This is a genomic window from Paenibacillus sp. E222 (assembly GCF_013401555.1).
Taxonomy (GTDB): domain Bacteria; phylum Bacillota; class Bacilli; order Paenibacillales; family Paenibacillaceae; genus Paenibacillus.
Map to the genome: position 1 here is coordinate 1,095,756 of NZ_CP058552.1, position 115,343 is coordinate 1,211,098.

95 protein-coding genes, 6 rRNA genes, 4 pseudogenes and 1 riboswitch (2 of these 106 cut by a window edge) are annotated in these 115,343 nt (G+C 47.5%); of the genes and pseudogenes, 17 read left to right on the plus strand and 88 right to left on the minus strand.

Annotated features, from left to right (window positions below; all coding sequences use genetic code 11):
- The 9 genes and pseudogenes from serS to HW560_RS04980 form a co-directional block, all read right to left on the minus strand.
- Nucleotides 1-1,000 carry the 5' portion of a serine--tRNA ligase gene (serS, locus tag HW560_RS04940; protein WP_063567620.1) on the minus strand. Its footprint begins 284 nt before the window's first position, so the window shows 1,000 of its 1,284 coding nt (coding positions 1-1,000); its start codon is at nucleotides 998-1,000; the stop codon falls past the left edge of the window.
- A 266-nt stretch (nucleotides 1,001-1,266) separates the two neighbouring features.
- Nucleotides 1,267-1,857: a pyridoxal 5'-phosphate synthase glutaminase subunit PdxT gene (gene pdxT, locus HW560_RS04945; protein ID WP_179262225.1), complete on the minus strand. Its 591-nt coding sequence runs from the start codon at nucleotides 1,855-1,857 to the stop codon at nucleotides 1,267-1,269.
- A gap of 65 nt (nucleotides 1,858-1,922) precedes the next feature.
- Nucleotides 1,923-2,129, minus strand: a pseudogene (locus HW560_RS04950) (pyridoxal 5'-phosphate synthase lyase subunit PdxS); the annotation flags it as partial.
- Between the two features lie 273 nt (nucleotides 2,130-2,402).
- Nucleotides 2,403-3,791 (minus strand): D-alanyl-D-alanine carboxypeptidase family protein, encoded by a 1,389-nt coding sequence (locus HW560_RS04955; protein ID WP_090905371.1) that lies wholly within the window; start codon nucleotides 3,789-3,791, stop codon nucleotides 2,403-2,405.
- Nucleotides 3,792-4,222: 431 nt separating this feature from the next.
- On the minus strand, nucleotides 4,223-5,680 hold the full coding sequence (guaB, locus tag HW560_RS04960; RefSeq protein WP_090905373.1) for an IMP dehydrogenase: 1,458 nt from the start codon (nucleotides 5,678-5,680) through the stop codon (nucleotides 4,223-4,225).
- Nucleotides 5,681-6,037: 357 nt separating this feature from the next.
- A 5S ribosomal RNA gene (gene rrf, locus HW560_RS04965) occupies nucleotides 6,038-6,154 on the minus strand.
- Between the two features lie 146 nt (nucleotides 6,155-6,300).
- Nucleotides 6,301-9,226 (minus strand): 23S ribosomal RNA (locus HW560_RS04970).
- A gap of 311 nt (nucleotides 9,227-9,537) precedes the next feature.
- Nucleotides 9,538-11,089 (minus strand): 16S ribosomal RNA (locus HW560_RS04975).
- Together the 16S, 23S and 5S rRNA genes form the textbook arrangement of a ribosomal RNA operon.
- A gap of 504 nt (nucleotides 11,090-11,593) precedes the next feature.
- Nucleotides 11,594-12,151, minus strand: a complete 558-nt coding sequence (locus HW560_RS04980; RefSeq protein WP_306459228.1) for a hypothetical protein — start codon at nucleotides 12,149-12,151, stop codon at nucleotides 11,594-11,596.
- Between the two features lie 77 nt (nucleotides 12,152-12,228).
- Between HW560_RS04980 and HW560_RS04985 the strand changes: the two genes are divergently transcribed.
- Nucleotides 12,229-12,828 carry a TetR/AcrR family transcriptional regulator gene (locus HW560_RS04985; protein WP_179262229.1) on the plus strand — a complete coding sequence of 200 codons (600 nt, stop codon included), beginning with the start codon at nucleotides 12,229-12,231 and terminating at the stop codon, nucleotides 12,826-12,828.
- Nucleotides 12,829-12,974: 146 nt separating this feature from the next.
- On the opposite strand, the gene HW560_RS04990 is transcribed toward HW560_RS04985, so the two are convergent.
- From HW560_RS04990 to HW560_RS05175, 38 genes and pseudogenes are all read right to left on the minus strand, one after another.
- Nucleotides 12,975-14,312 (minus strand): TrkH family potassium uptake protein, encoded by a 1,338-nt coding sequence (locus HW560_RS04990; protein ID WP_179262231.1) that lies wholly within the window; start codon nucleotides 14,310-14,312, stop codon nucleotides 12,975-12,977.
- Nucleotides 14,313-14,501: 189 nt separating this feature from the next.
- Nucleotides 14,502-16,019 carry a lysine--tRNA ligase gene (lysS, locus tag HW560_RS04995; protein WP_062329341.1) on the minus strand — a complete coding sequence of 506 codons (1,518 nt, stop codon included), beginning with the start codon at nucleotides 16,017-16,019 and terminating at the stop codon, nucleotides 14,502-14,504.
- Between the two features lie 121 nt (nucleotides 16,020-16,140).
- Nucleotides 16,141-16,617 carry a transcription elongation factor GreA gene (greA, locus tag HW560_RS05000; RefSeq protein WP_076292137.1) on the minus strand — a complete coding sequence of 159 codons (477 nt, stop codon included), beginning with the start codon at nucleotides 16,615-16,617 and terminating at the stop codon, nucleotides 16,141-16,143.
- Nucleotides 16,618-16,861: 244 nt separating this feature from the next.
- Nucleotides 16,862-17,881: a tRNA dihydrouridine synthase DusB gene (gene dusB / locus HW560_RS05005; RefSeq protein ID WP_090905171.1), complete on the minus strand. Its 1,020-nt coding sequence runs from the start codon at nucleotides 17,879-17,881 to the stop codon at nucleotides 16,862-16,864.
- Nucleotides 17,882-18,017: 136 nt separating this feature from the next.
- The gene (locus HW560_RS05010) at nucleotides 18,018-18,221 is read right to left on the minus strand and encodes a helix-turn-helix domain-containing protein (protein WP_090905175.1); all 204 of its coding nucleotides are present in this window, start codon (nucleotides 18,219-18,221) and stop codon (nucleotides 18,018-18,020) included.
- Nucleotides 18,173-18,721 (minus strand): 2-amino-4-hydroxy-6-hydroxymethyldihydropteridine diphosphokinase, encoded by a 549-nt coding sequence (folK, locus tag HW560_RS05015; RefSeq protein ID WP_090905177.1) that lies wholly within the window; start codon nucleotides 18,719-18,721, stop codon nucleotides 18,173-18,175. Before folK ends, HW560_RS05010 begins: the two co-directional genes overlap by 49 nt.
- 9 nt (nucleotides 18,722-18,730) lie before the next feature.
- Entirely contained in the window at nucleotides 18,731-19,093 is a 363-nt protein-coding gene (gene folB, locus HW560_RS05020; protein ID WP_090905179.1) for a dihydroneopterin aldolase, read from the minus strand.
- Between the two features lie 102 nt (nucleotides 19,094-19,195).
- Nucleotides 19,196-20,059: a dihydropteroate synthase gene (gene folP, locus HW560_RS05025; protein WP_090905181.1), complete on the minus strand. Its 864-nt coding sequence runs from the start codon at nucleotides 20,057-20,059 to the stop codon at nucleotides 19,196-19,198.
- Nucleotides 20,056-20,940 (minus strand): aminotransferase class IV, encoded by an 885-nt coding sequence (locus HW560_RS05030; protein WP_090905183.1) that lies wholly within the window; start codon nucleotides 20,938-20,940, stop codon nucleotides 20,056-20,058. The genes folP and HW560_RS05030 overlap by 4 nt, the downstream gene beginning before the upstream one ends.
- 2 nt (nucleotides 20,941-20,942) lie before the next feature.
- Nucleotides 20,943-21,518 carry an aminodeoxychorismate/anthranilate synthase component II gene (gene pabA, locus HW560_RS05035; protein WP_079347471.1) on the minus strand — a complete coding sequence of 192 codons (576 nt, stop codon included), beginning with the start codon at nucleotides 21,516-21,518 and terminating at the stop codon, nucleotides 20,943-20,945.
- A gap of 46 nt (nucleotides 21,519-21,564) precedes the next feature.
- Nucleotides 21,565-23,136: an anthranilate synthase component I family protein gene (locus HW560_RS05040; RefSeq protein ID WP_090905249.1), complete on the minus strand. Its 1,572-nt coding sequence runs from the start codon at nucleotides 23,134-23,136 to the stop codon at nucleotides 21,565-21,567.
- Nucleotides 23,137-23,277: 141 nt separating this feature from the next.
- Complete coding sequence (gene cysK / locus HW560_RS05045) at nucleotides 23,278-24,216, minus strand: cysteine synthase A (RefSeq protein WP_179262233.1); 939 nt, start codon at nucleotides 24,214-24,216, stop codon at nucleotides 23,278-23,280.
- Nucleotides 24,217-24,555: 339 nt separating this feature from the next.
- Nucleotides 24,556-25,506 (minus strand): peptidyl-prolyl cis-trans isomerase, encoded by a 951-nt coding sequence (locus tag HW560_RS05050; protein ID WP_179262235.1) that lies wholly within the window; start codon nucleotides 25,504-25,506, stop codon nucleotides 24,556-24,558.
- 24 nt (nucleotides 25,507-25,530) lie between these two features.
- Nucleotides 25,531-26,421 carry an Hsp33 family molecular chaperone HslO gene (hslO, locus tag HW560_RS05055; RefSeq protein WP_076292131.1) on the minus strand — a complete coding sequence of 297 codons (891 nt, stop codon included), beginning with the start codon at nucleotides 26,419-26,421 and terminating at the stop codon, nucleotides 25,531-25,533.
- Nucleotides 26,422-26,516: 95 nt separating this feature from the next.
- The gene (locus tag HW560_RS05060; RefSeq protein WP_090905191.1) at nucleotides 26,517-27,287 is read right to left on the minus strand and encodes a type III pantothenate kinase; all 771 of its coding nucleotides are present in this window, start codon (nucleotides 27,285-27,287) and stop codon (nucleotides 26,517-26,519) included.
- 6 nt (nucleotides 27,288-27,293) lie between these two features.
- Nucleotides 27,294-28,160, minus strand: a complete 867-nt coding sequence (gene nadC, locus HW560_RS05065; protein WP_179262237.1) for a carboxylating nicotinate-nucleotide diphosphorylase — start codon at nucleotides 28,158-28,160, stop codon at nucleotides 27,294-27,296.
- On the minus strand, nucleotides 28,157-29,776 hold the full coding sequence (nadB, locus tag HW560_RS05070; RefSeq protein ID WP_179262239.1) for an L-aspartate oxidase: 1,620 nt from the start codon (nucleotides 29,774-29,776) through the stop codon (nucleotides 28,157-28,159). Before nadB ends, nadC begins: the two co-directional genes overlap by 4 nt.
- 36 nt (nucleotides 29,777-29,812) lie before the next feature.
- Nucleotides 29,813-30,751 carry a quinolinate synthase NadA gene (nadA, locus tag HW560_RS05075; protein ID WP_024633731.1) on the minus strand — a complete coding sequence of 313 codons (939 nt, stop codon included), beginning with the start codon at nucleotides 30,749-30,751 and terminating at the stop codon, nucleotides 29,813-29,815.
- Nucleotides 30,752-31,047: 296 nt separating this feature from the next.
- Nucleotides 31,048-33,094, minus strand: a pseudogene (gene ftsH / locus HW560_RS05080) (ATP-dependent zinc metalloprotease FtsH).
- A gap of 101 nt (nucleotides 33,095-33,195) precedes the next feature.
- Complete coding sequence (hpt, locus tag HW560_RS05085) at nucleotides 33,196-33,735, minus strand: hypoxanthine phosphoribosyltransferase (protein WP_024633729.1); 540 nt, start codon at nucleotides 33,733-33,735, stop codon at nucleotides 33,196-33,198.
- A 53-nt stretch (nucleotides 33,736-33,788) separates the two neighbouring features.
- Nucleotides 33,789-35,228 (minus strand): tRNA lysidine(34) synthetase TilS, encoded by a 1,440-nt coding sequence (gene tilS / locus HW560_RS05090; RefSeq protein ID WP_090905199.1) that lies wholly within the window; start codon nucleotides 35,226-35,228, stop codon nucleotides 33,789-33,791.
- A 44-nt stretch (nucleotides 35,229-35,272) separates the two neighbouring features.
- Complete coding sequence (locus HW560_RS05095) at nucleotides 35,273-36,220, minus strand: serine/threonine protein kinase (protein WP_179262241.1); 948 nt, start codon at nucleotides 36,218-36,220, stop codon at nucleotides 35,273-35,275.
- Nucleotides 36,204-36,949 (minus strand): annotated as a pseudogene (locus HW560_RS05100) (hypothetical protein). Before HW560_RS05100 ends, HW560_RS05095 begins: the two are co-directional and overlap by 17 nt.
- An 85-nt stretch (nucleotides 36,950-37,034) precedes the next feature.
- A pseudogene (gene spoIIE / locus HW560_RS05105) lies at nucleotides 37,035-39,541 on the minus strand (stage II sporulation protein E).
- Nucleotides 39,542-40,044: 503 nt separating this feature from the next.
- Nucleotides 40,045-40,572, minus strand: a complete 528-nt coding sequence (locus HW560_RS05110; protein ID WP_024633724.1) for a S1 domain-containing RNA-binding protein — start codon at nucleotides 40,570-40,572, stop codon at nucleotides 40,045-40,047.
- Nucleotides 40,573-40,769: 197 nt separating this feature from the next.
- Complete coding sequence (locus HW560_RS05115; protein WP_179262243.1) at nucleotides 40,770-41,105, minus strand: FtsB family cell division protein; 336 nt, start codon at nucleotides 41,103-41,105, stop codon at nucleotides 40,770-40,772.
- Between the two features lie 12 nt (nucleotides 41,106-41,117).
- On the minus strand, nucleotides 41,118-41,687 hold the full coding sequence (yabQ, locus tag HW560_RS05120) for a spore cortex biosynthesis protein YabQ (protein ID WP_090905205.1): 570 nt from the start codon (nucleotides 41,685-41,687) through the stop codon (nucleotides 41,118-41,120).
- The gene (yabP, locus tag HW560_RS05125; protein ID WP_053778920.1) at nucleotides 41,684-41,968 is read right to left on the minus strand and encodes a sporulation protein YabP; all 285 of its coding nucleotides are present in this window, start codon (nucleotides 41,966-41,968) and stop codon (nucleotides 41,684-41,686) included. The genes yabQ and yabP overlap by 4 nt, the downstream gene beginning before the upstream one ends.
- A 178-nt stretch (nucleotides 41,969-42,146) precedes the next feature.
- On the minus strand, nucleotides 42,147-42,425 hold the full coding sequence (locus HW560_RS05130; protein WP_024633720.1) for an RNA-binding S4 domain-containing protein: 279 nt from the start codon (nucleotides 42,423-42,425) through the stop codon (nucleotides 42,147-42,149).
- Nucleotides 42,425-42,697, minus strand: coding sequence for an HU family DNA-binding protein (locus HW560_RS05135; RefSeq protein ID WP_017691362.1), 273 nt, complete (start codon nucleotides 42,695-42,697; stop codon nucleotides 42,425-42,427). The genes HW560_RS05130 and HW560_RS05135 overlap by 1 nt, the downstream gene beginning before the upstream one ends.
- Nucleotides 42,698-43,000: 303 nt before the next feature.
- Nucleotides 43,001-44,494: a bifunctional methyltransferase/pyrophosphohydrolase YabN gene (gene mazG / locus HW560_RS05140; protein ID WP_179262245.1), complete on the minus strand. Its 1,494-nt coding sequence runs from the start codon at nucleotides 44,492-44,494 to the stop codon at nucleotides 43,001-43,003.
- 254 nt (nucleotides 44,495-44,748) lie between these two features.
- The gene (locus tag HW560_RS05145) at nucleotides 44,749-46,542 is read right to left on the minus strand and encodes a putative polysaccharide biosynthesis protein (RefSeq protein ID WP_179265740.1); all 1,794 of its coding nucleotides are present in this window, start codon (nucleotides 46,540-46,542) and stop codon (nucleotides 44,749-44,751) included.
- A 192-nt stretch (nucleotides 46,543-46,734) separates the two neighbouring features.
- Nucleotides 46,735-47,277 (minus strand): stage V sporulation protein T, encoded by a 543-nt coding sequence (gene spoVT, locus HW560_RS05150; RefSeq protein ID WP_090905211.1) that lies wholly within the window; start codon nucleotides 47,275-47,277, stop codon nucleotides 46,735-46,737.
- Nucleotides 47,278-47,596: 319 nt separating this feature from the next.
- Nucleotides 47,597-48,745 (minus strand): peptidylprolyl isomerase, encoded by a 1,149-nt coding sequence (locus HW560_RS05155; RefSeq protein ID WP_179262247.1) that lies wholly within the window; start codon nucleotides 48,743-48,745, stop codon nucleotides 47,597-47,599.
- A complete protein-coding gene (gene mfd, locus HW560_RS05160; RefSeq protein WP_090905215.1) occupies nucleotides 48,729-52,256 on the minus strand; it encodes a transcription-repair coupling factor in 3,528 nt (1,175 codons plus the stop codon). Before mfd ends, HW560_RS05155 begins: the two co-directional genes overlap by 17 nt.
- A 278-nt stretch (nucleotides 52,257-52,534) precedes the next feature.
- Nucleotides 52,535-52,765: an anti-sigma-F factor Fin gene (locus HW560_RS05165; RefSeq protein ID WP_024633714.1), complete on the minus strand. Its 231-nt coding sequence runs from the start codon at nucleotides 52,763-52,765 to the stop codon at nucleotides 52,535-52,537.
- Nucleotides 52,766-52,862: 97 nt separating this feature from the next.
- Nucleotides 52,863-53,423, minus strand: a complete 561-nt coding sequence (pth, locus tag HW560_RS05170; protein WP_179262249.1) for an aminoacyl-tRNA hydrolase — start codon at nucleotides 53,421-53,423, stop codon at nucleotides 52,863-52,865.
- A 120-nt stretch (nucleotides 53,424-53,543) separates the two neighbouring features.
- Nucleotides 53,544-53,705 (minus strand): hypothetical protein, encoded by a 162-nt coding sequence (locus HW560_RS05175; protein WP_179262251.1) that lies wholly within the window; start codon nucleotides 53,703-53,705, stop codon nucleotides 53,544-53,546.
- 82 nt (nucleotides 53,706-53,787) lie between these two features.
- On the opposite strand from HW560_RS05175, the gene HW560_RS05180 reads away from it, so the two are divergent.
- Nucleotides 53,788-53,988 carry a hypothetical protein gene (locus HW560_RS05180; protein ID WP_024633712.1) on the plus strand — a complete coding sequence of 67 codons (201 nt, stop codon included), beginning with the start codon at nucleotides 53,788-53,790 and terminating at the stop codon, nucleotides 53,986-53,988.
- Nucleotides 53,989-54,097: 109 nt separating this feature from the next.
- On the opposite strand, the gene HW560_RS05185 is transcribed toward HW560_RS05180, so the two are convergent.
- The 13 genes from HW560_RS05185 to HW560_RS05245 all read right to left on the minus strand — a co-directional run bounded on the left by HW560_RS05185 (nucleotide 54,098) and on the right by HW560_RS05245 (nucleotide 67,098).
- Nucleotides 54,098-55,051: a ribose-phosphate diphosphokinase gene (locus HW560_RS05185; RefSeq protein WP_017691370.1), complete on the minus strand. Its 954-nt coding sequence runs from the start codon at nucleotides 55,049-55,051 to the stop codon at nucleotides 54,098-54,100.
- 101 nt (nucleotides 55,052-55,152) lie between these two features.
- Complete coding sequence (gene glmU / locus HW560_RS05190) at nucleotides 55,153-56,544, minus strand: bifunctional UDP-N-acetylglucosamine diphosphorylase/glucosamine-1-phosphate N-acetyltransferase GlmU (RefSeq protein ID WP_371129210.1); 1,392 nt, start codon at nucleotides 56,542-56,544, stop codon at nucleotides 55,153-55,155.
- A 393-nt stretch (nucleotides 56,545-56,937) separates the two neighbouring features.
- Nucleotides 56,938-57,222 (minus strand): septation regulator SpoVG, encoded by a 285-nt coding sequence (gene spoVG / locus HW560_RS05195; protein WP_017691372.1) that lies wholly within the window; start codon nucleotides 57,220-57,222, stop codon nucleotides 56,938-56,940.
- A 188-nt stretch (nucleotides 57,223-57,410) separates the two neighbouring features.
- Nucleotides 57,411-58,238, minus strand: a complete 828-nt coding sequence (gene purR, locus HW560_RS05200; protein ID WP_090905221.1) for a pur operon repressor — start codon at nucleotides 58,236-58,238, stop codon at nucleotides 57,411-57,413.
- Between the two features lie 98 nt (nucleotides 58,239-58,336).
- The gene (ispE, locus tag HW560_RS05205) at nucleotides 58,337-59,191 is read right to left on the minus strand and encodes a 4-(cytidine 5'-diphospho)-2-C-methyl-D-erythritol kinase (RefSeq protein ID WP_090905253.1); all 855 of its coding nucleotides are present in this window, start codon (nucleotides 59,189-59,191) and stop codon (nucleotides 58,337-58,339) included.
- A 149-nt stretch (nucleotides 59,192-59,340) separates the two neighbouring features.
- A complete protein-coding gene (locus tag HW560_RS05210; RefSeq protein WP_053778930.1) occupies nucleotides 59,341-59,517 on the minus strand; it encodes a small, acid-soluble spore protein, alpha/beta type in 177 nt (58 codons plus the stop codon).
- 245 nt (nucleotides 59,518-59,762) lie between these two features.
- Nucleotides 59,763-60,038 carry a biofilm formation stimulator Veg gene (veg, locus tag HW560_RS05215; protein WP_053778931.1) on the minus strand — a complete coding sequence of 92 codons (276 nt, stop codon included), beginning with the start codon at nucleotides 60,036-60,038 and terminating at the stop codon, nucleotides 59,763-59,765.
- Nucleotides 60,039-60,191: 153 nt separating this feature from the next.
- Complete coding sequence (yabG, locus tag HW560_RS05220; protein WP_079697633.1) at nucleotides 60,192-61,088, minus strand: sporulation peptidase YabG; 897 nt, start codon at nucleotides 61,086-61,088, stop codon at nucleotides 60,192-60,194.
- Nucleotides 61,089-61,147: 59 nt separating this feature from the next.
- Nucleotides 61,148-62,050 (minus strand): 16S rRNA (adenine(1518)-N(6)/adenine(1519)-N(6))-dimethyltransferase RsmA, encoded by a 903-nt coding sequence (gene rsmA / locus HW560_RS05225; protein ID WP_090905222.1) that lies wholly within the window; start codon nucleotides 62,048-62,050, stop codon nucleotides 61,148-61,150.
- A 4-nt stretch (nucleotides 62,051-62,054) separates the two neighbouring features.
- Nucleotides 62,055-62,600, minus strand: a complete 546-nt coding sequence (gene rnmV / locus HW560_RS05230; protein WP_091001847.1) for a ribonuclease M5 — start codon at nucleotides 62,598-62,600, stop codon at nucleotides 62,055-62,057.
- A 155-nt stretch (nucleotides 62,601-62,755) separates the two neighbouring features.
- Nucleotides 62,756-63,940: a resuscitation-promoting factor gene (locus HW560_RS05235; RefSeq protein WP_110002332.1), complete on the minus strand. Its 1,185-nt coding sequence runs from the start codon at nucleotides 63,938-63,940 to the stop codon at nucleotides 62,756-62,758.
- A 273-nt stretch (nucleotides 63,941-64,213) separates the two neighbouring features.
- A riboswitch (cyclic di-AMP (ydaO/yuaA leader) is annotated at nucleotides 64,214-64,467 on the minus strand.
- A gap of 241 nt (nucleotides 64,468-64,708) precedes the next feature.
- On the minus strand, nucleotides 64,709-65,479 hold the full coding sequence (locus tag HW560_RS05240) for a TatD family hydrolase (RefSeq protein WP_179262253.1): 771 nt from the start codon (nucleotides 65,477-65,479) through the stop codon (nucleotides 64,709-64,711).
- 338 nt (nucleotides 65,480-65,817) lie between these two features.
- Nucleotides 65,818-67,098: an HD domain-containing protein gene (locus HW560_RS05245; RefSeq protein ID WP_090905228.1), complete on the minus strand. Its 1,281-nt coding sequence runs from the start codon at nucleotides 67,096-67,098 to the stop codon at nucleotides 65,818-65,820.
- Between the two features lie 317 nt (nucleotides 67,099-67,415).
- On the opposite strand from HW560_RS05245, the gene HW560_RS05250 reads away from it, so the two are divergent.
- Nucleotides 67,416-67,670, plus strand: a complete 255-nt coding sequence (locus HW560_RS05250; protein ID WP_024633700.1) for an AbrB/MazE/SpoVT family DNA-binding domain-containing protein — start codon at nucleotides 67,416-67,418, stop codon at nucleotides 67,668-67,670.
- 292 nt (nucleotides 67,671-67,962) lie between these two features.
- Here the strand turns inward: HW560_RS05250 and rsmI are convergent, their stop codons facing one another.
- The 12 genes from rsmI to HW560_RS05310 form a co-directional block, all read right to left on the minus strand.
- Nucleotides 67,963-68,844, minus strand: a complete 882-nt coding sequence (gene rsmI / locus HW560_RS05255; RefSeq protein ID WP_090905230.1) for a 16S rRNA (cytidine(1402)-2'-O)-methyltransferase — start codon at nucleotides 68,842-68,844, stop codon at nucleotides 67,963-67,965.
- The gene (locus tag HW560_RS05260) at nucleotides 68,845-69,624 is read right to left on the minus strand and encodes a tRNA1(Val) (adenine(37)-N6)-methyltransferase (protein ID WP_179262256.1); all 780 of its coding nucleotides are present in this window, start codon (nucleotides 69,622-69,624) and stop codon (nucleotides 68,845-68,847) included.
- Nucleotides 69,625-69,709: 85 nt separating this feature from the next.
- Nucleotides 69,710-70,078, minus strand: a complete 369-nt coding sequence (gene yabA / locus HW560_RS05265; protein ID WP_024633697.1) for a DNA replication initiation control protein YabA — start codon at nucleotides 70,076-70,078, stop codon at nucleotides 69,710-69,712.
- A 28-nt stretch (nucleotides 70,079-70,106) separates the two neighbouring features.
- Nucleotides 70,107-70,907, minus strand: coding sequence for a PSP1 domain-containing protein (locus HW560_RS05270; protein WP_024633696.1), 801 nt, complete (start codon nucleotides 70,905-70,907; stop codon nucleotides 70,107-70,109).
- Between the two features lie 117 nt (nucleotides 70,908-71,024).
- Nucleotides 71,025-71,996, minus strand: coding sequence for a DNA polymerase III subunit delta' (gene holB / locus HW560_RS05275; RefSeq protein ID WP_090905234.1), 972 nt, complete (start codon nucleotides 71,994-71,996; stop codon nucleotides 71,025-71,027).
- A gap of 9 nt (nucleotides 71,997-72,005) precedes the next feature.
- Nucleotides 72,006-72,449, minus strand: coding sequence for a YaaR family protein (locus tag HW560_RS05280; protein ID WP_090905236.1), 444 nt, complete (start codon nucleotides 72,447-72,449; stop codon nucleotides 72,006-72,008).
- Nucleotides 72,450-72,713: 264 nt separating this feature from the next.
- Complete coding sequence (locus HW560_RS05285) at nucleotides 72,714-73,043, minus strand: cyclic-di-AMP receptor (RefSeq protein ID WP_017691391.1); 330 nt, start codon at nucleotides 73,041-73,043, stop codon at nucleotides 72,714-72,716.
- Between the two features lie 62 nt (nucleotides 73,044-73,105).
- Entirely contained in the window at nucleotides 73,106-73,753 is a 648-nt protein-coding gene (gene tmk, locus HW560_RS05290) for a dTMP kinase (RefSeq protein ID WP_090905238.1), read from the minus strand.
- Nucleotides 73,754-73,982: 229 nt separating this feature from the next.
- Nucleotides 73,983-74,675: an LrgB family protein gene (locus tag HW560_RS05295; protein WP_179262257.1), complete on the minus strand. Its 693-nt coding sequence runs from the start codon at nucleotides 74,673-74,675 to the stop codon at nucleotides 73,983-73,985.
- Nucleotides 74,645-75,073 (minus strand): CidA/LrgA family protein, encoded by a 429-nt coding sequence (locus HW560_RS05300; RefSeq protein ID WP_090905241.1) that lies wholly within the window; start codon nucleotides 75,071-75,073, stop codon nucleotides 74,645-74,647. The genes HW560_RS05295 and HW560_RS05300 overlap by 31 nt, the downstream gene beginning before the upstream one ends.
- A gap of 71 nt (nucleotides 75,074-75,144) precedes the next feature.
- A complete protein-coding gene (locus HW560_RS05305) occupies nucleotides 75,145-76,998 on the minus strand; it encodes an aminotransferase class I/II-fold pyridoxal phosphate-dependent enzyme (RefSeq protein ID WP_179262259.1) in 1,854 nt (617 codons plus the stop codon).
- A gap of 338 nt (nucleotides 76,999-77,336) precedes the next feature.
- Complete coding sequence (locus HW560_RS05310; RefSeq protein WP_024633689.1) at nucleotides 77,337-77,522, minus strand: sigma factor G inhibitor Gin; 186 nt, start codon at nucleotides 77,520-77,522, stop codon at nucleotides 77,337-77,339.
- A gap of 598 nt (nucleotides 77,523-78,120) precedes the next feature.
- Here HW560_RS05310 and HW560_RS05315 point away from each other — a divergent pair.
- Nucleotides 78,121-78,645, plus strand: coding sequence for a hypothetical protein (locus HW560_RS05315; protein WP_090905245.1), 525 nt, complete (start codon nucleotides 78,121-78,123; stop codon nucleotides 78,643-78,645).
- 634 nt (nucleotides 78,646-79,279) lie between these two features.
- On the opposite strand, the gene HW560_RS05320 is transcribed toward HW560_RS05315, so the two are convergent.
- From HW560_RS05320 to gyrA, 6 genes are all read right to left on the minus strand, one after another.
- A complete protein-coding gene (locus tag HW560_RS05320; RefSeq protein ID WP_090905247.1) occupies nucleotides 79,280-79,717 on the minus strand; it encodes a hypothetical protein in 438 nt (145 codons plus the stop codon).
- Between the two features lie 290 nt (nucleotides 79,718-80,007).
- Nucleotides 80,008-80,124, minus strand: a 5S ribosomal RNA gene (rrf, locus tag HW560_RS05325).
- Nucleotides 80,125-80,270: 146 nt separating this feature from the next.
- Nucleotides 80,271-83,195: ribosomal RNA gene (locus HW560_RS05330) — 23S ribosomal RNA — on the minus strand.
- 311 nt (nucleotides 83,196-83,506) lie between these two features.
- Nucleotides 83,507-85,058, minus strand: a 16S ribosomal RNA gene (locus HW560_RS05335).
- A gap of 550 nt (nucleotides 85,059-85,608) precedes the next feature.
- Complete coding sequence (locus tag HW560_RS05340) at nucleotides 85,609-86,724, minus strand: HD-GYP domain-containing protein (RefSeq protein WP_179262261.1); 1,116 nt, start codon at nucleotides 86,722-86,724, stop codon at nucleotides 85,609-85,611.
- A gap of 217 nt (nucleotides 86,725-86,941) precedes the next feature.
- Nucleotides 86,942-89,497, minus strand: a complete 2,556-nt coding sequence (gene gyrA, locus HW560_RS05345) for a DNA gyrase subunit A (protein WP_179262263.1) — start codon at nucleotides 89,495-89,497, stop codon at nucleotides 86,942-86,944.
- 426 nt (nucleotides 89,498-89,923) lie between these two features.
- Between gyrA and HW560_RS05350 the strand changes: the two genes are divergently transcribed.
- Nucleotides 89,924-90,850 (plus strand): YheC/YheD family protein, encoded by a 927-nt coding sequence (locus tag HW560_RS05350; RefSeq protein WP_090902637.1) that lies wholly within the window; start codon nucleotides 89,924-89,926, stop codon nucleotides 90,848-90,850.
- A gap of 88 nt (nucleotides 90,851-90,938) precedes the next feature.
- On the opposite strand, the gene gyrB is transcribed toward HW560_RS05350, so the two are convergent.
- The 9 genes from gyrB to HW560_RS05395 form a co-directional block, all read right to left on the minus strand.
- Nucleotides 90,939-92,849 carry a DNA topoisomerase (ATP-hydrolyzing) subunit B gene (gene gyrB / locus HW560_RS05355; protein WP_090902640.1) on the minus strand — a complete coding sequence of 637 codons (1,911 nt, stop codon included), beginning with the start codon at nucleotides 92,847-92,849 and terminating at the stop codon, nucleotides 90,939-90,941.
- Between the two features lie 146 nt (nucleotides 92,850-92,995).
- The gene (gene remB / locus HW560_RS05360) at nucleotides 92,996-93,244 is read right to left on the minus strand and encodes an extracellular matrix regulator RemB (RefSeq protein WP_017691405.1); all 249 of its coding nucleotides are present in this window, start codon (nucleotides 93,242-93,244) and stop codon (nucleotides 92,996-92,998) included.
- A 13-nt stretch (nucleotides 93,245-93,257) separates the two neighbouring features.
- Entirely contained in the window at nucleotides 93,258-94,370 is a 1,113-nt protein-coding gene (gene recF, locus HW560_RS05365) for a DNA replication/repair protein RecF (RefSeq protein WP_090902643.1), read from the minus strand.
- A gap of 57 nt (nucleotides 94,371-94,427) precedes the next feature.
- On the minus strand, nucleotides 94,428-94,643 hold the full coding sequence (gene yaaA, locus HW560_RS05370) for a S4 domain-containing protein YaaA (RefSeq protein ID WP_024629511.1): 216 nt from the start codon (nucleotides 94,641-94,643) through the stop codon (nucleotides 94,428-94,430).
- 16 nt (nucleotides 94,644-94,659) lie between these two features.
- Entirely contained in the window at nucleotides 94,660-95,802 is a 1,143-nt protein-coding gene (dnaN, locus tag HW560_RS05375; protein WP_179262265.1) for a DNA polymerase III subunit beta, read from the minus strand.
- Between the two features lie 220 nt (nucleotides 95,803-96,022).
- A complete protein-coding gene (dnaA, locus tag HW560_RS05380) occupies nucleotides 96,023-97,369 on the minus strand; it encodes a chromosomal replication initiator protein DnaA (protein WP_024629513.1) in 1,347 nt (448 codons plus the stop codon).
- Between the two features lie 768 nt (nucleotides 97,370-98,137).
- Nucleotides 98,138-99,685, minus strand: a complete 1,548-nt coding sequence (gntK, locus tag HW560_RS05385) for a gluconokinase (protein WP_179262267.1) — start codon at nucleotides 99,683-99,685, stop codon at nucleotides 98,138-98,140.
- A gap of 88 nt (nucleotides 99,686-99,773) precedes the next feature.
- Nucleotides 99,774-101,135, minus strand: coding sequence for a GntP family permease (locus HW560_RS05390; protein WP_090902648.1), 1,362 nt, complete (start codon nucleotides 101,133-101,135; stop codon nucleotides 99,774-99,776).
- 247 nt (nucleotides 101,136-101,382) lie between these two features.
- On the minus strand, nucleotides 101,383-102,057 hold the full coding sequence (locus tag HW560_RS05395) for a GntR family transcriptional regulator (protein WP_179262269.1): 675 nt from the start codon (nucleotides 102,055-102,057) through the stop codon (nucleotides 101,383-101,385).
- Between the two features lie 781 nt (nucleotides 102,058-102,838).
- Between HW560_RS05395 and rpmH the strand changes: the two genes are divergently transcribed.
- The 12 genes from rpmH (at nucleotide 102,839) to HW560_RS05455 (ending at nucleotide 115,075) form a co-directional block, all read left to right on the plus strand.
- On the plus strand, nucleotides 102,839-102,973 hold the full coding sequence (rpmH, locus tag HW560_RS05400) for a 50S ribosomal protein L34 (RefSeq protein ID WP_024629517.1): 135 nt from the start codon (nucleotides 102,839-102,841) through the stop codon (nucleotides 102,971-102,973).
- 268 nt (nucleotides 102,974-103,241) lie between these two features.
- Nucleotides 103,242-103,592: a ribonuclease P protein component gene (gene rnpA / locus HW560_RS05405; RefSeq protein ID WP_076287174.1), complete on the plus strand. Its 351-nt coding sequence runs from the start codon at nucleotides 103,242-103,244 to the stop codon at nucleotides 103,590-103,592.
- A gap of 74 nt (nucleotides 103,593-103,666) precedes the next feature.
- Nucleotides 103,667-104,551 (plus strand): YidC/Oxa1 family membrane protein insertase, encoded by an 885-nt coding sequence (locus tag HW560_RS05410; RefSeq protein WP_090902654.1) that lies wholly within the window; start codon nucleotides 103,667-103,669, stop codon nucleotides 104,549-104,551.
- Entirely contained in the window at nucleotides 104,548-105,249 is a 702-nt protein-coding gene (gene jag, locus HW560_RS05415; RefSeq protein WP_090902655.1) for an RNA-binding cell elongation regulator Jag/EloR, read from the plus strand. The genes HW560_RS05410 and jag overlap by 4 nt, the downstream gene beginning before the upstream one ends.
- A 190-nt stretch (nucleotides 105,250-105,439) precedes the next feature.
- Nucleotides 105,440-106,816 (plus strand): tRNA uridine-5-carboxymethylaminomethyl(34) synthesis GTPase MnmE, encoded by a 1,377-nt coding sequence (mnmE, locus tag HW560_RS05420; RefSeq protein ID WP_179262271.1) that lies wholly within the window; start codon nucleotides 105,440-105,442, stop codon nucleotides 106,814-106,816.
- 221 nt (nucleotides 106,817-107,037) lie between these two features.
- Nucleotides 107,038-108,927, plus strand: a complete 1,890-nt coding sequence (gene mnmG, locus HW560_RS05425) for a tRNA uridine-5-carboxymethylaminomethyl(34) synthesis enzyme MnmG (RefSeq protein WP_090902659.1) — start codon at nucleotides 107,038-107,040, stop codon at nucleotides 108,925-108,927.
- A complete protein-coding gene (gene rsmG, locus HW560_RS05430; protein WP_179262273.1) occupies nucleotides 108,927-109,649 on the plus strand; it encodes a 16S rRNA (guanine(527)-N(7))-methyltransferase RsmG in 723 nt (240 codons plus the stop codon). Before mnmG ends, rsmG begins: the two co-directional genes overlap by 1 nt.
- A 760-nt stretch (nucleotides 109,650-110,409) precedes the next feature.
- A complete protein-coding gene (noc, locus tag HW560_RS05435; protein ID WP_090902661.1) occupies nucleotides 110,410-111,228 on the plus strand; it encodes a nucleoid occlusion protein in 819 nt (272 codons plus the stop codon).
- 185 nt (nucleotides 111,229-111,413) lie between these two features.
- Complete coding sequence (locus tag HW560_RS05440; protein WP_024629525.1) at nucleotides 111,414-112,175, plus strand: ParA family protein; 762 nt, start codon at nucleotides 111,414-111,416, stop codon at nucleotides 112,173-112,175.
- Nucleotides 112,168-113,013, plus strand: a complete 846-nt coding sequence (locus HW560_RS05445) for a ParB/RepB/Spo0J family partition protein (protein ID WP_024629526.1) — start codon at nucleotides 112,168-112,170, stop codon at nucleotides 113,011-113,013. Before HW560_RS05440 ends, HW560_RS05445 begins: the two co-directional genes overlap by 8 nt.
- A 164-nt stretch (nucleotides 113,014-113,177) precedes the next feature.
- The gene (locus HW560_RS05450; RefSeq protein ID WP_090902663.1) at nucleotides 113,178-114,338 is read left to right on the plus strand and encodes an aminotransferase class V-fold PLP-dependent enzyme; all 1,161 of its coding nucleotides are present in this window, start codon (nucleotides 113,178-113,180) and stop codon (nucleotides 114,336-114,338) included.
- 236 nt (nucleotides 114,339-114,574) lie between these two features.
- On the plus strand, nucleotides 114,575-115,075 hold the full coding sequence (locus HW560_RS05455) for a DUF4446 family protein (RefSeq protein WP_090902664.1): 501 nt from the start codon (nucleotides 114,575-114,577) through the stop codon (nucleotides 115,073-115,075).
- Here HW560_RS05455 and yyaC read toward each other — a convergent pair.
- Nucleotides 115,050-115,343 carry the 3' portion of a spore protease YyaC gene (gene yyaC, locus HW560_RS05460; RefSeq protein WP_024629529.1) on the minus strand. It continues 312 nt past the right edge of the window, so the window shows 294 of its 606 coding nt (coding positions 313-606); its start codon lies off the right edge, out of view; it ends in the stop codon at nucleotides 115,050-115,052. The genes HW560_RS05455 and yyaC overlap by 26 nt on opposite strands.

Sequence of the window (115,343 nt, forward strand, 5' to 3'; positions counted from 1 at the left end):
TTTTGGCAGACGTGAAGCCCATATCTGCTGTACACAACGTCAGTACACGGTAAGGCAGCCCCAGTAATTGAAGCACACGCTCCGCATTTTGGGTCATGTTCTCCAATTCCTCATAAGAGGTCTCAGGAGAAGACAGTTTCAACAACTCAACTTTATTGAACTGGTGCTGACGAATCAAGCCGCGTGTATCCCGTCCAGCAGAACCTGCTTCGGATCGGAAACATGAGCTGTATGCCACAAAGTGTTTGGGCAGTTGGTCTGCATTCAAAATCTCTTCGCGATGATAGTTCGTTACCGGAACTTCAGCGGTAGGGATCAAATAATACTCGGTATCTTTCAGCTTGAACAGGTCTTCCTCGAATTTCGGCAGTTGACCTGTCCCAAACAAGCTGTCACGGTTAACGATGTATGGCGGCAGAATCTCTTCATACCCATGCTGATCGCTGTGCAGATCCATCATAAAGTTGATCAAAGCGCGTTCCAAACGTGCACCCAGCCCTTTATAAAAGGTAAAACGGGAGCCGGTTACTTTGGCAGCCGCTTCAAAATCAAGAATGTCGAGATCCTGTGCGATTTCCCAGTGTGCTTTTGGCGTAAATGAAAAGGACTTTGGCTCTTCCCAACGACGAATCTCCACATTATCATCTTCGGACGCACCTACAGGTACACTCTCGTTAGGAATATTCGGAATCGCCATAGTCAGATCGTTGATCTTCACTTCCAACTCACGCACTTCTTCATCCATTGCTTTGATCCGATCAGAGACTTCACGCATCTCAAGAATCAACTCGTCGGCATTTTCACCACTCTTTTTAAGCTTGGCAACTTCTCCGGATACCGTATTCCGGCGACTTTTCAGGTTTTCACTCTCTTGCAGCAACTCACGACGCTTGGCATCCATGTCCGTGAACCCGGCGATTAGATCCAGCGATTTGCCACGTTTCGTCAACGCTTCTTCAACACGTGCGTACTCATTCCGCAATATTTTCACATCAAGCACTAAATACCCCTCCTAAATAACACCACAAAGTAGAAACCTTCCTTATTAACTCATAACAAAACTTTGCAGCTCCGTATAACTTGATTATTCCTCAATGGTAAAAAACAACCTATGGCCTCCGGTGCTGCCCTACGCTGCGATTCCCGCTTTGGAAGCAGATACGGGCAACATCAGGCATCTGACCAGACAGCACCTTGCCAGCAAGCCTTGTGAGCCTCTGGAGGACTGATCCGGTTCACCGGCAGTCATAGGTTGTATATCAATCACTATTGGTTCTGTACAGGCTGTTTATACGACCTAGCCATGTCCACAAAGTATGCATGCAGTCGATAATCATCTGTCAGCTCAGGGTGATAGGAGCAAGCCAGCAGATGCCCTTGGCGAGCAGTAACAATCTCATCCTTGTAAGTGGAGAGAACTTCTACCTCTTCTCCTACACTCTCAATCAGGGGTGCCCGGATGAACACAGCCCTTACCGTCTCCTTAATGCCTTTTACCGGGAGATCCGTTTCAAAGCTTTCCCTCTGCCGTCCAAATGCATTTCTGGAGACGGTCATATCCATTAGCTCCAGATGAGCTTCCTCTTGTCCTGCAATATGTTTGGCCATAACAATCAAACCAGCACAGGTGCCGAATACCGGTTTACCCTCAGCAGCGAATGCTCGAATGGCCTCCATGAAACCATATTTGCGCATCAGTTTGCCAATCGTGGTACTCTCACCGCCAGGAAGAATCAACCCATCCAGCTCCTCAAGTTGCTGTACCTGTTTAATAGCCATTCCTTCTGCGCCAGCCCGTTCAATACTGCGAATATGCTCGGTGACTGCCCCTTGAAGTGCTAAAACGCCGATCTTCATTAAAATCCACCTTTCTCTTACCAGCCGCGATCCTTCATGCGCTCGGAAGGTGCAAGTTTGGAATGGGTACGGATCATGTAAGCCCATTCGCCAATCTGGCGCAACGCTTCACCCAAGTCCTTGGCGCCACTTACAAACGGGACAGTGAACTCGTGTTTGTAGATATGGAATACTTCATCAGATGGAGTCAGCACTACACTCTCATCAAGGTAATCCACTTTTAGGGATTCCAAGACCTTGGCTTCAACGTAATGTCCGATCCGCGCTTTCGCACCTCTTTTAACGCGTGCTGTTCCCGTTTCCATACCCTAATCTACCGTAATGGTTGTATCGTTCTTGTCCATAAACAGGATGTGGAATATGCCGTGTCAGTTAGAAGAACAATAGTCTTTTTAACTGATTTATACGTAGAATTCTAACTTGATATTTTACCGGAAAAATTGTAAATATACAATCCATCCGGTCGGAATTGCTTGTAATTTGTCAATGGCCCAACGACACTATATTAAAAATGTCATATTGTCCGTCTTCTTTCACCTTGTCTATTAGAACAGGTTTTTGATGCCATCAAACAGATCAACGAAGAAATCTTTCACTGCACGGAAGAAGAGACGGAACCAACCGCCTTTTTCGGCTTCTTCTGCGGTGATGAGGTTGACTGTCTTCTCCTGAGGCTCAATTCCCTCTGCTTTGTAGGTATAAGTAACCGTCCCAACCTTGGTTCCGGCCTTGATTGGAGCAACTAGCTTATCAGCTTCAGTTACATTGGCTTTAAACGTGACATCCAGGTTTTGGGTACCTTTAGGTACAACGAAACTTACTGCATTATCCGTCACAACAGGTACAGTTGTTTCCTTCCCTTTTTTCAAAGCTACAGCTTCCCAGCCTGTGACTTTAGTTTTGGCAGCAACCGCCTGTTTCACTTCAAAATTGTTGAATCCGAAGTCCAATACTTTCTTCGTTTCTCTGAAACGTGCCGGCTCCGAATCGGTCCCCATAACAACACTGATCAGACGCATGCCATTACGCTCAGCCGTACCGGTAAAGTTATTCCCAGCGTTCGTGGTATGGCCCGTTTTCATCCCGTCCAGACCCTCATAAGCATAGCTTTTGAAGTTGGTTATATTTTTATTCGCTTCCAGCATCCAGTTATAGTTAATAATTGGATCTTTGTCATTGGGACGGAATTTATAGGATTGAATGGTTGTAAAATCTTTGTAGTCCGGGTGATCCATGATGATATATCTGCATAAAATGGCCGCATCCCGTGCCGACATAACGATTTCTTTGTCCTCAGCTGGACGGAAATCTGCAGGCATATCTGCCCGATCCAAACCTGTTGAGTTGATGAAATAGCTATCTTTCATTCCCATACGCTTCGCTTCATCATTCATCATTTTGACAAAAGCTTGTTCAGAACCAGCGATGTGCTCAGCCAAGGCCACTGTAGCATCATTGGCTGATCCTACAGCCATGGCGATATATAGTTCCTTAATAGTATGCTGATCACCTTCTGCGAGGAAAATGCGTGAGCCAGTACTTTCTGCAGCGTTCTTTTTGATTGTAACAACATCATCCCAACTAAACTTTCCCTGTTTAACCTGTTCAGCCACAATGTACTCGGTCATCATTTTGGTCATGCTGGCTGGCGGCATAGCTTTATCCGCATTCACATTGAGCAAAATCTGGCCCGTTGAAGCCTCCATCAGTATGGCTGATTTAACATCGAGTCCCAGTGAGTCTGCCGAAGGAATGTCCACAGCTTTTCCTGTCTTCGTTGTTGTAGCTGCCGCGGTCAACACCTGCCCCGAATCGTTTGCAGCAGCCATAACAGGCATTACCGCAGACATGCAGAGCATATTAATCAGCATAACCGAGGCTACGCTTTTTTTGAGCATTTGACGTTTTTTCTTATTCATTTGTTTGGCTTTCAATGATGAATACTCCCTTCGGTCCGAAGCTTTCTATTGTGTGCTTCAGTGCAGCTTGAGCTGCCATATTTTCTTAGTCCCTCTCAGGTGAAGATGATGTGTGAGATGTGTCATATATGCGCTGTATCGAAAGAGCAATGTCATTGCTCCTAAAGTTCGAATCGATTGTCACTTAGTTAGCATTAAATGAAATGCTTATGTAAAAGGACGTCCGCGCTTCTTTTTTCGCTGGGCAACCTTCAACCTTTGTCTATCACTCAAAATTCATTGTTAAAAACAGTTTCATAGACTCACGTCAAAAAACCGCCGCAATGCCCTAATCCATTAAAGGATCATTACCGCTTGTTCTATTCTATCACAGGGGTATCCGCAAAAAAAGACAGGCTCGGCGAAAATCGCCAAGCCTGTCCTGGAAATGATTAACACAAATCAGATTATAACGAGTAGTTAGGAGCTTCTTTCGTAATCTGTACATCATGCGGATGACTTTCACGAAGTCCCGCACCTGTAATACGAATAAACTGAGTGTTGTTGCGAAGCTGTTCCAAACTGCTTGTACCACAGTAACCCATACCTGAACGCAGACCACCAATCAACTGATGAATCGTATCAGACAATGGACCTTTGTAAGCAACACGTCCCTCAATTCCTTCCGGAACCAGTTTCTTGTCATCATCCTGGAAGTAACGATCTTTACTTCCTTGTTTCATTGCAGCCATTGAACCCATGCCGCGGTAAACTTTGTAGCTACGTCCTTGGAAGATTTCTGTTTCTCCAGGGCTTTCTGCCGTACCTGCAAACAAGCTTCCCAGCATAACTGCATGAGCACCTGCAGCAAGAGCCTTGGTAATTTCACCAGAGTACTTGATACCACCATCAGCAATGATTGGTACGCCATATTCACGTGCTACATTGGCACAATCGTATACTGCTGTTACTTGAGGAACACCAATACCAGCAATTACACGAGTTGTACAGATGGAACCTGGACCAATTCCGACTTTGACAACTGATGCCCCTGCTTCGATCAACTCACGAGTTGCATCGCCTGTAGCAACGTTACCTGCAACAATTGTCAGGTTCGGGAAACGCTCGCGCAGCTGACGAACCGCATCAATGATGTTAATGTGATGTCCGTGTGCCGAGTCTACCGTAATCAGGTCCACACCGGCTTGAACCAATGCATCTGCACGTTCAAAGGTATCTTTGGAAATCCCGATCGCTGCTCCAACCAGCAAACGTCCTTGTGCATCTTTAGCTGCGTTAGGGAATTGAATTGCTTTTTCGATATCTTTAATCGTAATGAGACCTTTCAGTGTGTTGGACTCATCTACTAATGGAAGTTTCTCGATTTTATGCTTCTGGAGAATGCCTTCTGCTTCTTGCAGTGTAGTACCTACAGGCGCAGTTACCAGATTCTCACGTGTCATGACTTCGCTGATTTTAATGGAGAAGTCGTGGATGAAACGCAAGTCACGATTTGTCAGGATACCAACAAGCTTTTGATCTCCTTCAACAATCGGTACACCGGAAATACGATATTTCGCCATAACCGCTTCTGCATCAGAAACCAGATGTTCCGCTGTCAATGAGAACGGGTTGGTAATAACACCACTCTCAGAACGCTTAACCCGATCCACTTCCTCCGCTTGCTGCTCAACAGACATATTTTTATGAATGATACCAATACCGCCTTCACGGGCAATAGCAATAGCCAATGTCGCTTCAGTAACAGTATCCATACCAGCACTAATCAAAGGAATATTCAGTTTTACGCTGTCACTCAAACGAACAGATACGTCCACTTCTTTAGGCAGTGTCTCGGATTTCCGGGGCACCAGCAGTACATCGTCGAAGGTGAAACCTTCCTTACCAAATTTATCTTCCCACACGCGGGCGTTCCTCCTTATGTTTGCTCAGCTTTACGGTCCAAAACCCGAAGATCTCAGGCTGTATTTTATGCCGAAAATACGTTTTCTGAAAAATTTATTATTGCCATCTTAGCAAAGCGTTATTTAGACTGTCAAGGGAAACTCCCTGGTTATATTAGGTGTATTGCCTGATGCATACAACTGTATTTTCCATACGGACAGGTTCATTTTATATATAAAAAATGCCACTCGATATGAGTGGCGTTTATCTATGTTAAGTCAATTACCTCACTGTTTCTAAGCCAACAGCTTTTAATGTATTTTTATATTTTTAAACAAATAAAAACCACCACCGAATAACATCGGCAGTGGTTCTTTGCTTGGCGGCGTCCTACTCTCCCAGGACCCTGCGGTCCAAGTACCATCGGCGCTAGAGGGCTTAACGGTCGTGTTCGGGATGGGTACGTGTGGAACCCCTCCGCTATCGCCACCAAACGCGATTTGTCGAAGCATAGCTTCTTGAAATCCAATATGGAACTGAAAATCATACGCACATTCTGTGATGTACCAATTTTCATTTCAGAGATTATTCTCTGAAAACTAGATCCGAAACGAAATTTGCAACTTACAACCTGCATATCTTGGATAAGCCCTCGACCGATTAGTACTGGTCAGCTCCATGCATTGCTGCACTTCCACCCCCAGCCTATCTACCTCGTCGTCTTCAAGGGGTCTTACATACTGGGAAATCTCATCTTGAGGGGGGCTTCACGCTTAGATGCTTTCAGCGCTTATCCCTTCCGTACATAGCTACCCAGCGGTGCTCCTGGCGGAACAACTGGTACACCAGCGGTACGTCCATCCCGGTCCTCTCGTACTAAGGACAGCTCCTCTCAAATTTCCTACGCCCACGACAGATAGGGACCGAACTGTCTCACGACGTTCTGAACCCAGCTCGCGTACCGCTTTAATGGGCGAACAGCCCAACCCTTGGGACCTACTTCAGCCCCAGGATGCGATGAGCCGACATCGAGGTGCCAAACCTCCCCGTCGATGTGGACTCTTGGGGGAGATAAGCCTGTTATCCCCAGGGTAGCTTTTATCCGTTGAGCGATGGCCCTTCCATGCGGTACCACCGGATCACTAAGCCCGACTTTCGTCCCTGCTCGACTTGTAGGTCTCGCAGTCAAGCTCCCTTATGCCTTTGCACTCTTCGAATGATTTCCAACCATTCTGAGGGAACCTTTGGGCGCCTCCGTTACTCTTTAGGAGGCGACCGCCCCAGTCAAACTGCCCACCTGACACTGTCCCCGCACCGGATTACGGTACCAGGTTAGAACCTAGATACGATCAGGGTGGTATCCCAACGGTGCCTCCACGCAAGCTGGCGCTCACGCTTCAAAGGCTCCCACCTATCCTGTACAGATCGTACCCAAATTCAATATCAAGCTGCAGTAAAGCTCCATGGGGTCTTTCCGTCTTGTCGCGGGTAACCTGCATCTTCACAGGTATTAAAATTTCACCGGATCTCTCGTTGAGACAGCGCCCAAGTCGTTACGCCATTCGTGCGGGTCAGAATTTACCTGACAAGGAATTTCGCTACCTTAGGACCGTTATAGTTACGGCCGCCGTTTACTGGGGCTTCGGTTCACAGCTTCGGGTTACCCCTAACCGCTCCCCTTAACCTTCCAGCACCGGGCAGGCGTCAGCCCGTATACTTCGCCTTACGGCTTCGCACAGACCTGTGTTTTTGCTAAACAGTCGCTTGGGCCTTTTCACTGCGGCCCCCTCGTGCTATTCACACTACCGGGGCACCCCTTCTCCCGAAGTTACGGGGTCATTTTGCCGAGTTCCTTAACGAGAGTTCTTCCGCGCGCCTTAGAATTCTCTTCTCGCCTACCTGTGTCGGTTTGCGGTACGGGCACCATCACCTGGCTAGAGGCTTTTCTTGGCAGTGTGAGATCATGACCTTCGCTACTATAATTTTCGCTCCCCATTACAGCCCAGCCTTACGATGTGCGGATTTGCCTACACATCAGCCTCACTGCTTAGACGGACATCCATCAGTCCGCGTCACTACCCTGCTGCGTCCCCCCATTGCTCATAACGGCTTACGGTGGTACAGGAATTTCGACCTGTTGTCCTTCGACTACGCCTTTCGGCCTCGCCTTAGGTCCCGACTTACCCTGAGCGGACGAGCCTTCCTCAGGAACCCTTAGGCTTTCGGCGGATCAGATTCTCACTGATCTTTTCGTTACTCATACCGGCATTCTCACTTGTATAATGTCCAGCGCTCCTTACGGTACACCTTCAACCCTTATACAACGCTCCCCTACCCCTGATGCAAAGCATCAAGCCATAGCTTCGGTGGTGTGTTTAGCCCCGTTACATTTTCGGCGCAGAGTCACTCGACCAGTGAGCTATTACGCACTCTTTCAATGGTGGCTGCTTCTAAGCCAACATCCTGGTTGTCTGTGCAACTCCACATCCTTTCCCACTTAACACACACTTGGGGACCTTAGCTGATGGTCTGGGCTGTTTCCCTTTTGACAATGGATCTTAGCACTCACTGTCTGACTCCCGGAAGTAAGTCTATGGCATTCGGAGTTTGACTGAGCTTGGTAACCCTTGCGGGCCCCGCACCCAATCAGTGCTCTACCTCCACGACTCTGTTTTCCGAGGCTAGCCCTAAAGCTATTTCGGGGAGAACCAGCTATCTCCGAGTTCGATTGGAATTTCTCCGCTACCCCCACCTCATCCCCGCACTTTTCAACGTGCGTGGGTTCGGGCCTCCAGTGCGTGTTACCGCACCTTCACCCTGGACAGGGGTAGATCACCCGGTTTCGGGTCTACGTCCACGTACTCATTCGCCCTATTCAGACTCGCTTTCGCTGCGGCTCCGGCTCTTCACCTTAACCTTGCACGGGAACGTAACTCGCCGGTTCATTCTACAAAAGGCACGCCATCACCCCTAAAACGGGCTCTGACTTTTTGTAAGCACACGGTTTCAGGTTCTATTTCACTCCCCTTCCGGGGTGCTTTTCACCTTTCCCTCACGGTACTGCTTCACTATCGGTCGCTAGGAAGTATTTAGCCTTGGCAGATGGTCCTGCCGGATTCATACGGGGTTTCACGTGCCCCGCACTACTCGGGATACATCTCGGAGAGAGCAGACTTTCAACTACAGGGCTTTTACCTTCTTTGGCGGGCCTTTCCAGACCTCTTCGTTTAACCGGCTCCTTTGTAACTCCATGTGAGATGTCCCACAACCCCAAAGAGCAAGCTCTCTGGTTTGGGCTTCTCCGCGTTCGCTCGCCGCTACTGACGGAATCACTATTGTTTTCTCTTCCTCAGGGTACTTAGATGTTTCAGTTCCCCTGGTATGCCTCTACATAACCTATGTATTCAGTTATGAGTAACTGGAAATTACCCCAGCTGGGTTTCCCCATTCGGACACCCCCGGATCAAAGCTTGCTTACAGCTCCCCGAGGCAGTTTCGTTGTTCGCCACGTCCTTCATCGGCTCCTAGCGCCTAGGCATCCTCCGTGTGCTCTTAGTAGCTTAACCATAATTGCTCCGGTTTCGACTGCTCGCTTCCCTTGTTTTGCTTACGCAAAGCCAAAAGTCACTCCCATTCGATACCATCGCAATGCAGTTTTCACTATTTATTGAAACTTGTTTTAACACAAGTTCAGCTTAAAAAGGAATGTTCTAAATCGCAAAATTTCGTTTCGATATCTAGTTTTCAAAGAACAAGCTCCATGCAAAAGCAAGCTGTTTTGAGAGTTTGAGCTCTCAAAACTGAGCAACGAGTGAGTAAGTTGTGCAGCTAAGCTGCGTATTTGAATGTTTCCGCTACGGGAAACGATTCTCCATAGAAAGGAGGTGATCCAGCCGCACCTTCCGATACGGCTACCTTGTTACGACTTCACCCCAATCATCTATCCCACCTTCGGCGGCTGGCTCCTTGCGGTTACCCCACCGACTTCGGGTGTTATAAACTCTCGTGGTGTGACGGGCGGTGTGTACAAGACCCGGGAACGTATTCACCGCGGCATGCTGATCCGCGATTACTAGCAATTCCGACTTCATGCAGGCGAGTTGCAGCCTGCAATCCGAACTGAGACCGGCTTTTTAGGATTCGTTCCACCTCGCGGCTTCACAGCCCGTTGTACCGGCCATTGTAGTACGTGTGTAGCCCAGGTCATAAGGGGCATGATGATTTGACGTCATCCCCACCTTCCTCCGGTTTGTCACCGGCAGTCACCTTAGAGTGCCCACCCGAAGTGCTGGCAACTAAGATCAAGGGTTGCGCTCGTTGCGGGACTTAACCCAACATCTCACGACACGAGCTGACGACAACCATGCACCACCTGTCTCCTCTGTCCCGAAGGAAAGGTACATCTCTGTACCGGTCAGAGGGATGTCAAGACCTGGTAAGGTTCTTCGCGTTGCTTCGAATTAAACCACATACTCCACTGCTTGTGCGGGTCCCCGTCAATTCCTTTGAGTTTCAGTCTTGCGACCGTACTCCCCAGGCGGAGTGCTTAATGTGTTAACTTCGGCACCAAGGGTATCGAAACCCCTAACACCTAGCACTCATCGTTTACGGCGTGGACTACCAGGGTATCTAATCCTGTTTGCTCCCCACGCTTTCGCGCCTCAGCGTCAGTTACAGCCCAGAGAGTCGCCTTCGCCACTGGTGTTCCTCCACATATCTACGCATTTCACCGCTACACGTGGAATTCCACTCTCCTCTTCTGCACTCAAGTCACCCAGTTTCCAGTGCGATCCGGGGTTGAGCCCCGGGATTAAACACCAGACTTAAATGACCGCCTGCGCGCGCTTTACGCCCAATAATTCCGGACAACGCTTGCCCCCTACGTATTACCGCGGCTGCTGGCACGTAGTTAGCCGGGGCTTTCTTCTCAGGTACCGTCACCTTGAGAGCAGTTACTCTCCCAAGCGTTCTTCCCTGGCAACAGAGCTTTACGATCCGAAAACCTTCATCACTCACGCGGCATTGCTCCGTCAGGCTTTCGCCCATTGCGGAAGATTCCCTACTGCTGCCTCCCGTAGGAGTCTGGGCCGTGTCTCAGTCCCAGTGTGGCCGATCACCCTCTCAGGTCGGCTACGCATCGTCGCCTTGGTGAGCCGTTACCCCACCAACTAGCTAATGCGCCGCAGGCCCATCCCCAAGTGACAGATTGCTCCGTCTTTCCAGTTCTCTTCAGGAGAAGAAAACAACTATTCGGTATTAGCTACCGTTTCCGGTAGTTGTCCCAAGCTTGAGGGCAGGTTGCCTACGTGTTACTCACCCGTCCGCCGCTAACTATCTGAGAAGCAAGCTTCTCATCAAGTCCGCTCGACTTGCATGTATTAGGCATGCCGCCAGCGTTCGTCCTGAGCCAGGATCAAACTCTCCAATAAAGTATTGAAAAGAGCGATAAGCTCATTTTGAAACTGACGAGATTAAAAATCTCATTTTATGCTCCAGTCGATCCAAGCCAAGGCTTGTCTCAAACTTTCGCGTTCACTCTGCAAGCAGAATGTTTACTCACTCGTTGTTCAGTTTTCAAAGATCAAACTTGTTTCATTGCCGTGTGTTGTTCACCTCAGCAACTTTTATATCTTATCACATCCAAACCAACTTTGCAAGCTCTTTTTTAAGTTTCTTTCGAAGCTTATTTCATTTGCTTGCCGCACCGTGTTTCTCGTGTTTTCTTGGCCGGAATTAGAATATACCATGTACAGATTTCGAATGCAAGCTTTATTTTCAATAAATTATATCTATTCTCTCAATGAACTACACTTCTGAAGCCAGGCTTGTTTTAGCTCCCATTAATCATCATTAGACACGCTCTTGCCAGAACATGCGGATCACCTTTCTCTCACAGATATTCCGCACGTTCTCCCCTCCTATCCAAGGATATGTTACTTCACTTTCTTCACAGGCATCTTTCGCGGCCATAAACTATAACTGAAGCTGATTATAAAATCGATTCCCAATATGATTCCCCATACTCTTATGAGATTAGAAAATGCCGCAGTACGCTCCGTATCACCAATCCACCAGATCATCGCGAGCAGAAACATGCTACCTATGCACCAAGCCAATAGATGTCTAAGCCATCCCACTCTTTCACGACTAGCATGCTCACTGCCGTACACCTTACTGCTCCGAGGATTATCTCCACCTTTTAACCAATATAGGAAATAACGATCAGCCCAAGCGATCATCTGATGACCATAGGCAATACTCACACCTATATATATAGCTGCAATGCCATGAACCATACTTGCTGTAGCACCCCGTTGAAGATCCATCACCGTCGCTACCATAAGAAGAACATCCACAACCGGCGTTGCCATTAACAGCGCAATCCCTGTCCGTTTCATCCCAAGCAGATAACGCACACTCAGACCTGTAGCGACAAATACCCAGAAGGCAATCTCACATCCAATAATAAAATAGGCAATCAAATGATCCACTCCTTTTATAATACAAATGTATTAAATACAATTTAACACGTTTGTATTATAATAATCAACAATGATATAATCCTTATATGCCTAAAATAGTTGATCATGATAAACAACGTCTGCTCGTAGCCGAAGCGGCTTGGCGTGTCATCCGAAGAGATGGCATGGAACAGGCCTCCGTACGAAATATTGCGGTAGAAGCAGGAATATCGGCCGGGTCTATGCGCCACTACTTTTCAACCCAATCGGAACTACTCCTATACGCAATGAATCTGGTATCCGAACGGGTATCGAATCGAATCACACAGATGTCCTTTAATTCATCTCCTTTGGAGAATATGAAGCTTCTGTTATTAGAACTCTTGCCAAGCACGGATGAAAAAATGGCCGAAATGGAGGTGTGGTACGCTTTTACAGCCAAGTCCAAAAGCGACCCTGTTCTCAAAGAGCATGCCGACAAAGTCTATAACGAGCTCCGACACGCGATGGCTACGGTTATCACCTACCTCATGGAGCTCAATCTCTCCCGTACAGACCTTGATAAGGAGCTGGAAATTGAACGGCTGTACGCACTGTTCGACGGTTTGGGAATTCATGCGATTCTTCGTCCTGACCAGATGAACACCAAGATCATGGAGGATATCCTTACTATGCATCTTGCAACGTTATGCCGGGATGCAGAATAACATACCGTCAAATAAATTAAAACAGCTCTACTCTTCGTACCAACAGGAACCGAGTATTTGCTTCTATGTAAAAAAAACCGTCAGGCATTCGTTGTAACTAACCTATTCCATAAAGGGTTAGTCCTAGATGCGTGACGGTTTTCTTTTTATCCAATAATAATCCGGCCCTCCGGATGGCGATACAGCTTCTTCTCTTTGCGCGGACGAAGTGCGTATGCGATAGTGAGTGGCCCGATACGTCCGATAAACATCGTGAAGGCGATAATTACTTTTCCCCATGCCGTTAATTCATGCGTTACCCCCACCGACAAACCTACTGTCCCAATTGCCGAGGCCGCCTCAAACATGAGTGAAAGGAACGGTGCGTCCTCTGTCGTAAGTAGTAACATTACCACAACCATGAATATGATCAAGGAAACCATAATAATCGTCAATGCTCTCATCAGCAAATCTTTCGGAACACGCTGACGGAAAAATACAATATCTTTATTGCCACGAATCATGGCATACACCGCTCCAATCATAATCAGGAACGTTGTCGTCTTGATCCCACCCCCGGTTGATCCCGGGGAAGCCCCAATAAACATCAACAGAATGAAGAAGAACTGGGTTGCCTGCCTCATCTGGGTAATATCAATGGTGCTCGTACCCGACGAACGTGTAGAGACCGATTGGAAGAATGAGGCATAGATCTTTTCGCTCCAACTGAGAGGCGCCAGAGTGTGCCCATTGGTGAATTCAAATACAAAAAGTACAATGGCACCAATACCAATCAGCGCACCTGAGACGGACAATACCAGTTTGGACTGCAACGATAAGCGGCGACGCTTGCGGAACTCAAACAAATCATTCAGCACCACAAAGCCAAGTCCACCCGATATAACCAGTACGGAAGCTGTCAGGTTAAACAACCAGTCGCCTGTATAATACTGAAAACTGTTGCCAAACAGATCAAAACCACCATTATTAAATAATGATACCGAGTGAAAAGCACCATAGTATACCGCCTGCCAAAAAGGCATCTCCGTTGCCCAGCGGAGTGCCAGTATAACGGCAGCCACACCTTCAATGGTAAACGAAAAAATCAGCACTTTGCGGATAATGCGAACAATGCCTTCCATACTGTCAGCGTTGATCGCCTCTTTCAGCAGCAGTCTGTCCTTCAGCGAAATTCGCTTACCTAATACTAATGCAAACAACGTTGCGATGGTCATGAAGCCAAGTCCACCTAGCTGCATAAGCACCATAATCACAATTTGACCAAACAGGTTGAAGGTTGTCCCTACATCCACTACAACCAACCCGGTTACACATGCGGCAGAGGTAGACGTAAACAGCGCATCAATAAACGCCAAATGCTCACCGCTTTGATTGGAGATAGGTAGCATGAGCAGAATCGTACCGATCATGATAATAAGCATAAAACCACCAACCAGAATCAATGGGGGTGATAGGAATTTAGCAATGTGAAGCCTAAACTTCATGGAGGGCACCTCTTTTAACATAATACAAGCAGGTAGGCGAACAAATTCTGACACCACACTTTGATAACACATGCTCTTCAGACGAATCTGACACTTCAATGCCTATGTAAACCTAAAGAGGAACTTGCCACAGCATCATACTGAACGGCAGGTTCCTCTTCTATTATGAACGAGTCAAACGTTCCTTATTTAATCCTGTGTACGAGGACGCATGTGCGGGAAGAGCAGTACGTCACGAATGGACGGCGAGTTGGTCAACAACATGATCAGACGGTCAATACCGATCCCCAGTCCACCTGTTGGTGGCATACCATATTCGAGCGCACGGATGAAATCATCATCCATTTCGTGTGCTTCGTCGTTCCCGTGTTCTTTCTCCAGCAATTGTGCCTCAAAGCGCTGACGCTGATCAATTGGATCATTCAGCTCCGTAAAGGCATTTGCATGCTCACGTCCAACGATAAACAGCTCGAAGCGGTCCGTGAAGCGTGGATCTACATCGCTTTTCTTCGCCAGCGGCGAAATCTCAACCGGATGCCCCATAATAAAGGTTGGTTGAATCAACGTCTCTTCTACAAAATGTTCGAAGAATGCATTCAGAATATGACCAAATGTCATATGCTTTTCAACTGGAACCTTATGTTCTTTCGCCAAACGATGAGCTTCCTCGTCCGTCATGTGCACGGAGAAGTCCACGCCTACCACTTCCTTAACCGCGTCTACCATCGTTACACGACGCCATTGTGGTGTAAGATCCACTTGATAGTCTGCATATTGAATAACTTGTGTACCAAGCACTTCCTGTGCAATGTGAGCAACAAGATTCTCAGTCAAACGCATGATATCCTGATAATCGGCATATGCCTCATAAAGTTCAATCATCGTGAACTCAGGGTTATGACGTGTCGACATTCCTTCGTTACGGTATACACGGCCGATCTCATATACCTTCTCCAGACCGCCTACAATCAGACGTTTCAGGTGAAGCTCAATCGCAATCCGCATGTACAATTCCATATCAAGTGCATTATGATGCGTGATGAATGGACGCGCAGCGGCTCCACCAGCGATGGTGTGCAGCGTCGGCGTTTCCACTTCCAGATAACCCAGAGAATCCAGGTAACGGCGCATCGACTGAATGATTTTGGAACGAGTAATGAAGGTCTGCTGCACTTCGCGATTCATAATCAGGTCAACATAGCGCTGACGGTAACGCAGCTCTACATCCGCGAGTCCATGATATTTATCCGGTAGTGGGTATAGTGATTTGGACAATACTTCAAGGTTTTGAACCTTAACCGAAGTCTCACCTGTCTTGGTTTTGAAGATTACCCCAGAGACACCTACAATATCCCCTAGATCGAGCAGGCTGAACGCGGCGTATTTGTCTTCCGGCACAGTATCCTGACGAACATAGATCTGGATTCTGCCGCTCAGGTCCTGAATATGTGCAAAGCTCGCTTTACCCATTCCCCGCTTCGCCATAATCCGTCCGGCAATACTGACTTCGATGTGCTTCTCTTCCAGCTCTTCCTTGGTCAGTTCTTCATACTTCTTCAGAATGGAGCCGGCTTCTTCCGTACGTACGTATTTTTGGCCAAAAGGGTCGATTCCCAATTTGCGGAGCTCGTCCAATTTGTCGCGGCGAATTTGTAAAAGCTCACTTAGTTCGGTTTCGGTTTCCTGATTCAAGACTTCATCCGTCATGATCTATATTCATCTCCTTATTTACATTGCAGGCATCTTCAGAGGTATTCTGCCTCAAATGTTGAAAAAAGCTTCCCTAAGGAAGCTTTTGTCTCCGTACCCGACTGCTTCATTGCTTATATTACTTTTTGATGTCTACAATTTTATATTGAATTACGCCAGCAGGCACACTTACATCAACAACCGTACCTTTTTTCTTGCCCAGAATGGCTTTGCCAACAGGGCTTTCGTTCGATATTTTGTTTTGCAGCGGATTGGACTCCGCAGTACCTACAATCGTATATTCCGTGATATCACCGAATTCCAGATCTTCTACAGTGACTGTTGCACCCACGCTTACAGCTTCGGTATCGATCTCGTCGCTGTTGATAATCCGTGCGTTCCGGAGCAATTTCTCCAACGTAATAACGCGGCCTTCAATGAATGCCTGTTCATTCTTCGCGTCTTCGTATTCGGAGTTCTCACTAATATCTCCATACCCGATGGCTACCTTAATCCGTTCAGCCACTTCGCGGCGCTTCACTGATTTCAGCATTTCCAGTTCTTCTTCAAGCTTCTTAAGTCCCTCTGGTGTAAGGATAACTTCCTTATCGCTCATCTCAACCGATTCTCCTGTCATGGGAATAATTTGATTGCACGGCAACGGAACCGGTGCTGTTTACAGAGCTCCGCCCGCATACATCTTCAAAACTATATGAAGTTCTCCGGAGAAACAGAACGTTCCTCCTGATGCACTAGCCTTATGACGCACATGGCGAATTTATACTGTGAAATTATAGGGGAACGGTCTCGAAAAGTCAATGTTACGCCCCCTATAGCTGTAAACGTTTTACAGCAGGAGATCAGGAAGCATTTTCGGCTAGTGCCGGTTCTGACTCCAGATTGCCTTCGATATGCAGCTGGGATACAAAATTCTCCAGAATATGCACCATCTCATCACGTTTGGTTTCTTCCATAATAACGTCCTTGATGCGGGCAGATCCTTTCAGCCCTTTCAGATACCAAGCCAGGTGTTTACGCATCTCGCGAACAGCAACAGCCTCACCCTTCAGTGCAATCAGACGGTCCATATGCAAAATGGCAACCCGAATTTTCTCTTCCCCATTCGGGTCAGGAAGCAGTTCGCCGGAACTCAGGTATTGAATGGTACGATACAGCATCCATGGGTTACCCAGGGCGGCACGACCGATCATCACTCCGTCACAACCCGTTTCATCCAACATGCGACGGGCATCTTCCGGTGAAGATACATCTCCGTTCCCGATCACCGGGATGGAGACAGCCTCTTTTACATTTTTGATGTGTGACCAGTCCGCTGTGCCTGTATAGAGCTGTTCACGTGTACGGCCGTGCACACTTACCGCTTGGCCGCCAGCACGTTCAACCGCAAGTGCATTCTCAACCACGTAGATATGCTCGTTATCCCAGCCGATCCGCATCTTGACGGTAACCGGCTTATCCACCGCGTCCACTACAGCGGATACCATTTCATAAATTTTGTTCGGATCAAGCAACCAGCGTGCACCTGCATCACAGCTCGTCACTTTAGGCACAGGGCATCCCATGTTGATGTCGATGATGTCAGCATTGGTTTCTTTGTCCACAATTTTGGCTGCTTCTACGAGGGCTTGGCGATCTCCCCCCCAAATTTGCAGGCTCAGCGGTTTCTCACGCTCATCGACAAACAACATCTCACGCGTACGCTTGTTACCATGTACAATGGCTTTGCCACTCACCATCTCCGCACATACGAGGCCTGTTCCGAATTCTTTTGCGATCAGACGAAAAGCCGGATTACATACGCCAGCCATCGGCGCAAGTACGACCTGGTTTTTCATTTCAATGTCACCAATTTTAAGCATGGTAGTCGTCCCACTCCTTTTTAAATCCGAGACTCTTGTATGAATCCTGGTTGTTTTTAATTCTTTAATACTTCTTGCTGTATAAAATAAACGAATAATGACGATGTTTTCTTGTGGTAATTAGTAAAAAGCGGCCTTAGTTCCCCTGTAATTCCTCAATACTGATCGACAGTACCCCGGCAATTAGATTCAACTCCCGTTCAACTACTTTGCGGTTGCCTCGTTCAATCATACCCAGAACGGCCAGAGATATGCCCGTCTCAGCAGCGAGTTCCTGTTGTGTTAAACCTTTCAGCTTCCGGAAAGCCCGGATTCGATTGGCCAATTGCACGTTTTCCAAAGCTGTATTCCATCCTTTCCATCCAGTACAGACAACGATGATTGTACAAAGGCATACAAACCTGAATGCTCGTCTTCGGTTACGATGTCAGCCAGTGGCACCAATACAAACGCCCGTTCACCCATCCGTGGATGCGGCAATTGCAGCCGTTCGGTATCACTTGTCTCTCCATCCATCCAAAGCAGATCCAAATCGACTGTACGAGGGCCCCAACGGATATCACGAACCCGCCCAAGCCTTGTTTCAATATCCAGCAGTTCCATGAGCAGCTGCTCCGGCAAAAGTGTAGTCTGTACCGCAGTTGCCATATTCAAAAACGCTGGCTGGTCCACATAACCTACAGGCTCCGTCTCATACAACGCAGAACAGCGCAAGACGGATATATGAGGATGTGCATCCAGCAACGTTAACGCCTCAAGCAGCGTCTGTTCCCGGTCACCCAAATTAGCCCCTAAAGCAATATAAGCCTCTGAAGATTCAGAGGTCGAATGTGCAATCATGATCGGTTCTCACTTTCTTGTGCGGCGAAGCTCTACAGTCACGCCCCCAAAATGAATATCAAAAGGCGGATGTGGCTTCGTCACCTTGACTGTCAGTGCATTGATAATAGTATAAGTGTCTAGTAAAGAAGATGCAATATGTTCGCCCAAAGCTTCAATTAACTGGAATGATTTATTTTCAACGATCTGTTTCACCAGCTCATGGATTTCCGCATAATTGATGGTTTTGGTCAAATCATCGGTACGCCCAGCCTCGCCCAGATCCATATCGATCTCCAGATCAATATAATAACGCGCCCCCAGCTTCCGTTCCTCGGCAAATACGCCGTGATATCCGTAATACTCCATTCGATGCATTACCATTCTATCCATAAGTTCCGCCTGCCCTCTATATATAATGAAATCATGGTTCGAAATTCGCTCCTGTTGCAAAACGCTGCGCTTTCACTGGACGGGTCACCGAACCCGCCAACATCATTTCCTCCGCAAGCCTGGAGAGGCATACAGCATGGCATCACACATGTCCACCGTGCGCCGAATCGGCTTCACATCATGAACCCGGACCATCTGGCATCCTTGGGCTATGCCAAAAGCAACCGTAGCGGCCGTACCTTCCAGCGCATCATCTGCCTGTACCTGTAAGGTGTTCTGGATAAACCTTTTACGCGAGGTGGCAAGCAGAACGGGATATCCCATCTCATTGAGTAACCCGAGCGATGACATGAGCACCAGATTTTCGTTCAGATCCTTCACAAAGCCAATGCCCGGGTCCAGAATAATCTGATCGGGGTGTACTCCGGCCTCTAGCGCAATCTGTATACTCTCTTGAAGATCACTGACTACGTCAACCAAATAGTTGGTATAGTCTCGTTCTTGCCGGTTATGCATTAGGATCAGAGGACATCCCAGCTCTGCCGCAGTACGTGCCATCTCCGGGTCAGCCTTGGCACCCCACACATCATTGATGATGTGTGCTCCAGCCTGAATGGCCTGACGAGCGACATCTGCCTTATAGGTGTCCACCGATATCGGAATATGTGGAGCCTGCTGCCGCAGTGCTTCAATGACCGGAATGATCCGGCTTAGTTCTTCATCAGCACCAACGATATCTGAACCCGGACGTGTAGATTCCCCGCCAATATCAATGAGGTCCGCGCCATCCTCCATCATCTGAATGGCGTGAGCCACCGCTCGCTCCACATTGGTATAACGTCCCCCATCCGAGAAGGAGTCCGGTGTGACATTCAGAATACCCATAATAAGTGTACGTGTGCCAAGTTTTAGCTCCGCTGGCCCCCACGCATAATTCCGTTCATAAATGACTGGTGTAAGTGTCATGAAGTATACCCCGCTTTCTGCCGGTACATACCCAGAAGTGCTTCTGTAACCGGGCCTATATGTCCGCTGCTGATTACCGTTTCCGTTCCAGCTTGATCCCGCAATATAGTAACTGGAACGAGTTCAGCAACAGACCCTGTCAAAAAGATCTCATCAGCCTGCAACAGCTCCTCCCAAGGGAACAGCCCTTCCTGACAAGGCATTCCTTGCTGAGCTGCAAGCTCCAGTACAACGGCTCTGGTGATTCCCGGCAAAATACCAGTAGCAAGTGCTGGCGTATAGAGTACGCCTTGTCTCACCCAGAACACATTGCTGACAATCCCCTCAGCTATGTAGCCCTCCCGGGTTAGTTGCAGCCCTTCCGCTCCTTGCACATGCTGCCCGTATCCGTTCAGTTCCCGTTTCGCCAGAATGCTGTTCATGTAATGCAGTGATTTGAACCGCACTTCTCCTTCAGGCGTGTTGCGGGGCGTCGACAGACGTTGAAGCATTTTCCCATTTTCATATAGAGATGGAGAGGGTTCAGGTAGTGCTTTTGCCAATACGATATGATTGGGTTTCCCATAATCTCCTGAAGGTAGTCCGAGCGGAGCCTCGCCCGCAGATACCGTATAGCGCACATAGGCATCCTGGAGTTCATTCGCAAGCAACAGATTGCTGATCCAGTTCGTTACCTCCGCTGCTGTTGCTGTGAATGGAATGCCCAGTTCACGACACCCTGAAGCCATCCGCTCCAAATGACGCTCCAGCAGAAAAGGGGCTCCCTGATACGTCCGAAACGTCTCGAACAATCCAAGTCCGTACAAAAAGCCGTGATCCGTCACCGGAACCACGGCTGCCGCCATATTAACCAATTCTCCGTTTATCGCGGCATATTTCATCTCTATACCTTTACCTGCTGAGACAGGAAGTTACGCAGCATTTGATGACCGTGATCCGTAATGATGGATTCGGGATGGAACTGAACACCTTCAATCGCATATTCCTTGTGACGCAAGCCCATAATCTCGCCTTCCGCCGTCTCGGCCGTAATCTCCAGACAATCTGGCAGACTGCTGCGCTCCACGATCAAAGAGTGATACCGCGTTGCCGTGAAGGGAGATGGCAATCCGGTAAATACGGATGTTCCATTATGATGCATCTCTGATGTTTTGCCATGCATCATGCGGTCCGCACGAATAACATTACCTCCGAAAGCCTGTCCAATCGCCTGATGTCCCAGACATACGCCGAAGATCGGAATACTGCCCTTGAAGTGGTCAATGACCGCCAGACTAATGCCGGCCTCATTCGGAGTACAAGGCCCCGGTGAGATCAAAATATGATCAGGTGCCAACGCCTCAATGCCTGCCAGATCAATCTCATCATTACGGCGAACTTCCACCGTCTCCCCCAGTTCACCCAGATATTGAACCAGGTTGTATGTGAAGGAATCATAATTGTCGATAACCAGTATCATATCTTTGTTCCTCCTATTCTTCCGTCCACACAGGACGGCTGCTTGATTATTTTAATTTAACGGCTTCCGCTTCCTCGCTGTAGTTCACTGCCCTCATCATGGCTCTTGCCTTGTTGCGGCACTCCTTGTATTCCCGATATGGATCGGAGTCGATAACGATGCCCGCTCCTGCCTGTACATAGCCCACTCCATCTTTAATGGAAAGTGTACGAATGACGATGTTCAACTCCATATTGCCACTGTAGTCCATCCACCCAATCGAACCTGTATACGGTCCACGACGCACAGGCTCCAGTTCTTCAATGATTTCCATGGTGCGAACTTTGGGTGCACCCGTAATCGTTCCACCTGGGAACGTCGCTGCAATCACATCAAATACCGATAGTCCGTCTGCCAGCGTCCCCTCGACTTGAGACACCAGATGCATGACATGCGAATACTTCTCGATCGTCATCAGTTCAGGCACATGCACTGATCCGTAGGCTGCAATTCGACCGATATCATTCCGCTCCAGATCGACCAGCATAATATGCTCTGCCCGTTCCTTCTCACTGTTCAGCATCTCAGCGGCCATCAAGTCATCCTCAGCTTCATCTCGGCCTCTTCTCCGAGTGCCTGCGATCGGACGAGCGCTTACCTTGCGATTATCCACCTTGACGAGCAATTCAGGTGAACCGCTCACCAGTTGAAAGTCCGGACTACGCAGCATCCCCATATAAGGAGATGGATTCACGAGACGCAGCCATTCATAGATATGTTCTGCACTGGACTTCAGACGTTTTTCCTGCCGCAGGGACAGGTTCACTTGAAACACATCCCCTTGCCGGATATATTCCTGCACTGTGCGTACCGCCTGCTCAAAGTCCTCTTGAGGAAAGGAAGTATGCCATCCTTCCGTTTCCCCCTCCGAATCCGCTGATTGCGCACTGAGATGAATGTGGCTATGACGATGCTCCAATGCCTGCTGCTGCTCTTCCGCCTGGGCAAATCCCAAAATATGCAGCCATCGCTGCTGCATGGCCGCTGCTCGCTCTTCTGCTTCTGCGTACAGCCCGCGAAGCTGAGCTTCATCCTGATTCGGCCGTACAGCCAGATGAACCATGCAGAACAGTGCCTGCTGCTCATGGTCATACGCCCATATTTCTTCAAACCGCATCCACCAATAATCCGGAAGAGCCGGGTTGTCTTCTGCCAAGTTTGGCAGCTTTTCCAGGGATCTGGCTACGTCATAGCTCAGATAGCCTGCACATCCACCGCCAAAGTCTGGAGCCCCGCTCACCTTTGGTGCACGGTATGGCGCAGCCCACCTTTTTAATACTTCAAGTGGTTTACCACTATCTGTTTGGGTACCGCCTTGAATGAGATCTTGAATAACAGCCTCGTTGCCCTTGCCGGAAATAACGGATACCGGGTTTAATCCCAGAAAGGTATATCTTCCGCCTTTACCATTCTCCAGTACCATTGCATAGGGTGACGCCTGCTGCCAGGCTGCTTCCCACGTTAACGGTAAACCGCCATGATACGGTCCCTTATCCGACTTAGTTATATACGGCATCATGGTCCAACCTTCTCCGGCCCACTCTGTCCAGTCGGCGTATGTTGTCATCAGGTGTGTCATTGCGGTTTGCCGCCCTCCATCTGTCGCTAGTTCTATTGTCTGATAGTATACTAAAGCGCCGCTGCTTTTAAAAGCATTCAGCAAAAAATCCTCCACACCCGGCATGCGGGCAAGGAGGATTTGTTTCATCACTTGTTACACTTAAGCTTCGAAGTTGTAAAGTGGCGTACTGAGGTAACGTTCACCGTTACTTGGCACAATCACGACAACGCGTTTGCCTGCACCCAACTGTTTGGCCACTTGCAGCCCTGCGCGGATAGCTGCACCGGAAGAAATACCGGACAGAATGCCCTCTTCCTTCGCTACCTGACGAGCCGTCTCGAACGCATCGTCATTCTCGATGTGAATGATTTCGTCATAGATTTCCTGATCCAGAATCTCAGGAATAAAGTTAGCACCGATCCCCTGGATTTTGTGAGGGCCCGGTTTGCCGCCTGCCAAGATTGGCGAAGCTGCTGGTTCAACGGCAACGATTTTAATCCCAGGGAAGGATTCCTTCAACACTTGGCCTGTACCTGTAATCGTTCCGCCTGTACCGATTCCTGCAACGAAAGCATCCAACGTACCGCCTACAGATTGAATGGCTTCAACAATCTCAGGGCCAGTCGTTTCATGGTGGATCTTCACGTTGGCTTTATTTTTAAATTGCTCAGCCATGAAATAAGATGGATTTTCCTTAAGCAATTCCTCAGCTTTTTTAACTGCACCATTCATACCTTCGGCTCCCGGTGTGAGCACAAGCTCAGCTCCGTAAGCGCGAAGCAGGTTACGACGCTCCATGCTCATCGTTTCCGGCATAACAATAACAGACTTGTAGCCTTTGGCTGCAGCCACCATAGCGAGTCCAATTCCTGTGTTACCACTTGTTGCTTCGATGATGGTATCACCGGGTTTCAGCTTGCCTTCTTTTTCCGCTTCTTCCACGATGCTAATCGCGATACGGTCTTTGACGCTTGAACCTGGATTCTGGTATTCCAGTTTCACGAACACTTCAGCACTGCCTTCAGGTACGATACGGTTCAGACGAACAAGCGGAGTACCTCCGATGAGTTCTGTTACGTTATTAACTACTTTAGCCATATGAATGCCCTCCTTAGTGGGATGAATACTACTTAAGTCCTGTTGCCACATACATGTGCGGCCGAGCAGCCTCTAGATGTTATAAAAGAACTACGGAAATCCGTCTGAGTCCATTCCATCTGCAATAAACCGGACAGAACCTGGGTTTTCCGAAGATTTCTTTGTTCATATAAATGGTTTTAATCCGAGTAAATGAGTAGGTTTTTGATTATTTTTATCTTATCAACGTTATACCCCATTGTCAATATGAGGACTCAAAAAAATACTCCGCCCTGGGCCCTAAGGCCGTAGACAGAGTATTTTTATCAAGATGCAGCAGAACATTCGTTTGCAGGATAATCAGGATGCCGGAATTTCAGCGATGATGACAGCCTCATACTTGTTGCGCAACCTTTCCTCCACCTGAGGCAAAGGATCGGCCTGGCTGAGAGCCAACTGCATCCGAATCTCTTCGCGAACCTCTTCCGCAGGCTCCACCTGACGCTCTTGTTTGTCGTTCATTTTAATGATCGCGTAGCCTTCTTCCACCTTCACCGGCCCTGCAATATCGCCAACGTCCAGTTGAGCTGCAAGTTTGAGGAGTGCTTCGGACTGAAACGGATCGTTCTGCTCGATCCATCCCAGACGACCGCCCGCATCACGGGAGTAACTGTCTGTCGATTCATTACGTGCGGTTTCTTCAAAGTCTGCTCCCTTGTCGAGCGCATCCAGCACTGACTCAGCCTGTTCCTCTTCCTTCAATACGATGGTAGACAGATCATATTTCTCTGGGGAAACATAGTCTTCATGGTGTTCGGTCCAGTAATGCTCGATATCTGCATCCTTAATCTGAATACCGCTCGTCGCAATTTTCTCAAGCAGAAGTCGGTATCCCGCCTCCAACTCAAGATCTTGCCTGGATAAACCCAGTTGAGACTGCATTTCGTCAAAATAAGCCTTCTCCGAATCATATCCATCCGTCGCCGCGGCAAGTTCCTTCGCAATTTCTTTGGGAGTCACCGTCAGATTACGATCGAGTGCTTCCGCATATACAGCTTTGCGATTGAGCATCTGGAGCAGCAATTCACTGCCATAGCGCCGTTTCAATGCATCGGTCCATTCCTTGTTGGTGATGACCTCCCCATTGATCGTTGCTACCGCATTTCCCTCTTCCTGATTGGTATCCTGAGGTGAATCTGCTCCTTCACGTCCATTCCGTAAGCCTTGCACAACCATAACCGAACCCATTACCAGCATTCCAAGCGTCAAGACAATTACAGCCGTCCATAACCCTTTTTCCTGTCTTGTCATTCCGCGTCCCATCCCCGCATAAAATCAGTTCTTGGCTTGCTCTAGGATGGTCTCAAGTTGTTCCTTGTTGAAATCGTAAGCCTCATTGCAAAATTGGCAGACTACTTCAGCCTGGCCTTCTTCCTCAATCAATTGTTCCATTTCAGATTGACCCAGACTGATCAACGTTTTCTCTACCCGCTCACGTGAACACTCACAGTGGAAATGGATATCCATTTCGTCCATGACCTGTACATCAGGCAGTACGCGACGAAGCAGTGCTTCCAGTTCAAGCCCCTCAGCCAGCAGAGACGTCACTGGTGGCATTGTGCCAATGGCATTTTCAATCACGGTGATCTCGTCATCCGTTAAACCTGGAAGCAACTGCACAATGAATCCACCGGCTACAATAACCGAATTGTCGGTATCCACCAGTACACCAACGCCTACAGCAGAAGGCGTCTGCTCCGATTTGGCAAAATAGTACGTAAAGTCTTCGCCAAGTTCTCCCGAAATAATCGGTACACTGCCGCGATAAGGCTCTTTCAGCCCCAGATCCTTGGTTACGTTCACGAATCCTTCTGTTCCGACTGCGCCAGCAACGTCCAGCTTACCCATACTGTTGCTCGGCAGATGTACATGTGGATTGCTTACATAACCACGAACTTCACCCTTCGCATTAGCATCGGCAACAATCTGTCCAATGGGACCGTCGCCTTTGACTTGAATCGTCAGCTTTTCTTCTCCCTTAAGCATAGCACCCATAATGGATGCTGCTGTAACCGTACGCCCCATAGCTGCTGTAGCCGTGGGAAACGTATCATGTCTTCTGCGCAGTTCCTCAACCAGTTCCGTCGTTTGAACAGCAAAGGCCCTAACCCGTCCGTTCATTGCTGTACCGCGAATCAACCGGTCTTGTTTGTTGTTGTTTTCCAAGTCATTCAGCCTCCTTTGGCGTAATCGCCAGTTATAGAAAAAACGGCATAACATATAAGACTGTAATCTCAGCCCGCTGTTTGCCGTCTCTGTTCTTACCTTTCCCGGTTTCGCTCATAAACGATACGCAGCCCTTCAAGCGTAAGCAGCGGATCCACTTCCTCGATGCTGCGTGTTTCTTCTGCAATCAGCTTGGCAAGGCCACCAGTTGCAATAACTCTGGGTTTGGTTCCCATTTCCTCGCGAATACGCTCCACAATGCCGTCCACCTGTCCTGCATAACCATAAATAATGCCGGCCTGCATCGCATGAATGGTGTTGCGACCAATGACTTTCTTGGGCTTCTCCAATTCAATGCGAGGTAGCTTGGACGCCCGTTCATAGAGCGCTTCGGTTGCAATATGGATGCCAGGTACGATAGCCCCGCCCAGATAATTTCCTTTCTCGTCAATACAGTCAAATGTGGTCGCTGTACCGAAATCGACCACAACGAGAGGGCCGCCGTACTTCTCAACGGCTGCTACTGCATTAACAATGCGATCCGCGCCAACTTCACGAGGATTCTCATACCGCAGGTTCAGGCCGGTTCGAATACCAGGCCCAACGAGTAGCGGTTTTTTGCCTACGTATTTCTCACACATGGCTTCAATCACATTCACCAACGGCGGAACCACGGATGAGATGATCACACCTTCAATGTCGCGTGTTGAAATACCCGACATATGAAATAAATTATAAATCATTACGCCATATTCATCCACTGTCGACTGACGGGATGTGCTCAGGCGAAAATGGTGGAGCAACTCCCGGCCTTGATACACACCGAGTACGATGTTGCTGTTGCCCACGTCTACCACAAGAATCAAAGAGGTTCACCCCTCTTTCTTTTCGTTTAAATCCAGGCTGATATCCAGGCTCTCAAAAGAGTAGGTTAACCTGCCAACTGAAATTACATCCACTCCGCTCTCTGCAATACCACGAATGGTATTTAGCGAGACGTTGCCCGATGCCTCAACTTTCACATGCGGAGCCTGCTCACGAATAAGAGCGACGGCCTCACGCATCCGATCTGGGTGCATGTTATCCAGCATAATGATATCTGCCCCAGCCTGCAAGGCTTCTCTGACCTGTTCCAGGTTTTCGGTCTCGACTTCAATGGTCATTGTATGCGGAATGACGGCCCGGGCACGCTGTACCGCTTCAGTGATCCCGCCTGCGCCCTTGATGTGGTTATCCTTAATCATGACGGCATCATAGAGGCCGAACCGGTGATTTGCTCCGCCACCAACCCGCACTGCATATTTTTCAAGCAGGCGGTGTCCCGGTGTTGTTTTACGAGTATCGACCAGTCGTGTAGAAAGGCCTTCCAACGCATCAACATAGGTACGTGTGCGGGTAGCGATACCAGACATACGCTGAAGCAGGTTAAGAGCCAGACGCTCTCCTGTCAGCAAGCTATGTGTGCTCCCTTCTACCTCTGCAAGAATCGTACCACGGGTAACTGCGTCACCGTCTTTTACCATCGCTGTGAACACAAGGTCAGAATCCACTACCTGAAACACGAGTTCTGCTACCGTAATTCCTGCAATGATTCCATTGTCTTTGGCATGTATAACGGCCTTGGACTGACTGCCAGCGGGAATCGTCACACTTGTTGTGACATCCCCTGCACCGACATCCTCACGAAGCCAGTTTTTGATTGATTCGATGAGTCCTTCATTATATCCGTTCAGTATCATGACATCAATTCCTCCACAATCGCTTGTTCTCGCTGCTGCAGACTATGCTTCTGCCATACGGCATCGTCACGCTGCGGGAAATCCTCACGATAGTGGGCTCCCCGACTTTCCTCGCGGTGTAATGCTCCAGTGGTAACCAACCAGGCACAGGTCAACAAGTTGGCATATTCCATCTCTTCTTTGTGAGTAAACTTCTGATCAAAAAATTGCAGTTCTTGTTGCAGCTTCTCTATTGCTGCTTGCAGGTTAACGCCATTCCGGCGCAACCCCACTTGACGTACCATCATTTTTTGCAGACGCAAGCGTTTTTCGGACACCGGCTTCTGCTCTTCCTTTATACTCCTGCGAATGCTTGTTGATGCGGGAACCCTTGACTGCAGTGGAGCAAGCGGAGGAAGGGATTGAATGCGATCCACGATTCTCCCGCCAAAGACGATGGCTTCAGACAGAGAGTTGCTTGCCAGGCGATTAGCACCATGTACTCCAGTAGAGGATACCTCACCGCAGGCAAATAACCGGCCAATGCTGCTCTCCCCGCTAAGATCGGTCTTCACTCCACCCATCATGTAATGTGCAGCAGGAGCGACAGGAATCCAGTCTGTGGTCATATCCAGTCCGTACCGCATACATGTTTCATAGATAGTAGGAAACCGATGCTTAATCATCTCCGCCGATTCATGAGTGATATCCAAATATACAAACGTACTGTTTGTCGATTCCATCTCACTGACAATGGCCCGGGCGACGATATCCCGTGGTGCCAGTTCAAGCTGTGCATGATAGCGCTCCATGAAGCGCTCGCCTTTCACATTGCGCAAATAGGCTCCTTCGCCACGAACAGCCTCGGACACCAGGAAACGTGGGGCTCCCGGATAACAAAGGGAGGTCGGGTGGAACTGGATAAACTCCATGTCCCGGACAACCGCTCCGGCACGATAGGCCATCGCCACACCATCTGCTGTAGCCACTTCCGGGTTAGTGGTATATCGGTACAACTGTCCAGCCCCACCAGAGCATAATACGGTTGCCTCTGCCTTCACAAATACTTGCGAACCGTCAGCCTTCTGAACCAACGCACCTACACATTCTCCCTGCTCTGTAATCAGGTCAATGACAAAATGCTCATCCCACACTTCAATCCCGGGATGTTCATTCGCCTGCGCAGCCAATGCACGCACAATCTCATATCCCGTTGCATCGCCATTGGCATGCAAAATACGGCGGTGGCTGTGCGCACCTTCCTGCGTCAACGCCAACTCGCCGTTCTCCAGATCAAACAAAGTACCCAGTCGAATCAGTTCTTTCACGCCGTCCGGGCCCTCGTTCACCAATGCTTCGACTGCTTCGGAGCGGCATAATCCCGCTCCGGCAACAAGTGTATCCTGCAAATGATAGGCAGGTGAATCATCCTCAGCAATAACCGCAGCAATGCCACCCTGCGCATACCGGGTGTTACTTTCCAGTAACGACTTCTTCGTGATCATCAACACACTGCGTTGTTCACTCGCCTTGATCGCAGTAAACAAACCAGCAATGCCTGAACCAATAACCAGCACATCCGTCTCCACCATCGGCAGCGCGGACAGATCAAAATCCACTAAATATTGCGGTATCATGTTATTTCACCTGTCTTGGAGCAAGAGTAGCGCATGCTACTTCACCAGTAACATGCGCTCTAGTGATTCTCTGGCTTTGTCAGCAACAGCCGGTGGCACGTAAATCTGCGGCTTCATCGTTTCGAGACATTTAACCAGCTTTTTCAAGTTGTTGACCTTCATATTCGGACATACAAGGAACTTGGTAGCAAAGTGGAATTGTTTGTCCGGGCTATCGAGACGCAGTTGGTATCCTGTACCATCCTCAGTGCCTACGATAAATTCCTTAGCGGATGAATTTTTACAATATTCCAGAATGGCGGTTGTGCTACCTACGAAATCACCCATCTCTACAACCTCAGGACGACATTCTGGGTGAACAACAAACTCGGCATTTGGATGCTTCGCTCTCATTTCAACCACGTCTTTGACCGTCAGCATATCATGGGTATTGCAGTAACCTTCCCAGATAATCATTTTCTTGTCTGTATGTTGTTGCACATAATGTCCCAGATTTTTATCCGGTACCCAGATGATTTCATCGGAATCAACAGATTGAATGACTCTGACAGCATTGGCCGATGTACAACAGATGTCGGTCTCTGCCTTGATCTCAGCTGAAGAATTGATGTACGTTACAACTTTGGCATTCGGGTGCTGTGCTTTCAATTTACGTAAGCCTTCAACGTTCACCATGTCTGCCATTGGGCAGCCTGCACGCTCGTCGGGAATAATAACCGTTTTGTTAGGAGCAAGAATTTTAGCGCTTTCACCCATAAAATGAACCCCGCAAAAAACGATAACATCCGCATCGGTCTGCGCTGCCTTCTGAGCAAGCAGAAACGAATCTCCTCGGAAATCAGCGACCTCCTGTACCTCGTCACGTTGATAATAATGGGCAAGAATAATGGCATTCCGTTCCTTCTTCAACTCCATCAGCCGCTCACGCAGCTCCCGGTTCATCTCAGCCTTGCGCTCTAAAGCCAGAGCTTCCACCTGTGATCCTCTCCTTATCGGAACAGCCTCTACGCTGTTTTATATGGCAAATCCAAGTCGTTATTTTCGCTTGAGAAACGAATCACAAGCGGTTTAACACCTAATGTACACAACGTTCACGACTCTGTCAATAAATGAAAACGCCCCAGAACAAGGACATAACCGCCCATTTCCTACGTGGTTCGCCCTAAAGCTCCCGGTTATCATTATCTATACAATTTGAAGGAATACATAAAAAAAGAGAGCCCGAAGGCTCTCTTTAGTCATCTGCCACGATAGGCAGATGGTGTTATAAATTAAGACGTTGGCTTCGTTCCACCATCATCTGGGTCATTGCTGTTTCCTTTATCCAGGTTCGGAGCTTCGTTAGGAATATCTCCGGCTGGTGGCTCAGGCGTTTCATCTTTGCCTTGGATACGGACACGTACATCACCGATGTTGTCGATGATCGCTTCTCCGCCTTCGCTAGGCGTACCTTCGCCATCGTTGCTGTTTTCATCTTTTGGAGTCAGGGAACCGGTCTCGATCAATTGTTTGATCTGATCCATTTCCAATGTTTCCACTTCCAGCAACGTTTGAGCGATCAGATGCACTTCTTTGGAATGTTTAACGAGCAAGTCTTTACACTTCTCATAACATTCGTTAATAAAGCGCTGCATTTCCTGATCGATCTCGTAAGCGATGGAATCTGAGTAATTCTGTTCGTGACCGATATCACGACCCAGGAATACCTGTCCCTGCGAACTACCGAACTGCATAGGTCCCAGCTTCTCACTCATACCATACTCCATAACCATGCTACGGACAATACCCGTAGCTTGTTGGAAGTCACTGTATGCACCGGTACCGATTTCCCCGATAAAGAGTTCTTCGGAAACACGGCCGCCAAGGAGTCCAGTAATTTTGTCCAGCAATTCTTGCTTAGTTACAAGCATACGATCTTCTTTTGGCAACATGATTACATATCCACCCGCACGTCCGCGCGGAATAATGGTAACTTTATGTACCATATCGGCATGTTCCAGGAAGTAACCTACAATGGTATGACCTGCTTCGTGATAAGCAACAATACGTTTTTCACGGTCACTGATAACACGGCTTTTCTTCTCCGTACCCACAATGACACGGTCAATCGCTTCGTCTACCTCACGCATGGAAATATCTCTACGATTACGACGTGCCGCAAGCAATGCCGCTTCATTCAAGAGATTTTCCAAATCTGCACCGGAGAATCCGGTAGTACGCTTCGCAATAATGTCCAGCTTCACATCTTTGGTGAGTGGTTTGTTGCGTGAGTGTACTTTCAGAACCGCTTCACGACCTCTCACGTCAGGGCGATCAACCGTGATTTGACGGTCAAAACGTCCTGGACGCAGCAAGGCAGGGTCCAGAATATCAGCACGGTTCGTTGCAGCAACGATGATAATACCTTCATTGGCTCCGAATCCGTCCATTTCAACGAGCAACTGGTTGAGTGTTTGTTCACGTTCGTCGTGACCACCACCAAGACCAGCACCACGCTGACGTCCTACAGCATCAATCTCATCGATAAAGATAATACATGGGGCGTTTTTCTTCGCATTTTCAAACAAGTCACGTACACGAGATGCACCGACACCGACGAACATTTCAACGAAGTCAGAACCGGAAATGCTGAAGAATGGTACACCCGCTTCACCGGCAACAGCACGAGCGAGCAAGGTTTTACCTGTACCCGGAGGACCCACAAGCAATACGCCTTTAGGAATCCGTGCACCTACTGCTGCGAATTTACGAGGGTCCTTGAGGAAGTCCACGACTTCAACAAGCTCCTGCTTCTCTTCGTCAGCACCCGCAACATCTTCAAATGTAACCCGTTTCTTCTCTTCGTTATAGAGACGAGCACGGCTTTTACCAAAGTTCATTACTTTACCGCCGCCGCCTTGAGCCTGATTAAACAGGAAGAAGAACAGCAGGAACATAATGATCAAAGGAATAAAGGAAGTCAGCAACGTCAACAGAGATGCTGTCACCTTTCATAGGTTCCTGATGATATTGGAATTTGTTCGTTTCGCTTGCAGTTACAAGCTCACTAATTGCCTCATCCGTAGGAGGAATATACGTTGAGAAATTTTCTGATTTGGCTCCGTCAGGCGTCTCCCTGTATTGACCGGTCACGAGGTACGTCTGACCGTTGAATTGAACCGTCAATTCAGAGACGTTATTGGCCTTGATCGCCGCGCGCAACTGATCATATCTAGGATTATCGGTGGCTTCGCCGCCATTGCTGACGAACTGGACTATCCCCACCACAACTAAAAAAAGAATCAAATAAAAAGCAGAATTCCGGATGAACCGATTCATCCCCTACCTCCTCTCGAGACACTTTAATTATTTTAACATAGCCCAACATGGCTTCTCAACAGAAGCCACCAACAGATATGGGCTTGGAACTAGCTTAAGCATTAGTTGCTGTAAACTTCCGGTTTCAGAATCCCGATGTAAGGGAGGTTCCGGTACTTCTCCGCATAATCCAGGCCATAGCCAACGATGAATGCGTCCGGAATGTCAAAGCCGGTGTAATGGGCTTCAAGTTCGACTTTGCGACCTGAAGGCTTGTCAAATAGCGTAACCACGCGGACGGATTCAGCACCGCGGTTCTGCAAGAGTTCGATCAGATAACTGAGCGTGAGTCCACTATCAATAATGTCCTCTACAATCAGAACCTCGCGTCCCTCAACGGATTCATCCAGATCCTTAATGATTTTGACCACGCCGGATGATTTGGTGGAAGCGCCATAACTCGATACTGCCATGAAATCCATCTCAACAGGTACCGTAATGTTCTTAACCAAATCAGCCATAAATATAAACGCACCCTTCAGCACACAAATGACCAAAGGATTGCGATTTGCATATTCGGCACTTATTGTTGCGCCTAATTCCTTGATTTTACTCTGAATCTCTTCTTCACTGATCAATACTTCCTGAATGTCGTTCTGCAACTGTGCGAACCTCCTAAGTTATACATATGAAAGCCTTACCTGAACCATAACCACTACCCCTGAATCGCTGAATCGCCTACAGTCATGTACAGGATTGCGGAAGTATCCTCCCTTACAGGAGCTACACTAGACCGGCGAACACCCGGTAACCAGATGATATTGCCTGCTCCATCACATACCACGGGAACCCGTGAACGGACAGAAGGGGGAATTTTCTCATCGATGAAAATATTTTTCACCTTTTTGCTTCCGTTTAATCCCATCACTTTCATGGTATCTCCAGGTAACCGTGAACGCACAACCAGCGGCATAAGCAGTTGATCTGCATCAAATGCGGCATGATCCGCCGATTCTGGTACATGATAGTCCTCGGGACTCATCGGAACGAGCCGAACATGCCGGTCGATTTCCGTGAGAGAAAGCTCATAGGTTCCGCTCGATTGAGCAAGACGATATTCGTAAGATTGACCCTGTACGTCAGTCCGTACGCCGAAAGAGATCAGATCATACTCCCGGGTGCAGGCGAGTGTCTGTCCTATATCCAGGCTCCAGGTCGTCGCTTCAGGCTGAATAACCTTGCGGCGAATGGTCTCAATACGGGTAAAGTCGACAAAATCACTGTCCAAAGGCAGATAATTCAATATTAGTTTAATCAACCTTCGTTGTAAAGCGACATGTAACTTCAAAAAGGAAGGCACCTCAAAGGTTTGCCTTCCGCCGTTCGCCTGCACTAGACACCTGTATGCGTCATATGCACCTTGTTCCATGAAATCGTCTTCATCGCCCACGATTTCGGCAAGTCGATTCAAAGACGGCGTCAACTGCCCATTATATTGCCCCAAAAAAGGAAGCACATCCAAGCGAATGGCATTACGCCGATATTTACGCAGGGAATTGCTTTCATCATTAAAATACAGAAAACCCTGGGTATTACAAGCTTCTACAAGGTCTGTCTTGTTTATACGAAGGCATGGACGAATAAGTTCCACATTTTTTTCTCGCCGTTTAAACTTCATTCCCGCGAGTCCGGATAGCCCACTACCGCGCAGCAAATGAAGCATAACCGTCTCTGCCTGATCGTCGGCATGATGGGCCAGTGCAATGCTTGCCGCATCGTATTTGGCAGCCACTTCATGCAAAAACTCATATCGTTTGTTACGCGCGGCCTCCTGAGGACCTTGACCGGTAAGCTTCATATAAGAAGGTACATCGGCCTTCACCCATTCAAATGCTATGCCAAGACGGTGCGCAAGTTCCTTCATCATCTCGGCTTCATGATCGGATTCAATCCGAAAACCATGATGTACATGGGCGCAGATCAACTCCAGCGGGACATGCCTGGTACTGATCTCATGCATGATATGCAAAAAAGCTACCGAGTCCGGTCCGCCCGATACTGCGACGACAATCCGATCCCCGGGAACCCATAACTGATGCTCTTCCGCTGCATCCAGCACGTTATTCACCAGCTTGTTCCAGCGTAAAGCCTCCATACCTGTTCCTCATTCCTTACGTTATGTATATGCACGCTCACAGGTCAGAATCGCAGTGCATAGATGAGTACCCCAATAAGTAATATAACGGATACAGCAAATGCATTTTTGAGCCAACGCGGTGTTGTACTTTTGGAACGTCGACGAAGAGGAGAAGGGCGTGCCATCATCTCTCTCCAGACCTTAGCCGCGTGTCCGGCATCCTGAAACTGACCTCGTAATGCCTGAATAGTCCAGTTTCGAAAGGGGCGAAGACGTTCGCTGCGCTCCACAAGCGCTGTAAGCTGGTTCACACTTCGCAGTTGGGGTAACCCTTCTGCAGCCAGCGCTTTGAGTGCATCAGCTTCAAGTACATGAATCAATAATAGCGCAAAAGCAAACACATCATAGGTACCATCTGCTGTTCGGCTGCCCGCATTCCAGAATCCGCGATCATACCATTCAGTGAACTGCTTGACGCTCCGGCCGATAGAAGTCACTCCACCATAGTCGATAAGTTCTACCTGCCCATAATCCGATACCAGTACATTTTGAGGTTTGAGATCGCCAAACACCCATCCAGCCTGATGCAATTGAGCCAGTTTCTGCAATAGTCTGAGTCCAACCAGAAGTGTCCAATCCGTTCCCTGACGCCGAATGAAGTGGTGCAGAGATTCCCCCCGAACGTAACGCATCACATAAAAGGGAATATCACGACCACGAATGGCGTAATCATCCACATCTTTCAGATAAGAAGGAATACCACTCTGCCGAAGGGCCTCATGATTACGCTGTAATTGAAAAGATTTGAGCACATTAATTTCTGATTGCAGATCTACAGGGTCAAATCCCATTTTAAGCGCATAATGTTTGCCATTCTCACCCCGCTGGACAAGAAAAACGATGCCGTTGGCTCCTTTGCCCAGCAGCTTCCGAATCGTATAACGGCTGCGATTCCATTTCCCTGTGATGACTGTTCCTGGCGGGAAAGAGGCGTCAGACAACGTTGTCACCGAGCATCCCTTCTCTTTCAATGCGATAGTTCCCTTCTATTTCCTGCTGTCCCTCCAGTGTACCATAACGGTAAAAATCAATCACCCTTTGAATCGCAGGACCTGTCGGCGTCGCTCCCTTCATTTGCAAACGTCCAAATAGTGAACGAACACGGCTCAGATCAGCTGTCCAGTCGATGTCCATGACAGCTTCTTCTCCGCTGTGTCGTCCAGGAAAATGAAAGACGGAAAGATGGCTCTGACCCATACGTGCCTGCAAGCTAAGCATTAAATCCCGAATCCCTTCCTCCACAGCAGCAAGCTTCGGCTTCATACTGGCACTTACGTCAATGAGAAGAACGACCTGAAGTGGCGTTGTCTCGGCCATATCATCCATCACTTCAACGACCTGCGCACGTTTAGCAGGTTCAAGGTCTGTTACCGTTTTGGGCTCGTGCTCTCCCAGAATTTGTGTTAACTCTCTATTAACCGCCTGTTGAATACCACCGTTTTTCTTGTCATCATCTGCATCGTATGCGCAAGCTGCCTGGTGCCTACGATCTGACTGATTCCACCTCCGGCTTTGGCAATATCCTCGATCTCCCGACTCCCCAGCTCACCAATGGTTCCATAATCAATAACACCGACCACGTTGACCGTAATTCCCTCTTCACGTGCTTCCGCCGCTGCCAGCACCGGGCTTGCACCTACATTGGAACAACCGTCGGTGATCAACAAGATTTGTTTCATCCGATATCCCTCCGTTTTGGGTTACTCTCCAACTCTATGACTAGCATTGCCAGAATGAAGAGACTTCAAACAGAGGAATATGCAATTAACTAACGGTACGCGGACGCTCCATCCGGCTTATTCCGGGTACTCTCAATGTGGCCCACTCCGGGCGATAATGTTCTATTTTGCCTACAATTACAGTCATATCATCATAGATCTCATGTTGCTGATAACGAATAACACTTTCAAGCAGACAATCCGCTACCTCCTGAGGATCATCACTATCAATTTCCTGAATGAGTCGCTTCATCCATAGTTCTTTATTGACGGCATACCCCGGTGCATCATAGATACCATCTGTCATCATAATTAAAACATCCCCTGGCTGGAGCTGTACGGTTACCAAATCCACCTCAATATCTTTGATAATACCAATCGGCAGATTGCTTGCCGAAACCTGAATAACCTCCTGCCCTCGTTTAATAAAGCTTGGCGTCGAGCCGATTTTCATAAACGTGGTCTCTGCCGTATATTCATCGATCAGAGCCATATCCACCGTTGCATACATTTCTTCAGGAGAACGCAGCATCAGAACGGAATTGACCGATTTGATCGCCAGCTTCTCATCCATGCCCGACTGTAACAGCTGCTCCAGTATATTTAGCGCAGCACTGCTCTCCATTCGTGCCCGTTCGCCATTGCCCATGCCATCGCTAAGCGCAACTGCAAATGTGCCATTTCCCAGTTCAACCGTACTGAAACTGTCCCCGGACATCACATCTCCCCTTTGGCGGCAGCGGCAACACCCGTTGTTATCTCAAACGTTTTGGCAGAGCCGAAGGTGACTGTCGCCAGCCCTTGGCGAGGGTCGAGCATGGACTCATTCAAGACGGCAATATGCTCGTCCAGTACATCTGAGATCAGCGGAGCGATTATTTTCCGGCACTCGTCAAATCCGCGTGTATAGGCATGGACAATCTCAATTTCCACATTCCCCGCTTCCAGATTAATGATTTCAATAGAATGTATGGACAGACCTAACGACTCAAGCGCATCCCGAATCTGTTCCTCCTGCTGTACCATCTCCTCACTTTCCCGTTGAATTTCTTTGGCCAAGTCCTCCATTACCTGGGATACCCCTGATAATTGCTCAGCAACCAGCTGTCGACTATCTATAATCTGACGTTTCCATTGCATGTTATGTTGATGCAGACCATACTGGGCGCGCATCACTTCAAGTACCTCCTCCGGTTTCGCACATACCCTGTTCCATTCCACCGGAATCTGCTTGCCTGACATCTCCGGATTGGCTTCAATGGAACTCATCACATCGGTCATATATTTATAGGTTTGAATAAACTTCGAATCCCAGCACTGCGCCTTCTTAAAGCATCCTGAACATGTGCCTTCGGCTACAGCATTCATGAAATGCTCCATCCCGCCTTCGTTCTGTACCGGCTCCCCCGCGCCGGACATCTGATCGAAGCTGCGTGACAGCTGACGGAATACCTGCGAGAAGCGGGTGACCCGTTCTGCGGTGACATCCCTGATCCGCTTCGCATATTCATGCTGCGACTTCGTATGATCCTGCGTGCCAGGAACATATTTGGATATGGCCGTCAGCATGCTTTTTGGCGTCAGCATAAACAGAACGATCGCTGCACACGTTTCCCATAAAGAATTCATGACATCTCCCGGACCACCCAGATATATGGATAGAATAGAGGAACCCAGCAGCATGCCCAGAGCAACCGCCGCACGTTTTCCTTCCCGAAGCATACCCGCCAGCATGCCAGCAAAAGCAAGCAGACTCATCTGATATACCGCCGACATATCGGCCAAACTCAGAATGAGGCCAGTAATGACCCCAACCGAGGCTCCGAGGGGGGCTCCGCCCACCAGCGCGAAGATCAGAATGAGATACCGGGAGAGCATATGCTCCACAGATAGGGACTGAATTGTCCAGCCCACCGCCCCCGTCATCACGGAAGCCAGCAAGATGATCAGACAGAGGATCTCCTCGTTCTTTAGGTTGAATTTTTTTTTGCGATACGTGAAGATCGGTATGGCCTGTATGAAAACCAGGGTAAGCACAAAGCTGAGTACGGAATCCATCGTAAGCATCAGCATGGCGTACCAGCTGAAAGACGGTCCAATGACGACGGCGAATAACTTGATCATAAAAGTAGTCGTAAACACCATCGTTGGTGCATAAGATAATTCAGCGCGGTCATAAGACTCCAGTCCTCTGAACAACAGATAGAAGATGGCGAGCTCCGAAGCAACAATTAGAGGTACCGGAAATGGGGCGAAGAGGCTCCCTGCCAGCAGCGCGGCTCCTACCGGAATGATGTAATCCCTGCGCATGAAAGCAATAACCGCAAAGTAGGCAATCGCAAAGGGCGATAATTCATTCAGAATCATGGCCTTGCCCAGTAAAAATCCCATAAAGGTAAGAAGCAGCACCCATTTACGTGCAGCAACGATCTGGACGGCCTTGCGGGAGCTAATCCACTGTTTGAGACGTACCGACAGCTCCTCCCGAGCTTCTGTACCTCCTTTACCAGCTTTCATTCCCGGAAATTGAATGACATTCCACTTTTCCATCATCCTCAAGGCACCCCATTCGATTAATTTAATTTTCGTGTTTCGTTCTCGATGGTTCTGATTATAGATAGAATAGAAGACGTAGTTTGTCACAATTGGTGGGTAGGGTCCAAAAACTTTACGACAAAAGAAACAGACGTGGCGCGGTGGTGCGGAACCCCCGGCCTTATTGTGGTTTCATCCATTTGCCACGACCCTTGCCGACAAGGTGCTTGTCTGATTTTGAACGGGACGCACTTCGTCATCGCCACAATTTGAGCAGGATACCTGTGGAATGCCACGGAAACCTGTCGCTAAAAAATGGTAGACGACAAATGTTCTTATGTACTTTTTTTCCGGCGCAGAAAAACTGGGGATATGGAGCTTCACTTTACAAAAACGGCTATGAATCCGGTTAAATGTCTATATCTGAACAGGTTAGCCTCCAAAATTAAAAACAAACGCAAAAAAACCGCCAGCCCCAAGGCTAACGGTTTTTCTTATATTTTAAATCAGGTTGAACCAGATTACACGCGTTTGGCTCCACGGCCACCACGTTTGCCTTCTGTGTTCTTCTTCAGCGAAGAGATCCGTTCTTCGCTATCTTTCAGGAAGCGTGACATTTTATCCTCAAATGAAGGTTTGCCTGCTGCGGGCTTGAAAGAACGGCCTCCGCGGTCACGGTTAAAACCACCACCACCGCCGCCACGGCCTTGGCCACCACTTGGGCCTCCACCGCTGAATCGTTCGCGATCTCCTCCACTGCGTTCCGGTCTAGGAGCTCTTGGGGGTCTGGACTGTGTTTGTTGCTCAACCGGTTTGTCAACAGCTTGCTTAATGGAAAGCCCAATCTTGCCATCCTTGTCAACGTTGATGACCTTAACGGTAACGAGGTCATTAAGCTTCAGGTGGTCGTTGACATCTTTGACATAATTGTCGGCGATTTCCGAGATGTGAACGAGACCCGTGACACCTCCTGACAGATCCACAAATGCTCCAAAATGCGTGATGCCTGTCACCTTGCCCTCTAACTTGGTGCCCACTTCAATTGCCATAGAATAAAATGATCCTCCCTTAAAAATATACAACCCGATTTTTGAATGCCAAAATCAATGCTGTGCTGATTTAATTATACCTTATGCCGCAAACCAAGGTCAACTGAGCACTACCCCTTAAGATAGCCTATTTTTTCCGGTATAACGGCTTCAGACATATAGATAACAATCCTTGCTCGATAATGAGCCAAATTACATCAGTTCCCTGACTCTTCAACCTGAATTGGTGTTTCTTCAGGCAGATAGTATCCTTTTTTTCGAGCCAGCTGTCCTATGTATTCGGGGTCCTTCAACCGACTGACTTCGTACTTCAATTGATCCAGCTTCTTCTGGGTCTCTTCCTTTGAAGCTTGCTGGGCAGCCAGACGAGAACTCTTGTCCGAAATTTGCGCAGTCTGCACAAGGAACGTATATCCTGCCCATATGATAAATACAACCATAAAGGTCATCCAGAGCATGAGACGCCTTTTGGCACCTGCAGATTTTCCTTGGCCTGCTGGACCTTTTGATTTGCTCATAGGTGTTTTACCCATTATCGGACCTCCTTAAAACCAGCGTTTCCACATCGCTGCGATACTTGAACCCGCACGGATCAGGAAGCGTGGCGTAACCCAATGTTTCAGGATTGGCCTAAACATCCAGCGGAACAACTTGCCGAAAGGTACCAAACATTGCAGCACCAGCTTACCCAGGAATAACAGGATGGCGAGTACAAAACCAATTAATACGCGCACTAGCTTGTATAGTCCTTTAGCGGGCATAACGATCAGGATGTTAAGGATATGTCCACACCAATGAATCAGCGTTCTTGCGAGTTTAATTAACATTACCACAAAACGCTGGGTTGTAACACTTAAAAGCCAAAAATAGAAGCAAACCCCTATAATCAGCCCCAAAAAGACATAAAACCGCAGCTGTCCGTGGTTCCCGGCATACAGCATCCGGAAGACGAACAGCGCGGAAGCGACCCAATATAACAGATCTAGTGTGTGGACGCTCCATCTCGGGAACCGCAGCTGACCGGACAGTACCCGGTAACTGTCGTAGGCCACCCCCATCACGGCTCCCGACATCAGCATCCACAACAATGTGATCCATTGAGTATCCGGACTCATCGGAACATCTTGCCGAACAGGCCTTTACCGTTTTTGGACTGAGAACCGGGGTCCAGATATTGAAGAGAACTGACAGTGCCCTCGATGGATAACAAACCGTCCTCCAGGCTCAGGTTTTTGATATGTAAATTGTGCCCCCGGATGGTCAGATGCCCAAGTTCAGTTTGCAGCAAAAATTCCTCACTGTCGAAGCTCTCCACATTGGAGACACCCGTCAGATCCAGCAGTTTCCGATTCTGCATGCTCAGATGATGCTGTTTCGTCTTACTTTGCTCAACCATGGCATGTACCCCTCCTTCTTAACCCTAGCTTATGGATCAGAAGTGCAGAATAGAACCAAGGTTGGTTGAAAGCAAATGTCCGATTTTTGAGAAACACAAAAACGCCCTTCCCTGTACGGGAAAGGCGTTTCTCTTCATTTTGCAATGAATGTGTACAAAAGTATATCAGGCATCCCTGTTACCAGTTCAGACCGTTATCCTTGGCGATCGGCTCTTCCTTAACCAAGGTGTAGAGGCTGCTCGCCTCATCCTTCTTGGTACTCTCGGCAAGACGCTCCACCTTCACGGTGACCAGCTTTTGACCAAACTGAACCGTAAGCTCATCGCCCACTTTGACAGCGGCGCTTGGTTTCGCTTCACGTCCGTTCACCAGCACACGTCCCTGTTCGGAAACGTCCTTGGCTACGGTGCGGCGTTTAATCAGCCGAGAGACCTTCAGGAATTTATCAAGACGCATTATTTTACGGCTTCTTTAAGTTTGTTGCCTGCTTTGAACGCAGGAACGGTGGACTCAGGAATCACGATTTCATTCCCTGTTTGCGGGTTACGTCCGGTACGACCGGAACGTTTGCGGGTCTCAAAAGTGCCAAAGCCGATCAGTTGTACTTTGTCTCCGCTGGCAAGTGCATCTGTAATTTCTCCCAAAAAGCCGTTCAATACGGACTCAACGTCTTTTTTAGTCAAACCGCTTTTGGTGGAAATGTTGTTAATCAGATCTGTTTTGTTCATTTTTAAAAGCCTCCCAAATTGAAAAAAAAGTATCTGCGAATCCGTGACAACAGATCTGCTGCTGCTGGCTCCGCGCAAGGTTACTACACATGTATTCTGGCTTGGCATCTGAAATCCTGCCTCGGTCTTCGACTTTTTTTCACTTTTTGTCGGTCCTGCCCAAGAACAGTCTAAGTCCAGTACCCGAAACACCTCTCCGTTAATCACACGCTTTCTCGTGCAACCCGTCCGAGATGCTTCGACGACACGATACGCATGATGCAACTAATGATATCGGATCAGCGCCCAAAATGCCAGGACCCTTTACAATCCAGCCTTCTTCGCTGCCTGCCAATATTGCTCCATTTCATCAACATTGCTGTCTGATGGAGTTCTTCCCTGTTCACGCAGACACTCCTCGATATACTGGAAACGCTGAATGAATTTCCGATTGGTGGCGGCAAGCGCCTCCTCCGGATCGGTATCAATAAATCTCGCTACATTGGCAGCTGCAAACAATAAATCACCCAGTTCCAGCTTCCGTTCTTCCGCTGACTGGTTATGCTGCACTGCTTCTTTTAGCTCTGCCAGTTCTTCCTCAATCTTGGCAAAGACACCTTCTACGTCATCCCAATCAAAGCCGACTTTAGCCGCTTTTTTCTGTAATTTGTACCCTTTCATCAAGGCAGGCAAGTCGCGGGGAATTCCGTCCAGCACAGAAGTCTGCTGCAAATCCTGTCCCTTGCGCTTTTTCTCCTCTGCCTTCATCTGTTCCCAGTTTTGCAGCGCTTCATTCGCGTTCTCAGCCTGTTGTTCACCGAATACATGCGGATGACGGAAAATCAGCTTGTCGTTCAAACCTTCGATTACGTCGTACACGTTAAATGTACCAACCTCTTCTTCCATCTGGGCGTGCAACAAAATCTGCAGCAGGAGATCACCCAGCTCTTCCTTCATGTGATCAGGGTCATCTTCATCAATCGTTTCAATGACTTCATAGGTTTCCTCAATCAGGTTTTTACGAATGGACTGGTGGGTCTGCTCCTGATCCCATGGACAGCCGCCTGGACTGCGAAGAATATTCACGATTTCATGCAGTCGTGCGAAGGAGCGCCGACGAAGCGCGTCATCCGTATTTTTGGGCACATATATCAATGAGAGATTACCATACCCTTCAATCCGGTCCAGATCATGCAGCGGCACTTTGTGAATGATTTCCTGTCCCTGCACACCCAAGGCATGTCCGACAAATACCGGATAATCGTCAGGGTAAACATCCATCAGACACAGTTTTACGTCGGAAGCGGTAAACACATCATATACTTGTCCAATCAAGGTATGAAGCTGTGGCTGCACCAGTTCCGTATTGAGACTGCTGGCATCGAGTAGCTGAAAACCTTCAATAGGATCGAATCCAAGTCGAATAAACGCTTCATCCAGAAAGCTCTCCCCACCCATAACTCGCAGCGAAATTCCCATTTGCGGGCAGCGCTCCTTCAACAGGCGTACGCTCGCTTCAGCGACCATGGGATGTCCTGGCACGGCATAAACGATCTCGGTACCTGGCTCGCCCTTGCGTGCGGCCTCAATCAGCCGGTCTGCAATTTCGTCGTACACTTCCGGAAAAGAATCCTTCGCCTCATAAATGGCATCGAAGGATGTCATCTCCAACCCTTCCTGCTTGAGATCATTCAATACGGGATGATCCAGCGTGCGTACATACAGCTTCGCTGCATGTTTCATTTTTTTGATGATCCCTACCGTCAGCTGATCTGCATCTCCAGATCCAAGACCGACTACTGTCAAAGCTGCACTCATCTTTGTAAGCCTCCATCCGAACTATCCTGTTCCGACTCTCCATCCTTGATCATAACCAATCATGGACGGGCCATACATCGTACAGAACAGGGCTCTATAATTACACGTATTATACCAGAATTAGACGTTATCCTATAATTGCATTTGCATATGACACGTTGTGACTTGGTCCACCCTCTGCTGCTCCGCTTTAGAATGCGAGAGCGGGGATGAATGGAAGGCGTAGCACTAAGCGTAGCAGCGCAACGCGAGGGTTAGCGCAGCACACGCAGTCTGCGCAGCAGCTTGGCCAGCATCGGCCCCAGCTTGGGCACGGCCGCCAGCTCTGCGGCGGTCAGCAGCCCCGTCCGGGCCGCGGCCAGCAAGAACACGGCCGTGCCTGCGGCTATGCCCAGCAGGCTTACGCCCATCGCGGCCAGCCGGCGGTCGGCCGCGATACCGACGCCGCCGAGCATCGCTTCGGCGGCCCAGGCCGTGCCTGCCGCCGCCAGGCTCATGGCGGCGATCACCAGCGCCGGCTTCGCCAGGACGGCGCCAGGGGCCGGGCGCAGGGCGACAAGCCGCGCCAGCAGCGCCACATTCAGGCCAGCCGCCAGCATGTAGGCGACTGCGCCTGCGAGGGCCGCGCCGCTGATGCCCAGCGCCGGCACAAGCATGACGTTCAGCAGCGCCTTGACGCCTGCGGCGGCCAGCATGCTGAACGCGGGTGCGCGCACGGCGCCGAGGCCTTGCAGCAGCGCCGCCGCGATAATACTGACGGTGCTGCCCGCAGCCGTCAGCGCCATGTACCGCAGAGCTTCGGTGCCTGCGGCATCCCCGTACAGCATGCGGTTAATCGGCTCTGCCAGCACCGCCAGACCTGCGGATGCCGCCAGGCCGATCAACCAGAACCAGCGCAGCGCAAGGCCTGCTTGCTGCCTTACGGCTTCTGGCCCGCCTTTCAGCCGGGCTTCGGCCATCGCCGGAATAAAGAGCACAGACAGCGACGTGGCAAGCATCGTCACCAACTGAACCAGCGGCAAACCACGGTTGTAAATGCCGAAGGACACCATGGATTGAAGCTCATCCAACCCTTCTCGTCTTAACAACCGGGGTACCGTAAAGGTATCCACCAGATTCATCAATGGCACGGCCAATGATCCGAGGCAGACCGGAATGGCATAGATCAGCAGTGTCCGCATCCATTCGCCGTTGGATCGCCGCTGTTCATACAGAAGGCTGGTGCTGTCGCTTCGACGCTCTTCCGTTTTCTCCACCTGCACAGCCGAAGATTCTTTTGTGTAAAATTTATTATTACCTCGGTTGTTCCCGTTATCGCCGTGAGATGATTTCCGCATTCCCTCTCTGGCTGGCCCATCTAATTGAGCATCGTTCATAACAGCGAGCCTTTCCCTAATTTTCCGTCGATGATGGTACACATATCCAAGCATCGTAACTAACCCGGCAAACCCTCCTGCCACTGAACCAATCATAGCTCCAGCTGCAATGACTTCCAATGAAGCGTCCCGCCCCATGAGCCACAACAACAGAACAATCATCACCGTGACCCGAACAGTCTGCTCTACCACCTGGGATACGGCTGTAGGCACCATTTGCTGCAACCCCTGGAAATATCCGCGCAGTCCTGTCATCACCGGTACAAACAGCAATGCCATTGAAGCTGCCCGAATGGACGGTACGACACTTCCGTTTCCAATCAGATCTCCAATAAGCGGTGCACCTATATACATCAACAAAGCCAGCGTCAGGCCAATTCCACCAAGCAGCATCGAGGACAAGCGTATAACCCGTCTCCCCTCCTCCGGTCGACCAAGAGCATTCTGCTCGGCTACGAATTTGGATATAGCGACAGGCAGCCCGGCAGCAGCAATGGTAATGATGAGCATATAGAACGGGTACACCGTATTGTAAATGCCAAAAACACCGTCTCCCCCCAGATTCTGCAGCGGAATCTTCTGAAAAGCACCAATGATTTTGGATATAATGGCGGCAAGCCCAAGCACAAATGCGCCCTGAAGCAATCTTGAGCCTGTAGACGACTGTTTCATATGTCCCTCCTGCGTACGTCCGTGCATTCTTCTCTTCAAACGTATACCTAGCTATTATACCTGTCCAAAGGCGCACAGACTAACCCTTCAAGGCATCCTGCCCTTCAGGACATTATCCACATTGTCTACAGCTTCCCTAAAATGCAAAAACTCCTGGTTGCCCTCTGGGCACCAGGAGTTGATTGCTTGTTTTTATTGCTCCATCTGTTTGCCAAGGAACCCGGCAGCCGTCTCAGACATTTTGACTTCCATCTGAGACATCTTCACCGATTCATCCTTGTTGAAAAGGATAACCGTTCCAATGGGGTCACCACCCGAAATGATTGGGGCGATAACAAAAGATGATAACGTCTCGTCATGATCTTTGCTAAGCTCATAAGAACCATTGTTGGTCTCCATAATCGTCTTCCGGTTTTCCATACAACTCTCCACCAGTTGACCTACCTGCTTGTCCAGATATTCTTTCTTGGAGCCACCTGCTACCGTAATAATCGTATCACGGTCAGAGATCATCGTGACATGGCCTGTACTTTCATACAGCGATTCTGCATATTCTTTAGCAAAATCACCAAGTTCGCCAATCGGCGAGTATTTTTTAAGAATAACCTCTCCATCGCGGTCCACAAAAATCTCAAGTGGATCGCCTTCACGGATACGTAACGTACGGCGGATTTCTTTCGGAATGACCACTCGACCGAGGTCATCAATACGGCGGACAATACCAGTAGCTTTCATTTCACATGTTGCCCCACTTTCTCGAGAAGATTTTTCAACTACTGTTCCTTAATGGGTAGAGGAAAGTCCCAGAACGTTTAGTGTGATATCTTGACCATAGTATTCATCTGTTCCCATTTCCTTATACATACTTTGGAGAATATAGTTGTGTAAACTTCCACAGAAGGCGACCATGTACCCACTTTGCTCCATAGATACAAGGAAAAGCAAGAGGCAGGCCTTAAGTCCCCCTCTTGCTTTTCTGTATGGTTGTCCATATTTGAAGCGTTCAGTGTATCATCCAGACAAACGTATTTGCTGAATGTATGCACTCGCTATCTTATTTACCGCTTGTATCTGTACTTTCATCTGTTTTTGTTTCCTTGTCGGTTCCAGTTGTTCCTTTATCCGTTTTGGTATCCGTACCCGCATCGGTTTTTTCACCCTCAGTACCTGTTCCAGTACCGGTCTTGCCTTCAGTAGTACCTTCAGTCGTGCCTTCTTTAGCCTTGTCTGTTTTTGGCAGTTTTACTTCTTTTACGATTTTGTCCAGTTCGCTGGTCATAAATGTGTCAATCTCAGCAGCGGCCAATTGGCTTTTGAGTGTTTCTTTTTGCTCAGCAGTCAATTTCGCATAGTCCGCTTCTGTACGTTTTTCTACTTTCATGATGTGATAACCGTATTCAGTCTCTACAGGATCGCTGATTTTGTTCAATGGCAGCGTTTTAGCCGCTTCTTTGAACGCATCTACCCAGCTGGCTACAGGTGTATCTTCGTACAATCCACCTTTTTCTGCAGAACCTGTGTCTTCAGAGTATTTCTTCGCAATTTCAGCAAAGTCCGCTCCCCCGTCCAATTTCGCTTTTACTTCTTTCGCAAGTTTCAGAGCATCTTCTTTTTTACGCTCTTTTTGCGTTTTTGGATCCGTAAAGTTGATCAGTACGTGACGAACAGACGCCGTTGTGAACTGATCTTTATTTTTCTCAAATTCAGCTTTAATCGCATCTTCAGTAACGCCCGTTTCTTTATCCTTGATTACCGTCATAATGCGAGTCATGTAATCCTTAATGTTCTGGTCTGTCAGATTCTGAGCTTTCAGCATCTCAGTCCATTGATCAGCTTGAACAGAAGCTTTCATTTTGTCGAATTGTTCTGTCGCTGTTTTGGCACCCTCGGTTTTGGCTGCATCACTTGCTTTTCCACTCAAATATTCATATGCAACTTCCTGTTTCACCAGGTATTCCTTGAAATCATCCATATCCATCATTTGTGCATATTCCGGATAGAGGAATTTCATGACCCGTTGCTCCATGTCGAATTCATTGGCTGTAATTGTACCGCCATCATACGTAGCGACTACAGCACTTGTATCCTTTGGTTCCGTTGTCGCTTCTTCCTTCTTGCCGCAAGCAGCAAGCAGTGATAAGGACAGTACTGCTACCATGCTCACAGACAGTACTTTCCCTACTTTTTTATACTTTGCTAACATCCTTTAGTTCCCCCTTTGATTTAAAAGCACTTTTCATGGACTCCAGAAATTTCTCTACCAGCTCCATCAGTTGCTTGTCCCCAAGCCCTTTACCCTTGACATGAATAAGCATATGGGATCCTTGTTCAAATTGTACACGTCTTTCGAACTGATTTCCAATGTGTGCGATTTTTGAGAGCTCAAATGCATGTTCTCTGCCTTCATAGAACTTCACTGTAAGATCATCTCCGCGTTGGGAGATGGATTCAATACCGTAGATCTTGCCATAGACTTTCATTCTGGCCACCGCCAGCAAGTTGATTACGGCTTCTGGCAGATCTCCGAATCGGTCAACCAATTCGTCTTCCAGTTCCATTGCATCGTCGAAGGAGGCAATAACCGCCACTTTTTTATAAATTTCAATCTTCTGAATACTGTCATAAATATAATCCGACGGCAAGTACGCATCGATACTGAGATCCAGCGTTGTGTTCCACTGATCGGATGGCACCGGCTCTTCGCCGAGCATTGTAACTTTGCGTTTGTTGATTTCCTCTGCCAGCATCTGAGAATACAGATCGAATCCGACAGACGCGATAAAGCCGTGCTGTTCAGCTCCGAGCAAATTACCCGCGCCGCGAATCGATAAATCGCGCATCGCGATCTTGAATCCTGAACCTAGTTCGGTAAATTCCTTAATTGATTGCAGACGTTTCTCAGCCACTTCGGTCAGCACTTTGTCCCGTTGGTATGTGAAATAGGCATACGCAATCCGATTGGAACGACCGACCCGTCCACGCAGCTGGTACAGCTGGGAGAGCCCCATTTTGTCCGCGTCATGCACGATCAGAGTATTTACGTTAGGAATATCCACCCCGGTCTCGATGATGCTAGTGCTGACAAGTACGTCATATTCACCATCCAGGAAGTCCAGAATGGTTTTCTCCAGCTCCGTTTCCGACATCTGTCCATGCCCCACACCAACCTTGGCTTCCGGCACCAATTCGGAAATTTCCGCAGCCATCTCCTGAATTCCCTGCACACGGTTATACAGGTAGTACACCTGACCGCCGCGAGCCAATTCACGTTCAATCGCTTCACGAACAAGCGCCTGACTGTGTTCAACGACATACGTCTGTACCGGAAAACGGTTTTCCGGCGGTGTCTCGATAACCGACAGATCCCGAACGCCCAGCATGGACATGTGAAGGGTACGCGGAATCGGCGTCGCTGTCAGTGTCAGCACGTCCACGTTTGTTTTCAGCTTTTTCAGTTTTTCCTTGTGCGTTACACCGAAGCGCTGCTCTTCATCTACAATTAACAGGCCAAGGTCTTTGAAGACCAGATCCTGTGACAATAACCGATGAGTACCGATGACGATATCGACCGTGCCTGCCTTAATGCCTTTGGCTGTCTCGTTCTGTTCTTTACGTGAACGGAATCGGCTAAGTACATGAATGTTGAATGGATAACCGGAGAAACGCTCACGGAACGTTTCATAATGCTGCTGAGCCAGAATGGTTGTAGGGACTAATACAGCAACCTGTTTTCCCTCAATGGCAGCCTTAAAGGCGGCACGGATCGCAACCTCTGTTTTGCCATAACCAACATCTCCACACAATAAACGGTCCATCGGACGATTTTGTTCCATATCTTTCTTGATTTCTTCGATTGCACGCACCTGATCCCGTGTCTCATCATAAGGGAACATGTCCTCGAACTCCTGCTGTTCCGCAGAGTCTTTGTCGAAGCCAAAACCTTTTGACGTCTGGCGTTCCGCATAAAGCTTGATTAGATCATCAGCAATATCCTGTACAGATGTGCGGACTTTATTTTTAACCCGTGTCCACTCATTGCCGCCCAGTTTATATATTTTCGGCTCTTTCTCTTCCGAACCGACATATTTCTGAATCAGATCAATCTGCTCAATCGGTACAGACAGTTTGTCTCCACCTGCATAGAGAATATGCATGTAGTCCTTGTGAATACCGCCAACCTCAAGTGTACCGATGCCGAGATACTTACCGATCCCGTGATTTTGGTGAACGACATAATCGCCCACTTTCAGCTCACTATAGGATTTAATGCGTTCTGCATTGTCCACATTACGAATCGGCTTGCGCACTTTGCGCTGCTTCTGTGAGAACATCTCGCCTTCGGTAACGACAGCCAGATGAATGGAAGGCATCTCAAATCCGGTTTGCAGGTTGCCAATAAGCATCTCCGGCTCAGGGATATCATAGTCCATGAGTACCCGACGCATCCGATCGAGTCTTTCCTCACCGTTAGCCAGCATAAGCACCTGAACCCCGGCTTTCTGCCAGCGCTCCATCTCTGCTTTGAGCACGTTCATCTGACCATGGAAGTCCTGCATTCCACGGCTGATAAAGTTGAGAATATTCTGCGGCTGGGTATGAGGAACCTGACGCAAAAAGATGGACATAAACAGCGTCTGGAATGGACGTTCATAGATCAGATCATCCCCATCCGCTGACAGATGCAGGTCCGGAAGGGTCTTCCCGTTTTGCATCAAATGCAGATTCCACTCCGACTCATCCCGGTCAAGCTGTTTCGACGTCTCTGCAAGCCTTGCCGGCTCGTCGAGTACAAGCAATGTATCTTCTGGCATGTAGTCGTAGATCGTCTTGTTTTCGGGATAGAGCGGTGAAATATATTTATACATTTCGGAGAAATACACATGCTCCCGCAGAAGTTCGATCTCACGATGAATTTCTTCCCGCAGACGCAGCTTCGCCTGCCGGTCCGTCATTTTCTCCAACTGTTGGTCAAGCAAAATAACGGCTGTATCCGCAGCCTTCTCCATGCGTTCGCGATCTGCAATTAACTCTTTGCACGGCAGAACCGTCACTTCGTCAATTCGTTCAATGGAACGCTGGTCTGCAGGATCAAATGTCCGAATGGAATCGATCTCATCGTCGAATAATTCCACACGATACGCAATGGACGATGTAACTGGATAGAAATCAATAATTCCTCCACGCACACTCATCTCACCACGTGATTCTACGCGCTCTACACGTTCATATCCAAGCTTCACCATCTCCAGCAGGAATGCATCGAGCTCCAGCGTATTGCCTTGTTTAATTGTAATCTGAGCATTAGCCATTACTTCCGGAAGTGGAACATAGCGCCGTACCCCGGAAAATGGGATAACAACAACGCCCCTGAATCCCTGGGCGCAACGGACCAACACATCAATACGCTGACCCAATGTTTCCGGACTGGAAACAGCAGCTTCAGCGGCAACAAGTTCGTTGGCAGGATAGAGCAGCACCTGATCCGGTGAAAGCGCTTCCTGTAAATCTTCTGCGATTTTTTGAGCGGAAAACATATTGTGTGTCACAACGAGCAGGGGTCGGTTCGTTTCCTGATGCAGGGCAGCCAGCATAATCTGACGTGCCGAACCGGATAAGCCCGAAACCAATTGCTCCTTCATACCGGATGTAATCCCGGCCGTAATGGACCCGAAGTCCGGATCTTTGGAAAAAGCCTGTATAAGTGCTTGTAACAAAAGGGGCACCTCTCTTATAACTTACTTGAGTATCTCACGCCTGCGCGCAGGTTCACCACATTAAAAATTGGATACAAATTCCTTTTTGTCCTGTTTCATCATAAAGGATTAATCGCTACTTTGCCACATCCGTTTAATGTGGCTGAGCACGATTTTGGAAGCAGTCTGGTTTCATCCCAACTGAAAAGAAGCCTCAGCAGGCTGCCAAGGCTATAAAGGTGGAGCGGTATTCCGCAGCCGCCATCATCTGTCATAAGTTCTTGCTGCGTGCGAGTTAATTATTGAAGCGGACTCGCAAGCAGGCTCAGCTCAGGATTAAATTCCAAAGCTTCTTTGCAATAATCACATGTAATCCGAACGGTTATATCGCCACCGGAATTATACGCTATTATATCCCTCCGCTCGTCGGGGGTCAAGAAATGAAAGCCTAATTGCGCTTCCGTTATCCGGGCAGAATCGATTCGTCCAATAAAAGTACGGCAGTGCCTACACACATAATTCACTGACATGTTTATGCCTCCTGAACATGGTTTATACGTCCAGTATGCCCATTAAGACTGAATTGAACCCGAATCTTGATCATTTTTCCAGTGCCAGTTGCAGCGGTTACCCGTTGAACTTGGCCATCGTCTGCTCAAACGTATGATCCAGACTATACTCCAATGCATTACAGGTCTGTTCGATCGTTTGTTCGAGTGCTTCCTTTTCGTTCTTCATAAACTTCGACAGTACGTAATCTACAATGGCATGTCCCGGTTCTGGTCGGGATATGCCCATCCGTACCCGGTTAAACTGCTGAGTACCGGTATGCTGGATAATGGATTTGATTCCATTGTGACCACCTGCACTGCCCTGGTAACGCAATCTGACTTTGCCTGTTTCCGTGTCCATATCATCGTAGACAACAATCAGGTCTTCCAGACTAACTTTATAAAAATCCATATAAGCCCTTACCGACTCACCGGACAGGTTCATAAACGTCATTGGTTTAATCAGCACCGTTTTGACGCCGCCAATCACACCTTCTCCAATCAGCGCCTTGCATTTGCTCTGCGTAATGGAGATATTATGGCGCTCTGCAAGTCGATCGAGTGCCATAAAGCCGATATTATGACGGGTTTTAGCGTAGTTCGGGCCTGGATTTCCGAGGCCGACAATCCACTTCATCTTGTTCCCTCCTTCGGATCAGCCTAAGGTGAAGCATAGACTTCGAATGTTATATTTCATATAATATCAACAAAGTATGATTCGAAATGGTTATATAATTTGAACGATTATTACACCTTATCACTCCGATTGCAGTACCATCTTTCGATCGGCTCTTATCCCCAGATTTTCTTTATTCCCTTGATCCAAGGGAATAATCCGGTGATAGCCTATGCTTCCGAAGTAGCTTTCTTGCAGAAAGCTTTCAGGCGCACGCTCCGCTTCTTCAGATTGGTTCTGCACTCTCCGTTTTGGTGTAAACGTCAGTTTCAACTTATATTATGTTTACAGCTTTTATTCATCAACCCAGGAAGGTGAGCGGGTTTTGCGCGAAGACAACGGACAACTGACTCAACATAGCGATTTTATCTATCATCTGGAATATCACGTACCTGTACAGGTATATGACCGCGACACCCATATTGAGATCGGACTAATCACACGTTTCGATAATCAATTTGTCGAAATTGCCGACACTCTTTTTCATCGGCGCCGGTTCCGTTTTATCTCCCGCCCCGGATACTAGAAATCCGGCAGGCAACTGCTTCACTTCCAACATAACGGCACGCCGACAGGGGTTACATTTTCCATTGATCCGGAAAACGTAACCCCTCTACTACTTTATGCAGACATCCTTATTCAATTTCAAACAGCTTGCTGATTGACAATTCCTCATGAACCCGGATAATGGCTTCTCCGAGCAAAGGTGCTACAGACAACACTTTAAGTTTGCTTGTCGGGTTAGCATGCGTAATCGGAATAGTATCCGTTACGATAACTTCCTTCAGCGGTGCATTCTCCAAGCGTTCCATCGCAGGGCCGGACAATACCGGGTGAGTACAGCAAGCGTATACTTCTTTCACGCCGCCTTCCATCAGAGCATTTGCTCCCAGTACAATCGTTCCCGCTGTATCAATGATGTCATCGATCAGAATTGCCGTTTTACCTTCGATGTTACCGATAATGTTCATCACTTCGCTGACGTTCGGCTCTGGACGACGTTTGTCGATAATTGCGAGAGGTGCATTCAGGAAGTCCGCCAGTTTCCGAGCGCGTACTACGCCGCCGTGGTCAGGCGATACAACAACCGGATTTTCGATCTGTTTCGAGCGGAAATATTGAGCCAAAATCGGCACGCCGAGCAGATGATCGACTGGAATGTCGAAGAATCCCTGGATCTGCATGGCATGCAAGTCCATTGCGATTACACGGGTTGCACCCGCTTTTTCGATCAAATTGGCAACCAGTTTGGCTGTAATCGGGTCACGCGAACGGGCCTTACGGTCCTGTCTAGCATAACCATAGTACGGAATAACGACGTTAATCGTCTTGGCAGATGCCCGTTTAAGTGCATCAATCATAACGAGCATTTCCATCAGGTTGTCATTAACCGGCAAGCAAGTAGACTGCACGATATAAACGTGACAGCCCCGAACACTCTCAGAGAGTTTCACTTGGATCTCACCATCACTGAAGCTGGTTGTGTGAGATTCACCCATAGGAATTCCGATATAATCAGCAATTTGATGGGCAAGCTTGGGGTTAGAATTGCAAGTAAATATTTTTAGTTTCGAATCAAAATAAGTCATAAAATAAAAACCCTCCGTGCTGGTTCATTGGAATCTATAAGCGTCTGCGACATGTCGGCACCCCCCGATGTTCGGCAGGCAATTCTTAATATCAATACCCCTTATTCGGGTTTGGCATTTTGTTTCTTTGCTTTGGCACGACCACGGATTTTCTCCGCATACCCAGGTTTGTTCTCCTGGCGTGGGCGGGCAATCGCGAGATCGTTGTCGGGAACGGAATGGGTAACGGTAGAGCCCGCAACAACATATGCGCCTTTTCCTACCGTGACAGGTGCAATCAGATTGACATTGCTGCCTACGAACGCATCATCTTCAATCGTCGTTACAGCTTTATTATATCCATCATAATTCACCGTTATTGCCCCGCATCCAACATTTACGTTTTTCCCGACTTTAGCATCCCCAATATAACTGAGATGAGATACTTTGGAGCCTTCATCAATTGTAGCATTTTTCACTTCAACAAAGTCACCAATTTTTACTTTGCGGCCCAGTTTGGTGCCTGGACGCAAATAAGCAAATGGACCTACGGTTGCTTCTGATCCAACCTCGGCTTGTGACAGCACAGAATGTTTGATTGTAACCCCATCCTGAATGATACTGTCTTCGATATCAGCCTGAGGACCAATATGGCAGGCTTCACCAATGGTAGTTGACCCTTTGAGTATGGTACCCGGATACAATACCGTATCTGATCCAATGGTAACATCCGCCCCGATATATGTCGATGCCGGATCGATGATCGTAACACCGTTCAACATATGTCTTACCGCCAAACGTTCACGCATGAACGCTTCTGCTTGTGAAAGGGCAAGCCGATCATTAACTCCGATGGATTCCGCGATGTCATCTGACATGTAGGCCTCCACCACTTCTCCATCATTACGGAAAATGCCAACCACGTCAGTGAGATAATACTCTCCCTGAGCATTCTGGTTCGTCACTTTCTCCAGCGCAGCGAACAACTTGGCATTATCGAAGCAGTACGTACCTGTGTTGATTTCGTTCACGGCATCTTCCTGCTCCGTGCAATCCTTCTGTTCCACAATGCGTTGTACTGAACCATCTTCTCCGCGAATAACGCGACCGTACCCTTTGGGATTGTCCAGTTTAGCTGTAAGTACCGTTGCTGCTGCTCCGCGACTCTCATGCAGCTTCATCAGTCCTTCCAGCGTTTCACTGGTCACAAGTGGTGTATCTCCACAGACAACAATGGTTGACCCTGCTTCACTGCCGAGCAGAGATTTAACCTGCTTCACCGCATGTCCTGTTCCCAATTGTTCAGCCTGAAGCACGTACTCTGCTCTGGAACCCAAAAATGACTGCACCGCTTCGGCACCGTGACCGACCACAACGACGCTGCGTTCAACACCTGCGCGAAGAGCTGCATCCAGCACGTGACCCACCATTGGTTTACCGCATACGGGATGCAGTACCTTGTACAATTTTGATTTCATCCGTTTGCCTTGCCCTGCCGCAAGAACGATTGCCATTCTTTTCAAAATTTACGACCTCCTGTTCTGAAAAACCCATCGTTTGACCTTACCTGTATATATCCGATGAGTAACGTTCAGCCGGCCCTGCGCCGGTCTTGTTCATCGCCTGCTGTCTCTGTAATCACGCGTAACAACGCGGACACCAACAAATCGTGACCTATATGTATACGCCGTGTACCTGCGAGCTTAACCGATTCCCATGATTCCTAAGATGCCGCCCTGTTACCAAGCGCACGCTGCGCTTTTTGTTCTTTCAACATTTTGCAGAATTCAAGCTGCGAAAATGCTCTTCTGTGAATAAACTCAATACTGAATATATCTTATTCCCGTCAAAAAGAAAAGAGAGCCATAAGACATGGCTCTCTTTTCCTTCGAACCCCAATAATGTTCTCAGGCACCTTCTTCAATGACTTCTTCCTCAGTTGCTGCGCGATCATACTCAGTCAAAACAGCTGCTTGAATCTTCTCGCGAGTACCGGAAGAGATCGGGTGGGCGATATCACGGAATTCTCCGTCAGGAGTCCGCTTGCTCGGCATAGCAACAAACATTCCGTTATTGCCATCGATGACGCGAATGTCATGAACGACGAATTCGTTATCGATGGTAATGGATGCGATAGCCTTCATTCTCCCCTCAGAGTTAACACGGCGGAGTCTGACATCCGTAATTTGCATGTGTGTGTTCACCACCTTTTTCCATCAGAACTTGGTGTATAATTCCACACAGCCTATACGAACTCCTTCTTTTTATAACCATAAAAATGTCCTAATTTCAGGAATTTTTTTATTTAATACACAATTCGACAACGTTAGTGCCAGGTCGATGGAAAAGAACCTTTCCCGACATGTAATTCGTCATGATTCTACACGTCAAAATAGTTGCCAGGCTTGACGGAAATGTGTCTGCTCTTCGCATCAACCGCCGTCAGCTTCGCCAGAGAAATGTAATCCGTCAGCAGTCGTTCTTCCGAATCAACCGATCCAGATTCTACTAATACGCCTACTCCCGCTACCGTAGCATTAAACTCGGCTAATAGGTCGATCATCCCTTGGACGGTTCCCCCGGCTTTCATAAAATCATCTACAATGAGCACTCTGGAGTGCTCACGCATAGCCCTGCGAGATAGGGACATGGTATGTAGGCTTTTATGGGACCCGGATACATAATTGATACTTACGGCCGATCCTTCCGTAGCCTGATGGTCCCTACGCACGAGCACTACAGGCAGGTTGAGCTGGGCTCCGGTCGCATAAGCAAGCGGAATTCCTTTAGTCTCGACCGTCATCACCACATCAATATCCATATTGCCAAAGGCCGTTGCAAAAATCTTGCCGGCTTCATTCATCAATGCGGGCTGTCCAAGCAGGTCGGACATGTACAGGTACTCACCAGGGAGTATCCGATCGGGCTGCGCGAGCTGGGTAGAAAGTCGTTCTGCAAAAGCCAGTGCCAGTTCTCTGGACACCTTTGGAATCCACTTTACTCCCCCGGCTGCTCCAGCCAGTGTATGCAGTTCTCCCGAACCACCTTCTTCGAACACTTCTTTGATAATCGCCAAATCTTCACTGATCGACGACTTCGCAGCTCCGTAGCGTTCGGCAAATGTGGTCAACGGAATAACCGTATGCGGTCTAGACAATAAGTACTGCGTCATTTCAACCAGCCTTGCGCTTCGTTTTAATTTCTTCACAGAGATCCATCCTCACGATCACGGAAAACATCCAAATCCGAATAATTATTTAAAAATATACCACCTTTATACGTGTTTGTACATTATAAAAGCGAATTTTAAGTTAGCATACGTACGGCGTATACTTCTTTACAGAAGCCTCGCAGCCCATTGTAGATCCGTGCAACTTTGGACTCCTTGGAGACCAGCCCAAACACAGTAGGGCCGCTGCCTGACATTAATACTCCGTCTGCTCCAAGCCGAATCATGGCATCCTTCAGATGCTGAACTTCCGGATACAGCTTCAACGTTACGTCCTCAAGCACATTCCCCATCTGCCCGCACACTTCGGCAAAGGATTGATTGCGAATGGCCTGCTCCATTTTGGCAGCACTCGGATGACGAACGATCTTGTCGCTGCGGAACCGTCCATAGACGTCGGCTGTGGACACATTAATCGGCGGCTTGGCCAAGATCACCCAACATTGCGGGGGATTCGGCATCGGTGTCAGCTTCTCCCCACGGCCTGTGGCGAGTGCTGTTCCGCCTGTAATGCAGAAAGGCACATCCGAGCCCAGTTCGGCTCCAAGTTCCTGCAGCTCTTGATCGGGGATGTTGAGACGCCAGAGGCGATTCAATCCACGCAGCGTTGCTGCTGCATCACTGCTGCCACCAGCAAGTCCGGCGGCCACTGGTATTTTTTTGTCCAGATGAATATGCACTCCGGTTCTCACGTCATAACGCTCTTTGATGAGCCTGGCTGCCTGAAAAGCCAAGTTCTTCTCATCCAGGGGGATATATCCCGCCTGACTAGAGATAAAGATCGTGTCACGAGGCAGCTCAGACATTTCCAGTCGATCGGCAAGATCCACCATCGTCATGATCATCTCAACTTCGTGGAATCCATCTCTTCTTTTATGTAAAACGTCTAGCATCAAATTGATTTTAGCAGGCGCTTTTTCGTAAATTTTCAAGGCGTTCACCCGTCCTCACCTTTTCCCTAAGACAACTTAACATATTATATCAAAATGGGGCTGTCAAGTCATTTCTATTCCGCATCCATGGGGAAAAAGCGAGGTCATTCCTGCCGGATTGCCCCGCTCTCCAAACCGATTGAACCGGATTACGATTTGCGTGCAGCTTCTTCCGCAAGTTGAATGGCCCGTTTCACCATATTGCCCGCATCCTTCGCTTTGATCCCGCCCCAACCTTCCTGCTGGACAGTATCATAGAACCCCAGGTCTTTTGCCAGTTCATTCTTGAGTTCATCCGACATTACACTTCTTCTTCTCCGGCTCATGGATCATCCTCCTCCAAATAGTTCATTCATGATAAGTCCATTGGTATCCGGGACTAATTGCCCCCAGGCCAAGCCAATTCATTTGATCTACTTAAGAATAATGCCTTGAACCTGTCCAAATAGTATGCCGCTTCTTCCCCAGACTCATTCCTGATCAACTATGGCTCTCCCATGAACCGAGCGGGATTTTTTCAAAATAAAAAAAGCGACCTGCCCAAGGGGGCAGAATCGCCGTAAATCGATACTTACGTCTCCATGTAGGAGCTATGCGTCTGGCTGCCTGGATCAAATACCATGACTTCCACCGATTCCGTAAGTATATCAGCATAACTGTAGGATACTCGCTTGAATGTTTCTTGCTCCTCATCAAGCTTGACAATAAAAACAGAAGGGTACGTTTCTTCCAATACACCCGTACGCTCAATGGTCTTACGGCGGCCACCATTAGCCCGCAGCATAATTTTCTGACCGATATGTGCATCGAGATTGCGTTTGATATCCAATAGCGTATTTTTAGCCATTGTCGACGACCACCTCTTTTCTTGTCCATTATACCGGATTTTACAGTCATTGTCAAATCAAAACTAATTATTATATCAGTATCAAAAAGTTGTTGTCAATGAATTTTTTTGCAAACAAAAAAAGCCCCTAAATGAGGCTTTCTTCTGCCATCTTCAGACGGCTGATGGATTCACTTTTAACGTGGATAAATCATTCAATCCGGGCAGACCTACCCGATAACTCCCTCGTGTCTCAACGCCGCCCACACCCTGGCTGCCACTAATCGTGTTATGCAAAATGTCATTCATATTCACGGTTTCGCGCACTGACGTGAAGGCTGCCTTGGCTGCCACATAGACCGGGTCTAAAGCATGAATGAGAATTCGGCCTGGTGAACTGGCAAAGTTCGCTCCAGCACGCAGCAAGGCCTCAAAGTGGGACTGACACGCACCAGCTACAATCGTGAGCGCATCGAGATGGCGTTCATATTGCCTAGCCACCTGAATAGCAGATACGAAGTTTTGCGAATTTTTGTAGCTGCCCAGACTATATAAGTCATAGGGCTGACGAGTCTTAAGTACACCATCATGGCCAGTAATGACAACAATGTCCGGGCGAACTTTGGGCAGCAGACGATATAAAGTGTCCGCCATGGCAGACTCATGTACGTATTGCCCCTCTGCGGGAACACGAAGCTGCTCATAAAGGTTCATGCTTTTTTTTAGATAATTAGGATCGCCATCCAAGTGCAGTACTTTGCCAGGCATCTCAAAATAGGCGGGTTCTTGTTGAACAGACCATTCCTGAACCAAACCTTCACGATTGCGCTCGGCCTGTTCCATTCGATTCTGCTGCAAGCGTGAGAGCGTCTGATGCGCCTTCACGTGAGCCTGCCTCGTCTTGGCACTCTGCGGTTCATAAGGAACCTGTATCAAATCGTCCACAGGGGAATCGGCTAACAGCCGGAACTCGGTCCCTTTAATGATGGCACCGTCCGACTGGAGGCCTTCCAACCGGAAAGTCACATCTCCACCGTATGACTTTCGAACGACCAAGTCTCCGATATTCATCAACATTATCACCTCTACCCCATCGTATGGGCAGAAACCCGGATTGGTTCATCCGAATTTTACAGAGCTGCGCGTACCCCAGCTTCCCACATTACGGTACTGAGTGTCGCATACTCCTGCAGGCTCAATGTTTCTCCCCGTCTCGAAGGCTGAATACCAGCCTGCTCCAGCAGCTGATCAGCCTGTTCTCTGTTCTCCTTTGTGAAGAAACGAGCTTTCAAATTATTGGAGATTGTTTTTCTACGCTGCGCGAATGAAGCCTGTACCACTTCGAAGAAATGTGCCTCGTCGGGAACTTCAACCGGCGGTTGCTCACGCACCTTTAACTTGATTACAGCCGATTCCACATTAGGCTGCGGAATAAATACCGTGGGCGGAACAATACAGACCAATTCAGGCATACTGTAGTACTGGACTGCAATGCTCAGACTGCCATAGTCCTTAGATCCAGGAGCAGCAGCCATGCGTTCAGCCACTTCCTTCTGGATCATGACCACAATGCTGTCTACAGGCAGCTTCTCTTCGAGCAGCTTCATCATGATTGGCGTCGTTACATAATAAGGCAGATTGGCCACAACACTCACTTTATCTACCGTTCCAAAATCGGTGCGGAACAGCTCAGCCAGATCCAGCTTCAGCACATCCCCATGATGCACACGAACATTCGGATAAGGCTGCATCACTTCACCCAGAATCGGCAGCAGCCGCTGATCAATCTCTACAGCCGTTACAGGCCCGGCTACCCGAGCCAGACGTTCTGTGAGGGCGCCGATACCTGGTCCGATCTCAAGTGCACCCTTGGACTCGTCCAAATCAGCTGCATTTACAATTTTGTTCAATATATTTTGATCGATCAGAAAGTTCTGACCCAGGCTCTTCTTGAATGAAAATCCGTGTCTTTGAATAATTTCTTTGGTTCGTTTGGGGGTTGCAATCTCTACCGTTTCTTCCATGCCCTTCATACGCTCACAATCCTTCACGTTCAATTTGCGATAATGCTGCGGAGAACTCTTCCCGGGTAATCTGGAATACACTCAACCGCTTGTGGAACTGCTTGCCGTTGCAATATCCTATGCCCAGCAGATTGCCCATCTCCATACGACGTGCAGCAGCCTGTGGGTGCACAATCAGTCCCGCCGCAATCAGATCCTCCCAATCGATCAGACTGGGTGCGCCTTCATAAGACGTGTGTACACGTGCCAGTGCATGACGAATGGCCTCAGGTGAGGCGTTCTCCACTCCGATGTCGCCTTTACGCGTAGCATCTGCCTCCGGGATGAAGGCATGCTTGCAGCCAGGTACTTTATTGGCGATGATTTTACGAATACGTTCACCAGCATGATCCGGGTCTGTCAGTACGATGACACCACGTCTCTCTTGGGCAAGTGCAATGCGCTTTAGAATACGCTGGTTGATGGCCGACCCACCAGTCTCGATCGTATCTGCCTGAACCGCACGTCGAATAGCTACGGTGTCGTCACGACCTTCCACCACGATCACTTCTTTTATCATGTTCCATTTCTTCCTTTCTAACGCAAAAAGAAGAGGAGTATCCTCTTCTCTGCCAAACGGCGGGGGAGACTGAATTCAGACCCCTCCGCCGCATATTCCGCATGAATCATTCATGCTTATATTTTATAGCATTCCCATTTCAAAGTAAAACGATTTTAGTTCGCTTCCGGCTTCACCGGACCAATCACATATACCGTCTTGCCTTTCTTCCGTCCGAAGTTCAGGGCATGCTTCACACTATCATAATACACATCAATTTTGTTGCCTTTAATGGCACCACCTGTGTCTTCCGCACGACGGAAGCCAAGGCCCTCGATATATACCCACCAGCCAATTGGAATGACTTTGGGATCAACCGCAATGGTACGTCCCTCGGTTACCCGAGTACCTGATGCCGTTTTTGTGCCGATACCGGGCTCTTCAGAAGAGTATGCCGTCATGGATACATTTTTCAACACTTTAGAATATTTAAAAGAACTGCCTGAGACGGTAATTACTTTGCTGCCCGAGGCAGCGGTTTTCTTCGAGTTCGTGGTTGTTGCTGTTTTTGTCGTGGAAGTCTGCGCCGATACCGTCTGAATCACTGGCTCTTTCACAACAGGTTTGGCTTTGGTACCAACGGCGATCACTTTATCAACGCGATTCGTTGCGACCGATTTGCCCACCATTTTTTTGGAGACCAATTCTCCATCCTGGAACACCTTTTCAATATGCTGTACAAGTGTGCCTTCTTTACCGCTCACAACGACACGATTGTCGCCTTTGTACAAGCTAGGGTCAGCCGTTTTGATCACTTTGTAAGCAATCGGCTGTTCCACGTCCACCGTACGCTTTGTTACACGCACTACACGGATTTTCATATCCGCTTCAATAGTGGTTCCAAGCGCCGGATACACTTTGTCTTCACTTGCAATCTGAATACCTGATTTTTTAATCGCATCTTTTACCGATGAATCGGTTGTATACAGAGTCTTGGTGTCTCCGTCTGCCGTAATATTAACTGGAACGGCCCGCTCAATAACGATGCGGTCTCCATCTGTGATCGCCCCATTCAAGGGCATGGATACCTGATCGTGAGGGCTGACTGTGATTGACTGCTCCTCCAGCATTTCCTGAAGCATTCCTGTACGAGTCTCTACCGCTTGAGCTTTGCCATCAATAACCAGTGAAATTTGTTTCCCGGCCTGACCGTAAACGACTAACAAGATCATGATTGTAAGCGCAATTGAGAAAATCGCGATCAATGCCATTTGACGCAAGTTCTCATGCTTCCACCGCAACGCGAAAGACTTACTGGATGATCGTGACTCATGGGTCTCTTCTGGTTGGAATGTGCCCACTTCTCCGTCCTCCTTCATAGCCTCGCCGTCTAAAGTAATGCATGATGTCTTTGACGCGACTATACCAAATTTTCTACAGAACACAGATCGGACCAACATAATCCGGTTCTGCACCATGAATCAATCTTCGCAACATGATGTCATCCTCCTGAATACTTACCGTATGATGACCGTATTTCTTTTATTCAAAAACAAAAAAGCCAAAGAAAGAGTTTAAGAGGAACTCTTTCGTGGCTTCCGAATGATTCTGAATATCGGAAATTCATGCACGAGGTTGCCTCTCTTTTTCCGCTTGCGAGGTTAGCTGTCGGGTTCGGGCGAAAGAGAGCCGCCCTATCTCCGGTCATCCGCTCATGGCGGACGCCCTTGAATTCACCCCGAGACCCAAAGAAGAAATCAAATATGGCTTCGCAGATTTATACGCTGCTTTTGGGTCAGCGCATTTTGCGCATCGGCTGAAAACACCGATGTTTAAGCCTTATTGGTTCCCCCGCTCTCCGTTAACGGAGACTCAGCGAGACTGATTCATGAAAGTAATGTTGTTTCATCGGAAAGTGTCCCTTTGTTCATCCCCCGAACATCTGTCCAATTTTCCGCACAACAATTCACTGAAAAGATGATATCCTGTTTCTATGCATGTTGTAAAGCGTTGTTCAAGTACGTTTTTCTAAATATTTGGTTAAAATATTGTAATATTCTTGATTTATTTGGATCAAAAAGCAAATTAACTCCGCCTAACTCACTTTTTCACCCGTTTTGCTCGATATTTTAACGAATCCCAAATCGTTCCATGGCATTTTTGGTCGTTATTGCTGCAATTTCCTCTACCGAAATGCCTTTAATTTCCGCAGCTGCTTCTGCAACCAGACGTACATGCGCTGTCTCATTTCGTTTTCCACGATAAGGGTGAGGTGTTAGATAAGGAGCATCGGTTTCAATGAAAAATCGGTCCATCGGAACCTTCTCAAGCACCTCTTTAGGCTGCTTCGCATTTTTGAACGTGATTGGCCCTCCGAAGGAAAGATGGAAGCCCAAATCCAGGCACATTTTCGCCGTTTCCCAGCTGCCAGAGAAGGAATGCATAACACCGCCTACTTCTCCTGCCTTCTCTTCACGCAAAATCTTTACAATATCCTCATGCGCATCCCGGTTGTGAATGACAATCGGCATATTTAACTCACGGGCAAGACCAATTTGTTGTCGTAATACGCGATGTTGAACCTCTTTCGGTGAAGTGTCCCAATAATAGTCTAGACCAATTTCACCGATAGCTACCACTTTTTCATGCTTGCATAAAGACGCAATCCATTCCAGATCACCCTCCTGCATCGTAATTGCATCCACTGGGTGCCAGCCTACCGCAGCATATATAAAATCATAGGTTTCAGCCAGCTTCATCGTGGATGGAATAGTCTCCCGGTTAAAGCCAACGTTAATCATGCGACTAACGCCCGCATCCACAGCACGCTGAATCATTTCCTCGCGGTCCTCGTCGAATTGTGGTGCATCCAGGTGTGTATGTGTGTCGAACAACATCATGCTGTATTTCTCCCTTCATGTCGAATTAACGACTAGCTCTTTTTAATCCATCCGGTAAACTAACCAGAACATAAATATTCCTAAATTCGGTCATATTTTTTTCTTTATTTCATTCTATTAGCTCATTCAGCACATTGAGCACAACATGTAGAGCGAACAAGTTCTTCCTTATCTATATGTTGCTTATCTTTAGCCATCCGGGTTGTATTCTAATTGCTCTGATTACAAAATTATGTCGATCTACATGTACTCTCCATTAAAGCAGATTACTGTATCATGGAAAATAGCTCTTTTAGAAAGCTTTATTCACCAGACTCCTGAACAGTATTGCTGATCATTTAATGTGAGAAATAGGGGCGTATATTTGACGGTAATTCATGAACAATTGCATCCACCTTATTTTGCGGATAATACAAGTGATGCTTTCCGCGATGAAGACCACTGATTGAACGGACAATGTCGGATACCTCTGACAACTCATGTAACTTGTCTTGCCGATCAAGCAGCAGGATCTGCTTGTCCGTTGATTCATCCGGACGAAACACATCATACGGATTATCCGTTGGAAAATCAATTTCCAGATCATACTCGGGATTAAGACCCGCTGCAGTGAAGGCTTCCCGAATCTCTTCAATCAGGTTTACGTCGATCTGTTCAATCTCTACATACTTATATAATTTGCGATCTATAAAACGTTCGCATAACTCACTTAGAACAGCATCGTCCTCTTTGCGCCACTGCATAAATGCCGTCTGAATCAAAGCTTCGTCCAGCTGCAAGTATTCATCCACCGTTAAATCGCCGGCGAATAGCTGGGACAGTGGATCGATCATGAAGCGGAATTGGAAACCTTGCTGTATGAGACTTTTCGCCCGCTTAAATATTTGCCGCAATATAATTTCCGAACTTCGGGTAACCGGATGAAAGTAAATTTGCCAGTACATCTGGTACCTGGACATCAAGTAATCCTCCACGGCATGCATGCCCGACTCCTTGACCACGATTCTTCCGTGAAATGGACGCAGCATACGCAGGATACGGTCAAGGTCGATCGTCCCATAGTTTACACCTGTAAAGTAGGCATCCCGAAGCAAGTAATCCATGCGGTCCGCATCAAGCGGACTGGTGACCAAATTAACGACAATAGGTTGCTCATATGTCTTTTGAATAACAGAAGCCACTTTCTCGGGAAAATCAGGAGCATACCGTCTTAAGATCGCCCCTACTTCGGTATCACCTGTAATGATCCGACAAGTCCAATCCTCATGATTCATATCGAAAGCTTCTTCTATTGAGTGAGAGAACGGCCCATGTCCAAGATCATGGAGCAATGCTGCGCAAAGGGCTACCGTTTTTTCCTCCTTTGGCCAATCTGAATAGTGACTTCTTTCGAATTGGGAAATAATCTTACGCGTAATTTCGTAGACACCCAAGGAATGTGAGAAGCGACTATGCTCTGCACCATGGAAAGTAAGAAATGATGTTCCCAATTGACGGATTCGGCGTAAACGTTGAAATTCGGGCGTGTTGATCAACTGCCATATAATCGGATCTTGCACATGGATATAATTATGTACCGGATCTTTAAACACCTTTTCTTCCGTTAAACGCTGTTCCATGTCTGTTCACTCCTTTAATATCGTTTGTATTTGTCGCTTTTCAGTATAATACCACCAAGGATTCGACACAGTTTGACGAATCTTGTCGAATACTGTATTTTTGTCGTTTTCCAAATCGACAAAGCTGACATTGATGTTTAAATACGAAAAATAGCTCCCAATCCCTTACCACTCGTAATCTTATCAAAAACAGCCTTTATTTTAAGCTAATTTTAAGGTTGACTGTTTTGGGAATCGTTGGTATGATGAGTATCATAAAACATAAAATAATGTCGAATAATGACAATGATCGTTAGCTGAGAGGAGCACTGATTATAATGATGAAATCAACAGGTATTGTAAGAAAAGTGGATGAACTGGGACGGGTAGTTATTCCAATTGAATTGCGCCGTACGCTCGGTATTGGTGAAAAAGATGCTCTTGAGATCTATGTTGACGGCGAGCGCATCATGTTGAAAAAATACGAACCAGCTTGTATCTTCTGTGGCAATGCAGAGAACGTTACTTATTTCAAAGGTAAAATTGTTTGTAACGAATGTATTTCCGAAATCCCTGCACCTGTGACAAAATAAGAAATATCAGGTATAATGGTCTTATTAAATTGTTATTTCTAACCTTTTTATATTCCTTGATCGCCTTCCCGGTGTGAACCCCACCGCTGGAAGGTATTTTTTTGCTTTCTTATTGGTTCTCATTACCCATAAAATCGAGCTGCGAGTCTGTACAACCAAAAAGAAGAGCGGTGATGTGCGTAATATGTTTTATTTTTCCGCTCTGCTATTTTTTTCATATTTCATTAAGGTTGGGTCTAAGGTTCCTTTAAGTTTATTTTCCCTATTCCAGTATATATTTCTTGATTCGTTATTAGATTAACGCATTATACACATCTCGTTTCGTCAAACCCCGATCTGTTGCCGTTTTCTTCATCGCATCTTTCCGACTAAGTCCTTCATTCTCATAATGGCCCACATGCTCCTCCAAAGACAGCAGCTGCCACCAGGCTTCACGCTCCGCCTTACGCTCCTCTTCCCTGATACCTTCTACAAGCAAACAATATTCCCCAAGCGGCGGATGTTCCTCAAGCCATTCTATACACTCTTGGATACTACCTCTTGCGAACTCCTCATGACGTTTTGTAAGCTCACGCGCCAGTACGATCGATCGGTCACCTAGAATCTCTTCGAGGTAGGCCAACGTTTTGCGAATACGGTGAGGGGACTCATAAAATAGCAACGTACCGTTGGACTCATTAAAAGCTTCCATCACTTTTCGCATGTCTTTTTTCTCCCGCGGCAAAAAACCGCCGAATGTGAAGCGCTCCGTCGGCAAGCCGGATACGATCAGAGCTGATAACGCTGCATTGGCTCCAGGGATGGGAATGACCGTAATTCCAGCTTCAAGCGCAAGTTTTACAAGATCGGAACCAGGGTCCGAAATGGCCGGCAGACCGGCATCACTGACGAGTGCCAAATTTTTTCCTTCTATTATATAGCGTATTAGTTCAGGCCCACTGGCTGCCTTATTATGCTCATGGTAACTGAACAACATCGATGGTGTAATTTCAAAATGGGTAAGCAGCTTTCGAGTCTGACGTGTGTCTTCCGCTGCAATGATGTCACAGCTCTGCAATGTTTTAATGGCTCGAAAAGTCATATCGTCCAGATTACCGATCGGTGTTCCTACCAAATATAGTTTGCCGGCATCACCCGACTGCTCCGCGTAGCTCTTCTGAATATGCAATGTCATCTAAACCCCTCCTTCCGTTGTCCGTTGTGCATGTTGTGCTCCGTAATATATATCCATGATCTCTTCACAGTATTTTCCCTCTTCATTGTAGACAATCAATGGGGGAAGCATGCGTACCTCCGGTTTCCCATCCTTGAGTGCTTCAATCAACACCATATTGGCTTCCAAATGAGCACGGGGATGTACCATCCGAATCCGCTTCGGTTCAAGTTTATACTCACGCATCAGAGAGATTATCTCACCTAGACGCTGCGGGCGATGAACCATGGATACTTTACCGCCATTGCGCACCAGTCGATTGCAGGCCTGAATGACTTCCTCCAGCGTACATCCGATTTCATGGCGTGCCATTGCCTGATGAGTGTTCATCTTGAGGTCACTTCCATTCAAGGGCATATACGGAGGGTTAACCGTTATAGCATCGTATACAGCATGGCCCGTTTCTTTCACAAGTTCACGCAAATCACCCTCATGAATCGTAATGGCTTCTTCCAATGCATTCAGCTGAACGCTGCGACGTGCCATATCCGCCAATCTTGGTTGAATTTCAATGCCCTCCAGACTCGCCTGCGTCCGTGTGGTCAACAGAATGGGAACCACCCCATTACCTGTACACAGATCAAGCACACGACCACGTTTCGGTACAGAAGCAAATCGGGCCAACAATACGGCATCCATTGAAAAACTAAACACTTCATCACTTTGAATAATCTTCAAATCATGGGAGAGCAAATCGTCGATTCGCTCCGAATCTTGCAGTTTTACTGATATTTCTGTCATATGATACACTCATCCTCCGGTACTCTATATCTCAGACAAGGTTCTTAACCTTGAAAAAAAACCGTAGGGGATCCCTACGGCCACTTCATTTATTCAAAAAAGACAGGCAGAACAGACAATCGCCTTCCGTCCGCAAATGTCCATAATAGACATTGCAGATATGGAATCCTTCGTGATACAACCGAGCCAGATTATCATACCCTTCACCTACAACATCTTCACCAGTAGCTGGACCTGCAGGCCTTGCTACCGGGGCGAGTGCCGATGCGATGGGCAAATCTGCCGGAGCTTCACGTTTCAGCAGTTTGCGTAACTGCTCATTCTCGATGGTAAGCCGTTGATTATCTTCAAGCAGCTCTTTAACAATCATTTTTAACTCTCCTAAATCACTGTGCAACTGACCCAATTGGGTTTCCATTTCATGAATGTGCGTAAACAGATTTTTCTTTTCCAAGTTTCCACCCCGAAGCAACCTTTATGGTTTACTTGATAACGACGTCATCCAGCGGAAGTTCTTTGACTTTACTGATGTCGAACAGTTGAACATGGACTGTGCGATTACCGGCATTGATGCCGACAACTTTTCCTTCACCCAAAGAGGTGACGACCAACTTGCCTACAGCCGGCAATTCTTCTCTCACACTTTCATAGTTATCATGCTCAAATTTCAGACAACACATGAGTCTTCCGCACAACCCGGAAATTTTCGTCGGATTCAGTGACAGGCTCTGATCTTTAGCCATCTTGATTGATACCGGCTCAAAGTCTCCCAGCCAGGAAGAACAACATAATACTCGGCCGCAAGGTCCGATCCCTCCAAGCATTTTTGCTTCATCACGTACACCGATCTGTCTCAGTTCGATCCGTGTCCGGAAAATGCTTGCCAGATCCTTGACCAGCTCCCGGAAATCCACTCTTCCTTCAGCTGTAAAATAAAAAATAATTTTATTGCGATCAAACGTAAATTCCACATCGACCAGCTTCATTTTGAGGCCGTGGTCTTTGATTTTATTTAAACAAGTACCGAATGCTTCTTTTGCTGCACGCTTGTTCTCATCTACGACACGGGCATCGGTCTCGCCCGCCACCCGGATGACCTTTTTGAGCGGCAACACCACATCAGACTCGCCTACTTCTTTCTTGCCAACGACAACCTTACCGTACTCTACCCCCCGCGCTGTCTCCACGATAACGCAGTTTTCTTTTTCAATGGGAAGGTCCAGGGGATCGAAGTAATAAATTTTGCCCGCTTTTTTGAAACGGACACCCACTACACTGTACAAAAAATTAACCCCCTCGTAAGCCAATCCCACTTCGTCTGAAGCCCTGTCTTCTTAGGGAACCCGCCGAAGTTATAACCGTTTGCATATGATTGGAACAAAATCTGTCCTCTCCCAGTCTTATGCCAAACCGATCAAAAATTGCTCCAGACAAAGCTGGCCATTGACATTGAAACGCAATTTTTTTCTGCATGCTGCGGCCATATCCATGTAGGAAACCCACTGCTCGGTGCTGCGGGTATGGGCCAACTGAGACAGCATGTCCAACTGATCTATAAAAACGATATGTTCATGCCTACCATACTGGACATACAGCATATCCCTGAACCATAAATGGAACAGGCTAAGCATCGTATCCAGGTGTTCTGAGAGTCCGGTTTTAAAAAGCTTCTGCTGTGCAGAGATCAATGATGTACTTCCTCTACCCAGGGACTCCTTCCCTAATTGTAACATTACGTTTCTAATTTCTGCAAACCAATTCTGCTGGAGAATTTCTCTACATGCTTCCAGTCCTGACGCTAAATGGACGGCAGAGCGAGCCAGATTGGCAGGGTGCCCTTCCGCAATCAGCGATTGCAGCATCTCTTCCGGATTCAGTGCACTGAAAGGAACCAATTGAGAGCGGGAACGAATGGTGGGCAGCATCGCCTGTCCATTATCCGTAATCAAAATACCTACCGCCGGCACTTGTGGTTCTTCCAGAAACTTCAGCAAGCTGTTGGCCGCTTGCACAGTCATTTTCTCGGCCTGTTCAATAATATATACTTTGGGATGCCCCGCCTCTGAACGGTACGAAAAGATACGCTGCAGATCCCGAATTTGATCAATTTTAATGTTATTTCCATCTGGTGCAAGCATCGTTAGATCCGGATGATTTCCATGCTCCACCTTACGACATTCAAGACACTGTCCGCAGGCATCATCTTCAAGCTCTGTACAGAATATCGCTTTGGCAAATGTAATCGCCGTCTGCAACTGTCCACTGCCGGATGGTCCGCTAAACAAATAAGCATGACTTATGGCCTGACGTCGCAAACTGCTCTGTAACATCTGCTTGGCTGCCTGCTGACCCATAATTTGTTGAAAGGACATACTTCCTCCTCAGAAGCTTAAGTTAATAAGCATTCCCCGAATTTCTCCTACTTGCTGTAATAACGTAATCTTGCCTTCCTCTGTCTCCAAAAGCTCGTCAGCCATAGATAACAAAGCAGAGTCAATCTCATCAATCAGCTTGTAACGCTTCCCTCTTCCACGACGATCCCATCCCCGAGTCTCTTTCATAGAAACACCGCGGCGGACCGTTTCCTCCAGAAATCTTTTTACAAGCTGCTTGTATGATTTTAATTCACGAATGGTCATGGAACGAGACAAACGGTCACCCTGCATCTGGATCTCACTTAATCGGCGGGTAAGTTCAGCCTGTGATGCCCGTTCACCCTGGTGATTCATCATATCAGAGAAATTTTTGGATTGAACCGGTTTGGAGCCGGAATCGGCAGAACTGAGTCCACTCTGCATCGGTCGGAATCCAGGGTTGATTTTCATGAAAACGCCTGCTTTCTATCTTAGTAGGCCTATCGTCCATCAGCACAGTGCGCGCTGCGCCTGTGCGAGGAGAGGACCTTATATATGTGCTGCATCATAATCTATATATAATAGTAGTTAAATATCACCACATGGATCTATTCGTTGGTTAGTCAACCTCTGTCCGAAATAAGACCTTCCTTGAGCGAAAAGTTTTTTTCGGACAGAGAACACGATTCTTGGTAACAAGAAGGACTCTGCATTGGATTTATGCAAAATGCACTATTAAAAGTGTTCGAATCGATCTACCGGAAGAACAAACACAGTAGCTCCGCCTACTTGAACTTCAACAGGTAGCGGCAGGTAAGAGTCGGTCGTTCCGCTCATCGGAGTGACTGGAGTCACGAGCTGTTCACGAACCTTACAGCTGCTGCGAATGACGTTCATTACGGATTCGACCTGACCATCATCGACACCGATCATAAACGTCGTGTTGCCTGCCTTCAAAAATCCACCGGTACTGGCCAATTTCGTAGCCCGAAAATTTGCTTTGACCAATGCGCTGGATAATCGGTTGCTGTCTTTATCCTGTATAATCGCAACAATCAGTTTCATCCTGCATAACCTCCTTCAGATAATAAGCACCTTGTGAAATGCCCTGTCTATATATTAGACAATTACTCGTCAAAATCCTTCAAAATCCCTGTCTCAAGCGACAAAATCATCGCTGCGAAGACCTCTTCTTGCTTTTGAGAAGCATCAATGACCCTGATCCTGTCCGGAAACTGTTCCTTTAACAGAAAATAGCCTTCACGCACTTTGCGGTGGAACTCCAGACTTTCGAGATCCAGACGGTTAACTTCACGTCCATCGTGGGCATCAATACGAGCGAGACCAGCTTCGGGCTCGATATCCAGATAGAGTGTGACGTCCGGCATCAGTTCACCTATTGCAAACCGATTGATGGCCCAAACATTCTCTACGCCAAGACCACGAGCGTATCCTTGATAGGCCAGACTGCTGTCGACAAATCGGTCACAGATAACAGTCTTCCCTGCCTTCAATGCAGGCTCCACTTTCTCCGCCAGATGCTGGCTGCGTGCAGCTGCATAGAGCAGCGCTTCGGTTCGTGCATCCATTGCCGTATGAAGAGGATTGAGGATGATGGCACGTATTTTCTCCGCAATTTCAATCCCGCCAGGTTCCCGAGTAATTACATATGGTATACCCTGTTCTTCAAAGTAAGAACCTAGCTTACTGATCATCGTGGTTTTGCCGGACCCTTCTCCCCCTTCCAACGTAATGAATTTACCTCTGCCCTGCATATGCTTCCCTGCTTTCTATATCGATAATTGCTCCTAATTGTGCTGCGATAATTACAACCTCGATCCTTTCATACTCCAGACTATGAATTAGCCCGCCCAGAGGTGTATGTTCACAACCACTCCGTAGATTGGTTCGAGGTTGGTACAAGCTTCTTATTATAATACTATACATGATCCCGCGTTAGCGGTCAGCTATTCTCCAATATTTTCGCTAAGGCACATAGCCTGATCAGCCGTAAATCAACCATACCCATAGAGGGAGCATGACAGAGCCGGCAATAGCACTGACAATCATGGATACGGAACTCAGCGCTACCGCATTTTCTCCATACTCAAAGGATCTTGCCATGCCCAGTGCATGGGAAGCCGAGCCGAGTCCGATCCCATACGCATTTTTGCTGCTTACTCTGGCCCATTTCAAAATCATGGGTCCCAATAATATCCCCGAAAATCCGGCTATCATCACAAATAACGAAGTGAAGGATGAATTTCCTCCCACCTGATCAGCCAGTTGAATGGCTACGGGTGTCGTAATGGATTTAGGTAATAATGCGATAACGATATCTTGCGGATAACCGAGCAGCAGTGATATAGCGGCCCCTGTTGACATACCAACGATGCTCCCACCCAAGGTACCGCCCAAAATCGGAATTATATTCCGTTTCAATACATGAAGGTGTTTTGCCAAAGGGAATGCCAGGGAAACTACGGCCGGCCCCAATAATTCCTGTATCCATTTGCCACCAAGCATGTACGTATCGAGCTTAATGCCGGAAATGAGCAAAATCAGTACGATTACAGCTGTTGCCGTCAATACAGGCATAAGAATCGGCCACTTCACCCTTCTATATAAATGAGTCGCCGGAATATATATAGCCACGGTCAAGGCAATCATTCCGATTCCGAGGATGAATGCGAGCATGAGATCGCCTCCTTCTTGCCTTGATGCGTCGATCTCCACGCCATGAGCCATTCACTGATTTTTGCGGACAACAGACAGGTAACCAACGTACTAACGATTAACCCCAGAACAAGCAGCACCGTATTGGCTCTAAAAAAATCAAAATGATTAATAATACCCACCGTGGGAGGGATAAACAATAATTGCAAATTCGATTGAAGCCAGGATGATCCTTCTTCGCCCCAACGTATTCTGATCCAGCCCAGTTGAATGACGATAAATAGAAGCAGCATCCCAACAATACTTCCTGTTAACGGCAGATGCAGTACAGCCTGAATCAGGTTTCCTATCCAATAAAAACCGTACATCAGTATGACTTGCAGGACTATTCCCGTATATTTTTTTAGCGGAATATCCAAGGTTTATTCCCTTCTTTCTTTATGTCCAGACAACAATGATGTCCTAATTCGTTTGAGTATTTTACATGAATTCAAAGCGTGTCTTCTAAACTCAATAATTCCCTGATGATTTTCAATGATTGCAGCGAAGTATCCGATACACCATGAAATCTTGCTCCTTCATCTCTCAGCAGCTTAATACGTGTTATCATGGCTGCACTTATTCGTTCACCAGCGTACACAAGGGGTATACCGGGCGGATACGGAATGACCATCTCCGCAGAGCGAAGACCAATACATTTTTCAATGGAAACCTCTGTTGTATCCTCCTCCATAATCGGCTGCAACGTAAACGGGATAGGCTCCGAAAAAGGAGTTCCTTCTTGAACATTGTTCCACGTGGAAATATATTTTGAAGCCTCTTTTGTTAAACGCGGTGAGGTTGAAGGTAGTGAATGAGCCTGCTCATTTGCAAGGCTGATTTGATGTAAAGCCTGCAACAGGTGCTCGGCATCGCGCAGCGTCGAGCCCAAGGTAAAGAGCAGGACGACGTATCGCTCGTCGCTCATTTCGGGCACGCAGCCGCACGCTTCCAGCTGCTGCTGCAGCCCATAACCGCTCAGCACCCCTGTGCCGTCATAGATGACGGCCTTGAACGGGTCCTGAGCGGTGTACCCCGCGGCTGAAGGCAACGCCGCAGCGGGCAGAGCTTGAGGCCGCCCCGGTGAACCAGCGGCGGCCTCGGACTTACCGCCAGCTGCCGGCTTCGCCCCGGCTGGCGGCTCTTGCTGCAGCAGCTGCCCCGGCTGCAGCAACCGAAAGCGCGGCAGCTCCGCGAGGCCGCGCTTAAAGGCGTCCACGGCGGCAAGCCCCGCCGTGAAGGCATTCGCGCCCTGCGTATGCAGCAGACGGCGCGCCAGATCAAGCGAGGCCATCACCGGGTATGATGGGCTTGAGCTTTGCACCATGGCCAGACGCTGACGCAGCAGGGACCGGCTTAACCGTGGTCCCTGAACGTGCAGCATGGCTCCCATGGTGAATGCAGACAGCATCTTGTGGGTCGACTGCACCACACCGTCTGCTCCGCAGGACAGTGCAGAGGCTGGCAGCTCCGGATGCTGCCCATAATGCGCGCCATGCGCTTCATCCACGAGCAGCGGCAGGCCTGCCTCATGGCACACCTCAGCAATGGGCTTCAGATCAGCGCCCATGCCGTAATAATTGGGCAAAGTCACAAGTACTGCCTTTGCCTCAGGATATGCCTGGACAGCCGCCTGCACCGTCTCAAGCGACGGCATCACCGCAAGTCCACTCGCAGGATCAACCCATGGCTCCAGGAATACAGCCCTTGCGCCTGCCAGCATTAACCCGTGAATTACGGACTTGTGCACATTACGCTGTACCAGTACAAGGCTATTAGGTTCATTACATACGGTCAGCAGCAAAGACAAATTCCCCGCCGTACTACCTCCAACAAGGAAGAAACTCTCTTCTGCTCCAAAACAATCCGCTGCCAGCTGCTGCGCCTCCAATATAACCCCTTCTGGATGATGCAAGTCATCCGTCCCCGAGATTTCCGTTACATCCAGCCGCATCATCTCCAGAAACGCAATCACCGGTACAACATCTACCGCAGTTCCGTCAGTTCCATTCCCAACATGATTCGTGAGCCCATTTTCATCTCCATGCCCTTGTTCCTCAGCTTGTCTGAAGCACTCTTCCCCATCAGTTAATGGACGTCCCAAACTTTGTTTTCCCTTTGTCTCACCCTCATTCAGGTGACTGTCACCCAATCCTCCATCTGACTGCTGCTGGCCCACTTGCTCCAGTAACCTGCGATAGACTTGTCCATTTTTGTGCCCAGGTACATGAAAAGAACGCTGCCCTGAATCACGATACGCAAGCAACGCCTCATATAAAGGTGCGGTATTTGATTTATGCTCCATTGAATAATCATCCTGTACATTCATAAATTTTGATACGGTCCGTACCAATACTCTCTATAACAACAGAGACCTTTCCACGCATGTTTCTATCCTACGATCTGCTGTATTCAAATGTGTAGCTGAAGCACTTCTCCCTTCATTATATCAGGAATTGTCCAGCCCCCGTGCAAACCAGCGTTTCCACCGACGCAGCAGCATCATATCCAGTCACCCCATGGGTGCTTATCATGCCCACTTCCCTTCTTATTTCCCTGATAAAAACAGAAAAAGGCCCCTAGGGCCTCTATCCACATCGATACAATTCAATGTGATGTTTCACTAATATGATTTAACGCTCTTTATGCGTTCTTTTGCACCCATATCTGCTTCATCTGATGGATAAAATAATTGTACTTGGCATCCTGTGCATCCGTATGAACCATTTCTGCTTCGCAAGCGTCACATATAAATTCAGATACAATAAAAATGCCTTCTCTTTTGGTCTGTTCGCAGATAATGCATGTGTGTTCGGCGTGTCCTTCCATCAACCATCCCACCTTGTTTTACGTATTACTATCAGTATTGCACAGTTTCTATTATTTTAAACCTTTTCATAGTGCTTTCTTTCTATAAAATATATATATTCGCCTGCCCCTCTATGGGTGTCTGTACCGAAAACAAACATAAGAAAAATGCCTTTGGTTCTACACTTCAGTGAACCAGCCCACATTTGTTAGCTATTCTCCTTACCTTTATAACGTACCTATAACCTCGCAGACCTGCAATTTCTTCTATTATATGAAAACCATGATTGGACAGCCATTACAAGAAACATCGCCGCGCTCCATTGTATTTTTCATGTGATTATCTGCTCCCCCTCCTATGACTATAAAAACTTATATTCTATATTCTTAAAAAATCTTGGATTTTCAGCCGATATATAATACATCACCATTCAGAACCTGACAGCCAGATCGTTCAAAGGTATACTTGTATATGATTAACCTACTTCCATATCTTGTACATCAATCTGGAGTACATACAAGGTTCAAATGTGCAACTCAGCGTCATCCATTTCCTTATTTATGAAAACGAATACCTTTTACAAATGAACGTGATCCCAGAAGGAGGATTTGTAATCGTATGATCGCCGAACCGGAGAATAAAGCAACCTTTTATCAATACCGGCTTCTGAAAAAAAAGGCCATTGCCCGCAGCGTAATCTTCAGCTATCTGTCTCTGCCTGTCATTATGCTTTTGTTTAATCTGTTAGCATTCTCCTGGACTGGCCTCTTTTATTTTATCTTGGCAGGCCCGGTTACATTATGGATTCATTATGTCATCGCCAGAACCATATTACTGCTGGTCCGTACCTCATATGCACGTCGATGGCGATGGAATCTCAAAATGCCTTGGTTCGGCTATATTCCTGACCAACATTTCAGCTACCGCATGTTTGTTAGAGTCCACCTCAATATGAGCTGGATTGGGCTATGTATCATTACCGTCTGTTTAATTTGGTCACCCTTGTCCTTCACCCTATCGTTGATTTTCTGGCATCTGTGGCTGCTTGTACCACGTCTATATGTTGTACTTGTTCTTTCACGCGAACGTAAGGACGGGCTTATCAAATTAAATGAACAAGATGTCTCCTACTACCTGCAGTAATTGTTCTTCTATTCTTTATCTATAACCTTGCCTACACGCAATGTATAGTTGAAACCAAGTAATACATAAATCGCTAAAGCTCATCCATACTTTCTATTCAAACTGACGCAACCACTCCTATGAAACTCATCCTTGATTACTCGTCAAGCTTCCAAACCTTAAAGGTTATCCACAGTGGATAACCTTTATTCATTCCCCCTCCCTTTCCCCCTTATCCACAGCAGGGGTATAGTTAAAATGGTTATCCCCAACGCAATACATCCATTTCCGTTCTGTCACGTCGAGCTTGTTGAATATCGTTTCTGATATTGAGTATGTACTAGGCTCATTATCGACCTGCTTTCGCTGTCTTCTCCCCTCTTCTATATTTAGTTACTCTACAGCCAGCGTACTGAAACCAGCCTCTACAGGCACCATACTATCCATGCCTCATGTCTCCTGTGTGAGTGCTATAAGCTTTCCTCTCTACAGCTCCTGGTTAAGTCACCGCCAAAAGAAACCGCCGAACGATCCATTGCTCATCTCCCATAGTTCATGACATACAAAAAGCCCCCGATCACAGATCGGGAGCTTTACTATCATACGGACCATTACACCGTTAATTGTCGAACCATTACATCCAAGCACAACTCATTCAATCATCATCATCAAGTGATTTTACTGTCGTCTGAGCAGCTTCACTTTTCGGAACCATTACCGTGAAGAACCCATCATGTACAGCTAGATGTACAGTATGCCCTTCTTTAGCAAATACACGTAGGGAACTTGAGTCATTGGATGTACTCTTGGCTTGCTTTTCTGTCCAGCCCCAGCTCTTAATCTCGTCTAGATACACCTCAGGAATACTAGTGCTCTCACTAATACCAGATAGCGTATATCGAACATAATCCATATCCGAATTGTTTTCAGACTGGTCAGATTTATTCGCCACTTTAGGAACCGGGAAACCCTTCTCGTTTACCGCTCCTTCATAAGAAGTCCATGCAGATCCTGCTTCACCGCATCCTGCAAGCACGCCTATCAGGCTGAGCAAGAGAAACGAATGAAGAATTAGTCTTCGCCAACTTGTCACACACACCCTCCTTTTCACAGCTGCACATTCCAGCTCTGTGGTCAGGTACTTTTAGCATATTTAACATAGTCCTATTATACTGGTTTCGAATGCGTTTTCCGTAACAAAAATGTTACCTTCATTTCAAGACTTTTTAAGGCATTCCTTTGCCCTCTTTTGAAAGTCAATCCACCCTCTAGTTGTATCAGCTTCCAAAGCCAGAGTTCCATCCACCTTAAACTAGCGATTCCTTCATTTTTGTTTATAGACAAATAAAAACCACCACCGAATAACATCGGCAGTGGTTCTTTGCTTGGCGGCGTCCTACTCTCCCAGGACCCTGCGGTCCAAGTACCATCGGCGCTAGAGGGCTTAACGGTCGTGTTCGGGATGGGTACGTGTGGAACCCCTCCGCTATCGCCACCAAACGCGATTTGTCGAAGCATAGCTTCTTGAAATCCAATATGGAACTGAAAATCATACGCACATTCTGTGATGTACCAATTTTCATTTCAGAGATTATTCTCTGAAAACTAGATCCGAAACGAAATTTGCAACTTACAACCTGCATATCTTGGATAAGCCCTCGACCGATTAGTACTGGTCAGCTCCATGCATTGCTGCACTTCCACCCCCAGCCTATCTACCTCGTCGTCTTCAAGGGGTCTTACATACTGGGAAATCTCATCTTGAGGGGGGCTTCACGCTTAGATGCTTTCAGCGCTTATCCCTTCCGTACATAGCTACCCAGCGGTGCTCCTGGCGGAACAACTGGTACACCAGCGGTACGTCCATCCCGGTCCTCTCGTACTAAGGACAGCTCCTCTCAAATTTCCTACGCCCACGACAGATAGGGACCGAACTGTCTCACGACGTTCTGAACCCAGCTCGCGTACCGCTTTAATGGGCGAACAGCCCAACCCTTGGGACCTACTTCAGCCCCAGGATGCGATGAGCCGACATCGAGGTGCCAAACCTCCCCGTCGATGTGGACTCTTGGGGGAGATAAGCCTGTTATCCCCAGGGTAGCTTTTATCCGTTGAGCGATGGCCCTTCCATGCGGTACCACCGGATCACTAAGCCCGACTTTCGTCCCTGCTCGACTTGTAGGTCTCGCAGTCAAGCTCCCTTATGCCTTTGCACTCTTCGAATGATTTCCAACCATTCTGAGGGAACCTTTGGGCGCCTCCGTTACTCTTTAGGAGGCGACCGCCCCAGTCAAACTGCCCACCTGACACTGTCCCCGCACCGGATTACGGTACCAGGTTAGAACCTAGATACGATCAGGGTGGTATCCCAACGGTGCCTCCACGCAAGCTGGCGCTCACGCTTCAAAGGCTCCCACCTATCCTGTACAGATCGTACCCAAATTCAATATCAAGCTGCAGTAAAGCTCCATGGGGTCTTTCCGTCTTGTCGCGGGTAACCTGCATCTTCACAGGTATTAAAATTTCACCGGATCTCTCGTTGAGACAGCGCCCAAGTCGTTACGCCATTCGTGCGGGTCAGAATTTACCTGACAAGGAATTTCGCTACCTTAGGACCGTTATAGTTACGGCCGCCGTTTACTGGGGCTTCGGTTCACAGCTTCGGATTGCTCCTAACCGCTCCCCTTAACCTTCCAGCACCGGGCAGGCGTCAGCCCGTATACTTCGCCTTACGGCTTCGCACAGACCTGTGTTTTTGCTAAACAGTCGCTTGGGCCTTTTCACTGCGGCCCCCTCGTGCTATTCACACTACCGGGGCACCCCTTCTCCCGAAGTTACGGGGTCATTTTGCCGAGTTCCTTAACGAGAGTTCTTCCGCGCGCCTTAGAATTCTCTTCTCGCCTACCTGTGTCGGTTTGCGGTACGGGCACCATCACCTGGCTAGAGGCTTTTCTTGGCAGTGTGAGATCATGACCTTCGCTACTATAATTTTCGCTCCCCATCACAGCCCAGCCTTACGATGTGCGGATTTGCCTACACATCAGCCTCACTGCTTAGACGGACATCCATCAGTCCGCGTCACTACCCTGCTGCGTCCCCCCATTGCTCATAACGGCTTACGGTGGTACAGGAATTTCGACCTGTTGTCCTTCGACTACGCCTTTCGGCCTCGCCTTAGGTCCCGACTTACCCTGAGCGGACGAGCCTTCCTCAGGAACCCTTAGGCTTTCGGCGGATCAGATTCTCACTGATCTTTTCGTTACTCATACCGGCATTCTCACTTGTATAATGTCCAGCGCTCCTTACGGTACACCTTCAACCCTTATACAACGCTCCCCTACCCCTGATGCAAGCATCAAGCCATAGCTTCGGTGGTGTGTTTAGCCCCGTTACATTTTCGGCGCAGAGTCACTCGACCAGTGAGCTATTACGCACTCTTTCAATGGTGGCTGCTTCTAAGCCAACATCCTGGTTGTCTGTGCAACTCCACATCCTTTCCCACTTAACACACACTTGGGGACCTTAGCTGATGGTCTGGGCTGTTTCCCTTTTGACAATGGATCTTAGCACTCACTGTCTGACTCCCGGAAGTAAGTCTATGGCATTCGGAGTTTGACTGAGCTTGGTAACCCTTGCGGGCCCCGCACCCAATCAGTGCTCTACCTCCACGACTCTGTTTTCCGAGGCTAGCCCTAAAGCTATTTCGGGGAGAACCAGCTATCTCCGAGTTCGATTGGAATTTCTCCGCTACCCCCACCTCATCCCCGCACTTTTCAACGTGCGTGGGTTCGGGCCTCCAGTGCGTGTTACCGCACCTTCACCCTGGACAGGGGTAGATCACCCGGTTTCGGGTCTACGTCCACGTACTACATCGCCCTATTCAGACTCGCTTTCGCTGCGGCTCCGGCTCTTCACCTTAACCTTGCACGGGAACGTAACTCGCCGGTTCATTCTACAAAAGGCACGCCATCACCCCTAAAACGGGCTCTGACTTTTTGTAAGCACACGGTTTCAGGTTCTATTTCACTCCCCTTCCGGGGTGCTTTTCACCTTTCCCTCACGGTACTGCTTCACTATCGGTCGCTAGGAAGTATTTAGCCTTGGCAGATGGTCCTGCCGGATTCATACGGGGTTTCACGTGCCCCGCACTACTCGGGATACATCTCGGAGAGAGCAGACTTTCAACTACAGGGCTTTTACCTTCTTTGGCGGGCCTTTCCAGACCTCTTCGTTTAACCGGCTCCTTTGTAACTCCATGTGAGATGTCCCACAACCCCAAAGAGCAAGCTCTCTGGTTTGGGCTTCTCCGCGTTCGCTCGCCGCTACTGACGGAATCACTATTGTTTTCTCTTCCTCAGGGTACTTAGATGTTTCAGTTCCCCTGGTATGCCTCTACATAACCTATGTATTCAGTTATGAGTAACTGGAAATTACCCCAGCTGGGTTTCCCCATTCGGACACCCCCGGATCAAAGCTTGCTTACAGCTCCCCGAGGCAGTTTCGTTGTTCGCCACGTCCTTCATCGGCTCCTAGCGCCTAGGCATCCTCCGTGTGCTCTTAGTAGCTTAACCATAATTGCTCCGGTTTCGACTGCTCGCTTCCCTTGTTTTGCTTACGCAAAGCCAAAAGTCACTCCCATTCGATACCATCGCAATGCAGTTTTCACTATTTATTGAAACTTGTTTTAACACAAGTTCAGCTTAAAAAGGAATGTTCTAAATCGCAAAATTTCGTTTCGATATCTAGTTTTCAAAGAACAAGCTCCATGCAAAAGCAAGCTGTTTTGAGAGTTTGAGCTCTCAAAACTGAGCAACGAGTGAGTAAGTTGTGCAGCTAAGCTGCGTATTTGAATGTTTCCGTTACAGGAAACGATTCTCCATAGAAAGGAGGTGATCCAGCCGCACCTTCCGATACGGCTACCTTGTTACGACTTCACCCCAATCATCTATCCCACCTTCGGCGGCTGGCTCCTTGCGGTTACCCCACCGACTTCGGGTGTTATAAACTCTCGTGGTGTGACGGGCGGTGTGTACAAGACCCGGGAACGTATTCACCGCGGCATGCTGATCCGCGATTACTAGCAATTCCGACTTCATGCAGGCGAGTTGCAGCCTGCAATCCGAACTGAGACCGGCTTTTTAGGATTCGTTCCACCTCGCGGCTTCACAGCCCGTTGTACCGGCCATTGTAGTACGTGTGTAGCCCAGGTCATAAGGGGCATGATGATTTGACGTCATCCCCACCTTCCTCCGGTTTGTCACCGGCAGTCACCTTAGAGTGCCCACCCGAAGTGCTGGCAACTAAGATCAAGGGTTGCGCTCGTTGCGGGACTTAACCCAACATCTCACGACACGAGCTGACGACAACCATGCACCACCTGTCTCCTCTGTCCCGAAGGAAAGGTACATCTCTGTACCGGTCAGAGGGATGTCAAGACCTGGTAAGGTTCTTCGCGTTGCTTCGAATTAAACCACATACTCCACTGCTTGTGCGGGTCCCCGTCAATTCCTTTGAGTTTCAGTCTTGCGACCGTACTCCCCAGGCGGAGTGCTTAATGTGTTAACTTCGGCACCAAGGGTATCGAAACCCCTAACACCTAGCACTCATCGTTTACGGCGTGGACTACCAGGGTATCTAATCCTGTTTGCTCCCCACGCTTTCGCGCCTCAGCGTCAGTTACAGCCCAGAGAGTCGCCTTCGCCACTGGTGTTCCTCCACATATCTACGCATTTCACCGCTACACGTGGAATTCCACTCTCCTCTTCTGCACTCAAGTCACCCAGTTTCCAGTGCGATCCGGGGTTGAGCCCCGGGATTAAACACCAGACTTAAATGACCGCCTGCGCGCGCTTTACGCCCAATAATTCCGGACAACGCTTGCCCCCTACGTATTACCGCGGCTGCTGGCACGTAGTTAGCCGGGGCTTTCTTCTCAGGTACCGTCACCTTGAGAGCAGTTACTCTCCCAAGCGTTCTTCCCTGGCAACAGAGCTTTACGATCCGAAAACCTTCATCACTCACGCGGCATTGCTCCGTCAGGCTTTCGCCCATTGCGGAAGATTCCCTACTGCTGCCTCCCGTAGGAGTCTGGGCCGTGTCTCAGTCCCAGTGTGGCCGATCACCCTCTCAGGTCGGCTACGCATCGTCGCCTTGGTGAGCCGTTACCCCACCAACTAGCTAATGCGCCGCAGGCCCATCCCCAAGTGACAGATTGCTCCGTCTTTCCAGTTCTCTTCAGGAGAAGAAAACAACTATTCGGTATTAGCTACCGTTTCCGGTAGTTGTCCCAAGCTTGAGGGTAGGTTGCCTACGTGTTACTCACCCGTCCGCCGCTAACCATCAGAGAAGCAAGCTTCTCATCAAGTCCGCTCGACTTGCATGTATTAGGCATGCCGCCAGCGTTCGTCCTGAGCCAGGATCAAACTCTCCAATAAAGTATTGAAAAGAGCGATAAGCTCATTTTGAAACTGACGAGATTAAAAATCTCATTTTATGCTCCAGTCGATCCAAGCCAAGGCTTGTCTCAAACTTTCGCGTTCATTCTGCAAGCAGAATGTTTACTCACTCGTTGTTCAGTTTTCAAAGATCAAACTTGTTTCATTGCCGTGTGTTGTTCACCTCAGCAACTTTTATATCTTATCAAATCCGAACCAACTTTGCAAGCTCTTTTTTTAAGTTTCTTTCGAAGCTTATTTCATTCGCTTGCCGCACCATGTTTCTCGTGTTTTCTTGGCCGGAATTAGAATATACCATGTACAGATTTAGAATGCAAGCTTTATTTTCAATAAAGTTATTTCTGTCTACTACTCCCTCTAATATGTCTCCCATATTCGGCTGATCATCTATACATTACACTGTCTAAGGCTTCTCTAAAGAATATCTCTCCACCTATACTTACTATTCTCATACTCTACATTAAGTTCAATAAAAAGAGCCTCTCCATATTGGAAAGGCTCTATTCTTATATATGAACTGAAGATTCAGCTAGCCAATGACTTCCTGGATATGTAGCTGCCTTTGCTGCATCAGATTGATGATTGTTCCTTCTACCGATACCATCGGCCGTGTAGGATGATCCCGATCTGAGAATACGATCTCACCAATTTGATTATTGCTGAGCTTCACTCGAATACCATTATGGATCTGTGTGGAACGCTGAACGAATACATTCACGATCGCAGGATCCAATTTACCAAAAGCCTCACTCTGAATCTGTTCCAGTACCAGGTACGGTGACTGTGCCTTGCGATAGATCTTCTCCAGAGTCATAGCGTGGAATATATCAGCGATAGCTACAATCTTGGCATAGATATGAATCTGCGTGCCGCTGAGTTGCAGCGGGTAACCCGACCCATCCACTTTTTCATGATGCTGCAATGCTGCGAGTCTAGCTCCCTCATTGATGGCCTTAGCCTGTTTCAGTACCTGATAACCATATTTCGTATGCTGCCGGATTTCTGCCTGCTCTGACGCAGTTAAAGTAGAAGGTTTATGAAGGATCTGAGGATCCACTTTGTTATTACCGATATCATGGAACAATCCTGCAAAAGCTACCTGCATCCAGTCTTTCGAGGGCAAATCCATCCACTGAGCCAACTGATAAGATGTAATGGCACTCAATACGGCATGATGGTACACATAATCATGTTCCTGCATAACTCGTGGACTGAAGGTAAGCACATTATACTGTTTGAGGTGAACAAACAATGCTTCCAGCTGTGTACGCAACTCATATACAGGTATTTCAGCCGCCAGAGACGATAGAAAAGCATTTTTGGTCAGTCCAACCATCTTTTCATATTCTTCATGCAGAGACGGTAATGCGATTGCTGAGACTACGCTGCTGCCTTTCTCTGCTCTTTCTCCGTTCTTCTCATTACCTGCGCCTGAAGAGGCCAATGAAGCCTTAGAACCCGAACTGCTTGTCCCTGTTCTCTCTTGCTCGATGTCCACTTGATGAATCATAAAGGCTTTGAGTACTTCCACATCCTTAGGCAAAATGACTTTGCCCTTCTGAAACAGCACATTACCACGAAGCGTTTGCACGTCATTTCCCAGTTTCAGTCCTGGTTTGACTTCAGACAGGGTAATTAATCCCATGTTTATTCCCCTCACTCATCGTTCTTCTATAATGATAACAAGACCATAGTCCCGGTTTTTCTCGTTAATTCCCATTATATTACTCAAAAATCAGGCTGTACATCCCAGATTTCAAGGAGAGAGGTCCTGGAGCCGTGAAAATAACAAAGGGCCCCCATATGGGAGCCCTCCAATTTCATTGAAATCATGAAATGATTTTCGTTATAGAAAATTAATTCTATACTTCCGAACCTGAATCATCGCCCTCAGCTTCAGCATCGGACACCGAGCCCTCATCCAGAGTGGACTCCGGACCTTCAGAGTTAGCGGCTTCTGCACCTTCAAGCAATTCTTCGTCTTCTGGTTCTTCCTCATTCTTGTCAATTCGGCTGACGGTAGCTACGGCATCTTCATCCCGAATATGAATCAGCTTCACGCCTTGCGTGTATCGACCCATGGTGGATATGCCTTCCATGCTCATCCGAATTAACGTACCGCTGGAAGTAATGATCATCAGATCTTCTTCTGTCTTAACCATTTTCAGGCTGACTACCGAACCATTCTTATCTGTGACGTTAATGGTTTTAATCCCTTTACCGCCACGAGTCTGCATCCGATAATCGCTGACAGGCGTACGTTTACCGTATCCTTTGGCTGTAACAATCAGAACATCCAGTTCCTGATCAACTACGTCCATACCGATTACGACATCCTGCTCATCCAGTGTGATCCCTTTAACCCCGGTTGCACTCCGTCCCATGGAACGGACATTTCCTTCCGAGAATCGGATGGACATCCCGTGAGCTGTACCCATAATGATCTCTTGCTGTCCATCTGTCAGCTTAACATCAATAAGGGCATCATCATCACGCAGGGAAATCCCGATCAGACCGCCTTTGCGAATATTCGTGTAATCCTCAAGTGGTGTCTTCTTCACAACCCCTTGACGGGTAGCAAAGAACAGATACTTGTCACTTTCGAATTCCTGAACGGGAATCACGGCATTGACCGATTCACCCTGCTCGATCTGAATCAGGTTGATAATCGGCGTTCCTCGTGCTGTACGTCCAAGTTCTGGAATCTCATAAGCTTTGAGACGGTACACTTTACCTTTGTCAGTAAAGAACATGAGGTAATTGTGAGAGTTGGTCACAAACAGATGCTCAACAAAGTCGGTATCTTTGGTGTCCATTCCCACAACCCCACGTCCGCCACGCTTTTGACTGCGGTATGTGGATACCGGCAGACGTTTCACATAGCCTGTATGGGTAATGGTGATGATAACCTCTTCGCGCGGAATCAGATCCTCGTCCAGAATGCTCTCTTCACCTACAGTGATTTCGGTACGACGATCATCGCTGAAGCGATCACGGATTTCTTGCAGCTCCGTGCTGATAATTTCGAGCACCAGATGCTCGTTGGCCAAAATTTCACGATATTCCTTAATTTTGACCATCAGTTCGTTATACTCATTTTCGATGCGCTCGCGTTCCAGACCTGTGAGGCGTTGCAGACGCATATCGAGAATAGCTTGAGCCTGATCATGACTGAGCGAGAAACGCTCGATCAGACCTTCTCTGGCTGCATCTGTATTGCTGGATGAACGAATCAACGCAATGATTTCGTCGATATGATCCAGCGCGATACGCAAGCCTTCCAGAATGTGTGCGCGTGCTTCGGCTTTTTTCAGCTCGAACTGTGTACGTCTGCGTATAACCTCAATCTGATGCTGCAAGTAGTGATACAACACTTCGCGCAGATTCAGAATCTTAGGTTCTTTATTTACAATCGCGAGCATGTTAATCCCGAATGTGGATTGCATCGCTGTATGCTTGTACAGGTTGTTCAGCACTACACCGGGGTTCACGTCTCTGCGAAGCTCAATCACAATCCGCATACCGTTACGGTCAGACTCATCACGCAGATCCGTAATACCATCAATCTTTTTATCACGTACCAACTCAGCAATTTTCTCAACGAGTCTTGCCTTGTTCACCTGATAAGGAAGTTCCGTAACGATAATCCGTGCTTTGTTATTGTTTTCTTCGATGTTGGTTTTGGCCCGCATCGTTACTGAACCACGTCCGGTTTGATACGCCTGGCGAATTCCGGAGCGTCCCAAAATATAACCGGAAGTTGGGAAGTCTGGCCCGTGAATATAATCCATCAATTCCATCGAAGTGATGTCTGGATTTTTGATCATAGCCTGTACGCCGTCAATGACCTCTCCCAGGTTATGGGGAGGAATGTTGGTCGCCATACCTACCGCAATCCCGCCGACACCATTGACAAGCAAGTTAGGGAAACGAGCTGGCAGAACGATAGGTTCACTTTCTTCACCGTCATAGTTCGGCTGGAAGTCAATCGTATCCTTGTTGATGTCTCTGAGCATTTCCATAGCAATCTTGGACAACCGGGCTTCCGTATAACGCATGGCTGCTGCCATATCGCCATCCACCGATCCAAAGTTGCCATGTCCATCTACGTGCATGTAGCGCAGGGAGAAGTCCTGTGCCATCCGTACCATCGTTTCGTATACGGCAGAGTCACCATGTGGGTGATACTTACCGATAACTTCGCCGACGATTCTGGCTGATTTTTTATGTGGTTTATCGGGTGTCATGCCTAGCTCGGACATTGCGTACAGAATACGCCGGTGAACCGGCTTCAATCCGTCACGCACGTCAGGTAAGGCACGGCTCACAATAATGCTCATCGCATAATCCATAAACGATTCACGCATCTCGACGCCAATATCCCGATCTTTAATCTGCGAGTTCATTTCTTCCGCCATGCTGGACCTCCTTCTTGTCCTTCAACAAACATTCCATTCAGTCTTTCAAAAATTAATTGTATGTGAAAAGCCTAACAAGGCTAGAACCGCACAAGGACGCTACTCTTTATTATATTACTTTCACAAAAGGTAAACAATTAAACGTCCGCTGGGCAATAGCCTTTCTTCCGGGAACTTCAGAGAGTCTGGGGGTTCGCCCTGCCTTCCTCCCCATTTGCACATACAATGCTAGAAAAAGCGGCAAATGTACTGTGTATATTCAGGCTTAGACCGTTCCCGTTCTACGATCAAACTACATCTGTGCAACAAAACCGCACAAAACGCCATATTTCTCTATTATACCACTGAAATCATCTCTTGTCCTTTGATTTCTCTGCGTCTGCCACTCTTGTAAACCCCATTAAAACACGAAAGGACTGATGGCTCTTGGGCATCCAGCGTGTCTCCAGCAAATGGACCAAGACAGCTGTGTTACAACGCAGCCGTAATGTGAATGAATATATACCAGTAACACGACAATATAATCGCCAGACCCTGGAACGGATGACTGAATTATTCGAGTCAAACTATATCAAACCGGATCGGGGAACTTACGGCAATGGCGTCATGCGGGTAAAAACCATCCGCATAAAACCACACCCGATTACCGATGCAAACACATCGGAAAACGCTGTTGATCCGCTCCCCCCATCTGAAGCTGAAGTCGGTGCCGAGATCTCTGTTGAAGTCCCTCTGACAACGTATGAACTTCGATATGGGACGGAGGAAAAACATTTTCATTCCCTCGATGAGCTGGATCTGGCGCTCACTGAACGTATCCAGAATCGCGAATACATCATTCAGCAAGGTATTCCGCTGATGAAACATGATGGATTACCTTTCGACCTGCGGGTACTGACCCAGAAGAATCTACAACGCAACTGGGAAACGACAGGTATCCTGGGAAGAATTGCTGCACCGGGCAAGATCATTACCAACATTCATGGCGGCGGACGATTGGCCACCTTTAATGAGTTGGTACGCCCTCATTTTGATCAGGATCGGTTCCAGCAACTACGCAGTGAGCTATATCGTTTAGGCATTCATACGGCGGTACAGTTACAGAGGTCATTTCCAAGACTCAAAGAGATTGGTATCGATATCGCACTGGATGAAGATGGACGGCCATGGATTATTGAAGTCAACACATTGCCAGGTATCTATGCTTTTGGCCTATTGCCTGATAAGGAAACGTACCGAAAGATTAAGCGTTATGCGAGAGCGTATGGCAGATTACCCTCCAAAAAAGGGAAAACATCTCGTACCTCCCTCAAAGCCCAGGCCTCCTCTGCCAAAAGCCGCACACACCGATAACAGGCACACCAGAGTCCAATCTAAAATCTCTATGCTATAACCCCATAATGTAAAAGAGGCGCCCTCGCAGGCGCCTCTTCGAATATCGTTAGATGTCGAGGTTTTTCACGTATTTTGCATTTTCCTGAATAAAGTCACGACGAGGTTCAACATTATCTCCCATCAGGGTGTCGAACATGGCATCGGCCAGCATCGCATCGTTAATCGATACTTGAAGCATGGTCCGGCTCTCAGGGTCCATCGTCGTTTCCCACAATTGTCCGGCATTCATCTCACCCAGACCTTTATAACGCTGGACATTGAACTTCGCATTTTCGCCGAGCGTTGCAATAATTTCATCGCGTTCCTTCTCGGAGCCCGCATAACGAATTACTTTATTGCGCTCAATCTTGAACAATGGCGGTTGGGCAATGTATACATAACCGGCCTCAATGATTTTGCGCATATAGCGATAGAGGAATGTCAGAAGCAATGTCCGAATATGGGCGCCATCGACGTCGGCATCCGTCATCAGAATGATTTTGTGATAACGAGCTTTGGCAATATCGAAGTCATCACCAATACCCGTACCCATTGCAGTAATGATTGCTCTGATCTCCGCATTACCCAAAATCCGGTCAAGACGTGCTTTTTCCACGTTCAGGATCTTACCACGCAGTGGCAAAATCGCTTGGAAATGACGATCTCGTCCTTGCTTCGCTGATCCACCGGCGGAGTCACCTTCGACGATGTACAATTCGCTGATTGAAGCATCCTTGGATGAACAGTCGGCCAATTTACCTGGCAAAGAGCTGACTTCGAGTGCACCTTTACGACGTGTCAGTTCACGAGCTTTACGAGCTGCTTCACGTGCACGGGCTGCTTGAAGACCTTTTTCCAAAATGCGACGGGATACGGAAGGATTCTCTTCCAGGAATTCCTGCAGCTTCTCAGCAAACAGGGATTCGACAATTCCTCGCACTTCACTGTTACCCAGCTTGGTCTTGGTCTGTCCCTCAAATTGCGGATCAGGGATCTTGACCGAGATGATCGCTGTCAGACCTTCACGTACATCATCCCCGGACAGGTTGCCTGTGCTGTCTTTGATTACGCCCGCTTTACGTGCATAATCATTGATAATCCGGGTAAGGGCACTCTTGAAGCCGGATTCGTGCGTTCCGCCCTCATGTGTGTTGATGTTGTTGGCAAAAGAATAAATATTCTCGGTGTAGCTGTCATTGTATTGCAACGCAACTTCCACCTGAATGTTGTCTCTTGATCCCTCCACATAAATCGGGTTTTCGTGCAACGCTTCGCGCTTCTGGTTCAGGAAGGAGACATACTCGATAATACCGCCCTCATACAGGAAAGAGTTGGTTACACCTGTACGTTCATCGGTTAAGGTCATGCCAATTCCCTTGTTCAGGAACGCGAGCTCACGAATACGAGTCAGCAAAGTTTCATAGTCATAAACAGTTGTTTCCGTGAAAATCTCCGGATCCGGATGGAACGTAACCGTTGTTCCCGTTTCCTCCGTGGTACCGATCGTTTTCAGATCATACTGGGGAGCACCGCGACGGTATTCCTGTTGATACACATGGCCGTCAACCTTAACTGTAACAACAACTTTCGCTGATAGAGCATTGACAACAGATACACCTACCCCATGTAGACCACCGGATACTTTGTACCCGCCACCGCCAAATTTACCGCCCGCATGCAGAACAGTCATTACAACCTCAAGCGCAGGACGTTTCATTTTGGCATGTTCGCCGACAGGGATCCCCCGCCCGTTATCGACTACAGTGACGCTGTTATCTTCATGAATAGTAACTTCGATATGATCACAATAACCTGCGAGTGCTTCGTCAATACTGTTGTCCACTACTTCCCAAACGAGATGATGCAGACCTTTGGCACTGGTGGAACCAATATACATCCCCGGTCGTTTACGTACGGCTTCCAGCCCTTCAAGTACCTGAATTTCATCTGCACCATATGACGGTTGATTCATAGACATGCCTTTCACCTACTTCTATAGATTCAATATCGTAAATATGCGTTAACTAAGAATGCATGCTGAAATGAACATATGCCCTTAATTCCAGTAAGCAATCTAAATAAAGACAAGCAGCAAAAGGTACAATAACTCGTACCGCCGATAGGCTAGAGATCAGGAAAAATGTGAGCTCGCTTCTTGAGCGTAGCTGAGGAAATAGGCGAGTAGTACACAATGTTTTTAGTCACTACAATGGACTTGGCTTCCTCTTCACCAATATGCTCCACTGTTTTTTCCTGCTCGGCATGCGTGACATACTGCTTGGAGATTTTTGAGGATTTTTCAATCGATATATCAAAAATAGCAACCAATTCGGAAGAACGGATAATCTTCTCACCGCCCAGATGAATGTACATAAGCCCTCACTCCTTAGCGTTCAACCTGTCCGGCATGAACGTGATAAATACTGGCATCTTTGAGTTTGTCAACGTTCAGACTCTCGATGCCGGTAGCCGTAATAAAGGTCTGCACCTTGCTCTGGAACGTTTCGATCAGCTGCGTCTGACGAAACGGATCCAGTTCAGACAGTACATCGTCCAGCAGCAGGACCGGATATTCTCCGATTTCTTCATGAATCAGTTCAATTTCCGCAAGTTTAAGGGACAACGCCGTTGTGCGCTGCTGCCCCTGCGAGCCATACGTTTGTACTTCCCGATCGTTAATGAAAAAGGACAGGTCATCCCGATGCGGCCCACTAAGGGTTGTGCCTCGGCGAATCTCCTGCTCTTTCATTTGTGATAATTTTATCATAAATTGGTCCATTAAGACAGCTTCATCTTCCTCAGCGGCTTCACTGAAGGAAGGAAGGTAGGCCAGGCGCAGGACTTCTCCACCTCCGGTGATGCCCTGATGAATCGTTTCAGCCCACTTTTGCAGTTTCTTTATGAATTGTTTCCTTTTTTTGACGATTTTAACACCATGCTCCACCAGTTGCTCATTCCATACCTCAAGCATGGTCTGGGCTGAAGCGTTCTGCCCCCATAATTGCTTGAGCAGATTGTTACGCTGGACGAGCACTTTTTGATATTGCTGCAGATGATACAGGTAGCCTGGAGCCACCTGACCAATCTCCATGTCAAGAAACCGGCGGCGTATCCCCGGTGTGCCTTTGACAATCTCAAGATCTTCCGGTGCAAACATCACCACATTAAGCGCTCCGACAAAATCACTCAGCTTGCGCTGTTCCAGTCCGTTAATCTTTGCTTTTTTGCCTTGTTGCGACAAAGAAAGCTCGAGCTTGACCGATCCGTACTTTTTGTCGACCTCTGCTGCAAGCCTGGCACGTTCTTCACCGAAACGGATCAGTTCCTTGTCGCGGGATGTACGGTGGCTCTTGGTGAGTGCAAGCACAAAAATGGCTTCTGCGAGGTTGGTCTTGCCTTGGGCATTTTGCCCAATCAAAAGATTTACAGGACCAAAAGAATCCAGTCTCAGATGTTCATAATTGCGGAATTGCTGCAGATCTATGCTGTTTACAAACACGCGGTAACCTCCCTTTTATCCCGTCCGTCAGGAGGCAGCAGGATCTAACTGGTCTTCTTATTGTGCGACAACTTCGAACGAACCTTCTCCGTCCACCTCAACGATATCCCCAGGGTATAACTTGCGTCCCCGGCGTTCCTCAGGTTCTTTATTCACACGTACAAGTCCGTCCTGAAGCAGTGCTTTGGCCATACCTCCGGTTGGGATGCAATCGGCCAGTTTCAAAAATTGATCAAGCTTAATATATTCCGTACGAATCGCTACTTGGTTCACTATGATCTTCCTCTCGTTAGTTGGTCGTCCGGTAAGGCAATATGACGTACAAGCTGTGACTGTCGTCCAGCGGTTTCAGGATGATCGGGCTCATGACACCAGTAAAAGCGATCATCAGCTGCTCACTCTCCACCACTTTCAACACATCCAGCATATATTTGGAGTTGAACGAGATTTTCAGCGGTTCGCCGTTAAAGTCGGCAGGTTCGATCTCTTCTCTTACTTTTCCCAGCTCGGAAGAGCTTGAAGAAATTTCGATTGATCCGGACTCCATCGTTTGCATCCGCACAATGTTTGTTTTTTCTTCACGCGACAGCAAATAAGCCCGGTCGATAGATTCGCTTAATTTTTTTGTATCCAAAACGAGTTCTGTTTTGTACGAAGTCGGAATAATTCTAGAAGTATCCGGATAAGTTCCGTCCAAAATGCGCGAATAGAACAGAACACGGTCGATTTTGAACAGGACTTGATTATCAGCGACAACGATATCCACAAGTGTATTTTGATCCGGCACAATTTTGCTGAGTTCGTTCAGCGTTTTACCCGAGATCACGACATTGTTGAATCGCACACCTTCTGCATTATCCAGCATTGCTGAACGAGTAGCAAGACGGTGACGGTCAGTTGCCACAAATTTCAGTTCATTGTCACCCAAACTCCAGAGTACACCTGTCAGAATCGGCGTAGTTTCATGTGTGGAAATGGAGAATACGGTTTGTTTGATCATATTTTTGAGCAAATCTCCTGGAATGGAGACGGTTTGGTTTTCTTCGATGCTTGGCAATACTGGGAATTCTTCCGGATCAAGACCAACCAGTTGAATTTCGGTAGCTCCTGCGGAGATAAAGGTGTTGAAGTTTTCTTTTACCTCCATATGCACTTCTTGGGAAGGCAGCTTTTTGATGATCTCGACAAAAAACTTGGCTGGCAGTACAACACTGCCTGGTTGTTCTACCTGAACAACACTTTTATCACCATCTTCAAGCGGGATGAAGGATTGAATTGAAATATCGGTGTCGCTTGCTGTCAACGTCACACCTTGATGATTAACGTCGAATTTGATACCGCTCAGAATTGGAATCGTCGTACGGCTCGAGATCGCTTTGGATACTTGCTGTATGGAATCGTTTAAATAGTTTTTCATTATGCTGATTTTCATGGTTTCACTCCTAGCTGATTTTTTGGGTGTTTGGGTGTTGAAAGGTGTTTTTCAAAGGCCGAAGGCTAAGCTTCGAAATCGCTTATTTGGAGATGATATCTTTTAGATCTTTATAGTAATAATAGTAATAGGGGCACTGAATATGTGGATAAGTGGGTATAAACCCATAAGCCCAAGCCTATCCACATGTGTATACGTTGTGCACAGGCTTGGGACTTATTCAGGTTGGATTCTTAATTTTTTCGGTTAAGTTGTTAATAACTTTATAGAGATCCTGATCGACTTTAATCGCCTGGGAGATCTTTTCGTGCGCATGGATGACGGTGGTATGATCTCGCCCTCCAAATGCTTCACCGATTTTGGGCAGAGAAAAGTCTGTAAGTTCACGAGAGAGATACATAGCAATCTGTCTTGGGAACGCAACGGCCTTGGTCCGTTTCCGTGCTTTGAAATCTTCAAGCTTAAGGCTGTAATACTCGCCGACCTTTTGTTGGATGTCGTGAATAGTGATCATTTTTGGACGACTGGAAGGAATAATATCCTTCAGTGCTTCAGCTGCTAGATGAGTGGTTACATCTTGATTAGTCAGCGAAGAATAGGCAACAACCCGAATCAGTGCCCCTTCCAGTTCACGAATATTGGTATCAATCTGGTTGGCGATGTACATCATCGCCTCATTCGGAATATCCAGGTTTTCCGCACGAGCTTTTTTACGCAAAATAGCAATCCGTGTCTCCAGATCTGGAGGCTGGATATCCGTAATTAACCCCCATTCAAAACGGGAACGAAGCCGTTCTTCCAGGGTCGGAATTTCCTTCGGCGGTCTGTCGCTGGAGATGATGATCTGTTTCCGTTCCTCATGCAGCGCATTAAACGTATGGAAAAATTCCTCTTGCGTCGATTCTTTTCCAGCCAAAAACTGAATATCATCAATGAGCAGAATGTCGACACTACGGTATTTGTTACGGAAGCTCTCCCCGCGGTTATCACGGATCGAGTTAATGAATTCGTTCGTGAATTTCTCAGATGACAAATAAACAACTTTGCTGCCCGGATCATGCTCCAGAACGTAATGTCCAATCGCATGCATCAAGTGAGTTTTGCCGAGACCTACCCCTCCATAGAGAAACAGAGGATTGTATGCTTTGGCGGGCGCTTCAGCGACCGCCAGCGATGCGGCGTGGGCAAAACGGTTGCCCGGCCCAATGACAAATGTATCGAATGTATATTTCGGATTCAGCATGCTGAGTACCGCTTCTTCCTGAACAACTGTAGGCGTTGGCGCTGGCAGTTGAGGGTCCGGTTCAGCAGGCTTGTTCTCCTCGATGACAAATTTCACATCGACCTGTTTGCCAAGCAGCTCATATACCGTCGATCCGACCAGTTTGGTGTAACGGCTCTCCAGCCATTCGACGGCAAACGTGGTTGGTGCGGATATGACGATCGAACGATCATTCAGCTTGGTCGCTTTGGTTGCTTTGAACCAAGTGTCAAAGCTGGGTTTGCTGAGCTTGTTTTGTATGATTGATAAAATTTGCTGCCATAAATCAGAAGTATGGCTGTCCACAGACTGTCACTCCTTTTACATGTTCCAAGTGTGGCTTAAGCCATGATGCAGTGTCGAAATACGAGATATATTGTTGAATTTATCCCCAAACCCCCGCAGGTCGAAAACAAAAAAAGAATGAACAACGGAAAATTGTTCACAACTTTATCCACAGGCTGTTGATAATATTATGGGTCAGATCACATATTCACATCCAAAAGTAATACAATCATAGCAAAAGAAGCCCGGCATTTCAATGTATCACGTGATTTTATCCACAAATTCAATAACTTGTGTATAATTTTTAATCACAACACAATATATTGTTTATAAATTGTTTAACTTTCGACAAGAAGACCCAAAAACCTAAATTATTTTATACACAGGTTATTCGTCAAATGATGCTGAATTGTGTGTAAAAGTATTCTCTGTTTGTGAATAACCTCTCTGTGGATAACCGTAAACTGAAAATTACCGTTTTGGGGATTTACAGGAGAGTGACTCTTCATGCCCGTTTTCCTTTTTCGAAGAGAGGAATTGAGGACACGACAAAATGAAAGACATCGGAGATCAAGGAGAGGGCCGTTGAACGGAAGGAGCGTTTACTGATTTATATGAACTGAACGTAGCATTTATTCCTAAAAGAGGTAGGCTGAATAGCGCGCAAACAGTGGAGATGGATGTGATTCCATTGCAGCAAATTGGTTATGCCAAAAAAGAGGTTGTTCTTTAAGACCGGAATGGTGGTCTAAGAGAACAACCTCTTTTTGGTGGTTATAAAAGCATGATTTACTCGTTATGAGCGGAAAATTTACGTTGGAATTCCGCGATATCTGCATATTCTTCTTCCAATTTTCGCGAAATGCGAATAAAGATGGGGAGCAGCTCCTGGTAGATCGATGCATGTTCTTTGATAGGGGTATGCTTGTGCGTTGTACCAACCATCGATGAAACGGCATGAAGCGACTTAATTCGCCCTGTAGCATAAAGACCGAGCACGACGGCCCCCAGACAGGAACTTTCGAAGCTCTCGGGCACAATGACTTCCTGGTTGAATATATCGGACATCATCTGACGCCAGAGTGGGGAACGAGCGAAACCACCCGTTGCCTGAATGGAGGTAGGTTGTCCGATCTGTTCTTCCATGGCCAGCAGTACCGTATAAAGGTTGAAAATAACCCCTTCCAAAACGGAACGAATCATATGCTCTTTCTGGTGGTGAAGGGTCAAACCAAAGAAGGAACCCCGGGCGTCCGGATTCCATAAAGGGGCGCGTTCCCCTGAAAGGTACGGATGGAATAGAAGTCCTTCCGAACCGGGGCTGACGCGTTCCGCAATCTTAGTGAGTACATCATAGGAATTGATGCCGAGCCGTTTGGCTGTTTCGACTTCCGAGGCAGCGAATTCGTCCCGTACCCAGCGGAACAGCATGCCACCGTTATTCACAGGTCCGCCGATAACCCAAAGATTCTCGGTGAGGGCGTAACAGAACGTTCTACCTTTTGGATCGGTAACCGGACGGTCAACGACGGTGCGAATCGCGCCGCTGGTGCCGATCGTAGCTGCAACAACGCCAGGTTCAATGGCGTTTACGCCCAGATTGGACAATACCCCGTCACTTGCACCGATGACGAAGGGAGTAGAGGGGGAGAGAGCCATTTTTTCAGCCCATGTGCGATCCATTCCCTCTATAATATGTGTGGTCGGGACGAGCTGCGATAGATGGTCAGGTGTAATGCCTGCAACCTCAAGTGCCTCTGCATCCCAATCCAGTTGTTCCAGATTGAGCAGACCGGTACAGGAGGCGATGGAGTGATCCACGACATATTGACCGAACAGACGGAAGAACAAATATTCTTTAATAGAGATAAATTTGGCGGTACGTTGAAAAAGTTCAGGTTCGTCATGGCGCAGCCACATTAATTTGGTCAGTGGCGACATGGGGTGGATCGGTGTGCCTGTTCGCAAATAGATACGATGGCCTTGTCCGTTCTCTTGCAGTTTGGCGGCCCAGGCAGCACTCCGGTTGTCAGCCCAAGTGATGCAGCGGGTGAGGGGCATACCATCTTGTCCCATCGCAATGACACTGTGCATGGCAGAGCTGCAGGATACGAACATAATTTGTTCCGCAGCTACGCCGCTTTGATCCATCACGCCGCGTACGGAGCGAAGGGCAGCTTGCACAATTTGTTCCGGATCCTGCTCAGCGACATCCGGAGCTGGGGTGTATAAAGGATATTCCTGAGTCGACGTGCTTATAACTTCACCCTGTTCCGTAAAGAGTACGGATTTGGTACTGGTTGTACCGATATCCATCCCAATCATATAGTTGTTCATTTTGCATAAACCTTCTTTCTATAAAACCCGTAAAATTAAAACTCTAATGGTGTGAATTTATTTTCTTCTTCTATATAGGTATTCCAATTTATACGACTGTACTCAGCAGCAAAATAAAGATCAGTCCAACAACAGATAATAGTGTTTCCATAACGGTCCACGTCTTCAGCGTCTGCGAGACACTCATATTGAAGAATTCTTTGATCATCCAGAAGCCTGCGTCGTTCACATGAGATAGTACAAGTGAACCTGCACCAGTAGCGAGTACGACAAGTTCAATATTGGCACCAGGCGTTAGTGCAAGGACCGGAGCTACAATACCAGCTGCTGTCGTCATGGCCACAGTTGCTGAACCGGTAGCAACCCGAATGAGTGCGGCTACAAGCCAGGCGAACAGGATCACATTAATATTGGCATGTGTGGCGACCTCAGCAATGGCATTACCTACACCACTATTGATCAACACCTGTTTGAATGCACCGCCACCGCCAATGATGAGAATGATGGTCGCCGTAGGCGCCAGACATTCACTGGTGAAGCGGGAGATGTCATGTTTGTTGAACCCGCGTGAGAATCCGAGTGAAAAGAGGGCGAACACAACGGAGATCAGCAGGGCTATAATTTCATGGCCGATAAATTCACAGAAAACGGTAAATCCGCTTGTAGCGTCAGGATCTACGATATTGGCGATGGAGCCAATGAGCATCAAAATGACCGGCAGCAAAATGGTAAACAGGGTTATGCCGAAACCTGGCAAGTTGTTACTTTTTTTCGTTGCGAATTGTTCAGCCAGCTCTGCAGGTGGTTCGGTATGTATTCTTTTACCGATAAATTTACCGAACAGAGGTCCAGCGATAATAGCAGTCGGGATACCTACGATAAGGGAGTACAAGATCGTTTTACCCAAATCGGCGCTGAACGCTTCGATCGCAATCATGGGAGCCGGGTGAGGTGGAACCAGACCATGTACAGTAGAGAGACCGGCCAAAATCGGAATACCGATCTGCAGCAGCGACATATTGGTTTTACGTGCAACGGTGAAAATGATCGGAATCAGCAAAATAACGCCGACTTCAAAAAATACAGGAATACCGACGATAAAACCAACAATCATCATCGCCCAGTGCACACGCTTTACACCGAAACGATCCACCAGTGTGGTAGCAATACGCTCGGCTCCGCCGGATTCAGCCATCATTTTACCTAGCATGGTGCCCAAACCAATAACGATGGCGATCGTTCCAAGTGTGCCACCAAGTCCTCCCGTAATGGAGGAAATGACATCCGCGGGTTTCATGCCTGTAAGTAAACCAAGCATTAACGCAGATATTAAAAGGGTAATGAAAGGATTCCATTTATATTTGGAGATCAACACGATCAGGAAGACAATCGCAATTAATGTCCAGACTAATAATGTTGCATTGTGGGATAACCCAAAAAGAGTGCTCATGAGGTATGCTCCTTTTTTATGATATATAACGCTTACAACCGATCCATGATCAGGCGTAGGGAAGTCACTTTACAATTCATGCAGCGCGGGAAACGTAAGTCCCCTTTAATATGCCCCAAAAAATTGAAACAAATCGCACTTTGTATACTTGTCGACAAGTTAGGGGGCAATCATTCACAACGGATATGATTGCGGACCCCCTGCACAGCTATGCCATGAAGTGGATATAATTTTCATCAGCATGGCATTAGGAATCAAAGCTTTCGTGCAGCGTCTTGCCTGAATCCTGAAAATACGTGCGGACTCCAGCTTGGATGCGTGTCTTATCACCTGATTCAAGCGCCTCAATCAGCAAACGATGTTTACCAATTACAGCGCTTACTTTCTGCTCGCCCTGAATAAAGACCCTGCGGGTGGTGAGCAGCATGACCGTCATGACAACATAACGAATGCTTTTCCATAGATGTAAAATTCGCGAATGCTGGGCGGCTTCGATAATAGTCTCGTGAAAAGTGAGATCCTGAAATGCGAATTCAACCGCATCTTGGTGACGTCCAGCCAAGTCCATTTTGTCGATCACATTGCTTAACTGGGTAATCAATTGTTCTGGGACATCCCCCGCAAGCCGCTGCTGCACAAAACTTTCAATCAGGAAACGCACATCGTACAATTCCTCGACATCTTTAATTTTCAATCCAATGACAACGACACCCATACGCTCCAGCCGAATGAGGCCTTCATTCGACAAAGTTCTTAACGCTTCACGTACAGGTGATCGACTGCTGTCAAAATCAGCGGCAATCCGATTTTCTGACAAAACTTCGCCAGGACGAAGGGTTCCACTAATGATCCGCAGTCTTAATTCGCAGGCGATGGCTTCCCCACGGGAAGCTCCCTGAAGCCAGGATGAAGGAAACAGCATAATGGCTACGCTCCTATTATAAGTAATCAGTTCAATACTGATCATAGCACAACTATTTTGCCGATTGATCGTTTTAAACTAATCCTTATAACGAGAAGAAATGGCAGTATGCTCTTATGCATGTGCTGAAATTAGGAGCGTCATACGGTTTCAATAGATTTTCAAAGAGCTAGAGGAAGTATTGTCTTCCTATAAATGAGTTAGGATCTATGCTGCACTTTCCATAAGTATACTTGTATACAAGATGTGTTTTTTTTATCCTACACCTTTCTCGAAAACTTGTAAACCATAAGAATAAAGCGGATACATTAAATTTAAAGTATGTCATTTCAAAAGCTAAAACATATGGTTCATCTAATGGATAGATGCCCCACTAAAGTTCTTCAGAAACGTAGGAATATTAACCGAAAGCAGAGGCAATGAAACCGTATATCAACGTTAAATATTCTTTATCCACATGTGAATAACTTGAAGTGGTATTAAAAGATAGAATTAAGGGGTTCGAGGGGTGTGGATAACCGTAAAAGCTGATTTTTGGTGTATGAATCGGGACTTGGGGATAACTTCTGGAACTTCTAAATGGTGCTTTAGAAAGGTTGTTAACAGGGGTAAGCATCCATGGCCGTTCAGGCAGGGTGGAATAGGCATTAAAAGGAGAAAGGAGGCAGGAGGCTCGCAGTTGACTTTTCCAGGTGTTCATGGTTAAATGTATAAAGGTGTTTTCTGTGAAGATGAAAGTGATTCATCACATAAGTATTTCCTTGTGAGGAGGTGCAATACATTGAGACCTACATTCAAACCGAACGTTAGCAAACGTAAAAAAGTTCATGGTTTCCGGAAAAGAATGAGCACGAGCAACGGACGTAAAGTTCTGGCTGCACGTCGCCTTAAAGGCCGTAAAGTCCTGAGTGCTTAATGCATGTGAAGACCACCGAGGTGGTCTTTTTTTTCTTAAAATAGGTCTTTTCAGACTGGATGCTGGTATAGGTCAGGTCTGAATTGGCTGCGCAAAAGCATTAGTACACCTTTATGTTCAATGAATGAGATGTCCGTTTTTTCGAAAACGTTCCTTATATAATGAAGTTGCCGCCAAGACGGTTTATCGTTATTCAAGAAAGCCTATACTAAATCAGTAATGAGGCCTTCGTCAATAATGTTGGTGGAAAACAGCAAGGAGAAGCGCCGTGTATAAAAGACTGCGTTTACGAAACCGGGCGGACTTTAGCCGCGTATACCGGTATGGGAAATCGTTTGCCAATCATCAGTTTGTGGTGTATGGCTGTCGTCGTAAAGATACAGAACAATTCCGAGTGGGTGTATCCTGCAGCAAGAAAATCGGAAACGCTGTCGTACGCAACCGGATGAGACGCATGATTAAGGAAATTGTACGTCATCATGAGAACGAGATTGTCACGCAGATGGATCTGATCTTTATCGTCAGAAAAGGTGCATTGGACATGTCCTATAAGGATATGGAAAAAAGCCTGCTGCATGCGTTGCGCAAGGGCTCTCTTTTGAAGTCGGGCAAGCGGTAAGCTTCGGTTTATTTGTCCTCCTAATTATGGTATGATTTACGGTGGAATGGAATGGTTAAGAGAGGGGTTATGAAGTGTCGCGATTGAAGACATCAAAGGGGAAGTGGATTCTCCTCATTGCAGTCATTGCAATGGTCACTGTACTCGCCGGATGTACTCCACAAGGAGCCGGGGTTACTACGGAAGATCTGAAGAATAGTGATTCTTTTTGGCAAGCCAATGTTATTTATTGGTTCTCACTGGCGCTAGACACATTTGCCAACTGGTTTAACGGTGAATATGGACTGGCCGTCCTTGTGATGGTGTTAATTGTACGGACGTTAATCTTGCCGCTGACAATGAAGCAGGTTCGCAGCTCGAAGGCGATGCAAGCTATTCAGCCGCAGTTGAAAGAAATTCAAGCCAAGTATAAAGATACACCTGAGAAAGTACAGCAAGAAACAATGAAGTTGTTTCAGGAGAACAAAGTTAATCCGATGGCGGGTTGTCTACCACTTCTGATTCAGATGCCGATTTACATCGCACTTTATAACTCCATTTACGGAAACTCGAGTCTGAGAACACATGATTTCTTGTGGCTTCAACTCGGAGCGCCGGATCACCTGTTTATTTTGCCAGTGCTTGCTGCCATCACTACATTCGTTCAAACATGGATGATGATGCGCATGAACCCTGCACAGCAGGTTGGACCGATGCAATTCATGCTGTGGGTGTACCCGATATTGATCTTCGTTATGTCGTATCAGTTCCCGGCTGCATTGCCACTGTACTGGTTCTACAGTAACATCTACACGATCGTGCAAAACTATTTCCTTTACCGGAATAATGATAAAGTCGTGGCTGAGGTCAACGTGAAGCAGACCAGCTCTTCCAAAAATGGAAATGGAGCTAAACGCAAAAACGGTGGCAAGGCAACTGTCTCTGGAAAAGGTTCGAAAGGGGCCAAAAAATCGAAATGACCAAAGTCATTGCGTCAGGAAAAACCGTTGAAGATGCTGTAAACCAAGGATTGGCTGAGCTTGGCGTGAGCCGGGACAAGGTCGAGATACAAGTGTTAGAGCAGCCGTCAAAAGGATTCCTGGGTTTGATCGGGGTTAAGGCCGCTAAAGTGGAAGTGAAACTTCTGCCTGTGCCTGAACCTGTTTCACAGCCGATCAAGCCGGCCGCACATATACCTCAGGTTGAAGCAACCCTTGAGGGTGTGGCTGCTAAAAATCCCTATGAGGAAGCGGCTGCTTTCTTAAAAGAAGTGGCAGCAGGTATGGGACTGGATGTTGAGGTGCATATCAAAAAACAGCGGGATGGACATATCTTCAATATTGCCGGTGAAGACCTGGGCATGATTATTGGCAGACGTGGACAGACGCTGGATGCCCTTCAATATTTAACGAACATTGTAGCAAATCGTTATTCGGAAAGTTTCGTTCGCATCGTACTCGATGCAGAGAATTTCCGTCAACGTCGACGCAAGACGCTGGAGGATCTGGCTGAACGTTTGGCTGGACAGGCTATTCGCACCGGCAAAGAAGTTGTGCTGGAGCCAATGCCGCCACTCGAACGCAAAGTCATTCATGCGAAATTGCAAAATCACTCGCAGATTAAGACATACAGCAAGGGCGAGGAGCCTAATCGGCGCGTGGTCATTACGACGAAATAACACGAAATTGAAGACGCAATGGCTTCCTGCCCGGTGCAGAAGCCATTGCTTTTTTCGTACAGAAGTACTTTTCCAAAACTATAGAGCGACTTCAATAAGCCATTGTGTAACTAAACAACTGAACTATATATAGAAATTAATATAGCGTCCCGAGGGGCGCAATTTTAAAATAGAGCAAGGAGAGATAACGATGATTAGTGATACGATTACAGCGATATCAACAGCAGTCGGAGAAGCGGGTATCGCTGTAATCCGGGTGAGCGGCCCGGATGCGGTGTCGGAGACGGAGAAGATTTTTCGCAGCAAAACCCCACTAACACAGGCAGCATCCCACACGGTTCATTACGGTCATATTGTAGATCCGGGGACTGGTGAGAAGATTGAGGAAGTATTGGTTACGGTGATGCGGGCGCCACGATCCTTCACAACAGAGGATGTCGTGGAGATTAGCGCCCATGGCGGAGTGGTGTCTGTTAAACGTGTAATGGATCTGCTGTTGCAGCTGGATATTCGCCTCGCTGAACCCGGCGAGTTCACAAAGCGTGCCTTTCTCAATGGGCGGATTGATCTATCCCAGGCGGAAGGGGTCATGGATCTCATTCGTTCCAAATCCGATCGGGCTTTCTCCGTTGCACTCAAGCAAGTGGAGGGCAAATTATCGTCCAAGCTGCGCGAGCTAAGATACACACTGGTGGAGACGCTTGCTCACATCGAAGTCAATATCGATTATCCTGAGCATGATGTAGAGTCACTAACCTCTGAATTTATTAAAGAAAAATCTAGTCAGGTGATGACTGAAATTGATAAATTGCTGGTAACCGCAGAACAAGGCAAGATACTTCGTGAAGGCATCACAACCGCTATCGTAGGCCGGCCAAACGTAGGGAAGTCTTCCTTGCTCAATACGTTGGCCCAGGACAACCGCGCAATTGTAACGGACATTCCAGGTACAACGCGTGACGTCATTGAGGAATTTGTTACGATTAACAATATACCGCTCAAATTGCTCGATACGGCAGGTATCCGGGAAACGATGGATGTCGTGGAAAGAATCGGGGTGGAGCGTTCGCGCTCTGCTGTCAATGAGGCTGATCTATTATTGATGGTTATCAATGCTGCCGAGCCACTGCATGAGGACGAGATTGAATTATTGGAACAAATCCGCGGTAGACAATCCATAATTATTATGAATAAAATGGACTTAGCGCCGCAGGCGGACCGCGAAGTGCTGCTTCGTTACATCCCTGAGGAACGGCTTGTTCCGATGTCGGTGAAAGATGATTTTGGCGTGGACCGATTAGAAGATGCCATCTCGACGTTGTTCTTCAGTGGCAAGCTGGAGTCGGCCGACCTGACGTATGTCAGCAATGTGCGTCATATTGCTTTGCTCAAAAAAGCGAAGCAGTCACTTATTGATGCTTATGAAGCGGCAGAGCAGCTGATTCCTATTGATATGATCCAGATTGATGTTCGTCTGGCATGGGAGCAGCTGGGTGAGATTGTGGGCGATACAGCACATGATGCATTGATTGATCAAATTTTCTCTCAATTCTGCCTCGGAAAATAACACCTGACAAACATACCGGCTCTGAAAAGTAGTATGATAATAAAGTCCATCTGTGGGTGGTCAAAGAATCCGCGAATATGTCTGAAGTACTTATAGACTTGATGGCTTAATATAGATCGAAATGCTTTCCGTGTAGCGCGGAGAGTGTTTCATCATTTTTACAAAAAATTGATCGTTTGCATGAATTCAGGCGTGCGGCGGCAAAAAGGAGGTAAACTGGAATGGCTTTTGATGGCGGTAGTTATGATGTAATCGTCGTTGGGGCAGGACATGCTGGTGTGGAATCGGCACTGGCTGCAGCTCGTATGGGTTCGAAAACATTGATGATTACCATCAATCTGGATATGGTGGCCTTCATGCCTTGTAACCCATCTATTGGGGGACCGGCAAAAGGACATGTGGTACGTGAGATTGATGCACTTGGTGGAGAGATGGGACGGAACATCGATAAGACCTTTATTCAGATGCGAATGCTCAACACGGGTAAAGGACCTGCCGTGCATGCACTTCGTGCTCAGGCGGATAAATTCTCTTACCAGCATACGATGAAAGAAACGATGGAGAATGAACGCAACCTGACGATGCGTCAGGGCATGGTTGATCGCCTGATCGTTGAAGATGGACATTGTGTAGGTGTGGTTACTCAGACGGGTACAGAGTATCGGGCCAAAGCTGTTGTTTTGACAACAGGTACGTATCTGCGCGGTAAAGTAATTATGGGTGAGTTGATGTACGAGAGTGGTCCAAATAATCAGCAGCCTTCACTTAAGTTATCCGAACATCTGCGTGAGCTTGGTTTCGACTTGGTTCGTTTTAAAACAGGTACACCACCGCGTGTGCATAAGGATACGATTGATTTTAGCAAAACGGAAATTCAGCCAGGTGATGACGAGCCGAAGTTCTTTTCTTATGAAACGGAATCTTCCGATAATGAGCAGCTGCCCTGCTGGTTGACGTATACGTCTGTGGAGACACACCAGATTATTAATGATAATCTTCACCGTGCTCCAATGTTCTCAGGTGTTATTGAAGGTACCGGACCGCGTTATTGCCCATCGATCGAGGACAAAATTGTGCGTTTCAGCGACAAGCCGAAGCATCAGATTTTCCTGGAGCCAGAAGGCAAAAATACATCCGAATACTATGTACAAGGTCTGTCCACCAGTCTGCCAGAGGATGTTCAATTGGCGGTCCTTCGTTCAATTCCGGGTATGGAAAAAGTAGAAATGATGCGTAACGGCTACGCTATTGAATATGATGCGATGGTGCCTACACAGTTGTGGCCTTCATTGGAAACGAAACGTCTGCCAGGTCTGTTCACAGCAGGGCAGATTAATGGTACCTCCGGGTATGAAGAAGCGGCAGGACAAGGCGTAATGGCAGGCATCAATGCTGCACGTAAAGTACAGGGTAAAGAGCCTGTCGTACTTGATCGCTCCCAAGGGTACATTGGTGTACTGATTGATGATCTCGTAACCAAAGGTACGAATGAACCTTATCGTCTGCTGACTTCCCGTGCAGAATACCGTTTGTTGCTTCGTCATGATAATGCCGATATGCGTTTGACGGAAATTGGTCATGATATTGGATTGATTTCTGAAGAGCGTTACGCCAAATTCCTTGATAAAAAGGCAAAAGTAGAGCAGGAAGTTGCTCGTCTGAAGGCAGCAAAGGTTCGCCCTGTCGAAGTAAATTCGAAGCTGGAAGAGAACGGTTCTACACCGATTCAGGATGGCAGCACACTTCTGACATTGATGCGTCGCCCAGAAATTGGGTATGACTTTATTGAGCAGATCTCCCCATCCGAGGTGGCACTGACTGCAGATATGAAAGAGCAAGTGGAAATTCAAATTAAATATGCGGGTTATATTGAGAAACAATTGATCCACGTGGAACGTTTGCAAAAAATGGAGAAAAAGAAAATTCCGGATACGATTATATATGACGAAATTCATGGCCTTGCTATGGAAGCAAAGCAGAAGCTCGCTACGATTCGTCCAATCTCGATAGGACAGGCGTCCCGTATTGCCGGGGTTACACCTGCGGATATCTCCATTCTGCTGGTTTACCTGGAGCATTATAACCGTGTAACCGCAGCAAGGGGACAATAATGGACGATATTCAACAGCAGCTACAACGGCGCCTGAAGAAACATGGACTAGAGCTGGATGAACGCCAGTTGGAGCAATTCGAGTTGTATTTTCAGGAGCTGGTAGCTTGGAATGAGAAGATGAATCTAACCGGGATTACCGAACGTGAACAAGTATATACAAAGCATTTCTATGATTCGGTATCGCTGGCATTCTATACAGATATGTCGAAGGTAAACAAACTTGCAGACATTGGTTCAGGGGCTGGTTTCCCAGGACTACCGCTTAAAATTTGTTTTCCGCATATCAAGCTGACCATCATTGACTCGCTAAATAAACGTATCGGCTTTCTGCAGCATGTTGTGGATACACTTGGCTTGACCGATGTGGAATTGATTCATGGACGTGCGGAGGAACTTGGACGCAAAGAAGGATATCGTGACAGCTACGACCTCGTTACTGCGCGTGCCGTTGCTAAGCTAGCGGTGCTTAACGAATTCTGTTTGCCATTTGTTCGCAAAAGCGGATTATTCGCTGCAATGAAGGGCGGAGACCCGCGCGAAGAAATGAAGGAAGCTGAATTCAGCTTTAACCAGCTGAAAGGACGGGTAAAAGCAGTTCATCCGTTCCAGCTACCTGTTGAAGAATCGACACGTCATATCATTCTGATTCAGAAGTTTGATAAGACACCATTTAAATATCCACGTAAACCAGGAACACCATTAAAAACACCTTTGGTATAGTTCTTGGCGCTCAACGTGTGTATGTATTAAAACTGTAAGATGATCATTCTTCGTTTATTTAATGAAGAACTTTCAATAAGAGGAAAGAGGATGTTTCACGTGAAACATCCTCTTTTTTTTTGATTTTTTTATCTAGGCTTAGATAGCATCTACATTATTCCGATCACATAGAGCAGAGAAAAACGGAATCGATAATATTTATTTTGGCGTAGAAGTTTTCTTGATGAAAAACTATTTTTCTTGTTACAGCTATTCTTGAATGAAGGTCATTGACTTATGGATAGAGGAAGAGCATCGGTAATACTAATAGCTATAGAATAGGAAGACACGAAGGAAGGGGTTTTTCTGCTACTGAGTTTGTTATGTGAAAAACCATTTTACAGGGTATCCAACGAATACATAACGCAGCTACTATGAGCAGGTCATGTCTACAAAGATTCTCTATATCTTATTGTGTCCAAGCAGTCATATGGCTAATGTTCATGAAGAAAAAGCAGGAAAATTAGGAGAGTTTAAAGAATAGGTAAACATAGGATTATGGAACAAAAGATGATAGAATAGAAGTATCCGGTCCTGGATTACAGCGATCATAGATTATATGTATAGATAGATTTTTTGAGCATGATTGTATAGGCTACAGAAAGCGTCATGGAAGGCAAAACTTATTCGAAGAACGACAGCATTTGGACGGGTCGCATATTGAATAAGAAGCACCTGCACCTTGCGGGAGCTATTACGAAACTAGGTGGTAATATACGGAATGAAAGAACAATTTTCGAAGTTGTTTGGTTTGGCGGAGCGCAATAACGGAGATGAGATTAAACAAATTCCGGTCAATGAAATTGTGAGCAGCCCATATCAGCCCCGTACTATTTTTGATGATGATAAAATTGATGAGTTGTTGCAGACGATCAAGACACATGGCGTAATACAGCCGATTGTCGTCCGCGTACGAAATGGATCATATGAAATTATCGCCGGGGAACGTCGCTGGCGTGCAGTTCGAAAACTTGGTTTGGATCATATTCCGGCCATTGTACGTGAATTCAACGACTCTCAGGCAGCGTCCATCGCATTGATCGAAAACCTGCAGCGTGAAGGACTCACTTCCATTGAAGAGGCTGTCGCTTATCAGAAATTGATTGACCTGCACCAACTTACACAGGAAAGTCTTGCGCAGCGATTAGGCAAAAGCCAGTCGACGATCGCCAACAAAATCCGGTTGTTACAGCTTCCGGAGGGCATTAAGACAGCTTTGATGGAACGTAAGATCTCGGAGCGTCATGCCAGAGCTTTGCTTTCGTTGGATACGGAAGAGTTGCAAATGAAATTGCTCGGCGAGATTATTGATAAAGAGTTGAATGTAAAACAAACGGAAGCGCGGGTTGCCTTTTACAAGGAAGCCTCGAAGATCAAAAAATCCAGACGTATCTCCTTCACGAAGGACGTTAGACTTGCACTTAATACGATTCGTCAATCTATTGATATGGTATCGGGCTCCGGTCTAGACATCAAAACCAAGGAAGCGGACCATGAGGACCATTACGAGATCGTTATCCATATCCCGAAACGCAAATGATTGAAGCTTAAGGCGGCAATGGGCCGCTTTTTCTGTCTATAAAGTTGAGAGTGGCATGAACAGCGTAGAATAGCACCATGAAGAAACGGTAGTTGATGTTTGTGTGGATGATAGCCACCTGCTTTTTGTTAACTGTAGCTCACAACCTACAAGAAAAGACTCCTATTTTATTTGAGGTGAAGTAATTGTCTAAGATTATGGCCGTAGCAAATCAAAAGGGCGGTGTGGGGAAAACGACGACATCTGTTAACTTGGGTGCAGGACTGGCTTCGCTCGGGAAAAGGGTGCTGCTAGTCGATATTGACCCCCAGGGGAATACAACCAGCGGAGTCGGAATCAACAAAGCAGATGTGGCCAATTGTATATATGATGTCATCATTAATGAAGTTCCCCCTCAGGAAGCGATTGTGGAAACTCAGATTGAAGGCCTTCATATCATACCTGCAACGATTCAGCTTGCCGGAGCCGAGATTGAACTGGTATCCACGATATCACGGGAAGTTCGCCTGAAAAAATCACTCGCCATGGTGAAAAAAAACTATGATTACATACTGATCGATTGTCCACCTTCCCTAGGCATGTTAACGATCAACTCGTTGACAGCTTCCGATTCGGTGATCATTCCGATACAGTGTGAGTATTATGCGCTCGAAGGGTTGAGCCAATTGCTCAACACGGTTCGTTTGGTGCAGAAGCATCTGAATACATCCCTGCAGATTGAAGGGGTATTGCTAACGATGTTTGACGCTCGTACGAATCTGGGCATTCAAGTCATTGAAGAAGTGAAGAAGTATTTTCAACAAAAGGTGTATCAGACCATTATTCCGCGCAATGTGCGGCTTAGTGAGGCACCTTCTCATGGTCAGTCTATCATTACGTATGATCCTCGATCCCGAGGGGCTGAAGTTTATTTAGAGCTCGCAAAGGAAGTGATTTCTTATGAGTAAGCGGCTTGGAAAAGGTCTTGATGCCCTCATTCCTTCGCTTTCAATTAATGACGATGATAAAGTCGTAGAAATCCCGATAAGTCAACTGCGGGCTAACCCTTACCAACCTCGTAAAGTATTTGATGAGGATGCAATACATGAACTCGCTGAATCCATCCGTCAACATGGTGTTATACAACCTATTATTGTACGTCCTGTTTTGAGAGGTTATGAGATCATTGCTGGTGAACGGCGTTTCAGAGCGTCCCAATATTGCGGTAATGCCACTGTGCCTGCCGTCGTTCGTAATTTCAGTGATCAGCAGGTTATGGAGATTGCTTTAATCGAGAACCTGCAGCGGGAGAATCTGAATGCGATGGAGGTTGCAGTTGCTTATCAGGGACTGATGGACCAATTCGGATTAACCCAAGAAGAACTCTCCGTAAAGGTAGGTAAGTCACGTTCTCACATCGCTAACTTCCTCCGTTTGTTATCATTGCCGGAAGAAGTGAAGGATCATGTTTCACGTGGAACATTGTCAATGGGACATGCACGTGCTATCGTCGGTGTTAAAGATGAGAGCCTTGTGAAGCAGCTGGCAAAACAAACCATTGATCAGCAATGGAGTGTACGTGAACTGGAAGAGGCTGTTCAACAATTGGATCGTTCCAAAACGGGTGAAGCGAAAGCCAAATCCAAGTTAAAGAAAAAAGATCCATTTATTGACACATTGGAAGAATCTTTACGTGAACGGTTCAAAACAACGGTGAAAATTAAGCATAACAAAGATAAAGGCAAAATTGAGCTCAACTACTACAGCAAACAAGATCTGGAGCGACTGTTGGAACTGTTACAATAATAGTCATGATTCCAAGATCGATGAACAACATGCGGGGCTTTTTCATGTGATGACATATCGCCTCTGTACCATGGAGAAACGATATGTCATTGTTTGTTTATAGGGATGTTTATAGGGAATTCACTCAGACAGAACGATCAATTAGGGACAGAGGTGGTCATGAGGTGGAGGGAGTTATCTATCTGGATCATGCAGCGACATCTTGGCCTAAGCCACCTGCTGTCGGGGAAGCCATGATGAAGGCTCTGGATGTGGCAGGGGCGAACCCGGGCAGAGGCAGTCATCGAATGGCTGTACAGGCGAGCCGAGTTTTATTTGGTGCCAGAAAAGCGATATCCACTCTTTTGGGTGTTCGTAATGCCAATGATATTGCTTTGGGTTCTAATACCACAGAAGCTTTGAATCTAGCTATTCAAGGGTGGTTAAGAGAAGGCGACCACGTCATTGCTACGATGGCTGAACATAATTCAGTAAGACGGCCTCTGGAGTACATGCGCAGATCTCGTAATGTAGAGGTTGATTATGTACCTGTTAATGCTGCCGGGCAGATCGATCTGGTCCAATTCGCACGGTTGTTTCGTTCCAATACAAGATTGGTTGTCTGCACGCATAGTTCGAACCTGCTGGGGAGTATTCTGCCCATTGGTGAAATTGCGCTGATGTGTCAAAAACATCAGGTGACGTTGCTTGTTGACGCTGCTCAAAGTGCTGGAATTATTCCTGTGGATGTGAAGCAGCTTGGGATCGATATGCTTGCCTTTCCAGGGCATAAAGGACTGTTGGGACCGCAGGGAACGGGTGGGCTGTACATCGCTCCTGAGCTGGATGTGCAACCACTGCTTCACGGAGGGACAGGAAGCCAATCCGAGGCGATTGAGCAGCCTCTTGTTCGTCCTGATCGTTATGAGGCGGGTACGCCGAATACCGTGGGTATAGCAGGTTTGGCAGCGGGAGTGCAGCATGTGCTTGAACTGACGCCTGAATTCATATATAAACAGGAGTGGGATTTGACTCAGCATATGATGGATGGGTTATCATCAGTACATGGGATTCGAATGCTTGGTCCTGAAATTGGACAGGCTCGTACCGGATTGTTATCCTTTACTGTTGAAGGATATGATTCGGCTCAACTCGCATTTCAATTAGATCGAAATTATGGCATTGCTGTGCGTTCAGGTTTTCATTGCACACCTCTTGCACATGAGTCGGCTGGAACCACGGCAAGTGGGGCTGTCAGAGCGAGTGTGGGGTATAGTACATCAAGAGAAGATGTCGATGCGTTGATCGAAGCGGTTATCGAGTTAACAGCATCGAAATCGGTATAAATCAGCTCGAATAAAACATGAATTTCAATGGCTTGAAGAAGCAAAAAGCAAAAGAGGCAAGAGGCCAAAACGAGTGATTAACCGTATGGGTTACCTGGTGAATAATAAGGGTATGCTTGAGGGTTACATTAGAGTGTTTGGATGATTTTAATTGGCTGAAATGGATCGATGATTGGAGTACGTTTGAAGCTACAAACGTTAACCTGAACAAACCAACAGAGGGGTAGTTGCACTACATGGCTGAATTAAATGAGCTGATTCTGGAACAGCTGATATGGATTATTGGCGGCATGGCATTACTTTTGGTGATTTTGCTTATCATAAGTATTGCTCAGGCCGCAAAGCTACGGAAGTTTAAACGGAAATATGAGGCCATGATGGCTGGCAGTGGAGTGGAAGATCTGGAGTCGCTGTTAATCAATCTGAAAATTCAGATGGACAGCATTGAGGATGAGCATACACTGCAAACGGATCAGTTACAGGCTGTCATGCAGAAGCTGACCCGTATTCAGGGGAAAGTGGGCGTGAAACGGTACAACGCTTATGGGGAGCTTGGCAGTGACCTAAGTTTCTCCATGGCGATGGTTAACGATAGCCAGGACGGTATGGTACTCACCGGTATCTATAATCGAGATGGTTCCTATGTATATGCCAAACCTCTTAAAGGGGGAGAGTCCACGTATACTCTTTCCCCTGAGGAAAAGGAAGCCATTACTCTGGCACAGCAAGCAGAGTAGAACGGGTATGCCATTCGCGAATGGCGGAGTAGAGACTGCTGGATATAATCTCGGACATGCGCATGACGAGACTGAGACGTGTGTTCTGCAAAACAAAGTATTCCATAAAGCCGCCGACGTTAACGATACCTGTAAGATGGATATCGCCGACCGGCGGTAATTCTTTATTTACACCCGCTCCTGGTTTGAGCGGTCCATTCACGACCTGGATACATCCAACACTCGAAGACTGTCCGAGACAGGCATCAATGCCGATCACATAAGGGTT

Coding starts and splice junctions, on each gene's coding strand:
- rnmV (WP_091001847.1), bottom strand. CDS start 62,600: ATGATAAAAGAAGTGATCGTGGTGGAAGGTCGTGACGACACCGTAGCT.
- yabG (WP_079697633.1), bottom strand. CDS start 61,088: ATGAATATCGGAGACTTGGTCGTTCGAAAGTCATACGGTGGAGATGTG.
- HW560_RS05185 (WP_017691370.1), bottom strand. CDS start 55,051: ATGACTTATTTTGATTCGAAACTAAAAATATTTACTTGCAATTCTAAC.
- rsmG (WP_179262273.1), top strand. CDS start 108,927: ATGGACGATATTCAACAGCAGCTACAACGGCGCCTGAAGAAACATGGA.
- HW560_RS05315 (WP_090905245.1), top strand. CDS start 78,121: ATGATCGCCGAACCGGAGAATAAAGCAACCTTTTATCAATACCGGCTT.
- HW560_RS05260 (WP_179262256.1), bottom strand. CDS start 69,624: ATGACAGAAATATCAGTAAAACTGCAAGATTCGGAGCGAATCGACGAT.
- pabA (WP_079347471.1), bottom strand. CDS start 21,518: ATGATACTGGTTATCGACAATTATGATTCCTTCACATACAACCTGGTT.
- yabQ (WP_090905205.1), bottom strand. CDS start 41,687: ATGAGTCCGGATACTCAATGGATCACATTGTTGTGGATGCTGATGTCG.
- HW560_RS05240 (WP_179262253.1), bottom strand. CDS start 65,479: ATGATGTTGTTCGACACACATACACACCTGGATGCACCACAATTCGAC.
- gyrA (WP_179262263.1), bottom strand. CDS start 89,497: ATGGCGGAAGAAATGAACTCGCAGATTAAAGATCGGGATATTGGCGTC.
- tmk (WP_090905238.1), bottom strand. CDS start 73,753: ATGCAGGGCAGAGGTAAATTCATTACGTTGGAAGGGGGAGAAGGGTCC.
- dnaN (WP_179262265.1), bottom strand. CDS start 95,802: ATGAAAATCAGCATAATGAAAAACTATTTAAACGATTCCATACAGCAA.
- mnmE (WP_179262271.1), top strand. CDS start 105,440: ATGATTAGTGATACGATTACAGCGATATCAACAGCAGTCGGAGAAGCG.
- HW560_RS05145 (WP_179265740.1), bottom strand. CDS start 46,542: ATGAAACAGTCGTCTACAGGCTCAAGATTGCTTCAGGGCGCATTTGTG.
- HW560_RS05250 (WP_024633700.1), top strand. CDS start 67,416: ATGATGAAATCAACAGGTATTGTAAGAAAAGTGGATGAACTGGGACGG.
- HW560_RS05445 (WP_024629526.1), top strand. CDS start 112,168: ATGAGTAAGCGGCTTGGAAAAGGTCTTGATGCCCTCATTCCTTCGCTT.
- glmU (WP_371129210.1), bottom strand. CDS start 56,544: ATGGCAATCGTTCTTGCGGCAGGGCAAGGCAAACGGATGAAATCAAAA.
- folK (WP_090905177.1), bottom strand. CDS start 18,721: ATGATTGCACATTCGACCTCTGAATCTTCAGAGGCTTATATTGCTTTA.
- HW560_RS05390 (WP_090902648.1), bottom strand. CDS start 101,135: ATGAGCACTCTTTTTGGGTTATCCCACAATGCAACATTATTAGTCTGG.
- holB (WP_090905234.1), bottom strand. CDS start 71,996: ATGTCCTTTCAACAAATTATGGGTCAGCAGGCAGCCAAGCAGATGTTA.
- HW560_RS05115 (WP_179262243.1), bottom strand. CDS start 41,105: ATGGGTAAAACACCTATGAGCAAATCAAAAGGTCCAGCAGGCCAAGGA.
- rsmA (WP_090905222.1), bottom strand. CDS start 62,050: ATGAAGGGCATGGAAGAAACGGTAGAGATTGCAACCCCCAAACGAACC.
- HW560_RS04985 (WP_179262229.1), top strand. CDS start 12,229: ATGCCTAAAATAGTTGATCATGATAAACAACGTCTGCTCGTAGCCGAA.
- cysK (WP_179262233.1), bottom strand. CDS start 24,216: ATGGCTAAAGTAGTTAATAACGTAACAGAACTCATCGGAGGTACTCCG.
- veg (WP_053778931.1), bottom strand. CDS start 60,038: ATGGCTAAAAATACGCTATTGGATATCAAACGCAATCTCGATGCACAT.
- remB (WP_017691405.1), bottom strand. CDS start 93,244: ATGTACATTCATCTGGGCGGTGAGAAGATTATCCGTTCTTCCGAATTG.
- HW560_RS05295 (WP_179262257.1), bottom strand. CDS start 74,675: ATGCTCGCATTCATCCTCGGAATCGGAATGATTGCCTTGACCGTGGCT.
- folB (WP_090905179.1), bottom strand. CDS start 19,093: ATGGATAGAATGGTAATGCATCGAATGGAGTATTACGGATATCACGGC.
- gntK (WP_179262267.1), bottom strand. CDS start 99,685: ATGAACAACTATATGATTGGGATGGATATCGGTACAACCAGTACCAAA.
- HW560_RS05130 (WP_024633720.1), bottom strand. CDS start 42,425: ATGCGTCTTGATAAATTCCTGAAGGTCTCTCGGCTGATTAAACGCCGC.
- HW560_RS05050 (WP_179262235.1), bottom strand. CDS start 25,506: ATGACAAGACAGGAAAAAGGGTTATGGACGGCTGTAATTGTCTTGACG.
- mazG (WP_179262245.1), bottom strand. CDS start 44,494: ATGAGTGCAGCTTTGACAGTAGTCGGTCTTGGATCTGGAGATGCAGAT.
- HW560_RS05395 (WP_179262269.1), bottom strand. CDS start 102,057: ATGCTGTTTCCTTCATCCTGGCTTCAGGGAGCTTCCCGTGGGGAAGCC.
- folP (WP_090905181.1), bottom strand. CDS start 20,059: ATGACACTTACACCAGTCATTTATGAACGGAATTATGCGTGGGGGCCA.
- mnmG (WP_090902659.1), top strand. CDS start 107,038: ATGGCTTTTGATGGCGGTAGTTATGATGTAATCGTCGTTGGGGCAGGA.
- gyrB (WP_090902640.1), bottom strand. CDS start 92,849: ATGTCTATGAATCAACCGTCATATGGTGCAGATGAAATTCAGGTACTT.
- jag (WP_090902655.1), top strand. CDS start 104,548: ATGACCAAAGTCATTGCGTCAGGAAAAACCGTTGAAGATGCTGTAAAC.
- HW560_RS05110 (WP_024633724.1), bottom strand. CDS start 40,572: ATGGCAATTGAAGTGGGCACCAAGTTAGAGGGCAAGGTGACAGGCATC.
- HW560_RS04990 (WP_179262231.1), bottom strand. CDS start 14,312: ATGAAGTTTAGGCTTCACATTGCTAAATTCCTATCACCCCCATTGATT.
- rsmI (WP_090905230.1), bottom strand. CDS start 68,844: ATGACATTGCATATTCAGAAGAGCTACGCGGAGCAGTCGGGTGATGCC.
- HW560_RS05135 (WP_017691362.1), bottom strand. CDS start 42,697: ATGAACAAAACAGATCTGATTAACAACATTTCCACCAAAAGCGGTTTG.
- spoVT (WP_090905211.1), bottom strand. CDS start 47,277: ATGAAAGCTACTGGTATTGTCCGCCGTATTGATGACCTCGGTCGAGTG.
- HW560_RS05455 (WP_090902664.1), top strand. CDS start 114,575: ATGGCTGAATTAAATGAGCTGATTCTGGAACAGCTGATATGGATTATT.
- HW560_RS05245 (WP_090905228.1), bottom strand. CDS start 67,098: ATGGAACAGCGTTTAACGGAAGAAAAGGTGTTTAAAGATCCGGTACAT.
- pth (WP_179262249.1), bottom strand. CDS start 53,423: ATGAAGTGGATTGTCGGCCTCGGAAATCCAGGCCCGAACTACGCTAAA.
- dusB (WP_090905171.1), bottom strand. CDS start 17,881: ATGCTTAAAATTGGTGACATTGAAATGAAAAACCAGGTCGTACTTGCG.
- HW560_RS05165 (WP_024633714.1), bottom strand. CDS start 52,765: ATGTCAGTGAATTATGTGTGTAGGCACTGCCGTACTTTTATTGGACGA.
- HW560_RS05305 (WP_179262259.1), bottom strand. CDS start 76,998: ATGGAGCATAAATCAAATACCGCACCTTTATATGAGGCGTTGCTTGCG.
- greA (WP_076292137.1), bottom strand. CDS start 16,617: ATGAGCGATAAGGAAGTTATCCTTACACCAGAGGGACTTAAGAAGCTT.
- tilS (WP_090905199.1), bottom strand. CDS start 35,228: ATGGAGGCTTTACGCTGGAACAAGCTGGTGAATAACGTGCTGGATGCA.
- HW560_RS05155 (WP_179262247.1), bottom strand. CDS start 48,745: ATGTTAGCAAAGTATAAAAAAGTAGGGAAAGTACTGTCTGTGAGCATG.
- HW560_RS05040 (WP_090905249.1), bottom strand. CDS start 23,136: ATGACACACCTGATGACAACATACGCCGACTGGACAGAGTGGGCCGGA.
- lysS (WP_062329341.1), bottom strand. CDS start 16,019: ATGACGGATGAAGTCTTGAATCAGGAAACCGAAACCGAACTAAGTGAG.
- nadC (WP_179262237.1), bottom strand. CDS start 28,160: ATGATACTGAACGGATATAATGAAGGACTCATCGAATCAATCAAAAAC.
- HW560_RS05285 (WP_017691391.1), bottom strand. CDS start 73,043: ATGAAACTGATTGTTGCGATTATACAGGATAAAGACAGCAACCGATTA.
- yabP (WP_053778920.1), bottom strand. CDS start 41,968: ATGGTTGAGCAAAGTAAGACGAAACAGCATCATCTGAGCATGCAGAAT.
- noc (WP_090902661.1), top strand. CDS start 110,410: ATGAAAGAACAATTTTCGAAGTTGTTTGGTTTGGCGGAGCGCAATAAC.
- HW560_RS05280 (WP_090905236.1), bottom strand. CDS start 72,449: ATGAAAATCAACCCTGGATTCCGACCGATGCAGAGTGGACTCAGTTCT.
- spoVG (WP_017691372.1), bottom strand. CDS start 57,222: ATGCAAATTACGGATGTCAGACTCCGCCGTGTTAACTCTGAGGGGAGA.
- HW560_RS05030 (WP_090905183.1), bottom strand. CDS start 20,940: ATGAAATATGCCGCGATAAACGGAGAATTGGTTAATATGGCGGCAGCC.
- nadB (WP_179262239.1), bottom strand. CDS start 29,776: ATGATACCGCAATATTTAGTGGATTTTGATCTGTCCGCGCTGCCGATG.
- pdxT (WP_179262225.1), bottom strand. CDS start 1,857: ATGAAGATCGGCGTTTTAGCACTTCAAGGGGCAGTCACCGAGCATATT.
- HW560_RS05340 (WP_179262261.1), bottom strand. CDS start 86,724: ATGGGATTAATTACCCTGTCTGAAGTCAAACCAGGACTGAAACTGGGA.
- HW560_RS05310 (WP_024633689.1), bottom strand. CDS start 77,522: ATGGAAGGACACGCCGAACACACATGCATTATCTGCGAACAGACCAAA.
- HW560_RS05210 (WP_053778930.1), bottom strand. CDS start 59,517: ATGAGCCGGAGAAGAAGAAGTGTAATGTCGGATGAACTCAAGAATGAA.